The following is a 115,343-nucleotide window of genomic DNA, read 5'->3' on the forward strand; positions in this document are numbered from 1 at the left end:
TCCCGGCGACACGGTTCTCATGGCCCGATTGCTGCGTGAATTGGCGGATCGCGGTGTTGCATTGGTTGCCACATCTAACACTCTTCCCGAGGCGCTGGGGGAGGGAAGATTCGCCGCCGACGACTTCATGCGCGAGATCCAGGCGCTCGCGGGGCGGTTCGAAGTGCTGCGGATCGACGGCAACGATTTTCGGCACCGCACCGCGCTTACGAGCGCTCTCGTGGTTGCCGACGGCGAGGGGGAGCAGCGATTGGCCGACCTAGCGGCGGCGGGGCTTGTCGTGACGAAGGACGCGTGGTCCGGTGTCATGGATCACCTCGCGCGGGTTCACCCGAGCCAGTACGGCGCGATGCTCGACGGCATTGGCGCGCTGGGGATCACCGGCGTGACGCAGATCGCCAATCAGAATGATGCACTACGTTTTGTCGTCTTGGTGGACCGGCTCTACGACCGCGACGTCCCGGTCGTTCTTTCTGGTCCAACAACGGATGCCGAGCTATTCACTCCGGCAATGCTGCGCGGCGGCTACCGCAAGAAGTACTTCCGTACCCTTTCACGACTGGGGGCACTAGTAGCCGATGCGCAGCTGGCGCGCGTTCCGCACGCCTAACGCCGATCGCTTGCTAAGACATCGCGCCCTGCTGAGGCATATTGCGCAGCTGGCGCGCGTTCCGCACGCCAGCTGCGCAATCGCGATGCTTACGGAAACGGCCGCACGACCACCGATTTTGCGGTCCCGGATCCGGTGCTCCGCGAGAAGTTCCTGACCACCGGCCCGCCGGGCAGCAACTCAATGATCTTTCCGTTTCCCAGGTAAAGCGATACGTGGGATATGGGGGCGCTGCCGTGCGCATAGAAAATGATGTCACCGCGACGGCGTTGCGATAGCGGGACGTGCTTGAAACGCTTGAGCTTCATGAGCTCCCGGGAGGACCTGTACAAAGGCAGGGAATGCTTGACGGTGGTGATCGGGCGGGGATCTATCCCCGCCGCGTAGAGCGCTTGTAGGATCATCCCTGAGCAATCGGCTCCGTCCTTTACGGAACCCGCGCCTCCCCACACGTAGTGCGATTTGCGGTACTTTAGCGCGTATCCGACCATGGCTTCAACGCGCTGCTTGCGTGTCGCGTCCAGCCCCACCTGCACGGGGGCATGCCACGTGTCGAGACCGTACCAATCGCTCTTCTTGAGCCCCAGGGCGAGCCAGGTCTTGAGGTTCACAACGCCATTCGCCCGCAGGCCATGTTTGCGTTGAAAGGCCTTGACGCGCGAAATGGTGGCGTAGTCCATGGTCTCCCACCGCGATCCCATTCCGAGAGCCTTCTGCACCTTGGAGACCTTCATGCCGTTCATACCGCGGGTGAGGTTATATCCGATCCCGGGGCTTTGCGCGATCGAAGTTTTGGGCTGGTAGTAGCGCTTGCTGGGTGCGTAGCGCGGCCTGACGGTGAGTTTGAAAACGGAGCCGGTAGCGGCAGTCGATTTCGCTGCGTTGCGCAGGACAACGCGCCATTTGGACGAGGCCAGCGCGTACCAGAACCGGTCGCGCTGACGCATGGTGAAGACAACGGTCGCGACCGCTTGTTTGCCCGCCACGGATTGCCTTTTTCGGGTGACCCATGCGCCGTTCTTGCGTTGCTGTAGCTCGAGCTTGCCGGCGACAGGGTTCTTCACCTTCACGGACACCTTCCACGATTTCCCGGCGGTGGCCTTCCGGTTCGCAATCTTTGCGATAGCCGGCTTGGGTTTCGCGGGGTTCGTGCCTGTGTCGGTGCCGGGGTTCGTGCCTGTGTCGGTGGCGGGGTCCGTGCCCGCATCCCCATCCGCGTCAGCGGCCGTGACATTGCTCGGCGCTGCGGGCTCCGAGCCGTCCGCGCCCGCGAGCGGTGTGGCCTCGACGGCGACCGGGGCAACCGTGACGGACGGATCGCCCGTCGTTGGTGCGGCGACGGCGACGGTCCCCGTCGAGGACACCGCCGCGACGATTGCGAGGCTGACTAGAACGCGTGGGGCCGGCAGGCGAAGCATCATCATCTTTCGTATGGGTCGCGCCGCATGGCAAGCCCACGACGCCGGAGATCGATCCATGCCCCGGGATTGGAGCACCGTACGAAACTTGGAGCCTAATCCGTCTTCGCACCAAAGACAATTTCATCCCAGGTCGGCATTTGTGACCGCTGGCGCCGGTTGCCCTTTGCCGACCGCGCCTGCTCGGCCGGTGGAACGCTGTCGCCGAGCTCGAGTTCCGGCTGCGCCTCGGGGGACGCGTCTGCGTCGGCCGTCGCACGCGCGGTCGGTGCCGCAGCGGCGCCCGCGCCACGCGCGACGGTGTCGGATTCCGATCCGTGAGTATCGGCCACGTCCGCGGCACCGGCGGCGTCCGCGCCGTCCGTCGCGCGGACGGGGATAGCACCCGTCAGCGGTACGACGGCAGAGGAACCGCCCGCGGAAACATCGCCTGCGGATTCGTCACATGGCCCCTCGACCGGTTGTCGCACGCCGCGCCGCGCGGCCAAATCATCGAGCAGCGCCTCGGTGTCGACCACCGCCTTGATTTGCCCGGTTTCGAGGGAATAGACGGGAGCGACGCTGTCTGCGCCGGCAGGCGCAGCGCCGTCCGGGAATGCCTGCACGTCGAACGGTTCGTCGCGCACCGACGACAGGTGGCGGCGGCGCGGAATGGGCTCGTCGATGATCGCCGTTTCGGAAAGCCAGCGGGCCTCGTCGTCAATTGCCGTGAGAACCATGGTTCGTGGATCGAACGTCCACGTTGCCGCGGTCGGCTCCGCGCCGACCATGTAGCGAGCAATCACGCGCCATCGACCGCCCGGCGGCTTGACGGCATCCCATTCGATCGATGCGATGTCGACCTCGCGCGATGCGAGCCGGTCCGTGACCAGATCGCCGAGTTCGGGGGCGTCCGATTGCGTTCCGACCGTTGCGGAACGCGCCTGGCGGGCAACGAAGGCCCGCTCGTCCAAAACTGGGCGCTCGTAGCGGTGAATGTGCCCGATAGGTATCCCGGATTCTTGCGAAATTTTGTCCGCGCTGTCGCCCGCGCGCACCCGTCCCTGAATCTCGCGGGGGCTGATCGTATCGGCATTTTGCAGCAATTCGAGGCGGGCGCGGTCGCCGCGGACTGCCGCCAGCAGCTCATCGTTGATCGGGAGCAGGAAGCGCGTGTTACCCGCGGCCTTGAGCACCAGGTGTTCGCCGTCCGTATGCAATCCGACCAGTGACAGGTCAATGATCGTCCCCGTTTGCGACGCATCGGACGATCCACTGCCGCGGTTCACAGACATTGAGCCTCCTTGTCGTACCCGCACCCACGCGGGTGCTATAGGCATGCCGTGCAACTAAGGGTGCCACGCGGGTTGCGGTGATCGCGGTTGCCATGCGGAGTGGCGCCAACATTCACCTGCCGTTCACGCTGCGCGGATACCATCGAAGCCATGGATGAAGATTCGCCAGTTCGGGCACGTGAACTTGAACGCATCGCCGTCGACATCGCGCGGGAAGCGGGCGAGTACATTCGCGCGAATGCCCCGGCCACAGTGGAGGTCGCGGCGACCAAGACAACCGACACGGATGTCGTGACGGCCATGGATCGCGCGGTCGAGGCGCTAATCAGGGACAGGCTCGCCCGGGTGCGCCCAGGGGATGGCTTCTACGGCGAAGAATCCGATCCCGACACGAGCGATACGGGAATAACCTGGGTGGTGGACCCCATCGACGGGACCGTTAACTATCTGTACGGGCTCGGATCGTTTGCCGTATCTATCGCTGCGGTCGCCGGGGAGATGACGGTGGGCGGCTGGACGGCATTGGCCGGGGCCGTGCACGACGTTCCCGGGGCGATTACGTGGCATGCGGCTCGCGGCAACGGCGCCAGGCGCGAGGGAGTGAAATTCACGATGCCGGGCGCCAAGGAATTGGGGCATTGCTTGGTGGGAACAGGGTTCGGATACGACCCGCGGCGCCGGATCGTGCAGGCGCAGACGCTGGTCACCGTCCTGCCGCGCATCAGGGACATCCGCCGCATCGGGTCGGCAGCTTTGGATCTTTGCAGGGTCGCCGCGGGCAATCTCGACGCCATGTATGAACGCGGCTTGTATCCGTGGGATTTCGCGGCCGGTGGCCTGCTGGTCGAGGAGGCGGGAGGCCAGGTGATTGGGTTGCGCGGGAAGGCGCCGAGTGGGCAAATGCTTGTCGCGGGCGCGCACGTGGTTGCGGACCAGCTCGCGGGCCTGCTTGCTGCCGCCGGTGCGGATCGCGATGCGGAGCCGCTGGATTAGGCAAAGGTCGTGGTCGATGTGCATTTTCGCCGCCAATGAGCAACAATGCTGGCGCGGCCGGGAACAAAAATGCTTCGCCGGTGCTTGAGTAGGGCGACAGTTCAATTATCATTCTCGCAACTGCCGAGATGGACGGAGCGTGAGATCACTAATGGCCACCGATTACGACGCACCCCGCAAGACCGAAGAGGACCTCTCCGAGGACTCGATCGAGGAGCTGAAGGCGCGTCGATCAGACAAATCATCCGGCGTCGTTGACGAAGACGAGACAGAAGCCGCGGAAGGATTCGAACTCCCCGGCGCCGACCTGTCGGGTGAAGAGCTTTCTGTCCGCGTTCTGCCGCGCCAGGCGGACGAATTCACCTGCACCAGCTGCTTCCTCGTGCATCACCGCAGCCAGCTTGCATACGAGAAGGACGGCCAGCAGGTGTGCACAGAGTGCGCGGCATGAGCTGCACCGAGGTACTGGTAAAAATCCTGGACGAGGCCGCCTCGCTCCCGGCGTACGCACACCCCGGGGATGCGGGTGCGGACCTTGTCACGACGCAAGACGTGGAGCTTGCTCCACTGACCCGTGCGCTGGTTCCGACCGGGATCTCGATCGCGCTGCCCGACGGCTATGTGGCATTGGTGCATCCGCGTTCCGGATTGGCGATAAAGCAGGGCCTCACGATTGTCAACGCGCCGGGCACCGTCGACGCGGGGTACCGCGGTGAGATCAAGGTCGCCCTGTACAACTCCGACCCCACGACACCGATCGTCCTGCGTCGCGGGGATCGGATCGCGCAACTGGTCATCCAGGAGGTAACCAGGGCGCGTTTCATCGCGGCTCAGGAACTTCCCGGTTCGGATCGTGGGGATGGCGGATTCGGTTCTTCCGGCAGGTGATGAGGGCGCGGTATTGCCGCGTCGCGGTACCCGTGTCAGCGCGGCCGCGGTGGGGTGCGGATGCGCGGACAATTCAGAGTAACCTTGCAATGATGTGTACGGCGTGGGACCGGGCGAAGGCGCGCAGGCGTAGCGTCCGATCAACAAAGGAGATGTGACCGGCGTGGGACTCTTTGGTCGAAAGAAGTCAGCGGAAAAGCCCGCGGTAGCGGGCGACGAGGCGACCGGGGACGGCGCCGTCGACACCGTAGCGGACGCAACCGCAAAGAGCGGGCCCTACGACGTCGCGGAGCGGCCGGAACTTGGCAACCTGATTGATTTTGGGGTCTTGCGGGTGCCCGGAATCGACGGCATGAACGTGCGGTTGCAGTCCGACCCCAACGATGTCATCGGGGGCATCGCGATCGAGGTCGGCAAGACGAACCTGCAACTCAACGCTTTCGCCGCGCCCAAGAGCGCGGGGATCTGGGACGAGGTGCGCGACGAGATCGCGGCGTCACTGACCGCTGACGGCGGATTCGCGGATGTGGTACAGGGACCGTTCGGCAAGGAACTACAAGCCCGCATTCCGGTGCGCACTGCCCGCGGCGGCAACCACGGCCATGCTCCCGCGCGGTTCATCGGAATCGACGGGCCGCGGTGGATGCTGCGCGCTGTCATCACAGGCGAGGGCGCGACCGCGGCGGCGGCGGCCGAGCAGGTGGAATCCCTGATCGCCGGCACGGTGGTCGTGCGCGGCTCCGAGGCGCGCCCACCGCGAGAGATACTGCCGCTAACCGCACCGGTGGTCGCCGGGCAACGGCCCGCTGCGCCGCAAGGTGCAACGGATAAGGACTTCAACCCGCTCGAACGCGGACCCGAAATCACCGAGGTGCGATGAGCCTGGCCACCCGCGTTCGCGGTTACTTCACGCCGCGCGAGCAGGCTGCTGACGCCGACGGCCTCGATCAGTTCCTCCACGGTGGGCCGGTCGCGACGTGTAAGCAGGCTTGCGGGCGCGGGCGCACGGTGATCGTCGGGCGGATCCGCTCGATCACGGTGCAGCCCCACTCGAGCGCGCCTTCGTTCGAGGCCGAGGTTTCCGATGGAACCGCCTCGATTCGCCTCGTGTGGTTGGGAAGGCGGACACTGGCCGGGGTCGTCCCCGGCGGAATCATCAGGGCGCGCGGCTTCGTTAACACGGCGCAGTCGATCCCGACGATCTTCAATCCGAGTTACGAGTTGTGCGCAAAGCAGGGACACGACAGTGGCGAATGAGTCCGGGATAAAGTCGCTGACTGCCGACGAATTCGACCCGCTGGCGGCGGTGGGGGGCATCCGCGGGCTGATCGAATCGATGCTGCCGGGCACGTTATTCGTCATAGTGTTCGTTCTCACTAACGAGCTGCGACCCCCCATCATCGCCGCGGGAGCCGCGGCGCTTTTGGCGGTGGTCGTCCGGCTGGCGCAGCGCTCGTCCCTGACACAAGCGCTCTCCGGGGTGGCAGGCATCGCAATCGGCGTCATTTGGGCGTGGAGATCGGGCAAAGCTGAGAACTACTACCTGTGGGGCCTGCTGACAAACGCCGGCTACCTGGCGGTCATCTTGATTTCGATCATGGCGCGGTGGCCGGCGGTCGGGGTCGTCGTCGAGCTCTTCAAAGCCGGATTCCACGATGCGAAGCGGATCGAATCAGGGCAGACCAAGGGATGGAGCAAGTGGCGCGGGGACCCGCTTGCCCTCAAGGAATACAACCTCGCGTCGTGGCTGTGGGTTGCGCTGTTCGGCGCTCGGCTTGTCGTCCAGCTTCCGCTGTACCTGACGGAGCAGGTGGGCTGGTTGGGAACCGCGCGATTGGTTATGGGGCTGCCGCTGTGGGCCGCCACGCTGTGGCTCACGTGGATCGTCATCAACGGGCGGGCCAAGGATCGCCCGGTGCCGACCCAGGAACCTGCCTAGTCAGGTTCGCCGCGAGGCGTCGTCTGCGCCGCGCTCGGTGGCATCACAGCGTTGGGGCATTGAGGCGTTGGGCTGTTAGTCTTCGTCGGCGGTGCGCTGCCAGCTTTCCTCCGCATGATCGTTGCGGGGTTGGGTCATTCCTCTTCGTCGGCGGTACTAACCAAAAGGGCGCGCAGGGCGCCTTGGTCCGCCTCACTTGCGCACACAAGCAGCAGTTCGTCGCCGACTTCCAGCGTGTCGTCACCCGTGGGCGAGAAAGGGCGCTTGTCGCGTACCACCGCCGCCAGGACCGTATCGGCTGGCCAGGTGATCAGGCCCAGCCGCACCCCGACGACGGGGGAGTCCGCCGGGAGGTTGATCTCCAAAATGTCCGCACCGGACTGGTTGAACGTGAAAACACGCACCAGGTCCCCGACCGATACAGCCTCTTCGATCAAGGCGGTCATGGTCCGCGGCGTCGACACCGCGACGTCCACGCCCCACGCGGCGTCAAACATCCACTCGTTCTTGGGATTATTGACCCGCGCAACCGTGCGCGGCACGCCGAATTCCGTCTTGCACAGCAACGAGATGACAAGGTTGGCTTTGTCGTCGCCCGTCGCCGCCACGACAACGTCTGCTTCGTCGACGCGGGCCTCGTTCAGCGATGAGAGTTCACACGCGTCCGCAAGCAGCCAATCGGCCTCCGGGACCTGGGCCACGCGCATCGCCGACGATTGCCGGTCCATGAGGGTGACCTCGTGGCCGTTCCCGATCAGCTCGCGGGCTATGGAGCGGCCAACCGATCCGGCACCACACACGACGATTTTCATTCTGCCCCCTGCGCGCGCGGATTTGCCAATACTCGTTCAACGCGGCTGGCGTCCGCGGTCGGGATGATCATGTGAAGCGTGTCGTTTTCCTGCATCACCGTCAGCGCCGTCGGCAGTACGCACGCGCCCGCACGGATGATGTAAGCGGCGCGAGCCCCGGCGGCCTCTTCCAGATCCGCGACGGCTACGCCGAGCCATGAGCGGTGCACATCGACCTGGCTGAGCGCAACCGCGCCCGAGGGATCTACATAGTCCGGTGTCGCCCCCATCGGCAGCATGCGCCGCAAGACCTGGTTAGCCGTCCACTTGACCGTCGCGACCGTGGGGATTCCGAGCCGCTGATAGATTTCGGCGCGGTGGCTGTCATAGATGCGAGCCACGACGTTGTCGATGCCAAACGTTTCGCGGACCACCCGCGCCGCCAGGATGTTGGAGTTGTCGCCGTCCGAGACCGCGGCAAAACCATAGGCGTCGTCGATCTCGGCCTGTTCCAGGGTGTCGCGGTCGAATCCGATACCCGTCACGCGCTTGCCGGAGAAATCGGGGCTCAGGCGGCGAAAGGCTTCGGGACTCTGGTCGATTACCGCGACGGAATGCCCGTAGTCTTCCAAGGATTCGGCGAGCGTCGCGCCGACGCGCCCGCAGCCCATGATCACAAAGTGCACAAGAACAAACGCTATACCCCTTTGCGGTGTCCTGTCGCCCCGAGTGGTACTAGGCTTTCGCTGTGCCAGATTTCGGTGCCGCACTAAAGCGGCTCATTGTGGGCCGACCCATGCGATCCGATCGCGCGGGCGGCGCCCTGCTACCCAAGCGGCTCGCGTTGCCGGTATTTGCCTCGGATGCGCTGTCGTCGGTGGCATACGCGCCCGATGAGGTCCTGCTCACGCTCGCCATAGCAGGCGGGTCGGCCGTGATGATCTCACCGTGGATCGGCGTGGCGGTCGCCGTGGTCTTGATCACCGTGGTCTCGTCCTATCGGCAAACGGTGCGCGCCTACCCATCGGGCGGTGGGGACTACGAGGTGGCGACCACCAACCTGGGCGGTAACGCCGGTTTGGTCGTCGCCTCGGCGCTATTGGTCGATTACGTCTTGACCGTGGCTGTCTCGGTGAGCGCGGGGGTTCTGTACGCGGCGAGCGCCATCCCGGCCCTGCGCGATCACGAGGCCAGCGTTGCCGTGGGCGTCATCGTTGTCCTATCGCTCATCAACCTGCGGGGCCTGCGTGAATCGGGCCGCGTGCTCGCGGTGCCGGTCTACTTCTTCATGGGGGCCGTCGGGCTCACCGCCATAGTGGCGTTGGCGCGTCTGGCCCTCGGCACGCTGCCGGCAGTGGAAAGTGCGGCGTTCGACGTGGTAGCCGAGCCTGGCTACGAGCACGGGCTCGTGGGCGCCGTTGGGGCGTTCCTCATAGCACGCGCGTTTGCGTCGGGTGCGGCCGCCCTCACCGGCGTCGAAGCCGTCAGCAACGGCGTCCCCGCCTTCAAGAAGCCAAAGTCGAAGAACGCGGCGACGACCCTCGCTTTGCTTGGCGGCATAGCGGTAACGATGATCGTGACGATTCTGTTCTTGGCGAACAAGACCGGGGTCCGTTACGTCGATGACGTCAGCCAACTGCGGCTCAACGGTGCCCCCGTCCCCGCCGACTACGTCCAGCACCCCGTGCTCTCGCAGCTGGCGGAGGCGGCCTTCGCCGGGGTTCCGGTGATGTTCTACATCGTGTCGGCGGCCACCGGCGTCATCTTGTTCCTGGCGGCGAACACCGCATTCAACGGGTTCCCGATTCTCAGCTCGATACTCGCCCGCGACGGATACTTGCCGCGCCAACTGCACACCCGCGGGGACAGGCTCGTATTGTCGAACGGCATCATCATCCTGGCAGCCTTCGCCGCCGTGTTGGTGCTCTCCTTCGATGCTTCGGTCACGCGGCTGATTCAGTTGTACATCGTCGGCGTGTTTGTGTCCTTCACCCTTTCTCAGCTGGGCATGGTGCGGCACTGGTCGAAGGCGCTGGCCACGGAGGTGGATCAGGTAGAACGGCGCCGAATGATGCGTTCGCGCGTCGTCAACTCAATCGGGTTGAGTTTGACGTCGGCAGTGTTGGTCATCGTGTTGGTGACCAAGTTCACGCACGGTGCGTGGATTGCAATCGTCCTTATGGCCTGCATGTTTGTTCTCATGAAGGCAATTTCTCACCACTATTCGGTTGTTGCCGAGCAGGTGAGGTACGTCCCGACGGACGAATCGTCGCGATCGCTGCCCAGCCGGGTGCACGCGGTTGTGCTGGTGGCACGCATCCACAAGCCGACCATGCGCGCGATCGCCTACGCCCGCGCCACCAGGCCCTCGGAGCTGGAAGCGGTTACGGTGGCTGTTGATCCGGCGGAATCGGCGCAGATGCTGCGCGAGTGGGAGGAACTGGGAATACCGGCGCCGCTGCGAGTCCTGGATTCTCCCTACCGCGAGATTACGCGTCCGGTGATGCAGTACGTGCGCTCAATCCGCAGGCGTTCACCGCGCGATTTGGTCGTGGTCTTCATTCCCGAATACGTCGTGGCGCATTGGTGGGAGCAGGTTCTGCACAATCAGAGCGCCCTGCGTCTCAAGACGCGCCTGCTGTTTGTCCCCGGCGTCGTGGTAGCCTCCGTCCCGTGGCAGATGGCAGCGGCACCAGGGGTGCCAACAAAAATAAGCGGACCCGTAACAACCCACGGCGACCGGCAGCGCAACGCCCGCGCGTAGCCGGGCGCGACGGCGAGCACGAGGTGGCAAACAGAGCCGCCCTAGCCGATCCCAACGTCGGCACGATCGTGGAGTTGCAAGTCGGTGCGCCCGCGCACGGGGGTCACTGCGTGGCACGGTTGGAAGGTCGGGTGGTGTTTGTGCGTCACGCGATTCCCGGGGAAACCGTGCGCGCGCAGATCACGGAGGCAGGCAGCAAGGGGTTTTGGCGCGCCGACGCGATCGAGGTACTCAGTGCCTCCCCGGACAGAGTCGCCTCGCCGTGGCCCGCCGCAGGACCGGGCGGAGTCGGCGGCGCGGAGCTTGCGCACCTGAGGGGACCCGCGCAGCGGCGCTGGAAGGCGAGCGTGCTGAACGAACAGTTGCGCCGCCTCGCCGGCCTTGACATTGCTGCGCCGGTGGTCGCGGCGAGCGGTGACGACGATCGGGCGGCCATGGGATGGCGCACTCGAGCCTCCTTCGTTGTCGGACGAGATGGGCGCGCCGGTATGCGCCGATTCCGCTCGCACGACGTCGTTGCGTTGGATTCCATGCCGCTCGCAACCGAGGGGCTGCAGGCATTGCTGGAACAAGAAGAGGTGTTCTCCAGGAAGTGGAAGCCTGGCACGCTTATCGACGCCGTAGCGCCTGCCGACGGCAGCCCCGGCCTGATCCTGGTCAACGGCGTTCCGTGGCACCACGGTCGCGCCGATCACCGTGCTGGCACCCGCAAGACGGTCCAAGAGACCTTCCAGGTGCGCGGCCGCACCCTCACGTACCGCGTCACGGCCGCGGGCTTCTGGCAGGTTCACCGCATGGCGCCGCAGATTCTTGTCGCCCATGTTCTCAACCTGCTGGAACAGGGGCTCACGGCCGAAGGCCTGCGGGGAGCACGCGTCGCTGATCTGTATTCGGGTGCGGGACTGTTCACCGTGCCGCTGGCCGCCGCCGTCGGGCCCGCCGGGTCGGTGGCTTCAATCGAAGCAGGCGCGCAGGCGGTGCGAGACGCGCGGCGCAACCTCAAGAACTACGACACCGTCCAGTTCCACGAGGGGAAGGTCGAGTCGGTATTGCCGGGCCTCGGCGGCCCGTTCGACGCGATCGTGTTGGATCCGCCACGCACCGGGGCCGGCCGCTCGGTCGTGGAGGCGATCGCGGCGGTGGCGCCCCAGGTCATCGTCTATGTCGCCTGCGACCCCGCCGCCTTGGCCCGAGACATCGCGCTCCTGGCCGATCACGGGTACAGTGCCGAATCGGTGACGGGTTTCGACCTGTTCCCAGCTACACACCACCTGGAATCTGTAGCGTTGCTCACCCGCGCGTAAGCAACCTCGCTGGTATGAGCCAGCGCCTTGCCGCGAGATCGCGAGACACGACCCGTAGGGAGAACTGCATGACGAGCCTCGAAGGCCTCAACGCCGAGCAGGTGAAAGAACGGGTCGCTGCCGGGCGCACCAATGCCGTCGACGATTCGACTTCCCGGTCGATTGGCACGATCCTACGCGCCAACATTTTCACGCTCTTTAACCTGATTCTGACCACCGCCCTAGTCCTGGTCTTGATAACGGGTCGGTGGCCCGACGCCGTGTTCGGGTTCGTCATGCTGATCAACATCGCCATCGGTGTCTTCACGGAGATCAAGGCGAAACGAACCCTCGATCGGCTGTCCATCCTGGCGGCCCCGCACGCGCTGGTCGTGCGCGATGGTCAGCGCAAGGAAATCGCTCTCGGCGATGTCGTGATCGACGACATCGTTATCATCGCCACCGGCGACCAGGTTCCGGCCGATGGCACGTGCCTGGAGGTAACCGGCCTGGAGGTCGACGAGTCGCTCCTGACGGGGGAATCAAAGCCCGTTCACAAGAGCATCGATGACGAGGTCCTGTCCGGTTCGGCCGTCGTGGCCGGATCGGGAACCTACCGCGTCACGCGGGTCGGTGCCGATGGATACGCGAACAAGCTCACCGCCGCCGCGAAGCAGTATTCGCGGGCGCGCTCCGAACTGCAAGAGGGCATCAATAAGATCCTCAAAGTCGTATCGCTCATGATCGTCCCCATCGCTTTGCTGCTGGCCAACAGCCAATTGCAGGCGAAGGGCGGTTGGTCCCAGGCGCTGGCCGGCGAGCACTGGAAGGACGCCATCGTCGCCGCCGTCGCGGGCGTGGTCGGAATGATTCCCGACGGACTCGTCCTGCTGACCTCCCTCAACTTCGCGCTCGCGGCGATGCTGCTTGCCCGCAGCAAGGTGCTTGTGCAGGAGCTGCCGGCGGTGGAGGTGCTGGCCCGCGTTGATGTGCTGTGCCTCGACAAGACCGGCACAATCACCGACGGGTCGATTCGCCTGACCGAAATCCGCGAGCTCGCCGTCGACGCCAACGCCCGATCGGTGCTCGCCGCGCTTGCCGGTGTCGGGGGCGGAAACGCCACGTCATCCGCTTTGGCACAGGGATTAAAGGACGAGGCCCCCGCCTCCCTGACGGATCAGGTTCCTTTCTCGTCGGCGCGCAAGTGGTCCGCGATTGCCACGCGAGAGGGCGCCTGGGTCCTGGGTGCACCAGAAGTACTACTGGCCTCCCGCACGGACGGTGCGGCCCAGGGGGCGCTCGACCAGGTGAAAACGATCGCCGACACCGGGGCGCGCGTGGTGCTACTGGCGCGCAGCAGCAACGGAGCACTGCCGTCCGCTCGCCAGCCGCTCCCCGGTGACCTGATACCGGTCCTCATCGCGGTGTTGGGCGAGCACATCCGTGAGGATGCGGCCGAAACGTTGGCCTACTTCCGCAAACAACACGTCAGCGCGAAGGTGATATCGGGAGACAATCCCGACACAGTAGCCGCAATAGCCACCCGCGTGGACCTGCACGGCGACGGCAGGCAGCTAGTCGGCTACGACGCCCGCGAACTACCCGAAGACCTTGACGAACTGGCGGCCGTGCTGGAAGAACACGACGTTTTTGGGCGTGTGGTCCCCGAACAAAAGCGCGCGATCGTCCACTCGCTGCAAAGGACCGGCCGGGTCGTCGCGATGACCGGCGATGGGGTCAACGATTCCCTCGCTCTCAAGGACGCGGATCTGGGCATCGCGATGGGCAACGGCGCCGCCGCCACCAAAGCGGTCGCGCGGATCGTGCTGCTGGACGGGAAATTCTCTCGCCTGCCGGGAGTGCTGGGGCAGGGCAGGCGCGTCATGGCCAACATGGAACGCGTCTCCACGCTGTTCTTGACGAAGACAACATATTCGTTCCTGTTGGCGCTCGCGGTCGTCGCGTTGAGTTGGCCCTATCCGTTCTTGCCGCGGCACCTGACGCTGGCCTCGTCCCTAACAATTGGGATCCCCGCGTTCTTCCTTGCCCTTCCTCCCAACAATCGCAGGTACGTCGCCGGGTTCCTAAAGCGAGTGCTGACGTTCGCGATACCCATCGGGCTTGTCTTGGGCGTTGCGATCTTGACGGCCTACACGCTTCTTGGGGGGAGCCAGGACCCGGCAATGGCGCGAACAGCGACCACGGCGATGCTCATCGCCGCGGGACTGTGGATCGTGGCCGTTTTGGCGAGACCCTGGGCGCCGTGGAAGGTCGGGATGATCGTTGCGCTGGCGGTAGCCGGAATCGCCGCGTATCAAATCGGATTCGTGCGCAACTTCTTCATGCTAGAAACGGTGGACGCTCACCACTGGTACCAAGTGGCGGCCTGTGCGGCGGGATGCTGGATCCTCATCGAGATCATCTATCGGTGGCACCAAAGGCGATGGGCGCGCGACACAAAAGTATCTTGACGTCAAGATATTGCGGTAGGCTGAAGCGAACCCCCCAACGCGTCGCCATGCCCACGGCGGCGCCACATATGTCCTAAGGAGTTGCTTCGTGAGCAAGGTCGATTCCTTCGGTGCCCGCGGCACGCTGCAAGTCGGTGAGAACTCTTACGAGATCTACCGGTTGAATGCGGTGCCCGGAACCGAAAAACTTCCCTTCAGCCTCAAGGTGCTTGCCGAAAACCTGCTTCGCACCGAAGACGGTGCGAACATCACTGCCGACCACATCCGTGCCATAGCGTCGTGGGATCCGACGGCCCAGCCGAGCACCGAGATTCAGTTCACGCCCGCGCGCGTGATCATGCAGGACTTCACCGGTGTCCCGTGCGTCGTTGACCTTGCCACGATGCGTGAGGCCGTGGCCGATCTGGGCGGCGACCCCGAGCGGATCAACCCGCTGGCACCGGCGGAACTGGTCATCGACCACTCCGTGCAGATCGACGTGGCGGGTCGCGCCGACGCGTTCGAGCGCAACGTCGAGATCGAATACCAGCGCAACCACGAGCGGTACCAGTTCCTGCGGTGGGGGCAGACGGCATTCGATGATTTCAAGGTCGTGCCGCCGGGCACCGGAATCGTGCACCAGGTCAACATCGAATACCTGGCGCGGGTGACCATGACCCGCGAGGTCGATGGCGTTGTCCGTGCCTACCCCGACACGTGCGTCGGAACCGATTCGCACACCACGATGGTCAATGGCCTTGGCGTGCTGGGGTGGGGAGTGGGCGGCATTGAGGCCGAGGCAGCAATGCTGGGCCAACCCGTTTCGATGCTGATTCCGCGCGTTGTCGGTTTCAAGCTCACCGGGACCATCCCGTCCGGCGTCACCGCCACCGACGTGGTCCTCACCATCACCCAGATGCTGCGCCAGCACGGGGTCGTCGGAAAGTTCGTCGAGTTCTACGGGGCCGGCGTTGCGCAGGTTCCTCTCGCGAACCGCGCAACCATCGGAAACATGAGCCCGGAGTTCGGGTCCACGGCCGCGATCTTCCCCATCGACGATGTGACGCTGGATTACCTGCGGCTGACCGGGCGTTCCGACGAGCAGGTTGCGCTCGTTGAGGCGTACAGCAAAGAACAGGGGTTGTGGCACAACTCCGCGCACGAGCCGCAGTTCTCTGAGTACCTGGAGCTGGATCTGTCGACGGTGGTCCCGTCGATCGCGGGGCCCAAGCGTCCGCAGGACCGCATTCAACTGGCCGATGCCAAGCAGCAGTTCCTGCGCGACCTTCCCAACTACGCCGACGAATCGATCAACAAGATCGACGAGGCCGAAAAGGAATCGTTCCCGGCCTCGGATTCTCCGGCCATTGCGGTCGGGCAGGGCTTCCACACGCCCTACCCGGTTGTCGCTGCGGATGGGCGCGAATACAACCTGTTCAACGGTGCGGTGGCCATCGCATCGATCACCTCGTGCACCAACACGTCGAACCCGTCGGTCATGCTGGCTGCGGGTCTGCTGGCCAAGAAGGCCGTCGAGCGCGGACTCACTGCGAAGCCGTGGGTCAAGACCTCTATGGCCCCCGGGTCGCAGGTGGTTACGAACTACTACGAAAAGGCCGGACTGTGGCCGTACCTGGAGCAGTTGGGATTCCACCTGGTCGGCTACGGTTGTGCGACCTGCATCGGTAACTCGGGCCCGCTGGCCCCCGAAGTCTCTCAGGTAGTCAACGACAACGACCTAGCGGTCGTGTCGGTGTTGTCCGGAAACCGCAACTTTGAGGGGCGCATCAACCCCGACGTGAAGATGAACTACCTCGCGTCGCCGCCGCTGGTGATCGCGTACGCGCTGGCAGGCACGATGGAATTCGATTTCGAAACCGAACCGCTCGGCTTCGGCAGCGACGGGCAACCGATTTTCCTGCAGGACATCTGGCCGAGTGCGGCGGAAGTGCAGGCCACTATCGATACCTCGATCAATCGCGACATGTTTACGTCCGATTATGCGGATGTTTTCGCGGGGGATGAGCGCTGGCGTTCGCTCGACACTCCGACCGGCTCCACATTCGCCTGGGACGGCGAATCGACCTATGTTCGCAAGCCCCCGTACTTCGAGGAAATGGGCCTGACGCCCGCGCCCGTGTCCGACATCACCGGCGCGCGGGTGCTTGCAAAGCTAGGCGATTCCGTGACCACGGACCACATTTCTCCCGCGGGTGCGATCAAGCCGGGTACCCCGGCCGCGCAGTACCTCGAGGACCACGGGGTAGCCCGCAAGGACTTCAACAGCTACGGCTCGCGCCGCGGCAACCACGAAGTGATGATCCGCGGGACGTTCGCCAACATCCGGCTGCGCAACCAACTCCTGGATGGGGTCGAGGGCGGTTACACGTTCAACTTCGTCACCGGCGAGCAGTCGTTCATCTACGATGCGGCGCAGGACTACGCGGCCGCCGGAATCCCGCTGGTTGTTCTGGGAGGGAAAGAATACGGTTCCGGTTCATCGCGGGACTGGGCGGCGAAGGGAACGTCGCTGCTGGGAGTGCGCGCGGTGATCGCCGAGTCGTTTGAGCGAATCCACCGGTCGAACCTGATCGGGATGGGCGTCTTGCCGCTCCAGTTCCCGGCGGGTGAATCGGCACAATCTCTGGGGCTCGACGGCACCGAAACGTTCGACATCGCGGGGGTCACCGAACTCAACGAGGGCGTCACACCAAATACTCTGCGCGTGACAGCGCGCCGCGCGGACGGTGGCGAAGTGACGTTCGATGCGGTCCTGCGAATCGACACGCCCGGTGAGGCCGACTACTACCGCAACGGCGGGATCTTGCAGTACGTCCTTCGCTCGCTGGTCTCGTAGGGTTTTTCGCAGGTGAGTCGCCGCTCGCTTGCGAAACTATCGCCCCTGAGGCGCGTTTTTACCCATTCTTTCGCAACGGGAGCGCCTCGGGGGCGTTTTTTCACACGGCAGGCGCCTTGACCTGCCTATATATGAGTCGTAGAGTCCGATGTACGACAGCGTTGTCTGGTTGTCGATCGGTATCGTGTGCCAGTAGGCATCAACACATGTGAGCATGGGAGTGCAATGAAGCGTTCTACTCAGCCACCTGCGAGCGGCTGCATTCGAAAAGGGTGGGCCGCTAGGCCTGCAATAGTGGGGGTGACCGCCCTCGCCCTGTGCGCGACGCTGGGGGGCGTGGCGCCCGTGGCCTCGGCAGATTCCCAGGCAGCGGCGCGGTGGTCATCGACGTACGAGTCTGGTCAGCCGCAGCCTTTGGCCGCCAGCGCTCTCGACACGCCCGTCGGCGTGCACGGGACGACAAGCAGCATCATGCGGCTAGTCACCAGCGTGTACTCACCAGACGGCGGCAAAGGAGGTGAAAACGCCGGAATGATCGCGGACCGGAATTCCGCGACGAAGTGGTTCGCGGGAAAGAAGCCCACGGCAAGCAACTCGATCGAGGTCATTTACTCCCTCTCGGAGGCGGCGGTCGCCACGTCCTACCAATTGGTATCAGGCAACGATTCCAAAGAGCGCGACCCCAAATCGTGGCAGGTGTTCGGCAGCAATTCAGACAGCGCGGCGACTGCGGTCGGCGACGGGTCGTGGACCCCAATCGCGAGCGAGGAGAATGTTGACCTGGGCCCAAGCGGAAGCAGCGGGCGGAACTATTCGAGCTGGTTCGACGTGGACCAGAGCGCCAGCTACCGGTACTACAAGCTCAAGGTGGTCGACAACCAGGGGGCCAGCGGTGCTTTCCAGCTCGCCGACTGGACCCTGCTGAGTTCCCAGGACATTTCCGAGGGAGCGTTGGTGAGCGACCCTCAGTCCGCGATCTCCTCCGCCACATCGTCCTACTCGAACGCAGGCAACGAAAATGAGACGCTCGATGCGCTGCGGGACCGCAGGTACGATTCGAAGTGGCTGGGAACAGCTCCCGAGGGCGGTCCCACCACCGAGAACCCCGGCATAATCACCTACACCCTTTCGTCCGCGCAGAAGATCAGCTCGTACGACATCGTGTCCGGAAACGATGCCGTCGAGCGCGATCCGAAGAACTGGACGATTCGCGGTACCAACGACGCCGCCGCGCTCAACGATCAGTCCAGCGAATCGTGGAAGGTCATTGATACGGTTTCGGACGCAACCTGGACCGGCCGCAAGGCCCGCAACCACTATGATCTCGACGAGCCGGGATCGTACAAGTACATCCAGATGGTCGTCACGGCCAACGCCGGCAACAACAACCGGTTGCAGATGGGCGACTGGACCCTCTACGGCACCAACGACGCGGCGCCGCAGGCCACGTCCGTCCTGGCAGTTTCGACTGCGGACATTCGCGCGACCAACCAGTCCAGCGAACTGAGCACGGCACACGGCTCGGCAGCACTGCGCTACGACGGCCAAATCACGCCGGATGCCGAGTCGGCTGTGGCCTCGAACTCCGTCGTCCACGATGACCTCAACGTCACAATTGCCGACGGTACCGCGCTGAGCTACGACATCGACCCCTTGACCGCAGAGGGTGCGAAAGTCATCGCAGACATCGCCTACACCGATGCGAATGGCACCAACGAGCAGTTCCTGTCGCAGCTTTCCGGTGTTTCCGACAGCGCCGGTGTGTCCTTTACGCCGGCCGCGTACGGGACCGCGCTGACCCAAAACGCGTGGAACCACGTGCGCGTTGACCTGTCCGCGCTTGCTGGCAAGGTGGTGACGCGCGTAGTGCTGCGCTTCGCCGATGCGGAAGCACAGTCGGGGGCGAAGGTAACGGGGCTGATCGACAACGTGACCGTCGCGGCCAACGGATTCGCGGGGTCACTGCGCCTCAACGATGTACCGGCATCGTTCACCGCTTACGCGGGCAAGGCCGTCAACGGTTCGGTGGGTGTGATCGCCGGGGCGGCGCTGGTCCCGAGCGACGCCACCATCGCGGCGACCTTGGATCTCAACGACGGGCACGATGCGCTTTCCCTCGTCGCAACGAAGACCGCGGATGGCTACGTGCTGACAGTTCCCGCGGCAGCGCGGGTGGCCGCGGCCGGGCAGTACGACGCAACGATTAGCGTGTCGGTCGGCGAGGAAACCGCCGTGGCGCAGCTCCCGGTGACCGTCATCGCGGACTCGACACTGACCACGGCAACTGCCTCGATCGCGAACCTGACTTGCTTTGTGCAGAGCGGGATCGCCGGTGATTGCGACGGAAATGGCTACGCCTACGACCGCGCGAAGCTCACTGACTTGGGCTATTCGTTCGGAGCCAACGGTACTGTCAACATCGACGGAACAACGTTCAACTTCGAGGTTCCGAACATCCCAGTCGGACAGCCCGATACGATCACGCCCGCCGGGCAGCGGTGGAACATCACTGTTCCCCAGGGCGCTACTAAGCTATCGTTCCTGGGCACCGCAAACGAGGGCACCAAGTCCCGCGAGCTGACCATCGTCTACACCGACGAAACGGAACAGAACGTCACGGTCACGTTCGGGGACTGGGCGACTGGCGATACCAGCAACTTCACTAACAACGGCAACACCGTCGTGGCGCGCCCGCAGGGCCGCCTGAAGGGCGCATCGGAATCGGACGACAAGTATTCGGCGGTGCTGGCGTCTGCCCCCGTGGACTTGCAAGCAGACAAGACCGTGGACTACATCCAGCTGCCGGTCAAATCCGGGACGCTCAAGCCCGACGGCCAGGTTCACCTCTTCACCTTCGCAACCGATGCCGCTGTCGCCGCACAGGCGCCAGCTCCCGTCCTCGAGGCTACCTCGGGAATCGAGGCGACCCCCGGGGTGGCCCTGACTAGCCCCCTCGTAACAGTGACAACGGGACAGGCGCCCCTGACCGCGACGATCAACTGGGGCGATGGCTCACCCGTAACCACGGGTTCGGTCGTAGACGGCAAGGTCTTCGGCGACCACGCCTACCAGGCGGTCGGAACCTACACGGCCGTTGTCACGGTCACGGGTAACGGAACGAGCGCTACCCAATCCGTCACGATTGCGGTTGGTAAGCACGCGGCGACCGTCGCGTTGTCGGGGCCTGCGGCTTCACCGGTCGGCGCGGCCGGATCCGTAGTTGCAACGATCCAACCCGCGACGGCAACCGGTACCGTGCAGTTCGTGGTCGATGGCCAGGCAAGCGGTGCGCCGGTTCAGATTGCGGATGCTAAGGCGTCGTTCGATATTTCGACGCTGCCGGCAGGCAGCCACACCATCGTGGCCACCTACTCCGGTGACGACACGACCTCGTCCGCGACGTCCGCGGCGCACACGGTTGTCATCAACAAGGTGGCATCTGCGGTCACTTTGAGCGGGGTTGAGACCGCGACGGTTGGGGCATCCAATGTCCTGACCGCTACGGTGACGCCCGCGACGGCAACCGGTACCGTGCAGTTCGTGGTCGATGGCCAGGCAAGCGGTGCGCCGGTTCAGATTGCGGATGCTAAGGCGTCGTTCGATATTTCGACGCTGCCGGCAGGCAGCCACACCATCGTGGCCACCTACTCCGGTGACGACGCGACCTCGTCCGCGACGTCCGCGGCGCACACGGTTGTCATCAACAAGGTGGCATCTGCGGTCACTTTGAGCGGGGTTGAGACCGCGACGGTTGGGGCATCCAATGTCCTGACCGCTACGGTGACGCCCGCGACGGCAACCGGCACCGTCCAATTCGCTATCGATGGCGCGGCGGCCGGAGAACCGGTGGCGCTCACGGCTGGCGCCGCGACGTTCAACACGCAGGTGCTCACTGCCGGTACACACACGATCACCGCGACGTATCTCGGCAACGAGCAATACGCGCAGGCCAGCGTGCAAAAGACGCTGACGATCACGAAGGTGGCCTCGTCGCTGGTCATTGACGCGAATGCGACGACAGTCACGGTCGGCGACCCGATCACGCTGACGGCGACCCTCAGCCCCGCCACCGCGGGAAAGACTGTCGCCTTCTTCGCGGGTGATGAGGAACTAGGCACCGCGACCACGGATGCGCAGGGCAAGGCGACGTGGGCGTTGAACGCGAGCGCCGAAGGCACCACCGCGTACCGGGCGACGTTTGCCGGAGATGACACGCTGACGCAAGCGCAGACGGACCAGTCCGTGAGCGTCACGGTGAGCAAGAAGGAGCTCGCCGCCGGCGACGTCGTAATCGCAATCCCGGAAGAGGTAACCGCGGGAGCAGATCAGGAGCTGTCGATCACACTTCCTGCCGACGCTACGGGTACTGTCACCTTCACCATCAACGGCGTCGCGCACGAGGTGAATGTCGTCGATGGTAAGGCCTCATTTGGGACGAGTTCCCTGCCCGTCGGTGACTCAACGATCACGATCACGTACTCCGGTGACAGCAAGTACGGGTCCATGACAACGACCAAGGACGTCTACGTCGACAAGGCTCGGCCCGCGGTGACGGTCACGGCCGACAAGACGAATGCCACGTTCGGGGCGTCCGTTGTGGTCACGGCGCAGGTACCGGCGGGAACCACCGGTACGGTGACGTTCGAGGAGAACGGGCAGGCCCTGGGTGATCCGATCGCGATCGACGCCGAGGGACTGGCTAGCATCACGATCTCCACGCCGGCCGCCGGCGAGCACACGATCACGGCCAACTATTCGGGCGACGCGAACAACGAGGCGTCGACCTCGTCGGTCGAATTCACGATCGACCAGGCAGACACCACGGTGACCCTGAGCTCCGCTGATTCGACCATCAAGGCAGGGAAGCCAGTCGCCCTCACGGCGACGGTGGACCCGGCAGCAGCGGGCGGCACTGTAACGTTCCTGCAGGATGGCAAGGCGATTGGTGAGCCCGTAACGGTGCAGGATGGCATCGCGATCCTCAGCGTTCCGGATCTGGCAGTTGGCAGCTACGTGTTTACCGCGAAGTTCACGGGTGACACGAACTACGCCGGCAGCGAATCGAGTGCCCTCAACGTTTCCGTGGAAGCGGTGAAGGTTCCCGTGGTGCCCGCGTTGGGCGTCGTCAGTGCGTCCGGATCGAAGCAGGTTTACGGGCAGGTTGATGCGGCGAAACTGATTGCCGTAAGCGTCCAGGTCACGAACGCGACCGCGGGCACGGTGGTGTTCTCGAGCGATACCCTGGTGATCGCGACCGCGCAGATCCAAAAGGTCAACGGCGCGTACGTGGCGAAGGCCCGCTTGGAATCCGACTTGGCCGTGGGGAAGTACGGTTCGCTGCGGGCAACTGCTCTGATTGACGGCAAGCTGTACGTGACGACGGTCGATGGTGCCGGGTTCACGATCACCAAGCCTGCGGTGGCCAAGGCGATCAAGGTCCGCGCCAAGAAGTTCAAGGCTGGCAAACGGCCCAAGGTGACGGTCACCGTTGGCAAACTGAGCAACGGGCGCGTCGCGACCGGTTCGGTCAAGATCACGGTCGGCAAGAAGTACACCAAGACCGTGAAGCTTCGCAACGGTAAGGCAAAGGTCACGCTGAAGCGCTCCAAGAAGACCATCAAGGTCCGCGCTCAGTACCGTCCGGATCGGGCGAGCAACGGTCTTGCTGCCAAGTCGAAGGTAGTCAAGGTGAAGGTCCGCAAGTAGGTTTTGTCGGTCCTGTTACGTGGCGGTGGCCCGCATCCGATTTGGTTCAGGTGCGGACCACAGCTGTTGGGTGCGGGTTGCATCGCGCGCGCGGGGGAATGCGGGCCACCGCTGTGGGGTGCGACTATCCGCCCCCTGGGACGGGCGCGGCCTAGCGCGCGGTGAACCAGGAAGCGATACCGCGAGCGGCAGCGGGCGCCAGTTCCGCCAGTCGGGTACATCCCGCGGAGCCCAGGGAACCGATTTCCGCTTCGGACAGTTCGGCGCGCATGACCGGTTCACGGAGCCACTCACGAAGCTGATTTGCATCCACCTCCAGGTGAAACTGCATCCCAAGCGCGTTACCGACGGCGAAAGCCTGCACCGGCGTCGAAGCGGAAGTTGCGAGCACCGTCGCCCCGGGTGGCGCCGAGACGGTGTCCCCGTGCCAGTGCAGGACCTCCAGGCGCGTCGGTTCAGGGCGCTCGATTGCGGCAAACAGGGGGTAAGCGACACCCGCAGGGGTCAAGTCCACGGCGCTGATGCCCACTTCCCGCGTCGCACCCGATCGCAGGTCGCCGCCCAAGGCCACGGCCACCAGCTGCATACCGAGGCACACCCCAAGCACGGGAACGCCCGCGGCGCAGCACTGGGCGATGAGCCGACGTTCCGACGCCAGTCCCGGGAATTCTGCGTCATCGAGGGCACCCATCGGCCCACCCATAACAACAAGCGCATCAATATCCGCGGGCGTTGGAACGGGTGGGCGGGCCTCGTCCACGATATTGACCGTGCGAACCTCACGCCCCGCCAGCGCGCCGCGAATCATCCCGGCATGCTCCCAGGGTCGATGCTCAATGATGAGGGTGTAGCTCACGGGTCACCAACTGCGGGGGAGCGGGCGGCCTTCTTCGTACCCGGCCGCGCTTTGGATCCCGACCACGGCATTTTCCGCGAACTCGCTGAGTGTCACCGCTCCCGCATAGGTGCACGACGATCGCAAACCCGACGTGATGTCGTCGATGAGGTCTTCCACGCCGGGGCGTGCCGGGTCAATGAACATTTTGGAGGACGAGATACCCTCTTGGTAAAGAGCCTTTCGCGCGCGATCGAATGGATCCGTGCCTGCCGTCCGGGCCGCCACCGCGCGCGCGGAGGCCATTCCGAAGGATTCTTTGTATACACGCCCGGTGCTGTCGTGGTTCATCTCGCCGGGGGATTCATGCGTGCCCGCAAACCACGACCCGATCATGACCTGGCTCGCACCGGCGGCAAGCGCGAGGGCGACGTCGCGGGGGTGGCGAACTCCGCCGTCGGCCCACACATGGGCGCCCACATCCGCCGCCGCCCGCGCGCATTCAAGCACGGCCGAAAACTGTGGCCGGCCAACTCCGGTTTGCATGCGGGTCGTGCACATTGCCCCGGGGCCAACCCCGACTTTCACGATCGACGCTCCCGCGGAGACCAAATCTCGCACGCCTTGGGCGGTAACCACATTGCCCGCGACCACCGGAACCCCGGGCCCAAGCGACGTCACGCGCCGCAACGCGTCAATCATTTTCTCCTGGTGGCCGTGAGCAGTGTCGACCACCAGCACGTCGGCGCCCGCCTCGAGTAGGGCTGCCGCCTTGCCCTCGACATCCCCGTTGATACCGATAGCGGCGCCCACCAGCAGCTTGCCGTCCGCATCGAGCGCGGGTGCGTACACGGAAGATCGCACGGCTCCCGTTTGGGATATGACGCCGACCAGGGCGCCGGTTGCATCGACCACGGGCAAGAACTTGCGGCGCGATTCGGTCAATTCGGCGTAGACGTGCCGCAGGCCGCTGCCGTCCTCACCGATCTGGGAAAGCTCAATGGTCGTTGGCCGCGGTGTCATCACCGCGTGTGCCTGTGCGAATCGGTCGACGCCTTCGCAATCGGCGGTCGTGATAATCCCCACGGGCTTGCCCTCGTCGGTCACAATCGCAGCGCCGTGTGCTCGTTTGGGTATTAGCGCCAACACCGCGCCCAGCGTGTCCGTCGGTGCTACGGTGACTGCCGTTTCAACGATGGGGTGGCAGCGTTTGACCTTGTCGATGACCCTGGCGACGACATCTTGCGGGATATCTTGGGGAATGATCGTAATGGCGCCCCGGCGGGCCGTTGTCTCCGCCATGCGGCGCCCCGCGATGGCCGTCATGTTGGCCACGACCAGTGGCGTGGTGTTCCCTACGTCATCTTGGGGGGTCAGATCGACGTCGAACCGGGATCTGACATCCGAGCGTGATGGGACGAGGAAGACGTCGCCGTAGGTGAGGTCGCGGTCGAGGGTGTGGCCGGGAAGAAATCTCATGCGTCCAGTCTAGTTACTGCGTTGTCGGATGGGTGGAGCCCGGGGCGTGAATTGGGGGTGGCTAGATGGTACTGGTATGCGCTGGGTCGATTTGCGCGGTGGTAGCTCAGGCTGGCGTGATCGTGAGCCGATTCAGGTCTTATGCGAGCTGGTGGTGTGCCAGCTGGTGGTGTGATCTGGTGCGATTGTGCACTGGGCGAGGGGTGAATTGGTTAGGGCATGCGGCTCAAATCGAACGTCGATGCCGGTGTGGCGATAGAGTGGTACGAGTTTGTCCCGCCGCGGCGTGTCTGTCGCGATCGCACTTGCGGGACCACCGAAGAAGGGATGGTACGTGGGCGTTCTGGAGCGTATTAAATCGCCAAGTGACGTGCGTAAACTCACCACCGCGCAGGCCATCCAACTGGCGTCGGAACTGCGCACGTTCCTGGTGCAATCGGTATCGCAAACTGGTGGGCACCTAGGGCCAAATCTCGGTGTTGTTGAACTTACGATTGCCCTTCACCAGGTTTTCGATTCGCCACGCGACACCCTTGTATTCGATACCGGGCACCAGGCCTATGTCCACAAGATACTGACCGGACGCAACGACTTTTCATCGCTCCGCAAACAGGGCGGGCTCTCGGGGTATCCGTCCCGCGCGGAGTCCGAGCACGATGTCGTCGAGAATTCCCATGCGTCCACCTCGCTGAGCTGGGCCGACGGGATTGCCCAGGGATACCGGTTGCAGGGTGGATCGACTCGGCACGTGGCTGCCGTGATTGGTGACGGCGCTCTGACCGGCGGCATGGCATGGGAAGCGCTCAATAACATCGCCGCATCCAAGGACTTGCCCCTCGTGATCGTTGTCAACGATAACGGTCGTTCTTACGCGCCGACCATCGGCGGTCTCGCGCACCACCTAGACACGCTTCGCGCCACGCGCGGCTACGAAAACGTGCTTGACTGGGGAAAGAAGGCGTTGAACAGGTCCGGCCCGCCCGGAAGGTTGGCCTACGACGCATTGCACGGGTTGAAAAAGGGACTTCGTGATGTCGTAATGCCCTCGGGGATGTTCGAAGATCTGGGACTGAAGTACATCGGCCCCATCGACGGACATGACATCGTTGCACTGGCTCGCGCCCTGCGTCGTGCCAAGGACTTTGGCGGTCCAGTCTTGGTCCACGTGATGACCGAGAAGGGCCGTGGTTACACCCCCGCCGAACGCGACACCGCGGATAGATTCCACGGAATCGGGCCCATCCATCCCGAAACTGGGTTGCCGATCGCCCCGTCGCGATTTGGGTGGACTTCAGTATTTTCGGACGAGATCGCCCAAATCGCGCGGCAGCGCGAAGACGTTGTGGCGATCACCGCCGCGATGCTGCGCCCGGTGGGCCTGGCCGAGTTTGCCGAACAGTTCCCGGAACGCGTTTTCGACGTCGGAATTGCCGAACAACATGCGGTCACCGCGGCCGCGGGCATGGCGTTCGCCGGCCTGCACCCCGTTATTGCGATGTACGCGACGTTCCTGAACCGTGCGTTCGACCAGATCCTGTTGGACGCGGCCTTACACAAAGCCGGGATAACGATCGTGTTGGACCGAGCCGGGGTCACGGGCGATGACGGTCCTAGCCACAACGGGATGTGGGACATGTCCCTCGTAGGCATCGTGCCGGGTCTCCGCCTGGCTGCGCCGCGCGATGAGCCTACCTTGCGATCTGCCTTGCGTGATGCGGTGAAAATCCACGATGGCCCAACGGTGGTTCGATACCCGAAGGGCCCAGTCGGCCCCCTGATTCCCGCTTCTGAGGTGCGTAACGGCATCGATGTCCTTGCGGAACACGGTGCGAACAGCGGCACCAGAGTGTTGGTTCTGGGCGTCGGCGCTATGGCGGCGCTTGCAGTTGAGGTCGGCAGTAGTCTCGCCGCCGAGGACATGCTGGTGACCGTGGTTTCGCCGACTTGGGTTCTGCCGGTACCCGCTGCCCTGGTGGAACTGGCCGCCGACGCCGACCTGGTGATAACGATCGAGGACGGCCTGGTGGTGGACGGAGTCGGGTCACGGGTGCTGGCCGAATCGGCGGTCGCCGGGGTGACCGTGCCGTTCCTGATGCGTGGCATAGGGCAGCGATTCGTGGAACACGCATCGCGGGCGCAGGTACTGGCCGAGGAGCGGCTGACCGCAAGCGATATAGTGGCCGACGCGAAGAGAGCGCTCAATCGTTAGATTCGGTCTGCCATTCAGGCCCAGTGACCTCATGCGTGTACGATACGGCTGCGTTCCCGGTGCCGCTGCCGAATCAGCGCGGTTCGCGGTGCCGCTGCCGAATCAGCGCGGCGCGACCGTGAATTGCAGGAGCGTGCGCGACGGTGAATTGCAGGAGCGCGGCGCTACTAAGAAGCGGGGGCCGAATCACTGGACAAACGCCCAACGATCCAACCCCCGCCGACGGGACTCTGAATGCGGGTGCGCTAGCCCCGCTTGACCTCGACCTTCGTGGTGACGGACCTCTTTGAGTAGGTCGAGTTGCCGCTGTAAGTCACGCGGATCTTCCCCTTGCTCCGCAGCTTCTTGGTTTTGATCGTGGCCTGGTAGAACCCGCCAACTTTGCGAAGCGCGGACTTGCCGACTACCTTGCCGCCTAGGCGCAGGGTCACTTTGCCGGTTGCGGGCGCACCCGCGACCGTGCTAATCCGGACGCGGACCTTGATGCGCTTACTGGTCTTCGCCTTGCCGGATGTCCGCTTCGCCGTAATCTTTGCGGGCGATACCTTTGTGATTACGAACGAGGCCGCCTTGCGCTGCGAGGACGCAACCAAATCGCTGCCGGACGAAGGCTCGAACGCGACCGTCACGGTGTGCCGTCCGACCGCCAACGTCCGCGGGAGCTTGACCGTTGCAATGCCAGATGCGATCCGCGCCGATCCGAGCGTCTTCCCGTTCTCTGTGACGAATACGGTCCCGGTATTGACCGAGACCCCGGCCGCCAGCGCCACGATCGTGGCGGTCGAGCCCGCCCCGTAGCGCGACGAGGTGACCGCAGCGGAGAGCTTGACCGCGCTCGGGGAACTCGTGTTGCCGCCGCCGCCGGGGTTGTCGCCGCCGCCGGTGTCCTGCTTCTTCACCACGGTCAGTTCGCGCACTGCGATCTCGGACACCGACCCGGATGAATCGGTGGCGCGGGCGCTCAACGTCACGTTTCCTTGCGGTAGAACGATCTTGCCGGTGTAGGGCAGCCAGGCGCCGCCGAGCGAGTATTCGATCGAGGTGATGTAGCGCGCCGCAGTGGGCGCGGTGGCATCGACGCTCGCGGTGGTCCCGATGTAGTACGAACCGTCAGCATGCGGTTGCGAAATCGTGATCGTGGCGGTGGGGCGAAGTAATTCCAGTCCGTCGATGGCATCGCGAACGGCCGCAGTGGCCCTGGCTACCTGTTCCGGGGTCGACGCGACGTCCGCGGCCACGGTCTGCGCATTTGTTAGCGCCTGCGCCAGAGCGGCGTATGAAGCTTCGGTGTAGTTGGCGGTGGGCACCGCGGAGCCCTCGTCCATAATCGACGTCAGCGCGGTGACATCCGCAGCGCGGACGACGATGGGCAACGACACGGACTTGGTTGCCCCACGGTACATGTATGACGCGTCGATGCTCACGTTGCCGGCAACCTCGGTACTGGGCATTTTCACGGTCGCAATGTCAGTGATATCGATTGCCCGATCCGTCCCGTTGGACAACGTTGCCGAGACGGTGAACCCGGTGGCGTCGATGTCGTCGCCGACCAGGTATTCGGTCTTCGTCGGCGCAGTCGCGGTGAGTCCGTCAAGCGTGGACAGCGAAGGTGCCGGATTGGTCCAGCTAGCTAGTTCACTCGAGGAGATGTCGAACAGGTCGTCCACATTGTCAACGATTTGGCTGCGCTTGGACGAGTCCGGCAGGCTCTGATCTGCGTTGCGTCCTGAAACACTCTCCGCGATGTGCCCAAGCATTTCGATGCGATTGGTGGCGCCCCAAGCGTTACGACGCAAAATGTCTGCGACGGTGAACAGCACGGTCGGGCGGCGCACGTAGTCACCCGAGGTGATGAGCGTGTAGGAAGAAATGTTGCCGAGGGAGTAGAGCATGTTGACGGTTTGGAACGCGCCAGTTTGGGCATTGGTTGCCACCTGCGTGCGCACGATCCGGCTGGCATCGATACCGCGGGACACCAGTCCCTGATACCCGGCGTTGATCTCGGCCTGGTTTCCGGCAACGACCGCGATCGAGTTCGGGTATTGCGTCAGCGCCGCCTTGGCCAGGTCCAAGCGACCGGTCGTGGCGGTACCAGAACCGCCGTCTGCACCCAGGACAACGAATGCGTGGCCCGAGGATGGAATACCCGTGGACGGAATCGAGGAGTTGACTGTCGTCGAACTGAGTGCCTTGTCCCAGACACCTTGCAAAGCTCCGAACTCGCGCCCGTAGACCCCGGAGATGTCCCCAAGTTCCGCGATTGCTCGGCGGACATCCAGCACGTTCGAGCGCGTGGTGGTGGGGTTGCCATCGAACCCTTCGCGTTGCAGGTAGACGAACTTCGCGATTGCTCGGCGCAGGCCGTTGGAGCCGGTCCTAAATTCGGCAAGGGCGCCTCCGTTGCCATCGCTGCCGCCGACGGCTTCTCCGGACAGCTTCGCGACGTTTTGCGCGATGAGGTTCCGCTCGCTGGCGTTGGGGTAGCCCGGAGGCTCCACGTACCCGGTGTTCTGGCACGCCGACGTCATGCAGGCCGCACCCGCCTTCACCTCAATGAGGTGGTCATCGCCGTTTCGCACCTGGTGCAGGCGTGAGGCGAACTGGTACAAGACGGTGCCGCGGCGCATGTGCCAACTGGCGGTGATGAGGGATACGGACTTCACCGGCGTGGTGCCAACTACATCCGGATCGTAAAGCTTGTCCATCGACATGGTCGCGTTGTTGGGCGTGTCGAACGAAGCGTTTTCCACGATGATGCGCGATTCAGGGATGCCGGAAGCGACCAAGAGGTCGTGCATGACCTCGCCCTCGGTGGTGATGGTCTGTCCCGATGCGCCGTAGCCGCCCGTGACCATGATCCGGGCAAGCGGATACTTGGCCGCCGCGGTCTTGGCGACCGCAACTCGGTCCAGCAACTGCTGCTGCGGCGTTCCATCCTTGTTGAGAACGTGGCCGAGCACCACGAAGACGTGCGACGGGTCATTGGGCAGACCGTCGGGAATACCCGCCTGATTAGTTGCGTCAGTCGAGCCCTGCACGGTGAAATTCGACAGCGAATCGTTCCAGATGTGGGTCGCATCTGCGTACGCCTTGCCTTCAGCGGGATCGAGCTTCTTCAATTCCGCCAATTGATCTTCGACATCGTCTAGGAGACCGATGCGCTGGAACTCAACGATTTTTGCTTCGGTTTGAGCGATAGTGGCGGCCGAGGCCGCGGAACTGACGGGGGCGCTTATGACCCCCGGCAATAGAGCGGTTGCGAGCGCGAGCGCGATCAGTGGCGCGCGTCGCGAATTCCTGTGGAGTGTCATACATTTCCTTCAGTTTGGGCGGTGATTCAGCAACGAATCACGTGCCAGCCAACCGTGGTCTGACAGCGTTGTCATGGACGGGTCATTTCGACAGTACGACATTCTGGTGAACAGTTCTAGTCCGAATTTGAGGCGCGATGTTCCTGTGTTTGCGGCGCGGGGTGCCCTGGGAGGGGCGGCCTCGTTCTCATATCGGCTTTGTTATCCGAATTGCGGTCGGCAATTGGCGTTGAGTTTTGATTGTGCCGGCTTGCGGGGTTGGCGTTGCGGCCTCGTTCCGCTCTCGCGCCCTCGCGCCCTCGCGCGGGCCCCACCCAGCCACTCAGCCACCCAGTCACCCAGCCAGGTGGGGCCACGCCAATTTGCCGACTAGACTATTTCGCGGCAGTCCAATCGGCTATTGAATAAGAGGAATTTCGTGCTGCGCACTCATGATGCAGGCTCGCTGCGCGCCAGCGACATCGGTTCGGTCGTCACACTCACGGGGTGGGTTGACCGCCGCCGCGATCACGGCGGGGTCGCGTTCATCGACCTGCGGGACGCTTCCGGTATCGCCCAGGTCGTGATCCGGGACGAGGCGGTCGCTCACCCGCTGCGCTCCGAGTTTGTGCTAAAGGTTACGGGTGAGGTCCACGGCCGCCCGGACGGCAACGCGAACCCGAACCTCGCCACCGGCGACATCGAGGTCATTGCAACCAACGTTGAGATTCTGAACGAGGCCGCCCCGCTCCCATTCCAGGTTTCCACGGCGCTGGACGGCACCGAAACGATCGGGGAGGAGGCGCGCCTGCGTTACCGCTACCTGGACCTGCGCCGCCCCGCGCCGGCCGCCGCGCTGCGACTGCGCTCCGAGGTCAGCCGCGCCGCGCGCAACGTGCTTGCGGATAACAACTTCGTGGAAATCGAAACGCCGACGCTGACGCGCTCGACGCCGGAAGGCGCCCGCGACTTCCTGGTCCCCGCGCGGCTGGCGCCCGGCTCCTGGTACGCGCTGCCGCAGTCGCCGCAGTTGTTCAAGCAGTTGCTGATGGTCGCCGGCATGGAGCGGTATTACCAGATCGCGCGCTGCTACCGCGACGAGGACTTCCGCGCCGATCGCCAGCCGGAATTCACGCAGCTCGATATCGAGATGAGCTTCGTTGACCAGGCCGACGTGATTGCGCTTGCCGAACAGATTTTGTCGTCCCTGTGGAAGCTCATCGGCTACGACATCGCGACCCCGATCCCGCACATCACCTTCGCTGACGCGATGGCAAAGTACGGCACGGACAAGCCCGACCTGCGCTTCGGTTTGGAACTGACCGAACTGACGGACTACTTCGCCAACACGCCGTTCCGCGTTTTCCAGGCCCCCTACGTCGGCGCAGTCGTGTTCCCAGGTGGTGCTTCGACACCGCGCCGGGGGTTCGACGCGTGGCAAGAATGGGCCCGGCAGCGCGGTGCAAAGGGGTTGGCATATGTCACCTTCGGCGCGGACGGCGAGCTTGGCGGCCCTGTGGCGAAGAATTTGTCCGATGAAGAGCGCGCCGGGCTCGCCGCCGCGACGGGTGCGGCCCCTGGCGACGCGGTGTTCTTCGCCGCGGGCAAGGCATCGCAGGCTCGCGCGCTCTTGGGCGCTGCCCGCCTGGAGGTGGGAAAGCGTGCCGGCCTGATCGACGAGAACGAGTGGTCATTCGTGTGGGTTGTCGACGCGCCACTGTTCAAGCCGACTGGCGAGGACGACGACGTGGCTTTGGGGCACTCGTCGTGGACGGCCGTACACCATGCATTTACTTCACCGAAGCCGGAATGGCTGGATTCGTTCGACAAGGATCCGGGCTCCGCACTCGCCTACGCCTACGACATTGTGTGCAACGGCAACGAAATCGGTGGCGGCTCGATCCGTATTCACCGCCGCGATGTGCAGGAACGAGTCTTTGCCGTGATGGGCATCGGTGAGGCCGAGGCGCAAGAGAAATTCGGGTTCTTGCTCGATGCGTTCCAGTTCGGTGCCCCGCCGCACGGCGGTATTGCCTTCGGTTGGGACCGCATCGTATCGCTGGTGTCGCGTTCCGAATCAATTCGGGAGGTCATCGCGTTCCCGAAGTCCGGTGGCGGATTCGACCCGCTGACTCAGGCACCCGCGCCGATCACCCCCGAACAGCGAAAGGAAGCCGGCGTCGACGCGAAGCCGAAGAAGGAAGAGAAAAAGGAAGGCTAGCCCACACGGTCGCGCGTGGGTTTGTTTGGCGGCCCGGAGGCGTCCCTAGGTGGGCGCCCCGGGCCGCTTTTTCGTTATGAAAGAGTCGCGCGGCAGCGCGCGTTCCGCCTCCGGGCCGCGACGGTCCCACCTGGGGCGCTCGTCGCGTACGATTCCCTGGTGCTCCGGACGGTGGTCCGGCAGGTGGTCGACCGGGTTGTACCCGGGATAGATGTGCTTGAGGTAGATCCAGCTCAGGTACGCCAGCGGCATGCCGACGATCGTCGCCATCCACATGGTTTGGCCCAGCCACGCGATCGGTTCGGGAACGATGAGCCAGGAGATGAAGCCGATCGCATACGCGAACCCAACGGGAGCCCACACGGCGATCATCGCGAGCCTGGTTGATTTGTAACGCGCAACCCGCTCCGCATAGGCGTGCCCCAGGCGCGCGTTGCGGGCCATAGTCTCGAGTTCTGCGTGAGTGCGTTCCGCCCTGTCGCGCGAAGCGTGCTGGTATTCGTCCCAGGCTTGCGGGGCCACGGGGTCGTAATGAGGGCGGTCCGGGACGACGCGGTGGATTTCCGCGGCGGCGGGTTCGCCGGGGGCGACGCGCGAACTGGGCGGGGCGGGTTCGCCGGGGGCAACGTGCGAACTGGGCGGGGCGGGTTCGCCGGGGGCAACGTGCGAACTGGGCGCGGCGGGTGCGCCGGGGGCAGCGGGCGAACTGGGTGTAGCGGGCGCGGCGGCGCCAGACCCCGCTTCCGAGTCTCCGGGCGGCGCGAACTTCCGCCAATCGTCGGGCACATCTGCCGGATCCATCGCGCCACCCCCTTGTCGCCGAAAACGATTCGCAGCCCGAGCGGCGACACCTCGCGGTGAGGACCGCGCCGCGTCACCGTGCGCAAGCCTTGCTTCTGCGGTCATTCTAGTCAGAGGTTGGCGCTAGGCTTGGCCAATCATGGACCTTTTCGACGCCACCACCTCCGACGCACAGGGCCGCCCGGTCGCGAACGCACACGCGCCGCTCGCGGTCCGGATGCGGCCTCGCTCCCTCGAAGAAGTCGCAGGTCAGGCCCACCTGCTGGAACCGGGGGCGCCGCTGCCGCGCTTGATTGCGGGTGCGGGAGAGGGGGCCTCGTCCATAATTCTGTACGGCCCCCCGGGGACGGGCAAAACGACGCTCGCATACCTGATCGCGCAGGCCGGGCAGCGCAGATTCGTTGAACTTTCAGCGATTACGGCGGGGGTCAAAGATGTGCGCGAGGTCGTGGCGGACGCCAAGCGGCGGCTCGCGACGGGCGGCGAGAACACGGTGCTGTTTATCGATGAGGTTCACCGGTTCTCCAAATCGCAGCAGGACGCATTGCTCCCCAGCGTTGAGAACGGTTGGGTGACATTGGTCGCGGCCACCACCGAGAATCCCAGCTTTTCGGTCATATCGCCATTGCTGTCGCGCTCGCTGCTGGTCACATTGCAACCACTGAGCGACGACGACATCGCAACCCTGATCGAGCGCGCACGCACCGATGAGAGGGGGCTTGGCGGGGCGATTGAAATTACCGACGAGGCCCGCGACGCCCTTCTTCGACTTGCCGGGGGCGATGCTCGTCGTGCTTTGACGATCTTGGAGGCGGCCGCGGGCGCGGTGCCCGCAACGGCCGGTGCGGGCCTGGTGACGCTGGAGGTGCTGGAGCGCGCGACTGACGTGGCGGCTGTGCGGTACGACAAGGACGGGGACCAGCATTACGACGTCACTTCTGCGTTCATCAAATCAATGCGGGGTTCCGATGTCGATGCTGCCCTTCACTACCTGGCCCGGATGATCGTGGCGGGGGAGGACCCGCGGTTTATCGCGCGGCGCGTCGTTATCGCTGCGGCAGAGGAAGTCGGCATGGCGGATCCCTCGGCGTTGCAGACGGCAACCGCGGCCGCGCAGGCGGTTGCCATGATCGGTATGCCTGAGGCGCGGATCATTTTGGCGCAGGCGGTGGTGCACGTGGCCACCGCGCCGAAGTCGAACGCGTCCTACAAAGCGATCGATGCGGCCATTGCCGAGGTTCGGCGCGGTGGCACGGGATTGGTGCCTGCGCATTTGCGGGATGCGCACTATGCGGGCGCGAAGGGGCTGGGTCACGGGGCGGGTTATGTCTACGCGCACGACGAACCGCACGGGGTAGCGCGCCAGCAGTACCTGCCCGATCCGCTCGTTGGCCACCGTTACTACGAGCCGACCGATCGCGGGTTCGAACGGGCCATTACCGAACGCCTGGGTCGCATCCGCGGGATCCTGGGGGAAGACTAGGAACCAGGGCGTGTCCGTGCATGGAGGCGTTGCGTGGTCGCGCGTGTGGGTGACTGGCGGGCCGGGTGTGGTTTCGGTAGCTGCGGATCGTGTGGTTTGTGTCGCGCGTGTGGGTGACCGGCGGGCCCTTTGCGACGCGAAACCGCTTCGGTAAATGGGGCCCCGGGTCCGCTGGGTGGCGCGCGCGCCACCCCGGGGACGCACGTCGCGTGTTCAACCGGTTTAGTTGGTTGCAGTTCACTCGTCATTCAAGTATCGTTCAAGTTATCGTGACAGCGTTGTCAGTGGTGGCTTCGATCGACGATTGATCACTTGAGTTCACTCAAGCGTGCCGCCGGACTAGAGATCAAGGTATGAATTGATGCAAAGAACTCTCAGTAGGCCAACGGCGAATCGTTGGGCAAGTTTTGGTCGCGTCTCGGCTTCGGCTGCGGCCGCACTCGGGCTTCTGTTCAGCGGACTCGTGGCCGCACCGGCCGCGCAGGCTGCACCCCTAGCAATCAGGGGCGATTCAGCTGATGTCCAAGGCCTTGTGACATCCGCAACTTCTAATGTTCCCAACGCGACAAAACCATCTGAGGACATTAACAAGTTGATGGATAGTGACCCATCGACCAAGTGGTTTGCCGGCTCGAAGCCGTCGGCGGAATCGCCGATTTACGCTGTATATACCCTGAGTGAGGCCGCGCTGGTCACTGGTTACACCATGGTGTCCGGTAACGATGAATCAGCGCGTGACCCGAAGGCGTGGACCGTACTTGCCACCAACAGTGCGTCCGTGGCAGGCGAACCGCTGGGAACCGGCTGGACGGTCATCGATTCCCGGTCTGGGCAGACCTTTTCCGGTCGGACTTCGCCGCTGAACTTCACTACCAGCGCGTCGATCTCCTACAAGTATTTCCAGCTTCGAATCACCGCGAACCGGGCCGATTCCGGCGGCTCCAACGACAACGTGATGCAGTTGTCGGACTGGAAGTTGCGCAGCGGGGTGGCTGGTTTCAGCTCGTCGTTGATCACCGCGGATACAGAGTGGTCCTACCTGGAGGACGGCACTGTCGATCCTGCCGGTGGTGACACGGCGGACCGGACCAAGTGGACCAAGGTTGGGGCCACGCTGCCCGGTACCTGGAAGACCGCCAAGGGATCGTTCGGTGCCAAGCGCAGCGGCGGATCGGCGACCGTGAACGTCGGCTCCGGCTACCAAGCAAATACGCTGCTGAAGTACTTCCTGAATTATGCAAGCGACAGCGACTACACGACCGTCCCTGCATACTTCTTCCGATACCAGTTCGAACTTGACTCCGCCGCCGTGGCGAGCATCAATGGCCTGTACGGGACGATCGTTCACGACGACGCCGCCACGGTGTACCTCAACGGGAAGAACGTTGCGGATTTCCCGGGGACAAACGTAGTGACGAGTAACCTTGGTTACGGCGGCAACAACAACACCGACCCCGCGACAGAGCAATTGCTCTTCCCCACGAAGGGCATCCTTCAGTCGGGCACGAACGTTCTTTCTGTTGAACTGCACAACGTGAATGCGACCAGCTCCGATGTCTACTTCGCGATGCCGAGCCTGGCCGCGACCAGCGACACGGTTGCGGAGCCCTTCACTTCCGCGCAGACAAGCTACAACTACTCCTCGAACACCGTCTCGGCGGACTTCTTCACCGACCTGCTCTACGGGTTCGATGACATCAAGAACACCCCGTCGATCATTGCCAAGAACGAGAGTGGCCCCGACCGCAACGGTTCGAACACGCTGACCGCGGCCAATGACCGAGTAGTTGTGGAAACGAATAATGCGGCCGTCGGCAGTGAATCGGCAAAGGTTGCCAAACGCGAGCAGGCCTACAAAGACTCTGTGAACGATTCGAAGTACACCATGGTCGATGGTTTGGGCAGCGTGCTCGGCCCGATTTACCTCGAGGCGCTCAATGCCGGTGAATTACCGAAGACCAAGTGGGTTCTGAGCAACACCGAAAACAACTCATACGAGGCCGCAAACAACTCCGCGAAGGGCCACTGGTCCTACCAGCGCCCCATGAACCGCCTCGGGTTTTCCACCGGCGGAACGTGCAGCGGCGGCGCGTTCACCGGCACCACAGGTTGGATCCAGGTCACGTCGCAGGGTGGCACCGGTGACTACAACGGGCTGTGCAGGCAGGGATCGTTCCCGTCGGGGCACACGCTGCACGGCTACACCAACGGCACGACGCTGGCGACCCTGCTCCCAGAATTGTCGCCACAAATCATGCTTCGGGCCTCCGAATACGGTAACAACCGCCTTGTTCTTGGCTTCCACTACCCGATGGACGTCATGGCGGGTCGTATCAATGGCCAGGCCGTTGTCGCCAACCGGTGGTCTGACACCAAGTTCCGTGAGCTCTTGCAAGAGGCAAGCCAAGAAGTCCACGACGTTCTGAGCGCCAAGTGCGTCAGCGCGGGTTACAGCGCCGACATTGAGAAGTGCGCTGAGGCCGATTCGAGCTTGCCCAGTGACGAAGAATCACTCAACACCTACGAGGATCGCCTGACGTACAGCGCCTACACGACGATCGACGGCGTGCGGCACAGCGATGGCTTCCCGCAGTTGGACAAATCGGCCAGCGATCTGGCCCCGATCGTGCCCGACAGCGCAGCAGATGTTCTGCTCGGCGCGTTCCCTGATTTGACGCTTGCGCAGCGCAAGTCGATCCTCAGCCAGACTGCCGTCAAGGGTGGTTACGCGCTTGACCAGACGAAGGCTGGCAAGGCCAGCTGGCAACGCCTCAACTTCGCGGCAGCCATGGTTGCGGATGTATCCGTAGCCTCGGACGGAAATGTAGTGGTTGAGGACTCCGCTTCCGCATCGCAGCCCGAGGTGAAAGTCGACGGCACCGTTTTTTCCGGTTTCGTTGAGGGCACGACCCAATACACCGTTACGCTGCCCGCCGGGTCGACCCAAGCACCCGAGGTGTACGCGTACATTCCGGGTGCAGTGGTCACCGTCACGCAGGCGGCATCGGCGACCGGTGCGGCGACCATCACGGTCAAGCCAATCGGGTCAACGACAACGACCACTTACACGGTGAATTTCCAAGTGGCACCGCAGCTCAGTTCCAAGGCAGAGCTTTCGGTCTTGCAGGTGGATGGCGTCGCGGTTGCGGGGTTCTCGTCCTCCAATAGGCAGTACTCCGTTGAGCTGCCGGCAGGCACGACTGCCGTTCCCGCCGTCACGGCCACGGCCGCGGAAAATGGAACGGTTGCCATCACGCAGGCGACCAGCGTTACCGGCGCGGCCGTCGTTACGGTGACCTCCGAGGATGGCACGGCTACCTCGCAGTACGTTGTCCAGTTTTCCGTCAAAGCCGGTGACAACGGCGGTGGTGATAACGGCGGTGGCAACAACGGCGGTGGCAACAACGGCGAGACCGTCGTTGCGGCGGTAACAGTGACGGCAACGCCAACGGTCACCTACAACCGTGCAGCCACCGTGAATGTGAACGTTACTGCGAAAGACGTCGTGCCGAGCGGGCGCATCGTCGTCACGACGCCAGGCGTCAATCCTGTGCTAGCGACGCTGCGGGACGGCAAGGCGACCGTGACGTTGCCGAAGTCGCTGGCCGTCGGCAAGCATTCAGTGACAGTCCAGTACGTCCCGGCGGTTGGAGGCAAGGTTGTAGCTCCGGCGAGCGCCAGTGTCCTGACCTTCACGGTGACCAAGGCGAAGGCGGCTAAGCCCGCCGTGAAGATCACGAAGGGCAAGCGGAACGCGAAGACTGCGCACGTTGGCCGCAAGGTCGTCTTCCGCGTGACGCTGAAGAGCGTCGGCGCAGCCGCGCCTACCGGTAAGGTCACCGTCCAGGTCGGCAAGAAGTCGGTCGGCAAGGCCAAGCTAAAGCGATCCGGGAAGTCCTACGTCGCCAAGGTTACTATCAAGAAGCTGAAGAAAAAGGGCAAGATCTCCGTGATCTACTCGGGGAACAAGTCCTTGAGCAAGGCGAAGTACGCGACGGGCTTGCGTGCCCGGTAGCGGGGTGCACGGCATCCGGAGTTCTTGATCGCCTTGCGGGCGGCGGTTTCACGTCGCAGGTTCTGGGTAGGCGGAGCGACGGTATCGGATCGTCAAGGGAAGGAAATCCTGGGTCGAATCCACTGCTGATAGTTCGAAGACGGTGGGGTGGAGTCGCGCTTGCGGCTCCACCCCGCTGTTGTTGGTGCCCGCTGTTGGTTGAGTCCTGTTGCCGGGCGCGCGCAGCGCGGTGCGGCCCAGCGCGGTGCGGCCCAGCGCGGTGCGGCCCAGCGCGGTGCGGCCCGGTGCGACGCGGCAGGGCACGGTCTAGCGCGCCGCGGCAGGGCACGGTCTAGCGCGACGCGGTCTTCTTCTTGGTCGGTCCTACCTGGTGCGAGCCATCGGGACTCCTGCCTCTGCAAGGAGCGTCGGGAGAGTAGTGAATTCGAGAGCTTCCTTCCATGTCCAGCGGACGATCGTGTATCCGGCACGATGCAACTGGTTATGGCGGACTCGTTCTTGTTCTTGTACGGCGATTTGGTGGTCGATGCTTGGTGCTTGCGAATCCACGTATTTCTGGAATCCGTCAAATTCGCCGATGATTCGTTGGTCCGGCCAATAGAAATCGACTCGGTACGCCTTCCCGTTCCGTAGCCTGATTACTTCCTGGAGCCGGGGTATGCCGATCCGATGCTCAATGAATCGTGCGCGGCTCAAAGACTCGCCCACGGATTCGCTTCGCGGGTCTGCGCAGGTGATCACCTTTCGAGCTTTCCTGATGCCGCGAGCACCAGAGAGGGCAAATACCAACTTGCCCAGTTCGTCTCGCGAAACCATCATCATACGCAGCGCGTAGTCTGCCGCTGCGAGCCCGCACGCGAATGACTCTGTTCGAGATACATCTATGACTACCCGCGCAATATCTGTCGTACTCACACCCGCGACCCGCATCAGCGATGAATCAAATTTGGTTTGGTGACGCTTGACATGCTTCGACGACCGACCGCCGTGGGCGGGAGAAATGGTCGCTTCGACCTTTCGGAGTTTCACTCCAATCAAAGGGATCCCTAGAATGACCGCCGCGGACTTCCCGGAAAGAACTAAATGGGGATCGCGCCGAAAGTGGGCCGTCGCCACGAGCCGATGTTGATCTTCCTTGCGCATCGCGTGCCACTGCTTGGCATCGGCATAGAGCCCTCGCTGCGGGCGAACTAGCGTTCGCCGATTTAGACAAGACCTGATGGCCGTCGGGCCGTAGCCACTCTCTACGATTTCTGCGGCCCATAGGGCACGTGGGCCCACAGCGTCGTTGAAGAGGTTCCCGAATTCGGTGGAACTAGTTGATTTGTCATCCGGAGTATTCATAGTTCGACAATTCCGAAACGGGGGAGCGCTTGCCAGCTGCTTCCGCAATTGTTGATAACTTTTGTGCTCTGTTTTGACTGGAAGGGGCGCGCTCGGCGCGTGCGGGGGTGGCCGGGACACCGAGTGCGGTGGTTTGGTGCGAGCGCGGCGGTTTGTGCAGTGGTTTTGACTGAAAGGGCCGCGGTCGGCGGGTGTGGGGGTGGCCGGGAACGTCGAGTGCGGTGGTTTGGTGCGAGCGCGGCGGTTTGTGCAGGGGTTTTGACTGGAAGCGGCGCGGTCGGCGGGTGTGGGGGTGGCCGGGAACGTCGAGTGCGGTGGTTTGGTGCGAGCGCGGCGGTTTGTGCAGGGGTTTTGACTGGAAGGGCCGCGCTCGGCGCGCGCGGGGGTGGCCGGGGACACCGAGTGCGGTGGTTTGGTGCGAGCGCGGCGGTTTGTGCAGGGGTTTTGACTGGAAGGGCCGCGGTCGGCGGGTGTGGGGGTGGCCGGGGACACCGAGTGCGGTGGTTTGGTGCGAGCGCGGCGGTTTGTGCAGGGGGGTCTCGATACGCCCGCTGCGCGGGCAACTCGACCAGCAGGTGCGGTCGGTGGGTGGTCTCGATACGCCCGCTGCGCGGGCAACTCGACCAGCAGGTGCGGTCGGTGGGGGGTCTCGATACGCCCGCTGCGCGGGCAACTCGACCAGCGGGTGCGGTCGGTGGGTGGTCTCGATACGCCCGCTGCGCGGGGAACTCGACCAGCGGGTGCGGTCGGTGGGTGGTCTCGATACGCCCGCTGCGCGGGGAACTCGACCAGCGGGTGCGGTCGGTGGGTGGTCTCGATACGCCCGCTGCGCGGGGAACTCGACCAGCGGGTGCGGTCGGTGGGTGGTCTCGATACGCCCGCTGCGCGGGGAACTCGACCAGCGGGTGCGGTCGGTGGGTGGTCTCGATACGCCCGCTGCGCGGGGAACTCGACCAGCGGGTGCGGTCGGTGGGTGGTCTCGATACGCCCGCTGCGCGGGCAACTCGACCAGCGGGAACGCCGGGTGCGGGAGCGCAGGAGCGCGGGCGCCGCTGGTGTACAATAAACCGGTTGCCCTCATGGGCGACAACCCTGGGGCCTTAGCCGGCGCGAGCGCGCACAGCGCGAACGCAAAAACACAAGGTCGGCCCCGCGCTCCGCGCCAAACCGGTCGCGGCGGCGTGACAACCGAAACAGGAAGAGAAAACGTATGTCTTCAGTGACTCGTTCGCGCCGCCAGGTGCGACTGAGCCGTGCCCTCGGAATCGCTCTGACCCCGAAGGCAGCCCGCCACTTCGAAAAGCGTCCCTACGCCCCGGGCGAGCACGGCCGCAGCCGCCGCCGCACCGAGTCGGACTACGCGGTCCGTCTGCGCGAAAAGCAGCGCCTGCGCGCTCAGTACGCACTGCGCGAAAAGCAGCTGCGCCGCGCTTACGAAGAGGCCCGCAAGGACTCGGGTCTGACCGGTGAAGCACTGGTCGAAAACCTCGAAGTCCGCCTGGACGCCCTCGTGCTTCGCTCCGGCTTTGCACGCACCACGCTGCAGGCGCGCCAGGCCGTGACCCACCGTCACATTCTGGTTGACGGCAAGATTGTCGACCGCCCGTCGTTCAAGGTCAAGCCCGGCCAGACCATCCAGGTCAAGCCGAAGAGCCAGGCCATGACGCCGTTCCAGGTTGCCGCCGCGGGCGCGCACCGCGACGTTCTGCCGGCCGTCCCGGGTTACCTGGACGTCCAGATCGAGAAGCTCACCGCGCAGCTGACGCGCCGCCCCAAGCGCGCCGAGGTCCCCGTGACCTGCGAAGTTCAGCTCGTCGTTGAGTACTACGCTCGCTGAGTTTACGAACACATGGCAGCCACCCGGTGCCTGGGCAAATCGCTCGGGTGCCGGGTGGTTGCGCATCCGGAGGCTTGGCGCGTCGCTTGGGGGTTCCGCAACATTCAGGAACGAGTTCCCCCGTCCCCGCACACCTCCCATCCAACCCAACTATGCTTGCCAGATGCCACCGGCGTCAGCGCGGTGCGATTCATGGACCGAAAGGGAAGGCGACAATGCTCGGCGATATTGTGGGAATCATTGCGGCGGTGGCGTTCGTGGCGCTGGTCGCGGTTAGCGCCGTGCCGCTGATCCGCTTGGGGAAGCTGTTCGATCGGACATCGCAGTCGGTCGAAGACATAACCGAACACACCCTGCCGATTTTGGACCAGGCTTCGCAGACCGTGTCGGGGGCCAACGTGCAGCTTGAGAAAGTCGATGCGATTACGACGGCGGCCTCCGAAGTGTCCCAGAATGTGTCGGCGCTAACGGGACTGTACGCGGCGACATTCGGGAAGCCGCTCGTCAAGGTGGCGGCGTTCAGCTACGGCGTGCGCAGCGCACTGGCTTCAACCATGCACAAGTACACGAAGAGGTGAACATGCGACGGGTTTTGTGGATCGGAGTTGGGGTGGCGGCGGCCGTTTTCGCCGCCAAGAAGTGGCGGGAATTGACGGAGGAACCGGGCACCACGGGTTCCGCGGCGCGACTAGCTGAGTCGCTCGCCGGCGACCTGGCGAAGCGCGCCGGTGATGCCGGCAAGGTCGGCCTGCAAAAGGCTACGGCCGGGGCCCGCGAGTTCGTGACCGAGTTCAAACGGGCGCGCGCCGAACGCGAAACCGAGTTGGCGGTTTCCCTGCTGGCTGAATCGCAGGGATCGGTCGACGAATTGCGGGCCAGGCGTGCCGCCGCACGCGCGGCAGCTGACGGCGGCACCGGTTGGGGCGGCGACGCGGCGCGGACACCCACGAACCCGGCGCCGACACCCACGAGCCCGGCGCCGACAAGGAACCAAAAATCGGCGGCGAACGCCAACGGTGGACCGGACCCCTTTGCCGGCGACGAGGAGCACGTGGGGTATGAGTTCTAGCGGAGCCCTCGTCCCCGATTATTATTTTTTTTGCACACGACCCTAATGAAGTGAGAAGCACCATGCGCACCGCCATGATCCGTCAGCGCTGGCTGGACTACTTTGGTAGCCACGGCCACCACATCGCGCCGTCGGCGTCGCTGATTTCGCCGGACCCGTCTTTGTTGTTCACGGTTGCCGGCATGGTCCCGTTCATCCCTTACATCATCGGCACGGAAAAGGCGCCTTACTCGCGCATCGCGAGCGTCCAAAAGTGCATCCGCACCAACGACATCGACAACGTCGGGCGCACCACGCGCCACGGCACGTTCTTCCAGATGAACGGCAACTTTTCCTTCGGCGACTACTTCAAGGAAGGCGCCATTGACCTGGCGTGGGGCCTGCTGACGACACCGCAGGATCAGGGCGGCTACGGGTTCGACGGCGATAAGTTCTGGGTGACCCTGTGGGATCAGGACGACGTCAGCTTCGACTACCTGACTAAGACCATCGGCATGGACGCACGCCAGATTGTGCGCCTTCCGCGCAACGAGAACTTCTGGGACACCGGGCAGCCGGGCCCGGCGGGGCCGTGCGCGGAATTCCACTATGACCGCGGACCGGAGTATGGGCCCGAGGCGGTGGGCGGCGCGGTGGACCCCGGCGGCGACCGTTACTTGGAAATCTGGAACCTGGTCTTTGACCAGTTCATGCGCGGGGAGGGTCAGGGCAAGGACTACCCGCTGCTGCACGAATTGGAGCAAAAGGCGATCGACACGGGCGCGGGCCTGGAACGCATGGCGTTCTTGCTGCAGGGCAAGAACAACATGTATGAAATCGACGAGGTTTACCCCGTCATCGCCGCGACCGAACAAATAACCGGCAAGAAGTACGGCGTCAGCGAGGACGACGACGTCAAGATGCGTGTCATTGCGGACCACATTCGCTCGTCCCTGATGCTCATCGGTGACGGCGTGCGCCCCGCGAACGAGGGCCGCGGCTACGTGCTGCGCCGGATCGTGCGCCGCTCGGTGCGTTCGTTGCGGCTGCTCGGCGTGCAGGAGGCGGCGCTGGACCAGCTGCTGCCGGTCTCGCGCGACGCGATGGCGGAGTCGTACCCGAACCTGGCCCAGGACTTCGACCGCATCTCGCAGATCGCTTACGGCGAGGAAGAGGCGTTCTTGCGCACCCTTGCGGCCGGCACCACGATTCTGGATGTGGCGGTTGAAAGCGCCAAGGAGGCCAAGCCGAACCACCCGCTGTTGGCCGGCGACGCGGCGTTCAAGCTGCACGACACGTACGGTTTCCCGATCGACCTGACCCTGGAGATGGCCAAGGAACAGGGCGTCGAGGTCGATGAGGCCGCCTTCCGTTCGTTGATGGCCGAGCAGAAGGCGCGGGCGCGCGCCGACGCGCTGGCAAAGAAGACGGGGCACACCGATACCGCCGCGTATGAGCAGTTGGCGACGGGAATGGCCGCTCCCGTCGAATTCTTGGGATACACCGAGGACGAGGCCCGCGCCGCCGTCGCCGGCATCATCGTAAATGGGGTGCCCACCCCGGCCGTGACCGGGCCTGCCGACGTCGAGATCATCCTGGACAAGACACCGTTCTACGCGGAGGCCGGCGGGCAGTTGGCCGATCAGGGTTCGATTGTGCTCGACTCTGGGGCGACGGTAGAGGTGTTCGACGTGCAGTCGCCCGTTCCGGGCCTGCGCGTGCACCGCGGGCACCTGAGCGAGGGCACGATTGCGCTGGGCGATCCCGGGACCGCCAGCATCGACGTTGCGCGGCGCCGGGCGATTAGCCGCGCGCACACCGGCACCCACCTGATCCACAAGGCCCTGCAGGAAACGCTGGGGCGCGACGCGACCCAGGCCGGTTCCGAGGACGCCCCCAACCGCATCCGGTTCGACTTTCGGGCCCAGGGCGCGCCGCCCGTCGAGGCGATGGAGGAAATCGAGGGGCGCGTCAACGAAAGGTTGCGCGACAACCTGGCCGTCAGCGACCAGATCATGGACATCGACGACGCCAAGGCGCTGGGCGCTATGGCGTTATTCGGCGAGAAGTACGGCAAGCGCGTTCGTGTCGTGTCGATCGGTGAGGACTGGTCGCGCGAATTGTGCGCCGGCACGCACGTTAAGCAGTCCGGTGAGTTGGGACTGGTGACGCTGCTTTCGGAGGCGTCGATCGGGTCCGGGGTGCGCCGCGTCGAGGCGCTTGTTGGTTCGGATGCACGCGGGTTTCACGCTAAGGAACACGCCCTGGTGGGGCAGCTCAGTTCGTTGTTGCAGGCGCGCAGCGACGAGCTCCCCGGCCGCGTGCAGGCGCTCATGACCAAACTGAAGGACGCCGAGAAGCAGCTTTCGCAGATTCGCCTGGAAAACCTGGTCGCTTCGGCCGGACAGATCGTTGCTAACGGACGCGAGATGGTGGGCAGCGTCGCGGTCATTGCCCACGATGCGGGCGAGGTCGCCACGGGCGATGACCTGCGCACGCTGGCGATGGAGCTGCGCAACCGCCTGGGCCAAGACGCGGCCGTTGTCCTGGTCGGCGGCGTGAGTAAGGGGCGCCCCGTCCTGGTGGCTGCGACCAACGCGGCCGCCCGCGAGGCGGGCGTCCGCGCCGGCCAGGTCATCGCGGCGGCGGCCGGAGCGCTGGGCGGTCGCGGCGGCGGCAAGGATGACATGGCGCAGGGCGGTGGCACGGATGCCACGAAGCTGCCCCAGGCCCTGGCGACCGTCGCGGATTCCGTGCGTTCAGCGGTGGGCAACGGGTGACGTCGGGTGACGCGGGGCAGGCGTTGCCCCGCGGCCGCCGGCTGGGCGTCGATGTCGGATCCGTTCGCGTTGGGTTCTGTCAATCGGATCCGGACGGGTTGATCGCAACCCCCGTGGACACGCTCCCTCGTGACCAAATTGTGACCTTGGTGCCACCTCGTGGCACAATTGACACGCACAAGGTCGTCGGCGGTGTTCCGTCCGATGTCCAAACGATCGTCGAATTCGTGCGCGAATACGACGCGGCGGTGGTGTACGTGGGCCTCCCTAGGCACCTTTCGGGTGAGGAGGGGGAGTCGGCGCGCATCGCGCGGGATTACGCCGGGCTGTTGGCCGGTTTGATCGCACCCGTCGAAGTTCGTCTGGTTGATGAACGCATGACCACCGTTGCAGCACACCGGGTGTTGCAGGCGGCTGGCCGCTCCCGGCGCAAGCACCGCGCCGTGGTCGACCAGGTCGCAGCGGTCGAAATCTTGCAGGGTGCGCTCGACGCCGAAAGGGCATCTGGCGCACGGGCCGGTGAGTTAATCCCGGCGAACGGCACGGCTGGAGATTGAGTAGTGAAGCATCACGGAAACGGTATCGATGGTCTTTTCGGGGATGATCACCACGACAGCTATGACGCCCAAGGCCAGACAAACCGTGCGGCCCCGGGCGTCGTAGGAGAGGAACCGGCCCCGCACGTGGACCCGGCTGGCGCCCCAGTGCACGGGGTCGGCATTTCGAATCAAGAGTTTTCGCGGCGGTCCGTGCAACGCGAATTGCGCAAGCGCAAGGCGCGCAAGCGCCGCAGGGCCATGACGGCGGTGCTGATCACGGTCCTGGTGCTTGGCGTCGGTGGCTTCTTCGTGTCGAACTTTGCGGGTTCGATGATCAAGTCGGTATTGCCCGGTGCGTCGTCCTCCGCGGAGGTGACGGATTACCCGGGGCCGGGGACCGGCGAGGTGGAAATCTCGGTGAACCAGGGCGATACCGGCGAGGACATCGCCACGACGCTGAAGGACAACGGTGTGGTCGCCTCGCGCACGGCATACTTGAATGCGGCATCGACCGAGCCCGCAGCCCAGTCGATTCAGCCGGGAACCTACGCGCTCAAGGAGCAGATGGCGGCCGCGGACGCGCTCAAGGTGCTGGTGGATCCCGCCAACCGCCTGGACTACATCGTGACAATTCCCGAGGGCTGGACCGTTGAGCAGGTCAACACCAAGCTGCAAACGGTGATGGGAGTTACCCCCGAACAGATCGCGGAGGGAGCCAAGGACACCCAAACGACCGGCCTACCCAAGGCCGCCGGGGGCAATTACGAGGGCTGGCTGGCTTCCGGACAGTACGTGTTTGCGCGCGACACTTCCGTGGCGCAGGTCTACAAGCAGATGGTGTCGCGGCAGGTCAAGGTCCTCGACGATCTGGGCGCGGATAAGTCGGAACGCGAAGAGATTTTGATCAAGGCGTCGATTGTGCAACGCGAGGGGCAGGCCGATGTTTACAGCAAGGTCGCCAGGGTGATCGAGAACCGATTGAAGGCGGGCCAGGCCTTGCAGATGGACACCACGGTCGGTTACGGCGCCGGCAAGGACGTCATGACGCTGACGCAGGCGGACTTCACGAACAAGTCAAATAAGTACAACACCTACGTGCACACCGGCCTGACGCCGACCCCCATCGCCAACCCGTCCGAGGACGCGATTAGCGCCGTGCTCAAGCCGGCAAACGGGGACTGGATGTACTTTGTTACGGTCAACCTCGATACGGGCGAAACCAAGTTCGCGACCACGTGGAACGAATTCCAAAAATACGTCGCGGAATACCGCGAATGGAAGGCAAAGAACTACACCGCGGATTCCGACGAGGGCTAAGGGCCGGGGCGGGCAGCGGCCGGTCCGGCGGCGGCAAGGCGGCAAACGGCACGACGGTGAGCGCCCGGTCCGCCCGGGGCACGGCGGCAAACGGCACGGCGGCGAACGGCTAGATAGGAAGGACGAGGCGCACGACGCGATGACACTTCACGCGGGAGTTCTAGGTCACCCCATCACACATTCGCTTTCGCCGGTCTTGCACCGGGCCGCCTACCGGTCGCTGGGTTTGGACTGGACCTACGACGCGATCGACGTCCCCCAAGAACAATTCGCTGGGTTCCTCGGGGCACTCACCGACGACTGGGTGGGCCTGAGCCTGACCATGCCGCTGAAGCAGGAAGTGCTGAGCCACCTCGATGAGCGGTCCGCGGATGTCGTGGCGACCTGCGCGGCAAACACGCTGGTGTTCGAGCGGACGGCCTCCGGAACGCGCCTGTGCGGGCACAACACCGACATTGACGGGATCGTGCGGGCGATCGGCGAAGCCCCGCTTTGCGCGCAGCGTAAGACCGCGGCGATAGTGGGGGCGGGGGCCACCGCGGCCTCCGCGGTGGCGGCCCTGGGGAGGCTGGGCTTCGAGCGGGCCGACGTGGTGCTGCGGTCCATGGCCCGGCGCGGGCCGGTGGAATCGGCCGCGGCGGCGGTCGGGATGGAGCTCACCTACAACCTGACCGGCGATTTCGCCGCGGTCGCCGCGAACGCGGACGTCATGGTCTCGACGCTGCCAGGGGGGGCGGGGGACTCGTTGGTGGATAAAGTTGTCCCGGCGGTCCGTCCCGGTGCGGTGCTGCTCGATGTCGCGTACGAGTTTCGCCCCAGCGTCCTGGGGAGCGCTTGGCGCGCCGCGGGCGGAACCTACGTGTCGGGGGAGCGGATGCTGCTGCATCAGGCGGTGGCGCAGGTCGAACTGTTTGCCGGCGCCCGCCCGGACGTCGCCGTGATGGATGCGGCGCTGCGGCGCGTGCTCGATTCGCGCGACTAGGTCGGCAAACGTGCGGCGCCGCCGCCGCACCCAACCAGACCTTAGGATCGAAGCGGCGCGTGCCGATAACTGCTTGGATGAAAGAGTCGCGACTGGTCGGGATGGAGTGAATCGGCATGAAGCAATTGGGTGAAATTCTGCTCGAAGAGGGCCTGGTCACGGAGGACCAGCTGCTCGCGGCGCTGGATGAGCAGGTTGAGCAGGGGACCTCGTTGGGGCGCGTCCTGGTGCAAATGGGCGTGCTGACCGAAATGCAGCTGGTTTCGGCGCTCGCCGCGCAACTGGGCATGCCGTTCGCGGATCTGGACGACTACGCGGTCGATCGCCAGGCGGTCGCTTCGGTGCCCGCGTCGGCCATACGCCGCTACACGGTGCTACCCATCGGATTCGACGAGTCGGGCAACATCTTGCTCGCGATGGCCGATCCGTCCAATGTCGTTGCGATCGACGACATCAGGGCGATGAGCGGGCGCGGCGTGGTGCCCGTGGTGACCACGCACGACAACGTGGCGCGCGCGATCGACCGGTTCGTGCGTTCGGATTCGGAAATCCAGGACCTGACCCAGGCGATGGAGGACGAGGCCCAAGAGGACGCGGTCGATCTCGCCAATTTGCAGGGCGTGGCGGACGACGACGCGCCGATAGTGCGATTCGTGAATCTGCTGGTCACGCAGGCGATCACGGACCGTGCCTCGGACATCCACATCGAGCCGACGGAACACGACCTGCGCGTGCGCTACCGCATTGACGGGGTGCTGCACGAGATGCAGCGTTCGCCGAAGAACATCACGCACGGCGTCATTTCGCGCGTGAAGATCCTTTCCGACATCGACATCGCGGAACGCCGCAAGCCGCAGGATGGGCGCATGTCGGTGGTCCACAACGGGCGCAAGATCGACCTGCGCGTGGCCACGCTGCCGACGGTGTGGGGCGAAAAGATCGTCATGCGTATTCTGGATAACTCGACGGCCTCGCTGGCGCTGAAGGACCTGGCATTTTCGGACGGCAACTATGAAATCTACGAGCGTTCGTTCTCCAAGCCGTACGGCATGATCCTGGTGACCGGGCCCACCGGTTCCGGCAAGTCAACGACGCTGTACGCGACGCTCAACGCGGTTTCGCGTCCCGAAATCAACGTGATCACCGTCGAGGACCCGGTCGAATACCGCCTCGATGGAATCAACCAGGTGCAGGTGAACCCGAAGGCGGGGTTAACCTTCGCCAGCGCGCTGCGGTCGATCCTGCGGTCGGACCCCGACGTGGTTCTGCTCGGTGAGATCCGTGACCACGAAACGGCGCAGATCGCCATCGAGGCGTCGCTGACCGGCCACCTAGTCCTGTCGACCCTGCACACCAACGACGCGCCTTCGGCGGTGACGCGACTGACAGAAATGGGGATTGAGCCGTTCTTGGTGGGCTCCGCGCTTGACTGCGTCGTCGCCCAGCGCCTGGCACGCAAGCTGTGCGACAAGTGCAAGGAGCAGTACGTTCCCGAACCCGAAGAACTGATCGCCATGCATTTCCCGTGGCAACAAGGTGAAGAACGTCCGACCCTATACCGGCCCGTTGGATGCGTGGCCTGTTCGCGCACCGGTTACCGCGGGCGCGTGGCGCTGCACGAGGTCATGGCGGTCGATGAGGACATTGAGCGGCACGCGGTTGCCGGGTCGTCGGCTTCGGAAATCAGCAAGTCCGCTATTGCCGGCGGTATGAAGACTCTGCGCGAGGACGGCTTCTTGAAGGTGCGCGAGGGTAGGACATCGCTGGAAGAGATTATCCGCGTCGTCGCGTAGGGTCCCCTCGCGCGGGGGCGTCCGGTGCGCGGCCGCACGGGGTTAAGCCCGGGGCCATAGATGCCGATACGCTGTACGTCTTGAGTCTTGGCGCGTGCGACGGCAGTGGTTGTATCGCATTTCTGGCATACGCGCAGGCAAGCTAACAACGGAAAGGGTGTGGGCACACCATGAGCGACAATAGTGGTCGTCCCGCGGAGCCGGACTTTTCTTGGGCATTGGGGCCAAAGGACGTCGATCCCGTCGATCCGATAAGGCCCAGCGGCCCGGATACCAGGCCGTCGCAACAGGTGGCGCAGCACGCACCGCAAGGCGGTCACCCGCTGGTCGGCCAACCGTTGCAGGGCGGTTCGGGGGCGGTTGGCGCCGCCGGCGCTCCCCGCCCGGTGTCGGCGCCGGGCACCTGGCATCCGGCCCCGCACCGGGACACTTCCTTGGAGGCTAACCCGCCCGTGCCCAAGGACGTCTACATCCCGCCTATCGCGACTGAGGCCGCGCACCCGCCCGCGGGCTACCCGGGGCAGCAGCCCGCGCGCCCGCGTTCCGGGCAGGCGCCGGCCGCCGCCGCTCCCACCGCCCCCGCCGCCCCCGCCGCTCCGGGTCGTGCACCCGCAGGCGCCGCTCCTGGCGCCACCGCCCCGGCGACCGGGGCACCGCAGACTGCCTTCACGCCGGCTGCCGCCGCCGGGGCGCCACAGACCGCCTTCACGCCGGCTGCCGCCGGCGGGGCACCACAGACCGCCTTCACGCCCACCGCCTCGTATGGCGCGCCACCCGCGGCACCCGGCGGCGCCCACGCGGGCGCACCCGCCGCCGGGCAGCCGCAGGTTGGCTCGTTCGTGCCGCGTCCGCTGTCGCCCGCCCCCGGTGGTGGCGAGGGCGCGGGATCGCCCGCCAGCCAGTTCGCCGCGCAGGCACCCGCTTCCCAGGGGCAAGGGGGCGCGCCGGGAGGCGCATTCACCCCGGCCCCGGCTGCCCCCGCCGGGAACTCCGCGGCCGCCGCCGCCGCGGCCCGCGCCAAGGCCGCGGCCCCGCAGCCCACCGCGAAGCGCGCGGCCGGCCCCGGGGCCGGCCGCATCGGCCTGAACCAGGAGCTGCGCGAACAGGACGTGTCCCTGGACGAACTGCTGCGGTTGGTTGCGGAACTTAAGGCATCGGACCTGCACCTGACCAAGGGCGCCCCGCCTATGGTGCGCCGCGATGGGGGACTGAAGCCCATTGAGGGCAAGGCTCCGCTGGAAGGCGACTCGCTGCGCCGGTCGGTCTACCAGATTCTGACCCAAAAGCAGCGCGAGAAGTTCGAAGAGGACCTGGAGCTCGACTTCGCGTACCAGGTCCCGGGCGGTGCACGCTTCCGAGTGAACCTATACCAGCAGCGAGACGCCCTGGGCGCGGCGTTCCGCATCATTCCCAGCGAAATCAAACCCCTTGAGGATTTGGGTGTGCCGGCGGTGGTGGGCTCGTTCGCTAATATCCCGCGCGGGTTGGTGCTGGTGACGGGGCCGACCGGATCGGGTAAGTCGACGACGCTTGCCTCGATCATCGACCTGGCGAACCGCAACCGCCCCGACCACATCATGACGGTCGAGGACCCGATCGAATTCATCCACCATCACAAGCGTTCGATCGTCAATCAGCGCGAAGTGGGCGAGGACACCAAGAGCTTCGCGAACGCGCTCAAGCACGTGCTGCGCCAGGACCCGGACATCATCCTGGTCGGTGAAATGCGTGACCTGGAGACGATCGGCGTTGCTTTGACCGCCGCCGAAACCGGTCACCTGGTGTTCGCCACCCTGCACACCCAGGACGCCGCGCAGACCATCGACCGCGTCATCGACGTATTCCCACCCAGCCAGCAGGATCAGATCCGCGTGCAGCTCGCGGCAACGATCCAGGGGGTTGTGTGCCAGACGCTATGCAAGCGGGCCGACGGCCCGGGCCGGGTGGTCGCGACCGAAATCATGGTCGCGACACCCGCCATCCGCAACCTGATCCGCGAGGGCAAGACCCACCAGATCTATTCCTCGATGCAGGCGGGCGCGGCCGACGGCATGCATTCGATGGATCAGCACCTGGCGGACCTGACGAAGCAGGGCGTGATTAGCTACGAAACCGGCCTGGAAAAGTGCCAGAACGTGGCGGACTTCAACCGCTTGACCGGGCGCGGGTCGTCGCAGGTCGGGTCGGGAATTGCGAATATGGGCATGGGGGGCAATCTTGAGGGCGGGAGCGCGTACTGATGGCGGGATCGGCAACGAAGGCCTTTGATTACGAGGTCAGGGACAAGAACGGCAACGTCGTCAAGGGGCAGATGGAGGGGCCCAGCGAGGCTGCCGTCGCTCAGCGGCTCATGGCGAACGGCGGCCATCCCATCCAGATCACCGAGGTCAAGACCGGGGGGCTGAACGCCGACATCAAGATTCCCGGCCTGACCGACAAGGTCGGGCTCAAGGACATTGCGATCATGTCCCGGCAGATGGCCACGATGATCAACGCCGGGTTGTCGCTGATCCGGGCGCTGACGATCCTGGCCGACCAAACGGAAAACAAGACGCTGCAAGGAATCCTGAACACGGTGCGGGCGGACGTGGAGACGGGTAACTCCTTTTCCGGCGCGCTGGCCAAGCACCCCAAGGTATTCCCGCCGCTGATGATCAATATGGTCAAGGCCGGCGAGACGGGCGGGTTCCTGGATCAGACCCTTGAGAGCATCGCAAAGAACTTCGAGGACGAGGTCAAGCTCAAGGGCAAGATCAAATCCGCGATGGCGTACCCGCTCGTGGTGCTGGTCGTGGCGATCCTTGCGAGCACGGGCATGTTGCTGTTCATCGTGCCGGTCTTCGCGTCCATGTTCGAGGGATTGGGTAGCCAACTACCCGCTATCACCCAAATGATGGTGAACATGTCGAACTTCCTGAAGGTCGCCATCGGGCCCATCATTGTGGTGTTGATCATCCTGTGGGTGTGGTGGGGGCGGATCAAGCACAAGAAGGAAGTGCGCGAAAAGGTCGACCCGATCAAGCTCAAGGTGCCCGTGTTCGGCAAGCTGAACCAGAAGATCGCGGTGGCGCGCTTCACCCGCAACCTCGGCGCGATGCTGCGCGCGGGCGTCCCCATCCTGCAGGCCCTGGAGATCGTCGGCGAAACGTCGGGCAACATGGTCATCGAACACGCGGCACAAGACATTGCCGAATCGGTCCGTAAAGGAAAATCGCTGTCCGGGCCGCTATCGGAACACTCGGTGTTCCCGCCCATGGTCGTGCAGATGATGGCCGTCGGCGAGGACACGGGTGCGCTGGACGACATGCTCGAAAAGATCGCCGACTTCTACGACGCCGAGGTCGAGGCCACGACGGAGCAGTTGACCAGCCTGATCGAGCCGATCATGATTGTCGTCATCGGCGGGATCGTGGGCGGCATGGTCATCGCGCTGTACATGCCGATCTTCTCCATCTACGACGCAGTTAGCTAAAGGAATCGCTACCGCACGATACCGGGGGACAATATGGGCGGCGTAGCGCTAAAAGGCAGGGGAGCTGGTCCGGGTGACCGCGGCTTCACCCTGGTGGAGGTGCTGGTGGTGATTACCATCATCGGGGTACTGGCGGGAATCGCAATCCCCGTCTTCATGCACCAGCGGGCCAAGGCCATGGACGCCGCCATTCAGGCGGACATCAAGGCCGCCGCGGTGCACGTGATTGCGCTCCAGACCGGGGACCAACCCGTCACGAAGCAGGCTCTCATCGCCGCCGGATTGCGCACGTCCCCGGGCGTGAGCGTGAGCATTCGCAACGATTCTTCCGGGGCCTACTGCATCCTCGGGTCCAGCTCCGGCGGCCGCCCCTCATCCCATGATTGGGTGTATTGGACGAATGGGGGTTTTGCATCTGGTCAGACTTCGTGTCCCGGTGATATTGTTGTCTCGTTGCCGTAAAGGGGCGGCAACAAGCCAGGGTATTCGGCCGATTATGGAACCTTTCGGGTGGTGCTAAAGTTCCGATCAGGTCTTACCGAATGCAATGGTGTAGGACCCCGGTCCCAGGACCCTGGGCCGGATTCAAAGTGAGTGAGAACAATCCAGGAAGGTGTGAATAATGATCGCACGCATCCAGAAGTCCATGGCGGAGAAGGACAAGGGCTTCACGCTCATCGAGCTCCTCGTCGTCATCATCATCATCGGTATCCTCGCGGCCATCGCGATCCCGGTCTTCATGAACCAGCGAAAGAAGGCGGTTGATTCGGGTACTAAGTCCGATCTGCGGACTATTGCCAACGAAGTTGAGTCCTACTACACGGACAACCAAAAGTATCCTGCGACCGACGGTGTCGCAATTGATACGAATGGAAAAATAACGATCGACGGTGCTGAAGTAGCGACGGCGTCGAGTGGAACCGAAATCAAGTACACAAATGAAGGGGAGTCGTACAAGATCCTCGGTTGGAATGAAAAGGGAACGAAGGACGCGGAAGCTAATTCTTTCACTTATGACTCAGCTGCGGGTGGCCTCCAGTCTTCCTGATTAGATGCCTACTGAAGGTGTGGCGGTGCGGTTTGGGTCGCACCGCCACACCTTTGGCTGGGGGTATTTACAATCAGGCAGCTAGTTCTTGGAACTGGCAATCGTTGGGTACAAGTTCGTGGCAGTGGACGGGAATATCATGCGCGATATGAAGATTGAGCATGCCGCACGCGACGCGGGGATGTCGCTCATTGAGGTGATTGTTGCCCTCACACTCATCGGAATGGTCGCGACGGCCGCAGCGATGTTCTTCATCTCCGGTCTGACTACGACAAAGAAGTTGCAGTCGGACCAGGTGGCCGCGACGGTGGCCAACCAGGCCCTCGACGCCGCGCGAGCGGTGTCCCCGCAGCCCGCCAAGACGGGCGACCTTTCCGGCATACTCCGCGGCCGCGCCAAGTCCGACGTTGAGGCAGCGTTTGCTGCCAACGCCGCCGACTCCTCCGACCTGGTCAAGACCGACGTGTGGGACCCCGCGGGGCTCGCGGGCACAAGCGACGACTGGGTGCCCCTGAACTACACCACGAACGTGGCGAACACCACCTACGACGTGACGACGCTGATCGGCGGCTGCTACAGGTCGGCAACCGCCTCCACCTCCGCGCAGCAGTGCTTGACGTCCCGCACCGTCGCAACCGACGTCCTGATCTACCGCGTCCGCGCGGTCGTGAAGTGGACCGGCAAGGGATGCACGGACCAAACCTGCACGTACAGGGCAACGACGCTGATAGATCCCAGCCAGGACGTGTTCTGGAACACCAACCTGCGGCCCTACCCCGTAGACGACAAGATCACCGTCAGCGCCGGCGATACCACGCCCACCGAAACTTCCGTCATTGGCAACGACGACATCGTGTACCAAACGGGCTCCGACCCGGTGGTTCTCACGGGCACCAACGGTGGCGCCAAGAAGGGAGCGGTAGCCCGCAAGGGAGACGGGATCGTAAGCTACCTGCCGACGGACGACGACTATTCCGGAACCGACCAGTTCAAGTACAGCCTCGTTGACGCGCAAGGAAAGACCTCCGCAAATTCTGCCCTGGTGGACGTTCGGATCCTGCCCACCGCAATCGACGACCAATTCACCGCCCCCGTTGATGAAACAAAGTCGCTGGAAGTCATCAAGAATGACAAGGGGACAGTGAACGGGCAGGGCCTATCCAAAAAGCTCTTCATCTCGATGTCAAGCACGCTGGACGTGATCACCACCATCGATTCCGACAACCCGAACGCATCCCTGCAAGCAGCACGTGACGCTGACAAGGTGGAACTTGCGAAGTGGGGAATCGAAACCGACGGAACCAAGATCAACTTCAAAGCCCCAGCGAGTACCGCACTCGGCAAAGTCGTAACCTTCTACTACTACCTCGCCGACATAGAAGGCGAGGGATCGGACCGCGTCGTCTACGCATCTGTCAAGCCCGCCGCAGTGAGAGTGACGGTCGGCGACTGCATGAACATCGGTGATCAAACGGTGACGATAACGGGTGACGAAATGAATGATCGAACGGATCTCGATATCAATAAGTTGAACGACAACAAGAGCAACTGCATCATTGCTATTACTAAAGTCACGATCCCTACTGGTGACGGTATGGGCGATACGCTCAAACTTGGCAATACGACTTACAACCCCAGTAACGGAGATACCAGGGGTACAACAGTTTCTTACAAGCCGCAGAATGATAAGCCTTTTATAGTTCTAATCGAATACCAGATGTTCAGCAGCAATGGTGTCTTTTCGACCGGCACAAAGAAGATTATTACTCTGAAGGTCGTTCCGCTCGCTGTCGACGATGAATACACGGTCAACGTTGGGGGTGAGCAGCGTTTCAGACCCAAATCTAATGATTTGCCGGGCAATTTGGGTGCAACTGCTAGTGTCGTCAAAGTGAGCGCGCTGAGTGGGAGTGATTGTGGGGCCCTGGATCCCACTGGCGTGAATTTCCAAGATAACGAAATCCGATTCGTCGCTCCGAATACACCTAAAACTTGTTCATTCACCTACAAACTAGTGCCTTCGAATTCTGCACTCGCGGCATACGGGTTGGATTCTAACGTTGCTACAGTCACCTTCCATGTTGGATATACGGCGCTGCAATCTGAGGTTCAGAACAATAATGGCACGTCGGACGAATTCATATCGCGCACGCCCTACGGGCAGATGCCGAAAGGTTCGATCGGTAACTGGGAGACTGAAATCGTCAGTAAAATCCAGGATAAGAATCCGGACACGAAGTGGTTCGTGAATCTCGGAAAGTTTACAAACGGCAAGTTCCCAATTACCGCCGTTTATAAGCTTGCTTCGGCAAAGCAGCTAAGTGTTTATTCGATCACGTCGGCTAACGATTTCCACGATCGCGACCCTAAATCGTGGAAGATTTACGGTGCGACGAGTGCGGCGGCGGTTAATCTTGCGCCGACCTCCAATCTATGGACTGAAATCGATAGTCAGACTGGACGGTCTTGGGATGAGTACAAGTCCAAGCGGACGTTTACTGTCGCTAGCCCGGGCGCGTATCGGTACTACATGTTGGCTGTAAGCGAGACCAAGGGCGGCGGGAACGAGTTCCAGATCGCCGATTGGACGTTGGAGTACTGATGTTGGCCGTGGATGTTGGCAGGCGATTGCGGCGGCGTTCTGCCGGTAAGTGTCCTGGAGATAAGGGGATGACGCTCGTCGAGCTGATTGTCGCGATGGGGATATTGACTGTCGTTCTGGCGATCTTCATGGCCGGAGTCGTATCGATGGTGAAGACGACCGTTCGGTCAGAGACCGCCACAACAGCGAATGACCAGATGCGGAACGTATTTCAACGCATGGACCGAGAAATCCGCTACGCATCGGACATCAACCGCCCAGGCATTGTTAGCGGCAAGCAATACGTGGAGTATCGGTACGTCGACGACCAGAACGAGGGCGTGGCGACCTGCGTGCAGTGGCGCTACGACTCGTCGGCCGGCGAACTGCAACGCAGAGAATGGACCGAAGGGAAGACGTCGACCATCACCAGTTGGATCACTCTGGTGACCAAGGGCCGCAACAATCTCAGCGTCGCAGATCAACTTCCGTTCACCTTCTACCGGGCTGGTAAGGATCTAACCACCGGCGTGACCTACACGACGCAACGTTTGCGCGTCCACCTGGATGCCGGCTTGGGGTCATTCGGTGACGGAAGGGGATCGCAACTAGACACGGTCTTCATCGCCAGGAATTCGACCGATCAAGCACAAACAAATCTCGATTCGGACAACGATGGTGTGACCGACGTGCCAGTGTGCCTGGGCGATGATGGAGTGACACGATCATGATGACAAGACTGCTTCAACTCCGAAAGAGCAACGACAGGGGCATTGCCCTAGCCAGCGCAATTCTCATCATGTTCATTGTCATGGGGCTGAGCCTTATTCTGCTGGGCCTGGTCATCATGGAGGTCAAACCGACGCTGGTCAACGCCAAGAGCACCAGGACCATCTCCGCAGCCCAAACGGGTCTTGACGTGGCGGTGAGCCAGATTAGGGCCGCGATCGGGCTGGATGCTTCGGGTGAAACCATGGGCGACATTCACAAGCTACCCTGCAAGGTATCCGGCAACGTGGACGGGTCCGGCGCAACGACCAGCTACACCGCAACCATCGCTTACTACTCTCAGGACCCGAGCGACAAGTCAGAGGACTGGCGTGCCAACGCTGACAACCAAATCGAGTGTTCGACGGGCGGCGCAACGCTTGGCCTGCGGAAAGTGCCCTCCTACGCCCTGGTCACATCCCAGGGCTTCGACTCGGGCGACAAAGTCCTGGGCGACGCCGTGGACCGAAAAGTGGAGGCTATCTACCAGTTCTCTTTGAAAGTTGTGAATACGGCTGGGGGCCGTATCTATTCGCTTGGCAAGGGATACTGCTTGGTGGCCGACAGCATCGCCAGCGGGTCAGCTATTCGCTACAGGGAGGCGGCATCAGCCGACTGCATCGAGCCGACCGACAACAATAGGTGGGAGTGGAAGAGCGACTACATGATCCACCTGTCTGCAGCCAAGGGTGAAATCGGAGTCGACCTGTGCATCTCCGGTCGTGCAGCCACGGCGAACAGCAGTGTCGACGCAACGCTCAAACTATGCACAACCGGCACCACAGACCCCGAGGGGCAGCGCCTGAGTTGGCGCGACGGTGGTACCTGGCAGGGACAAAACGCCGCTAACACTAACTACATGGACATGAGCCTGCGGACGACCGAAGGCGCAACCAATCTTACGAATTTGACGCTCAAGGTCGGTAACCCCGTTCGCACCGACGGAGTCATCTGGAGCGCATTCGAGCCCGAACCGAATGTGGGCGCCGGGGCGGCCTCGTACGGTACGAAGCAGATCGTTAACCTGCTTCAATTCGGTCGATGCCTCGACGTATTTCGAGACAAACTATGGATGCCCTACAGCATTCTGTATCCCTGCAAGCAAGACCCGGCAAGCCTGACCACCGGAACACAAAACTTCCGGTGGAACCACAAGTGGACCTACTCCGAGCCAGCAGCGGGCACGACATCGACCGAAACACAGATAGTTGTCACCCCGACCCTGGAAGGCACGTCGGGCTTCGACTGGTACGGAAGCTTCCTCAACAAGAAGTTCTGCCTCATGATGCCAACTTCTGCGGGATTTGCAACGAGCCAATCACCGCGCCAACTCCCGCCATACAACCGCAGCGGCGTCAAGATGACCAACTACTGGTACCCGAGATTCACCGATAGCACGATTTTCTATAACAATACGAACGATCTTCCCAATAATTTCGGTCCTGATTGCTCGACGCCACGCTCGTGGTGGATCCGCACCACAGCTTCGGGCGACACAAAGACCAGCTGGACGTTCCGTCCGGTATCCGACACCACCAAGTGCCTATCGGCAGCCGGGCCAGACCACCACGGTCAACAAACGTCCAAGACAGAAGCGAACTCGAAGAACCTCGATAGCAGCGGTAACTACAACTACTACTCGGCCTACGGCGGCGACATGTGGAGCACCGTCATAGTGGAGACCTGCGACGGGTCAAACGCACAGAAGTGGAATGCCGATCCGAATGATCCCGGTTCGCCGCTCAAGGACTTCGTCGAACTCAGTAAGTCGAGCGATTGAGCGGAACCGAAGTCGTCGTGTCGGCACTGCCAGCGTGGTTCATACCCGCCGCAGCGACCGTGTTCGGGTTAGTCATAGGGTCGTTCCTCAACGTCGTTATTTGGCGCGTGCCGCGGGGAGAATCCATCGTGACCCCGCGCAGCGCTTGCCCCAAATGCGGTCACACGCTGACTTGGTGGGAAGACGTTCCACTACTGTCTTGGGTGGTGCTTCGCGGACGCTGCCGTGAATGCAAGCAACCGATTTCCATCAGATACCCGTTGGTGGAGGCGGCGACGGGAGCCATTTTCGGCCTGGCCTTTTGGTATTTCGGGTTCAGCTTTGCTGCCGCAGCGTTCGCCTATCTGGGCGCGATCGGACTGGCTCTCTCGCTGATCGACCTGGATGTGCACAGACTCCCCGACGCCATTGTCTTGCCCGGATACGCGGTCCTAGCTGCGTTATTCGTCGCGCAGGCAGTCGTCGGTGCCGACGGGTGGTGGCCGCTGCTGCGTGCACTGATAGGCGGCCTGGCGCTCTTCATGTTCTACTTTCTGGCGGCGATCATCTATCCCGGCGGGATGGGGTTCGGCGACGTAAAACTCGCCGGGGTCCTGGGGTTCGCGCTCGGATGGTTGGGATGGGGGCAACTGCTCGTTGGCGCCTTCGCCGCCTTTCTGCTGGGAGGCTTATTTAGCGTCGCGCTGCTGATGGCGGGGAAGGCGGGGCGCCGCAGCGGCATACCGTTCGGGCCCTGGATGATAGTCGGTGCTGGCGTCGGCGTCGCCGCAGGCAACGCCCTATGGGAAGCGTATTTGGGGACAATGATGTGACGGGTCGCGGACAGTTCAAGTGACCACACGACAATGCCGATAGTGCGTTGGTAAAGCGACCGGATAGGGGAGGCACAGCAGTGGCCAAGCATCATTCGATCGGTCTTGACATCGGGACCACTGCGGTCCGCGCGGCCGAGATCGAGTTCGGGCCAGAGGGTACGAACGGGCAGCTCAAACGATTCAACGAGGTGGCGTTGCCCCCCGACGCCGTGCGCGACGGAGAGGTCGTCGACAGCAAGGTCGTATCGGCGGCGATCAAGACCCTGTTCGCCCGCGGAGGATTCAGCGGCAAAGAGGTGATCTTGGGCGTCGGTAACCAGCGGGTGGCAGCCCGGTCCGTCAACCTGCCGTGGGCACCGATCAGCGAACTCAAGAACACGCTCGCCTACCAGGTCCAGGACCTGCTCCCGATGCCGGTCGACGAGGCGCTCCTAGATTTTTATCCCATCCGTGAAGTCATGGACGCTGGTGTGAGGGCGTACGAGGGGATGCTGGTTGCCGCCGCTAAGGATTCCGTAGCGGCTAACGTGAACACCGTCATCGAGGCGGGACTGGCACCTGTCGGTGTCGATCTCAACGCCTTCGCGCTACTGCGGTCAATGACCCGCGGCAGCCTGGGGCAAGGCAACGTCGCGATGGTTGACATCGGCGCAAAGATCACCACCGTCGCGATCGCCATCCACGGAAGGCCCGTCTTTGTCCGGGCGCTGCCCGTCGGCGGACAAAACATGACGGACGCGCTGGCGCGCGCGCAGGGAATATCCCAAGAGAACGCTGAGCAGATCAAGTGCCAGTATGGGCTAGGTGCGGCGCAGGTACCCGAATTACGAGACGGCGCCGAGGCCATGACAGAGATCGCCACCAAGCTTGTCGAATCCATACGTGGGACATTCGCGTACTTCAACACCGCCTCCAACGGTCAACACCTCGAAGTCGTGGCGTTGACCGGCGGCAGCGCCCACCTGCCCGGATTCGGCCAGTACCTGGCAAGCACCAGTCGCCTCAACGTCATCTTGGGCGACCCCTTCGACGGAACCGCGATAGCGAAGGGTGCCGGGGACGCAGAACAGCTTCGATCCCACGCCTCACAGATGGCGATCGCCATCGGACTCGCATACGGAATCGGGGTGTTTGCCTGATGGATCTCAACATGGACCTAAGTTTCGGCAAAAAGAAGAAGAAGAGCGGCCCTGATCAGCCCGCTGCGGCGGGGCCCGAACAGCAGGGCGCGGCCTTCGCTCCAACGGGGCTGCCCCAAGTGGACCTGCTGCCGCCCGAAGTGCGGGACGGGCGGAGACTGGGTGCTCGTCGGCGGATCCTCACCTATGCAGTGCTAGGCGTACTGGCCGCGGTAGTGCTTGCCATCGGCGGAACCTACGTCGTCAAGCTCACCGCTGACAATCGGCTAGAAGATGCCAACAACCGCTCAACGCAGTTGGCCGCCGAGAAGAAGAAGTATTCGGAAGTTGTCGGCGTCATCAAATCCATCGACTCAACGAAGAAGGTCCGCGACTTTTCGGTCGTGACCGAAATCAACTGGGCCGACTACATTGACGCCATCGCATCACAGTTGCCGGATGGCGTCACGATTGACAGCTTCGACATCGAGGAAGCCTCCCCGACCGATTCGGCGCCCGACGCTTCCGACCCGACCCTGGCAACGGGACTGGGGACGATCACCTTCGTGGCGACCTCGCCCAGCCTTCCAGACGCATCCGATTGGGCAGACGCGCTCAACATCGTCCCCGGCCTGCAAGACGCGACGATCATCGACTCCAGCCTCGCTGAATCGGTGTCAGGTTCCGGGAGCGCCAAGGCGACATACTCGGTCAACGTGAGCGTTCAGGTCAACGCCGAAGCGCTGGCGCACCGAGAATTCAACGACACGGAGGTGTCGACCGACGGCTCGACCAGCAGCGACAAGGACGGTGACAACAAATGAGCCCCAAGGCTGCAAACAAGGCACGCATGATGACCATCGCTGCGGTGTTCATTTCGCTCATCCTGGCGTTGGTCGGCGGCATGCTGGGTGTCAAGCCGCTGTGGGAATCGGCGTCCGAGGCGAACGAACAGGCCGCGGACCAGGAATCCCGGAACGACCAGGCGCAGGTTGAGGTGAACCGGCTCAAAGCCCAGTTCGCAAAGATCGACGATTACAAGGCGCTGCTCGAAGAACTGCGCGTCCAGGTGCCCACAACGAAGCAGACCCAGGAATTCCAACGCCAGTTCAGCGACATGGCGGACGATCACAACGTGTCCGTGACGTCGATAGCTTTCTCCGATGCCAGCCTCGTCAAGGTGACGAACAAGGAAGTGGCCGACGCCGCGGTATCTAAGCCGGCGGAAGCTGATGGGGCGTCGAGCGACGCCGAGTCGTCGGGTTCGGACGCTGCGAGTTCGACCGATACCAGTTCGGGGGGATCGGCGGACGCCACGACATCGAGTGAGTCAGACGGCGGCAAGATCGCGTTTTCGAATTTCTATGTCGTCCCCGTCAAAATCGACGTGGTCGGCTCGTATTCAGACGTCCTGGAACTGCTTCGATCCGTGCAAACATCCGAGAAACGCATACTGCTGGTCTCGAAGCTGTCGGGATCGACGAGCGCGGACACCGCCGGTAAATCAAGCGGCGGCGATCTGGGGCTAACGATAGAGGGGCAACTGTCCGTGCTGGTCGACCCGAACTCCTCACAGCAAAGCCCCGAAGACGAGAACGTCGAGAAGGAAAAGCTGCCATCGACGGACGGGAAGAGCCCGATGACCTCCAGCAAGTAGATCGCAGGACAAATAGGTGCATAGCTCCCGCGATCCTCCACGAGAGGGTCGCGGGAGCTTTGTCATATGTGGAACAATAAGTCCACATTCGGGAAGCGACGTGCGCGGCGAGTGCGACTGAGATCCCATTTGTTCCACAAAGGTGAGGAAGTCATGATTCGTTTGCGAATACGAGCGCTACTGGTCGCCACGGCCCTGATCGTTGGGGTGGGCGTTTCGACGGCGCACGCCGAGACGACCCCACCGGCGCCCACAGGATTAGCGGTTGCGGCGGGGAATGCGGGTGCGGTCACTTTCACGTGGACCCGGACGCCGGGAGCCAGCGCCTACAAGATCGAGGCAACCATTGTCGGCACCGCGACCACCTTGGTCTCGGAAACGACGTATTCGAATAGCTTCACAACAACCAAGCCCATCGGCGATGCGGATGGCGCGCGCGAAATCCGGTGGCACGTCGCGTCGTTCGGCAGCGGAACAACCATCAGCACCCTGGGGGATTGGTCTGAATGGTCGACATTCACGCCAGACAGCCTGGCGGTGCCCACTTTGCAAACGCCCGCGGACGCGGCCACGGTCACGTACCCGAATCCCGTGGTCTTTTCCTGGGAACCGGTGGCTGGCGCCAGGCTCTACCGCATTTCGTATATAGCGGGGGAGTTTGGCGGATCGGGCACAGAAGTTGTCAAAGAGGTCACCTCGACAAGCTTCACCCCGGCTGCGCCGCTGGCGGGCGATGAGTACTACTCGACCGCGGATGGCACGGCATACAGCTGGCGAATCCAGGCGCTCCTCTATGACGGCACCAGTGGATCAACCGCGTGGAGTTCGTGGTCCGCCGTGCGGCAAGTTGCGGTCAACTGGCCTGCGACGGCATCACAGCCCACGCTCGTGGCGCCGACCAACGCAGCCAATTCCTCCACGATCACCGCGGACCCGGTCTTCACCTGGCAAGCGGTCGCCGGCGCGTCATCGTACAAGATCGAGTATTCGAAGAATCAGAGCCTTGATTCCGCGACGACTGCCACGGTGACCGGTACCTCCTACGTACCGACCAGTGCGCTAACCAACGGAAACCACTACTGGAGGGTCACCGCCATTGACGCGGGCGGTTCGTTGGGGACCCCGTCGCAGACCTGGCAGTTCTACAAGAACCTCACCGATAGCGGGGATTCGACTAGTTCCGGACCCGGCAGCGGCTATGAGATTTACCCCACCCCGCTCACCGGCGTCGATGGGACCGTTGCCAGAGTCGCGTCGGATATGACACTGTACAACCCGGCCCAAATCATTGCCGGCGGTGGCGGAATGACGATCGAGGATTTTGCGCTCAGATGGACCCCAATTCCGCGGGCAACGCTCTATGAGGTCGAGGTGTCATCGGTGGACGGAGCGGGCGTCAGTCGTTGCTACACCGCGAGCACCGAAGCGACCATTATCATCGGTGTTACGAACAGCGGAACGGAATCTGGTCTGCTCAGCGGCGCCGGAGCCTGCCTTTGGAACACCAGCGCCCCGATCGAGACCGGCGGGACCTACAGGTGGAGGGTGCGGGCCGTCAACTACGACGCCAACGCGACGACCGGGATTCAATCGACGGTTTCTGACAGCGCCATAACATCCGACTGGTCCGACGAGAAAGTCAACGGAGCATGGGCGCGCGAACGATGGATCACTATTACGGACAGCGATGCGGCGCGCTCAAGTTCAGTGACAATCGATCTGGCGCACTCGGGGGAGGCCCAGCTCCCGTCAACCAAGGGAGAATCCGCTCCCGAAATCAGTTGGAGCGCCTTCGACTTCTATTCCTATGTGTGCTCGTTTAGCAAGCCACCAACGGAGTGCACTGTTCCCGAAAACGAGACCGCCGAACAGGAATCAGCGCGCATCAAGAAACTGCTAAAGCGGACCGTCTACGAGGTGCGCATCTATGCCAAGGGCGCCGGTTCCAGCACCGAAGTCGCATATGCGCGCACGCCGTCGACGCACATCCGGATCAACGGCGTCTTTGACGACAACCAAGTCTCGGAACCCTATTCCGTCGCCGTGCGGCCAATCTATTTCTCCGGGACCCCGTCTGCGAGCGGCACCTACACCGATCTCATCGGGCTGACGGCCGAGCGATTCGTATGGACCAAATCCGCAGCTGCCCTGGACACCTCACCGGCGCCGCTCGCCAGCGAGGACGGCACGGTGCTCTTGCGCTGGAAGGAGCAGTCCGTAACCGCTCCCAACGATGGCGGGAGCAGGGGATACGCGATAAAGATCTTCACCGCGGGCGGCACGCAGCTCGGCACGACCGCGACAAAGATCGAGTACCCGTTCTATATCGCCCAGAACCCCCAAACCAGAAAGCCCCTGGCCCCGGGACAGTATTCGTATTCGGTTGCGCCGCTGAACGCCAACGGTGCGGCCACGAAGTATTCGGAGACCAAGACCTTCACGATCGATACCCCCGCGCCCGGGGTCACAAAAACTGCGTCGAATGTCGGGGGCTCGATCGCGCTGACCTGGACACCGACGACCGCCAGCTCCAAATACAAGCTGCGGTATAGGGTCGTCGGCGGCGATACGTGGACGCAAATCTCGTCCTCCGCTGGCGCTGATATCAAGCAAACTGCTGTGACACTCAGCGACCTTGCCACCGGTAGGTACGAGTGGCAGGTGAGCTCCATAGACACCGCAGGCAATGCGTCGGCCTGGTCAGAATCCGACATATTTGTCGTTAGCGAATCTCCCGTGGACCTGCTAACTGCGACAAATGCGGTTTTGAATGCCACCGACGCCAACCTCACTTGGAAACCGGTAGCAGCAGCCTCGCGCTACCTGGTGATGGTTTCCAAGGACCAGACGTTTAGCTCGATGGTCGATTCAGTCGAAACCGTCGCCACCAGCTTCGCGACAACGAAGCAGCTCCAGGCCGGCACGGTCTACTACTGGAAGGTGCTGGCGCTACCTACCAAGACCGGTACGGGAAATAACCGACCCAACCTTGGCGCATCAGAAACGCGAACGTTCACCATCAACACCCTGCCCGCAGCAGTCAAGGGCGCCAAGGTCGTGAAGTCCGGTCCCGGCGTCAATGTCTCATGGCAGCTGCTGACCGGCGCGGATGCTGGAACAACCGGGGACCTGACCTACCTAGTGCAATACCGGGTCCAATCGACCTCCGACGACTGGACCGACGCCACCGTTCGCGAAACCACTGCGAACGCGACCTCGTGGGCAATAAGCGATCTTTTGCCCGGTACGGGGTACGAGTTCCGGGTGGCTGCGAAGAATGCACAGGGGCAGGGCGCCTGGTCCTCGGTGCTCAGCGTTGCGACCGCGACGACCCCGGCTGGTGCACCCGGCCTGAAGGTGGACCCCGCGCTCGGGAAGCTGACTTTGCGTATCACCTCAGTTGGATCGAGTGATACGGGCGGGTCGCCCATCACGGGATATAGGCTCTCTTACAAGAAATCGTCCGAAAACGCGTGGGTTTCGCAGGTCATTCCCGTCTCATCGACTTACGTCCTTGAGCGTCTTTCCAATTCGACTTCCTACGACGTCTCCGTCGCCGCGATCAATGCGGTGGGCGACGGGCCCGCGACGGTTGCATCGGCCTCGACGCTGGGCACGGCTTCCCCCGTGATAGGGGTTCGCGCGAAGTCGTCCGATGGTTCGGCAAGCATTACGTGGAAAGCGCCAGCACAACCCAACGGGACCATCACGGGGTACGTTGTCGAGATCAAAGAGCGGGGCAGCGCCACATGGCGAGGAGCGACGAACACCACCTCGCAGTCCACTACGGTCGCCGGTCTTACCAACGGCGTCACCTATCAGATCAGGGTGGCTGCGCGCACATCGGTTGGTCTCGGTGCTTACTCATCCGTAGCCTCGTTCACACCTGCGGGGGTGCCCGTCGCCCCCGCCACCGTCAAGGCAAAGTATAAGAAGGGTAAAACCACTATCAAGTGGAAGAAGTCCCTGCCCAACGGGTCCAAGGTCAAGGCGTACTACGTCCAGTATTCGACCAATTCCGTCAAGTGGAAGAAAATCAAGAAGCTCAAGGGCACGTCGAAGAAGCTTGTGACTAAGAAGGCCGCCAAGAGCATCAAGAAGGGCAAGGTCGTCTACTTCCGTATCGTCGCCCAAAACTCGGTCGGCAAATCGTTGCCGAGCGCTTCGGTGGCGGTCACAAAGTAGGGAAGGGTGCATGCCCATGCCGGGGCGCGGGCCCCGGCATGGGAAGATAGAGCAATGCTGCGTTGGTTGACATCAGGAGAATCGCACGGCCCGGCGTTGGTCGGCATCATCGAGGGGGTCCCGGCGGGCCTGGAACTAGTAACGGACGATATACGTTCATCGCTGACTCGCAGGCGGCTCGGGTACGGCCGGGGATCTCGTCAGAAATTTGAACAAGACCAGGTCACCGTCCTTGCCGGACTTCGCCACGGATCAACCCAAGGCGGGCCAATCGCCATCACGATCGGGAACACCGAATGGCCCAAGTGGGTCGACGTCATGGCCGCCGACCCGGTCCCGCGCGAAGCCCTACTCAAGGACGCTGGAACGGGCGACGAAAAGGAGATCGCCCGGAACAGGCCGCTCACGCGTCCGCGGCCGGGCCACGCCGACCTGATCGGCATGCGCAAGTACGGGTTCGACGACGCCAGGCCGGTGCTTGAGCGGGCCTCCGCGCGCGAAACCGCGACCCGGGTGGCGCTCGGAACCGTAGCCGCGCAACTGCTCAAGCAGGTTGCCGGGATTGAACTGGTTTCACACGTGCTTGAGATCGGCGGCATCCGCGTGCCCGCAGACGCCCCGCTGCCGACCCCCGGCGACGTCACTGCGCTCGACGCTGATCCGGCGCGCTGCTTCGATGCGCGAACCTCCGAGAGAATTGTCGCGCTCATAGACCAAACCCAAAAGGACGGCGACACCCTGGGCGGTGTGGTCGAGGTGCTGGCCTACGGGGTCCCCAGCGGTATCGGGTCATACACGCACTGGGACCGCAGGCTTGACGCGAAACTCGCGGCCGCGATCATGGGAATCCAGGCGTTCAAGGGCGTCGAAATCGGCGACGGATTCGCCACCGCCGCGCGGAAGGGCTCGGCCGCCCACGACGAAATCGTGCGGGGTGAAGACGGGACCATCGAGCGCACCAGTAACAGGGCCGGCGGAATCGAAGGCGGGATGTCCAACGGGCAGATTATCCGCGTACGGGGGGCCATGAAGCCCATTTCCACGGTTCCCCGCGCTCTTGCCACCATCGACACCGTCACAGGGGAGCCTGCGCGGGCGCAGCACCAACGCTCCGACGTGTGCGCTGTGCAGCCCGCGGCCGTCGTCGCCGAAGCCATGGTCGCGCTGACGCTGGCCGACACCCTGCTAGAGAAGTTCGGCGGCGATTCGGTTGCGGAAACAAAACGGAACCTCGATTCCTACCTAGCCTCCATTCCGGAACTGCTGCGGTGAGTGGGAACCGGCCACGCATCGTGCTGGTCGGCCCGCCCGGTGCCGGGAAATCAACGGTCGGCAGGCGGCTCAGCGCGGCCCTTGGTACTGCATACCACGACCTCGACGACCACATCGTCGAAGCCGCGGGCCTACCCGTACCCGTGATCTTCGCCACTCACGGGGAGGCCCACTTTCGGCGCCTCGAAACGGAACTCCTTGCCCGGGCGCTGGGCGGCGGCGGCGCGAACGTTGTCGGCGGTGCGAACCATGGCGACGGCGGCGGTGCAAACGTTGATGATGCGAACCATGGCGACTGCGGCGATGCGAACCTTGGCGACGGCGGCGATGCGAACCATGGCGACGGCGGTGACGGTGCGCCACAGTTCGGCGGCGTGTTGGCGCTTGGCGGCGGGACGCCGGTGCAATTGCTCAACCAGCGGGCCCTGGCGGCCTACGCTGCGGCAGGCGGGATCGTCGCTTTCCTGGACGTGAGCGTCGATGCCGCCGTTGCGCGGCTCGGTGAGCACAACACCGACCGGCCGCTGCTGGCGGGGGACACCCGCGCCAAGTTCACCGCGCTGCTGGCGGCCAGGCGCGACATATATGAGGCGGTATCAACCGTCATCGTCGACACTTCCGGGCGCAACGCCACAGACATCACCGAAGAACTACTTACCCACATCGCGAAAGAAGACGCAGATGACCGCTCCCAGTGACCAGACGCCAACCCGCATTACCGTGCGCGCCGAACGCACCTACGACGTGGTGGTCGGGCGCCAACTGCTCGGGGAGCTACCCGGATTGCTTGGCGACAAGGTTGCCAAGGTATTGATCATCCACCCCGAGTCCCTGGAAACCACCGCCGAAGCGGTCCGTCAGGACCTCATTGAGCAAGGGTACGAGGCCCTCCTGGCCGTTGTTCCCGATGCCGAAACGGCAAAGAGCGCGCAGGTGCTCGAATTTTGCTGGCAGATTCTGGGGCAGGCCGACTTTACGCGATCGGATGCCATCGTCGCCGTCGGCGGCGGCACAGTTACCGACCTGGCCGGATTCGTTGCGGCCACGTGGTTGCGCGGTATCGCCGTCGTGCAAATACCGACAACGCTCTTGGCGATGGTGGACGCGGCGGTTGGCGGTAAGACGGGAATCAATACCCCCGAGGGGAAGAACCTGGTGGGGGCGTTCCATTCCCCGCAGGGTGTGCTGTGTGACCTCAATGCGTTGGAGACTCTGCCCAAGTGGGACCTGATCGCCGGGCTTGGCGAGGTAATCAAGATCGGCTTCATAGCCGATCCGGTCATACTGGACCTGGTCGACGCCCACGCCGATGACCTGGCGAACTGGCCGAACGTCACCGATTCCACCTGGGCGGTGCTCACCGAACTCGTGCAGTGTTCCATCCAGGTCAAGGCCGACGTTGTTTCCCAGGACCTGCGTGAAGCGTCGCTGCGTGAAATTCTGAACTACGGGCACACCTTTGGGCACGCCATCGAGCAAGTGGAACGCTACGGTTGGCGCCACGGCGCTGCGGTTTCGGTGGGCATGGTGTATGCCGCCGAGCTCGCCCGCCTGGCGGGTCGGCTGAGTGAGCAGGACGTTCAGCGTCACCGCGAAACCCTCGCCAAGGTCGGGCTTCCCACCAGCTACCGCGGAGACCGGTGGCAGCAGCTGCTTACGGCCATGCACCGTGACAAGAAGTCGCGCGGCTCGATGCTGCGGTTCGTTGTTTTGGACGAGATCGGCAAGCCGGGCCGCCTGGAAGGTCCCGACCCCTCTCTGTTGGCCTCCGCGTACGCGGAGGTCGCCGACGCTGCTCCCACCACGACCACGTTGCTGTAGCGCTGCTTGCCTTCCGCTGATCGAGTAGCGCGGTGTCTCGTTGGTCGAGTTACGCGGTGTCTCGTTGGTCGAGTTGCGCCAAGGGCGCGTATCGAGACCAATGAGTGGGGTTGGGTGTGGTCTTGTTGGTCGAGTTGCGCCTAGGGCGCGTATCGAGACCAATGAGTGGGGTTGGGTGTGGTCTCGATATGCCCGCTGCGCGGGCTACTCGACCGGCGAGGGGTGGGGTGTGGTCTTGTTGGTCGAGTTGCGCCTAGGGCGCGTATCGAGACCAATGAGCGGGGTTGGGTGTGGTCTCGATATGCCCGCTGCGCGGGCTACTCGACCGGCGAAGGGGAGGTGTGTGGTCTCGATATGCCCGCTGCGCGGGCTACTCGACCGGCGAGGGGGCGGGCTACTCGACCGGCGAGGGGGGTGTGGTCTCGATATGCCCGCTGCGCGGGCTACTCGACCGGCGAGGGGGGTGTGGTCTCGATATGCCCGCTGCGCGGGCTACTCGACCGGCGAGGGGGGTGTGGTCTCGATATGCCCGCTGCGCGGGCTACTCGACCAGCGGGGCCCTCGCGGGCTACTCGACCAGCGGGGCCCTTGCGGGCTACTCGGCCGCGCCGCGGAGCGCGGTGCGGAGCTTGACCCTGGCGCCGACGCTGAGCACGGTGCTGCGGTACACCTTCGCGGCAACGAGCATGGTGGCCCAGGCGGCGACCGAAACGATCGCCAGGGATATCAGCGCCTGCCACCAGGTGGCCTGCCCGGTGAAGAGCTGGACAGGCATAGCCACGGGGGCCGCGAACGGTACGTAGGACGCAACCGTGAGCACGGTTGGGTTGCCGAGGAAAAAGACCACCACGAAGTAGGGGATCATTGCCAGCCACATGACGGGGCTGAGCACGGAACCGGTGTCCTCTATCCGTGAAACCAGCGATGCCGCGCCCGCATACAGCGCTGCCAGTTGCACAAAACCCGCGATGAAGAACACGATAAACCACGCCATCGGCAACGTAACCAGTCGCAAAATCTCACCCTGACCGGTGACCGCAAGGCCAAGGGCAGCAGTACCGACGATGAGCGTTGTCTGGCCGAGCGCCAGCACCGTGTTGCCGAGAATCTTCCCCGCTAGCAGCGAACGCGCCGAGATGGCAGAGATAAGCAACTCCACTGTCCGCGTCTGCTTTTCGACCACGGTGTTCTGCGCAATCATTGAGCCGAACGTCAATGCGGCGATCATGAAGATCAGCCCGAACCCGAATGCGACTAGGTATCGCAACCCCTCGTTGTAGTGCGGGGGGCTGAGCAACTCGACGCGCGGCTGCACGGATAGCGCGGAGACCACGTCTTCGGGAGTAGCGTCATCACCCAAGACGTAATAGCCCAACGGGTCACTGCCAGTGGAGGTCGCCGGAAGGATCGCCGCCTTGACGTCGCCTGCGAGGATTGCGGTGCGAGCGGAGCCCTCGTCGGAAAAAACTACCGGGTTGAGCAGGGGATTGCCCGTAGTGACGCCTTGGGTGGCGGCCACGACCCCCACCTTGATCGGGTCGGATGTTTTGCCGGCGAGCACGGAACCCGCAACGACCCCCGCAATCACCAGTACCAGCATGACCGCGGTGCCGATGATGAACGCCTTGGAGCGCAGCTGGGCGCGGATCTCACGGGCCGCCACCAGGCGAGTCGCTTGTATATCGGAGAGCGGTTGCGGAGCTAAATTCGTCATGATGCGTCCGTTTCTGCAGGTATCGTGGGTCCGTCGTGGGCGTCGTGGGAGAGAGCGTGGTCGACGACGACTTCCCGGAAGATTTCCGCCAGCGAGGGGCGAACGGGGGCGAACTCGCGCAGGGTGCCCGCCAGCGCGGCGTCCCGTGCGACCGACTGCGCGACCAGTGGGTCCGGGGAATCAAAGACGACCGAATCGGTCGCCGATGACTCGATGATGCTGACACCGGGCCGGACTATGCCGCCAGCGGGGACCCCGACCAGGCGGTAGCGAGGCGGGGAATGCTGTTCGCGGAGTTGTTCGCGCGGGCCCTGCGCCTTGATGCGGCCGCCGGCGATGATGACCAGATGTTCGCAGATCCGTTCGACGACGTCGAGTTGGTGCGATGACAAAAGAATCGGCACGCCGTCGGCCGCGCGCTGTTGCAGTACGCCCAAAACCACGTCCACCGCCATCGGATCCAGCCCCGAAAACGGTTCGTCCAAAATGAGCAGGTCGGGCCCATGAACCAGGGCAGCGGCAATCTGCGCGCGCTGCTGGTTTCCGAGCGAAAGCTGCTCGATCGGGTCGTTGATCCGACCCTCAAGGCCCAGTCGTTCCACCAGATCGCGGGCGTTCGATTTCGCCCTTCGCGCGGAAAGCCCGTGCAGCCGCGCCAGGTATTCGAGCTGTTCACCCACGCGCATCTTTGGGTAAAGGCCGCGCTCTTCGGGCATGTAGCCGATCGCGCGGCGGTCAAGTTGGGTCAGTGGCGCATTGTCCTTGGTCACTTCACCGCGGTCCGCCAGCAAAACGCCGATGATGATGCGCATTGCTGTCGTCTTCCCGGCACCGTTGCCGCCAACAAATCCCGTGAGCGTGCCGGGTTCAATGTCGAACGAAACATCGTCGAGTGCGCGGGTGGCCCCAAATGACTTTGAAATGTTGCGGACGCTTATTCGCACAGTGCCCCCTTGAGGTGCGGTTACGGATTCGGGCCGTCGTGCCGAGTCGGTCAACCACGCTACACGGATTCTGTGAGCCCAGCATGCGGGGCGCGCGGGCGTGAGCGGATGGGACAGGGAACGCACCAGTGGTAGCGCACTTCGTTCACACCGAAGGCGCGGGCGTGAGCGGATGCGACAGGGAACGCACCGTTGCTCGCTGAAGGGTCGCTAGGATCGATGTATGACACACGTGGTGGTTATGAATGGACCGAACTTGGGGCGGCTCGGAGTGCGCGAACCGGAAGTATACGGGGCGCTGAGCATGGAGGACCTGCGCCAGCAGGTCGCGTCCTGGGCGGCCGACCTGGGGCTGGAGGCGGAAGTGCGGCAGACCGATTCCGAAGCGGAACTCGTCGGGTGGTTGCATCAGGCGGTCGACAGCGGTAGCGATGTTGTCCTGAATCCCGCCGCGTTCACCCACTATTCCTATGCGCTGCGCGATGCGGCCGCCATGGTCACAAAGGGCGGACTGCGGCTCATCGAGGTGCACATCTCCAACCCATATGCGCGCGAGGAATTCCGTCACCGTTCAGTTGTTGGGCCCGTCGCCACCGGAACCATCGCCGGATTTGGGTTCGATTCCTACCGGCTGGCGCTGAGCGCCTTGGCAGGCGGGCGCTGAGCGCCTTGGCTGCCGGGCGCTGAGAGGTTGCGCGCTGAGCGGATGCGCTGGGACTTGACATAGGGTGAGTCCACGGCGATTTTGTCAACGATATGGCATTGATAGGTCGCTAGAAATCATATATGGTTGACGAATGTTCGTTCTCACGATAGACCAGGACCGATCGCGCGCAAGCGTTGATCGCGTCCCGGAACTAGTTGAGCAACTCGCGGCTCTTGCCGGCGCCAAAGGGCAGCGCGCAGTGGGTGCCGATCCGGGTGCATGCAAAAGCAGAATGATAGACGGCTGGTTGTTGCCCCCAGAAAGAACTGTGGGAGACGAGTTGCAAGCGGTGACGCCGTCGCCGCGCATCGTCGTTGATGCCGTTCGCCTAGCATTACGCTCCGGCCACTGGCAGATTGGCATTGGAATCGGCGCAATCGAGGAAACTGGCGCAGGCACAAGCCGGGAGGCACGGGGACCGGCATTCCTTGCAGCCCGTAAAGCCGTGGAACGCGCCCGCGGCAGGCGCATCCCGCAACCCGTTGCGGTTGAATCCGCAACCGACCCATCTGGCGCATCCGTCGCCGATACTGAGGCCCTGTTCCAGTTCGTCGCCGCCATGTACGGGCTACGGTCAACGCGCGGATGGGAACTGATAGATCGAGCAGCCGGCGACCCTATCTCTGTGCCACGCTCCGAAGATGCGCCCGGACCGACCATGGCGCAACCCCGAGGATCAAAAGTGGCGCCCAGCATTGGTTGGGTGGATGCGCGAACGGCTGACATTTCGGTATCTGACATGGCTCGTGACTTAGGGGTGAGCCGGCAAGCAGTGTCGCAACAACTGCGCCGAGCCTTTTGGCAGGAAGAAATTGCCATAGTCCCGCTATTAGAACGACTTGTTCAGCGGGCCCACAATGTCTCGGGACCAGGGGACCGCGGCGCCGAAAATGCGGGCGACACCACAGCACCAGCGGACCGCGGCACCGAGCATGCCGCAGACGCCGCAGAATCATTGGACCGCGGCGCCGCGCAGGGGGTACGAAAATGATCCAAATAGCCGTGGCCGCCCTAACCATGATTGTCGCGGTTGTGGGAGGCTACTGGTTCACAGTGGTTGTGCTGCGATTGGCAGATCGCGCCGGACGGGCGCGGGATGCCGAAGAACGCCCCGGCCCGGAATCAGCCAAGGCCGTCCAAGCACTACGCGGTGGCCGGTGGATCGGTTACCTGGAACGACTTGGCGTGGCCGGCGCAATCCTAGGTGGGCAGGTGTCCTTGGTCGCGATACTGGTTGCCATTAAGGGCCTGGGGCGTTTTTCTGAGTTGCAGAACAATCCCGATGCATCTGAAAGATTCGTTATCGGCAGCCTTGCCTCGATCCTGTGGGCGGCAGCCTGCGGCGGAGTGGGGCACTACTTCATTTCGTAATAGCTACGCGTCGTAGCGGCGTTGCGGACCCGGCATCCGCGCCCACCCAAATGGGGTGCGTCCGCCGCAGCGTCACGGCACGCGGGCGCGCCCGTGCAACAGGCCAGTGGCGCGAACCTGCGCCCAATGCCGCTAGAATTGCTTCCCGGTTCGAAACTTACCTCAACAATCGAAAGGTCCATTGTGGCGACGACCAACGACATAAAGAACGGCACAGTCCTGAACCTGGACGGCCAGCTGTGGAACGTCATCGAGTTCCAGCACGTCAAGCCCGGTAAGGGCGGCGCGTTCGTTCGGACGAAGCTGAAGAACGTGACCTCGGGCAAGGTCGTCGACAAGACTTTCAACGCCGGCCTGAAGATCGAGACCGCGAACGTCGACAAGTCCGACATGGAATACCTGTACCACGACGGTTCGGACTACATCTTCATGAACACCTCGACCTACGACCAGGTCGCCATCCCCGACGCGATCGTCGGGGACGCGAAGGACTTCCTGCTCGAAAACACGGTCGTGCAGATCGCTTCGCATGAGGGAACCGCGCTCTACATCGACCTGCCGTCGTCGGTGGTGCTGGAAATCACGTACACCGAGCCGGGCCTGCAGGGCGACCGTTCCACCGGTGGCACCAAGCCCGCCACCCTAGAGACCGGCGCGCAGATTCAGGTGCCGCTCTTCGTTGAACAGGGAACCAAGGTCAAGGTCGACACCCGCGACCGGTCGTACCTCGGCCGCGTCAATGACTAAGGTCCGCTCCCGCACCAAGGCACGCAGGCGCGCCCTCGACATCCTTTTCGAGGCAGAGCAGCGCGGCGTCGCGCCGACGGTCGTGCTTGCCGACAGGTTGATCGAGCCCGGGCCGCGCCAAACGCCGCCCCCCGCCTACGCAGCCGAGATCGTGCAGGGCGTCTCCGACCACCTTGCAGAGATCGACGAGATCCTCTCGACGTATTCCCACGGTTGGACGATCGAGCGCATGCCCGCCGTTGACCGCACGGGGCTGCGCATCGGGGTTTGGGAATTGCTGTACGGCAACGATGTTCCGTCCGGGGTCGTCTTGGACGAGATCACGACGATGGCCAAGGAACTATCCACAGACGAATCGCCAAACTTCGTCAACGGCCTGCTCGGACGCGTGGTGCAGGTACTCCCGATGCTGCGCGCCTAGCAGCGGGCGCAACGCGACGCCAGGAGCGAACAACGACGGAACCTACGGTTGCGTAAGTTAGGCTTGAGGCGTGAGCGAAGAAGCCTCGATGGCCTTTGATGAGTCCGTGTTCGTGACGCCGGAAGGCACGTATCGGGATGCCCCGACCGTGCCGCGCGACATTGAAGTGCCCAACGAATCGGTGTTGGCCGCGTTCGAACGCGCCATCCGGGCCAACCCGCAGCGCACGGCCCTGTACTTCATGGGCGCCAAGACCACCTATTACGACCTGGGCGTGCAGGTTCTGCGCGCGGCGAACGCGTTGCGCTCGCTCGGCGTCACGGCGGGGGACAGAGTAGCCATCGCGTTGCCGAACTGCCCCGCCCACGTCGTCGCCTTCCTGGCGACCCTGCGGCTTGGCGCAGTAGTTGTTGAACACAATCCGTTGTATTCGGCGGCAGAACTGGAACGCCAGCTGAACTCTTCGGGTTCCTCGGTCGTCATAGCCTGGCAGCCAACCGCCGTGCGCGTATCGGAGGTTATCAAGCGGACGCAGGCGCACACGCTCATCAGCGTCGACGTTTCCAAGGACCTGCCCTTCTTGAAACGAATCGCCTTGCACCTGCCGGTCAAGAAGGCGCGGGAAACCAAGGCGCAGTTGACCCAGACGCCGCCGACCAGTGCGATTGACTGGCACAAACTGGTCGGGAGAACTCGTCCCATACTGCAATCCCATCCCTACCCTCAGCCCGCCGACACCGCGCTTTTGCAATACACGGGCGGCACGACCGGGGAACCGCGCGGCGCAGTGATCACGCACCGCAACCTGGTAGCGAACGCCATCCAGGGGCAGGCATGGACTGGGCTCGACGCATCCGACCCGAACCCCGCGGTCATGTACGGCGTGCTGCCGCTATTCCACGCGTACGGGATGACGCTGACCTTCATCTTCGGTCTGCGCGTGGGCGGAACGATCGTGCTTTTCCCCAAGTTCTCCGCCGACGACGTGGTCGCCACTCAGCGCCGGATTCCCGGAACGTTCATGGCGGCCGTCCCGCCGATGCTGGACCGGATCGTGGCCGCCGAACGCAAGCACAAGGCCGACTTCTCCTCCATGACCTACGTGCTTTCCGGCGCCATGGCGCTGCCGAAGTCGACCGCGCAAGCCTGGGAGCACCTCACCGGCGGCTACGTGATCGAGGGCTACGGGATGACGGAATGCTCGCCGGTTGCGCTTGGTAACCCGATCGGTCCCAAGCGCCGCCCCGGCTGGCTGGGCCTGCCGTTCCCCTCCACGCACATCCGCCTGGCGGACCAGGACGACCCGACCCGCGACGCCGAACCGGGCACGCGCGGCGAGTTGCTGATCCGCGGCCCGCAGGTGTTCGGCGGGTACTGGGGCGAATTGGACGACGAGCAACCGTGGGTGTGGCGCGGCGAGGAGAAGTGGCTGCGCACCGGGGACGTGGTCGAGGTCGACGAATTCGGGTTCGTCAAGCTGGTCGATCGGGTCAAGGAAATGATCATCACCGGCGGATTCAAGGTGTACCCCTCGCAGGTCGAGGCGGTTTTGACCCAGATGCCGGGCGTTTTGGAGGCCGCGGTCGTTGGCATGCCGGGCGGCGACCTGGGAGAGCGGGTTGTGGCCGCCTTGGTGCTCCCGGATGCGGACGCGCCGCAGCTGCCCGACATCGACCTGCCCAGCGTTTCGGTGCCCCACGTTGACCTGCCGCACCTGAAGGTCCCGCACCTCGAAATGCCCAAGATGGAGCTGCCGAAGGTCGATCTGTCCAAGGTAGAGCTGCCGAAGGTCGACCTGTCCAAGGTGGATCTGCCCCACGTGGACCTGGACGCCGTGCGCGCTTGGTGCTCCGAACACCTAGCCCGCTACGCGATCCCCAAGGAGATCGTCATCGTCAAGGAATTGCCCAAGTCCCAGATCGGCAAGGTGCTGCGCCGGGTCGTGCGCGACGATCTGGCGAAAAAGCGCGACGACGGGGACAAGCAAGATAATTCCTGACGAGGCCCCCGCCCCCGCACCCCGCCCCGCCGCCGCCGGGACGTTCGGCCTGGGGTAGTATTGCCACTCGGAAACTTCTTTAAGGCCCGTCCAGTGAGGCGGGGAAGGAGACGTAAGGGATGCCCAGCATTGCTGCACCCGACGGCCCGGCGCGTGACGTGCTGTCGGCCGCGGAGATTGACCGCGCTCTCACGCGCATTGCGCACGAGATCATCGAACGCAACCGGGGAGCCGACGGGCTGCTGCTCCTAGGGATCCCCACCCGCGGGGTCGCGCTGGCCGCGCGGCTCGCCGCCAAAATCCGTAACGTTGAGCCCGCCGCTCCGGACGACCTGGTAGGGCGCCTCGACATCACCATGTACCGCGATGATTTGCACACCGGCCCGGTGCGCGCCGTCGGGGACACGCAGGTGCCCGTCGCAGGCATCGACGGGCGCACCATAGTCCTGGTGGACGACGTGCTGTTCTCCGGGCGCACCGTGCGTGCCGCGCTGGACGCCATCAAGGACCTGGGCAGGCCGCAGGCCGTGCAACTCGCTGCCCTGGTGGATCGCGGTCACCGGCGCCTGCCGATCCGACCCGACTTCGTCGGCAAGAACCTGCCCACCTCGCTCAGCGAGCGCGTGAAGGTCAACATCGCCGAGATCGACGGCAAGGACTCTGTGACCATTTCGCATCCGGCTCCCGCTATGGGGGGTAGGTCGTGAAGCACCTGCTGTCCACCGCGGACCTCAGCCATAGCGAAGCGGTACTGATCCTGGACACCACCGCGCAGATGGCCGCGACGCAGGCGCGCGAGGTCAAGAAGCTGCCCACCCTGCGCGGGCGCACGGTGGTGAACCTGTTCTTCGAGGATTCAACCCGCACCCGGATCAGCTTCGAAACGGCCGCCAAGCGCCTCAGCGCCGACGTGATCAACTTCTCTGCGAAGGGTTCATCGGTGTCGAAGGGAGAATCCCTCAAAGACACCGCCCTGACGCTCAAAGCAATGGGCGCGGACGCCGTCGTGATTCGCCACCAGGCGTCCGGCGCCCCCTACACACTGGCGCACGCCGGTTGGCTGGACGCGCCCGTCATCAACGCGGGGGACGGCACACACCAGCACCCCACCCAGGCGCTGCTGGATGCCTTCACCATCCGCCGCCACCTTGTTTCAGATTCCGTAGGCGCGGACCTGCGCGGGCTGAAAATCGTCATCGTCGGCGACGTCTTGCATTCGCGCGTGGCTCGCGCCAACGTGCACCTGCTGCACACCCTGGGGGCGCATGTGACGCTGGTCGCGCCGCCCACCCTGCTGCCCGTGAGCGTCGAAACCTGGCCGTGCGACGTGTCGTATCACCTGGACCAGACAATCGACGAAGTCCAGCCCGATGCGATCATGATGCTGCGCGTGCAACGCGAACGCATGTCCAGCGCCGGCGGGGGATTCTTCCCCAGCCCGCTCGAATACACGCGCCTGTACGGCCTGGACGGCCGCCGCATGGACCGACTGCCGCCGCACGCAATCATTCTGCACCCCGGCCCCATGAACCGCGGCCTGGAAATAAGCGCGGAGGCCGCCGACTCACCGCGCTCCGTGATCGTCGAACAAGTCAGCAACGGGGTAGCAGTCCGTATGGCGGTCTTGTATCTGCTGCTCACCGGGGACCACTCGGAAGCCACGCAGCACCCCTCAACGCCCGCGAAGGAGATTCAATGAGCGCCACCAGCGCACCGCCCACCGGAACACAGCAGGTCCTGCTGACGAACGTCTCCGTACTGGGTGAAAAAGACCGGGACGTGCTGGTCGCTGGCGAAACGATTGCGGCGATTGCGGGGGCGGGGGAACTCGTCGATCAAGCGCGCAAGGACGGTGCAAGCGTCGTTGACGGGGCCGGTCTGATACTGCTACCGGGGCTGGTTGATTTGCACACCCACCTGCGCGAACCCGGCCGCGAGGACGCCGAAACGGTGGAATCCGGCACCCGCGCGGCGGCGATGGGCGGATTCACCGCGGTGCACGCAATGGCGAACACCTCGCCCGTGCAGGACACGGCCGGTGTCGTCGAGCAGGTGCTGCGGCTGGGGCAGGCAGCCGGATGGGTGGACGTGTTCCCCATCGGGGCGGTCAGCCTCGGGCTGGAAGGCAAACAGCTGGCCGAATTGGGGGCCATGGCTGATTCCGCCGCGCGCGTGCGGGTGTTTTCTGACGACGGCAAATGCGTGCACGACCCGGTGCTGATGCGGCGAGCGCTGGAATACGTCAAGGCGTTCGACGGGGTCATCGCCCAGCATTCGCAAGAACCGAGGCTCACCGAGAATTCGCAGATGAACGAGGGCGTAGTCTCCGCCGAAATCGGGTTGACGGGCTGGCCCGCCGTCGCCGAAGAAGCGATTGTCGCCCGCGACGTGCTGCTGGCCGAACACGTCGGATCGCGGCTGCACGTGTGCCACCTGTCCACCGCGGGATCGGTCGACATTGTGCGGTGGGCCAAGTCCCGCGGTATCAACGTCACCGCCGAGGCGACACCGCACCACATCCTGCTCACCGACGAACTGGCGCGCACCTACGACCCCATCTACAAGGTCAACCCGCCCCTGCGCACCGACGCCGACACGGAGGCCGTACGGGCAGGGCTGGCGGACGGGACCATCGACATCGTGGCAACCGATCACGCGCCGCACCCGCGCGAGGATAAGGACTGCGAGTGGGCCGCGGCCGCGTTCGGAATGACCGGACTGGAAACGGTTTTGTCCGTGGTGCAACAAACCATGGTGGATACCGGGCGGATGACCTGGGCCGATGTGGCCCGGGTGCTGTCCTTCGCGCCCGCGCGCATTGGCCGCGTCGATTCCGGTCCGCGAGCGCAGGGGCGCCCGATCGAGGTGGGCGAACCGGCGAACCTGACACTTGTTGATCCCGCGGCGGTGCGGGTGGTTGACCCCGTGCGCCAGGAGACCAAGTCGGCCAACTCCCCACTAGGCGGGCGCGAGCTCCCCGGGCGCGTGGTTGCGACCCTGCTGCGCGGGCGCGCCACCGTGTGGGACGGTGCCCCGGTGCACAAGTCGGTGCAAGCATGATGAGCGCGCCGATCGCGGTCGGCGTGTGGAGCCTGCTCGGGGTGGGCCTGATCGTGGCGCTCGTCTTTGGGCTGCGGCGGCGCTCGCACGATGGCGGGGAACTGGTTCCGGTTCTGCCGCAGGCGCCGTCGGACCTGGGCGATGAGTTTGCTGGCGGCATCGCTGCGACCTACGTTTCGACCACGGCGCACGGCGATTGGTTGGCGCGGATCGGTGAACACGGGCTCGGTCACCGCGCGGCGGCGCGCGTTGGCGTGACAAGTGCCGGGGTGTTGATCGCCCGGCAGGGCGAGGCCGACGTGTTCATCCCGGCATCCCGGGTGCGCGAACACCATGCGGCGACCGGAATCGCGGGCAAGTACGCCCCGCACGATGGCCTGGACGTCATCTCGTGGCAGGTGCCTGCGGGCGGCGCGGTGGTTGACACCGGGCTGCGAATCGTCTCGAAGCAAGACCGCGCGCGTCTTAGCGCCGCGCTTGACTCACTCTTAGCAACACAATCAAGCACGACAAAGGAGATCCCATGAGCGTCACCACCCCGCTCGCCGCTGACCAGTGGACGGTCGACAAGGCGGTGCTGGTCCTAGAGGACGGCAGATCCTTCACGGGCCGACGCTTCGGGGCCACCGGGCAGACTTTCGGAGAGATTGTCTTCAACACGGGCATGACCGGCTACCAGGAGACGCTGACGGACCCGTCCTATCACCGCCAGATCGTCGTGATGACGGCGCCCCACATCGGGAACACCGGCATGAATGACGAGGACCCCGAATCCCGCAAGATATGGGTTGCCGGTTTTGTGGTGCGTGACCCTTCGCCGCGCCCTAGCAACTGGCGCGCGGAGCGGCCACTGGATCAGGACCTGGTGGACCAGGGGATAGTCGGCATCAGCGACATTGACACCCGTGCGCTGACGCGGCACCTGCGCGAACGCGGCGTGATGCGCGCCGGGATCTTTTCGGGTGACTCGCTGCTGGACGACAACGGACGCGAGCTGCCGCTTGCGGACCTGGTGCACCGCGTGCTTGCGTCCCCGCGCATGTCGGGGGCGGACCTGGCCCACGAGGTATCGACCGACGAGACGTTTGTCATCGAGCCGCAGGGCGAGGTCGTTGCCGAGGTTGTCGCCGTCGACCTGGGCATCAAGTCCATGACTCCGGTGCGCATGGCGGAACGCGGCATCCGCGTCCACGTTGTCCCGGCAACCACGACCATCGAGCAGATTGAAAAGATCGCCCCGGACGGGGTGTTTTTCTCCAACGGCCCCGGCGACCCCGCGGCCGCTACCCACGAGGTCGATTTGCTGCGCCAGGTCCTGGACCGCAAGATCCCGTACTTCGGCATCTGCTTCGGGAACCAGATCCTGGGCCGGGCACTTGGGTACGGGACGTACAAACTCGAATACGGGCACCGCGGCATCAACCAACCCGTTCTGGACCGCGCTACGGGCAAGGTCGAGGTCACCGCCCACAACCACGGCTTCGCCGTCGATGCGCCCATCGAGGGCGAGTCGGTTGCGCCGTTCGCCGACGGCAAGTACGGGCGCGTGGTCGTTTCCCACCTGGGACTGAACGACAACGTCGTTGAGGGGCTCCAAGCCCTGGACATCCCCGCATTCTCGGTCCAGTACCACCCCGAGGCGGCGGCCGGGCCGCACGACGCCTCGTACCTTTTCGACCGGTTCATCGACATGATGGGCACCAGCGCGAACCGTCCCGGCGACGGCAAGAAGGAGAAGTAAGTGCCACGCAGAGATGACATCCAGTCCGTCATGGTGATCGGCTCCGGTCCGATCGTCATCGGGCAAGCCTGCGAGTTTGACTATTCCGGCACCCAGGCGTGCCGCGTGCTGAAAGAAGAGGGCCTGCGGGTCATCCTGGTCAATTCCAACCCGGCGACCATCATGACGGACCCGGAATTCGCGGACGCCACCTACGTCGAGCCGATCACGACCGAGGTCCTGACCTCGATCATCGCCAAGGAACGCCCGGATGCTTTGCTGCCGACGCTCGGCGGGCAAACCGCCCTGAACGCCGCCATCGCTTTGGCCGAGGCCGGGGTGCTTGACCGGTACGGGGTCGAACTGATCGGCGCCAACATCGAGGCCATCCAAAAGGGGGAGGATCGCGAACAGTTCAAGGAGGTCGTCGAGGTCGCGGGGGGTGAATCAGCACGCAGCGCCATCGTGCACACCATCGAGGACGCGCTTGCCGCCGTCGATGACCTGAAATACCCGGTCGTTGTACGGCCCTCGTTCACCATGGGCGGTTTGGGGTCCGGCATCGCGTACGACGAAACGGATCTGCGCCGGATCGTCGGCCAGGGCCTGCACTACTCGCCGACCACCGAGGTGCTGCTCGAAGAATCCATCCTGGGATGGAAGGAGTTCGAGCTGGAGCTCATGCGCGACAAGCACGACAACGTCGTGGTCGTGTGTTCGATCGAGAACGTGGACCCGGTCGGGGTGCATACGGGCGATTCGATCACGGTTGCGCCGTCCCTGACGCTGACAGACCGCGAATTCCAGCGGCTGCGCAACATCGGCATCGCCGTGATCCGCGAGGTCGGGGTCGACACCGGTGGCTGCAACATCCAGTTCGCAATCCACCCGACCACAGGGCGCATCATCGTCATCGAGATGAACCCGCGCGTGTCGCGGTCATCCGCGCTCGCCTCGAAGGCGACCGGATTCCCGATCGCCAAGATCGCCGCAAAACTGGCGATCGGCTACACGCTCGATGAAATTCCCAACGACATCACCCAGTCGACCCCGGCCAGCTTCGAGCCCACGCTCGACTACGTGGTGGTCAAGGTCCCGCGGTTCGCCTTCGAGAAGTTCCCCGCGGCCGACGACACGCTGACCACAACCATGAAATCCGTCGGTGAGGCCATGGCGCTGGGCCGCAGCTTCACCGAGGCGCTTGGTAAGGCCATGCGGTCGATCGACAAGGCAGGCACCACCTTCCACTGGGACGGTGAGGCGCCCAGCGGCGAGGCGTTGGACCAGCTACTTGAGAAGATCAAGCGTCCCACCGAATTCAGGCTGATCCAGGTCCAGCAGGCGCTGCGCGGCGGTGCCAGCGTCGAGCAGGTCTACGAGGCGACCGGGATCGACCGGTGGTTCCTGGACCAAATCGTGCTCATCAACGATGTTGCCAATCACGTCGCCGGTGCCGAAGCGCTGACCGCGGACGTGCTGCGGCTAGCGAAGAAGCATGGACTTTCCGACAAGCAGATCGCGTCGCTGCGGCGCATCCACTCCCACGGCGCTGCCACGATCTTCGAAATCCGCAAGGCGATGGGGATCCGGCCCGTCTACAAGACGGTGGACACGTGCGCGGCCGAATTCGCGGCGCGCACGCCCTACCACTACTCCTCGTACGACGAAGAGACCGAGGTATCGCCGCGGGACCGCGAGGCGATCATCATCTTGGGGTCAGGCCCGAACCGGATCGGCCAGGGCATCGAATTCGACTATTCGTGCGTGCACGCCACCTTGGCGCTGCAGGGCGAATACGAGACGATCATGGTCAACTGCAACCCGGAGACGGTGTCGACCGACTACGACACTTCCGACCGGCTCTACTTCGAGCCGCTGACGCTCGAAGACGTGTTGGAGGTGTACGAGGCGGAACTTGCCGCGGGCCCCATCAAGGGCGTTATCGTGCAACTAGGCGGGCAAACGCCGCTGTCGCTCGCCCAAGGTTTGGCCGACTACGGCGTGCCCATTTTGGGGACAACCCCTGAGGCGATCGATGCTGCCGAGGATCGCGCCGAATTCGGGCGCGTCCTTGACGAGGCGAACCTGCCGGCCCCCGCGTTCGGAACCGCAACCTCGGTGCCGCAGGCCGTCACGGTTGCCGAACGCATCGGATACCCGGTGCTGGTGCGCCCGTCCTACGTGCTGGGCGGGCGCGGCATGGAAATCGTTTACAGCCGCGAGCAACTTGTCGGGTACGTCGAACGCGCCCTGGAGGCGGCGGTTGCCGCCGGCGGGCACCTGGCCCCGATCCTGATCGACCGGTTCCTCGATGACGCCATCGAGATCGACGTCGATGCGCTTTACGACGGCGAAGAGATGTACCTGGGCGGGGTCATGGAGCACATCGAGGAGGCCGGGATTCACTCCGGTGACTCCGCCTGCGTGCTCCCGCCCGTCACGCTGTCCGCATCCGTGATCGAAAGGATCCGCACGTCCACCGAGGCGCTTGCCAAGGGGATCGGCGTGCGCGGTCTGATGAACGTGCAGTACGCGCTTGCCTCCGACGTCCTGTACGTTTTGGAAGCCAACCCGCGTGCGTCGCGCACCGTCCCCTTCGTCTCGAAGGCAACCGGCGTTGCGCTGGCCAAGGCCGCTGCGCGCGTGATGGCGGGCGCCACCATTGCGCAGCTGCGCGAAATGGGCGAGCTGCCCGCGGCGGGCGACGGCGGAACACTGCCGGACAACGCGCCCCTTGCCGTCAAGGAGGCGGTCTTGCCGTTCAAGCGGTTCCGCACCCGCGACGGCATCGCCGTGGACACCGTTTTGGGCCCCGAAATGCGTTCCACCGGTGAGGTGATGGGCCTGGATTCCGACTTCCCGGCGGCGTTCGCTAAGTCGCAGGCCGCCGCGTTTGGCGGGCTCCCCACGCGCGGACGCGTGTTTGTCTCGGTCGCCGACCGCGACAAGCGATCCGCGGTGCTGCCGATCCGCCGCCTGGCGGAACTTGGTTTCGAACTGCTGGCGACCGCCGGAACGGCGCTGGTACTGCGCCGCAACGGCATCCGCTCGGTGGTAGTGCGCAAGCAATCGGAAGGGCGCGGGCCCAGCGGCGAACCCACGATCGTGGACCTGATCAGCGCGGGCGAAGTCGACATGGTGATCAACACGCCCAATTCGCAGGGTTCGCGGGCCGACGGGTACGAGATCCGGGCCGCCACAACCGCCGCCGACAAGGCGATCGTCACCACGGTGCAGCAGCTTTCCGCGGCCGTGCAGGCGATCGAGGTGCAGGTGTCCGGTGGCGCATTCGACGTGCACCCGCTGCAAAGCTACATCGTTGCCCCGGGAGCCAAAGCGTGACGACATTCGGCCAGCGGCTTAGCTCCGCCATGGACCTACGCGGACCGGTGTGCGTGGGGATCGACCCGCACCCGGCGCTGCTTGCCGCCTGGGGCCTTCCCGACACGGCGCAGGGCGTCGAAACCTTCGCGCTCACCGTTATCGAGGCCGTCGGCGGCCGGGTGGCGGCGATCAAGCCGCAATCCGCGCTCTTTGAGCGGCACGCATCCGCCGGGGTCGCGGTCCTGGAAAAGGTCATCGCGGCGCTGCGCGCCGCCGACACCCTCTCGATCGTCGACGCCAAGCGCGGCGACATCGGATCGACCATGCAGGGCTACGCGGAGGCGTACCTGGGCGACGGCCCGCTGGCAGGGGACGCGGTGACGCTCTCGCCGTACCTCGGTTTCGGATCCCTGAGCCCCGCAATCGAGCTGGCGCACCGCAACGACAAGGGCATCTTTGTGCTGTGCCTGACGTCCAACCCGGAGGGCGCGTCGATCCAACACGCGCGCGATGAGATCGGCACGTCCGTCGCCGCGCTGGTCGCGAACGAAGCAGCCCGCATCAACGCCAGCGCCCCCGGCGACCTGGGAAGCGTCGGCCTTGTCGTCGGTGCGACCATCGGGGACGCCGCCCGCCAAACGGGGGTCGACTTGGCGGCGGTTCGCGGCCCGCTGCTGGCCCCCGGAGTCGGATCCCAGGGCGCGGGCGCCACCGAATTGGCGCACGTTTTCGGGGACGCTAGGCGTGCGGTCCTGGCGTCCTCGTCCCGCGGTATTTTGCGAGCCGGCCCCAGCGTTTCGGCGCTGCGCGCCGCTGCCGCGCAATCAACCGAACAGGCGGCGGGCGCACTGGGCAGGTGAAAACCGGCGCCGGGTTTGCCGCTAGCCGTTGCAAACTTCCGTATAGGTGGGTAGTTTCGCCCTAAGGGACCGCACGCTCATCCAAGGAGATTGACATGGCTCTGCCCTCACTGACGCCGGAAGAACGGTCTGCGGCTTTGCAGCGCGCAGCGCAGGCCCGTGCAGTTCGGGCCGGCGTCAAAGCCGACCTCAAGGCGGGCCGGACCACCATTTCGCAGGTCATAGAATTGGGGCGCACGGATCCGGCCGTGGCCAAGCTGCGCGTCAGTGCTCTACTCGAAGCGATGCCCGGCGTCGGCAGGGTCCGCGCGCAAGCATTACTTGATAAGTACGGCATTGCGGCGTCGCGCCGAATCAGGGGATTAGGCCCCAACCAGGCGGCCGCGTTGGTGGAGAGGTTTGGATAATTAACGACGAGCACGCCGTCCCGCGCCTCACGGTCCTGGCGGGACCGACAGCCGTGGGCAAGGGAACCGTATCGGCGGACATTCGCAAGCGCTACCCGCAAGTGTGGCTATCCGTGTCGGCGACGACGCGCAAGCCGCGCCCCGGAGAGGTTGACGGAGTGCACTACCACTTCGTTTCGGGGGATGAGTTTGCGCGGATGGTCTCCGATCATCAACTGCTCGAATGGGCCGTGGTGCACGGCCGCAACTGGTACGGCACGCCGCGCGCGGCCGTAGAGGAACAACTGTCGCGGGGCGTCCCTTCGCTATTAGAAATCGACCTGGCGGGTGCGCGCCAGGTGCGCGCCGCAATGCCCGAGGCACGTTTCATCTTCCTGGCCCCGCCGTCGTGGGACGAACTGGTGCGCCGGTTGGTGGGGCGGGGAACTGAAGACGAAGAGGAGCGTGAGCGCAGGCTCGCCACCGCGAAGGTCGAACTGGCCGCCGCCGACGAGTTCGACCACGTCGTCGTCAACGACGAGGTATCGCGTGCTACCGATCAGATCGTGGCTCTCATGGGGATCCGGCCGCATGATTGAGTGCGCCGCGTTGGGGGCTGGCGGGCCTCGTCCTTGGCGCTTCGCGCTATAATGATTGTTTGATTCGACCCACCATCACGGAGGACACCTGTGTCAGGAACCGTTGCGAACCCCATTGGCATCACCGACCCGCCTATCGACGAACTGCTTGAGCACGTCGACTCCAAGTACGCGCTGGTCATTTTTGCCTCGAAGCGCGCTCGGCAGATCAACGCTTACTTCTCGCAACTTCACGGTGGACTGCTCGAAAACGTGGGGCCGCTGGTCGAGTCACGCGTGCAAGAAAAGCCGCTGTCGATCGCGATGCGCGAGATCAACGCCGGGCTGCTGAAGATGGAAGAAATCGACCCCAACGCGCAGCCGTCCGCGCAGGATCTGGCCGACTTGGAGGCCAGCTTCGGCCCGGTCGACCCCGGTTTCGGCGACACGCCGAGCTTCAGTAACTGAGTTTCGCGAGCGATTCCGGCAGTGCGCGTAGCTCTTGGTGTCGCTGGCGGAATCGCCGCGTATAAGGCAGTTTTGGTGGCGCGTTCCTTGATGGAGCGCGGGCATCAGGTGCGGGTCGTGCCGACGGCCGCCTCGCTGAACTTCGTCGGCGCGGCAACCTGGGAGGCCATCACCGGTCGGCCCGCTACGGCCGCGGTATTCGAGTCGGTCGAGCGCGTCGAACACGTCGCCCTGGGGCGATGGGCCGACGTGGTCGCGGTGGTTCCCGCCACTGCGGATCTGCTGGCCCGTGCGGTGCACGGGCGGGCGGATGACCTGCTGACCAGTACTCTTCTGACGGCGTCCGGCCCCGTCGTCATGGCGCCCGCAATGCACACCGAGATGTGGTTGCACCCGGCAACCGTTGCGAACGTCGCGTTGCTTCGCGAACGCGGTGTCAGTGTCATTGAGCCGGCTTCCGGTCGCTTGACGGGGGCCGATAGCGGGCCCGGGAGGTTGCCAGACCCCGAGGATCTGGTCGTCGCGATCGAGGCGTTGGACCCGACCGTTGCGCGACCGCTTGCCGGGCGCAAGGTCGCGATCAGCTTGGGCGGTACCCGCGAACCCCTGGACCCGGTGCGATTCTTGGGTAACCGTTCTTCCGGCCGACAGGGGTTCGCTTTGGCGGCCGCCGCGCGGCGCATGGGGGCCGACGTTACCGTTGTTGCCGGGTCCATCGAGGCGCACCCGCCGCGCGGTCTGCCGCTAGTGCGGGTGGGCTCCGCCGTCGAGATGCGCGAGGCGATGCTGGCGGCTTCCGCCGACGCCGATGTTGCGATCATGGCGGCCGCGGTGGCCGACTTTAGGCCGGTTAGCGTCGGGGCGCACAAGATCAAAAAGACGGATGGCGTATCCGCGCCCACAATCGAATTGGTGCAGAACCCCGACATTCTGGCCGAACTGGTGGAGCTTTCCGGGCCTTCGCAGGTGGTCATCGGGTTCGCCGCCGAAACGGGGGACGCGTCCGGCTCCGCGCTCGAGCACGCCCGCGCTAAGGCGCGCCGAAAGGGCGCTGATCTGCTGGTATTCAACGATGTCGCCGCGGCTGAGGTGTTCGGTTCCGGCGATAATTCTGTGGTCTTCCTTGACCGCGACGGAGGGACCGTCGGGGCGGCGGCGGGGTCCAAGGCCGACGTTGCGGCCGCCGTGCTGGCGGCGGCGTGCGACCTGCTGGGCGAGTAGCCCGCGTCCGCTCCCGCGGCGAGTAGTCGGCTTTCCTTCGCGCGGCGAGTCGCGTGCGACCCTTCGCAAGTCGAATGGCGTGAGCCCATTCCCGCCGCGAGTAGCTGGCGTTCCTTCGCGCGGCGAGTTGCGTGCGAACCTTCGCAAGTCGAATGGCGTGAGCCCCTTCACGCCGCGAGTTGCGTGCGCAGCACGCGTATCGAGTCCACCCCGCCTCCGCTGGCTCCTCGCGCAGCCGCCGAGTGCGGGGTTTTGGTTCGAGTGCGGTGGTTTGTGCGGGGGGTTTTGACTGAAAGGGGCGCGCTCGGCGTCTGCGGGGGTGGTCGGGGTCGTCGAGTGCGGGGTTTTGGTTCGAGTGCGGTGGTTTGTGCGGGGGGTTTTGACTGAAAGGGGCGCGCTCGGCGTCTGCGGGGGTGGTCGGGGTCGTCGAGTGCGGGGTTTTGGTTCGAGTGCGGTGGTTTGTGCAGGGGGGTTTGACTGAAAGGGGCGCGCTCGGCGTCTGCGGGGGTGGCCGGGGTCGTCGAGTGCGGGATTTTGGTTCGAGTGCGGTGGTTTGTGCAGTGGTTTTGACTGAAAGGGCCGCGGTCGGCGCGCGCGGGGGTGCGCGTACTCGTCGAGTGCGGGGTTTTGGTTCGAGTGCGGTGGTTTGTGCAGTGGTTTTGACTGAAAGCGGCGCGCTCGGCGCGCTCGGGAGTGCGCGAACTCGTCGAGTGCGGGGTTTTGGTTCGAGTGCGGTGGTTTGTTCAGGGGTTTTGACTGAAAGGGGCGCGCTCGGCGCGCGCGGGGGGGGGGGGGGGGGGGGGGGGGGGGGGGGGGGGGGGTGCGGGATCGAGGCGCGGTGCGGGGGATGCGGGCACTCGTCCGTTCTCTTCACCGTCTCACATCTAGATACGCCTGCGGCCACAGCGTGGGCGAAACCGTAAGATGGAATCCATGCCTGATGACATGCGCCTTTTCACGTCCGAATCCGTAACCGAAGGGCACCCCGACAAGGTGTGTGACCAGATATCGGACGCCATCTTGGATGCGCTGCTCGAACAGGACCAAAACTCACGTGTCGCGGTCGAAACTATGGTAACGACCGGTCTGGTGCACGTCGCGGGGGAAGTGACGACCGAAGCTTACGTCGAAATCCCGCAAATTATCCGCAATGTGGTACGCGAGATCGGCTACACGTCCTCCGACATCGGCTTCGACGGATCATCGTGCGGCGTTTCGGTATCCATCGGACAGCAATCGCCGGACATTGCCCAAGGAGTGGACAAGTCACTCGAATGGCGAGACGATGCGAGCAACACGGGCGACCCACTCGACCTGCAGGGTGCCGGCGACCAGGGCCTCATGTTTGGATACGCAAGCGACGAGACCCCCTCGCTGCTGCCCCTGCCAATCTGGACAGCCCACCGCCTCGCTGAGAAGCTCGCTGCGGTTCGCAAAGGGAACATCATCCCCGGCCTGCGGCCCGACGGCAAGACCCAGGTGACATTCGAGTACGACGGCGACACGCCGGTGCGCCTCGACACCATTGTCGTGTCCAGCCAGCACGATCCCGACTGGAACCAAGCCGATTTGGCGGCCGCTGTGCGCGCGCACGTGATCGACCCGGTGATCGCCGGCCTAGACGTTGACGCATCCAATCCGCGCGTGCTTGTGAACCCAACGGGCACGTTCGTTATCGGCGGTCCGCAGGGCGACGCCGGACTCACCGGACGCAAGATAATCGTCGATACGTACGGCGGTGCGGCGCGGCACGGCGGCGGCGCGTTCAGCGGAAAAGACCCCTCGAAGGTGGACCGGTCGGCTGCATATGCAACGCGATGGGTCGCAAAGAATGTGGTGGCGGCCGGGTTGGCACGCCGCTGCGAGATCCAGGTCGCCTACGCGATTGGCCGGGCCCACCCCGTCGGCCTATACGCCGAAACGTTCGGAACCGAGACGGTGCCCGTCGATCGCATTGCCGCGGCCATCCGTGAGGTGTTCGATCTGCGACCCGCCGCAATAGTGCGCGATTTGGACCTGCTGCGACCGATTTACCGACAGACGGCTGCGTACGGGCACTTTGGGCGCGAGCTAGCCGAATTCACCTGGGAAAAGACAAACAGGGTGGACGAGTTACGCGCCGCCGCAGCACTCTAGTTCCTGGCGGGCGCGGATTAGTTCCACAATGTCGGTGCCCTGTGATGGGATATCTCCATGGCAACTAACGACGCAGGCGATCAGCTGGCCCTCCCGGGTCTGCCGCGCCCGCGTCAACGCCGCCAGGGGCGGTCTTCCGGGGTGCCCATCGCCGCTACGAACCCCGTTGTGCGGGTCATCCCGGACGTCGGTGTGGCGCACTTGGATCGTGAATTTGACTACGCAGTGCCGGTAAAACACGACAACGAGGTGGTTCCCGGGGCCCGAGTGAGGGTTCGTTTCGGGGGCCGAGACGTGGATGCGCTGGTAGTCGAGCGCGGCGATACCACCGATTTCGAAGGCGAATTGCAACCGATACGTCGGGTCATTTCACCGGTGTGTGTCGCGCCGCCCGCGACCTTGGAACTGTGCAGGCGTGTGGCTGACTACTACGCCGCCACCGTAGCCGACGTGTTCGCGGTGGCGATTCCTCCGCGCCACGCGCGCGCGGAAGCGAGCGTCCTGGCCACTGGCGTGGCCAGGGACTCGGGGGCGGCAAACGACCCCGGCGTGAACGAGCGTGATTCGGCGTGGGACGGCGGGCGGGCGGATGCGCCGCGGGCGAGCGGTGCGCTGGTGGACGGCGGGTCAGCGAACGGCTGGCGGGCGAGCGGTGCGCTGGCGGATGCGCCGAGGCCGAGCTGTGCGCGGGCGGATGTGCCGTGGCCGAGCGGTGCGCTGGTGGACGGCGGCTCGGCGAGCGCCGGGCGGGCGGATGCGCCGCGGGCGGCCGCTGTGCCGGTGGGTTCCCCCCGCGTGCCCGGATCGGCACAGCCCAGTTCGGCAGGAGCCGCCTTCCACGCGGTGTGGGGCGACTATCCGGGTGGTTCCGCGTTCTTGAACCGGATCGCTGGTCGCCAAGGCGTGCGGGCGGTGTGGCAGGTGCTGCCGCACGCCCAGCATCCGTGGCCAGCATGGGTGCGGGGAATCGTGTCGGCCGTGCAGACGGTCACAGATGTCGGCCGCGGCGCTGTTGTTGTCGTGCCGGATGACCGCGACGTGACGCTGCTGTGCGCAGCTCTCGCAGAGATCGGCCTGAGCGAGTGGACCCCCGCCAGCCCGGGCGGCTCCTACGTCAGGCTGCAAGCCTCGCAGGGCATTGCCGCTCGCTACGGCGCGTACGTGGCCACGGCTACGGGTCGCGTGCGGGTCGTCGTGGGCACCAGGTCGGCCGCATTTGCGCCTGTCGCAGACCTTGGCCTGATCGCAGTGTGGGACGACGCAGACAGCTCCCATCGAGCGGAACGCTTTCCGCGCACTACCACCCTCGAAGTCGTCCGGATACGCGCCGAAATTGAACACTGCGCAGTGCTGCTAGCGAGCGATGCGGTGTCCCTGCGCGCACACCAACTAACTGACGACGCATGGGCCCACCTGCTCACCGCCCCGCGCCAATTGGTGCGCCACCGCGCACCGCGGGTCAACGCAATCGACGACCTTGAGCGCGAACGCGGCGGGGGAGAAGGGCACACCCGCATGCCCCCGCAGGTGTGGCGGACAATTCGCGACGGTTTGCGCAGCGGCCCCGTTCTAGTCCAGGTCCCGCGCGGCGGGTACATTGTGGCGCTCGCCTGTGCGACCTGCCGGGCTTCCGCGCGCTGCAAGAAGTGCGAGGGCCCCCTGCAAATGACAGCAGGCACGGCACAGAACCAGCGGTTCGACGCGGCTAACGCGCAATGCGCCTGGTGCGGGGCCCTGGGCGGGTCGTGGCGGTGCGCCGAATGCGGTGACACGCACCTGCGTTCGGTGCGCATCGGCTCGCAGCGCACCGCCGATGAACTGGGCAGGGCGTTTCCGCATACGGCAGTTCGCGTGTCGGGACTGGCGTCCAGCACGGGCGTGATTGATGCCGTGTCGGCCCGCCCCGAGCTGGTTGTCGCGACCCCGGGCGCCGAACCGCGCGCCGCAGGCGGGTACGCGGCCGCCGCGCTGCTCGACGCCGACGCGATGGCGGCGGGAGCGCACCTGGACACGGAAGTGCGAGCCTTTGCCAGGTGGATCCGCGCGGCCTCCCTGGTCAGGTCCGCGGATGAGGGCGGAATCGTGTCCATCGTCGCTGGCGGCGCGGTGACGGCGGTCCAGGCGCTAGTGCGCTGGGATCCGGCGGGGTACGCGGCGCGTGAATTGGCCGACCGCCGCCAGGCGCACCTTCCACCCGCCGTCCGGTTCGCCGCACTGTACGGTCCATCGTTTGAGGTTGCGGACGCGGTATCACACCTACGCGGAATTCCGCACGCGACGATCTTGGGGCCCGCCCCCTGGGAAGACGGCGGGGCGAGCAGCCAGGCGCCAACGCTCGAACCGTCGGTGCGGGCGTTAGTGTGCGTGCCGCACCAACAGGGCGCCGAACTGGCGCATCTTATGCGCACCCAAAGGGCTCTGGCCAGCGCAAACAGGAGGTTGGGGCAGACCAGGATAGAACTCGACCCGCAGGACCTGTGAGGCGGGATGGGCAACGCTCTCGCCAGGAAACAGTCCGGCGACCGGTAGGCTTAGAGACGGAAACGCCAGGAAGGGGCACGAATGGACAACGCAGGGTCGTATGCGGCTCACGCCGCGGATACAACGGCCAACGAACTCGCGTTGCTGCGTATCAAGAACGAACGCCTCGTAGAAATGCTCCAGGCCGCGCGCGCCAAAATTGCCGACCTGGATCAACAACTCGAAAGCCTGGCGCAGCCACCCGGGACCTTCGCGACTTACCTCGGCAAAGGCGCAGACGGCACCATTGAGGTTATGAGCGCCGGGCGCAAATACCGGATCAATGCGGGTCCGGAACTCGACGTCGGCGCCCTGCGCCCGGGACAAGAAGTCGCCCTCAACGAGGCAATGACGGCAATTTCGGCATCCGGATGGGAAACGACCGGCGAAATCGTGACCGTCAAGGACGTCCTTGACGACGGGCGCGTCGTCGTAGTGGGACGCGCCGACGACGAGCGGGTTTTGCGCTTGGCGGGACCCTTGCTGGACGGCACGTTGCGCGCGGGCGACGCCGTCACCGCCGACACGAAGGCGGGATTCGCCTTCGAAAGGATCGCGAAGGCGGAGGTGGAGGAACTCGTCCTTGAGGAAGTTCCCGACATCGAATACAGCGACATCGGCGGTCTGGGATCCCAAATCGATCAGATTCGAGACGCGGTCGAATTGCCCTTCGCGCACCCCGACCTGTATCGCGAACACGGTTTGAGACCGCCCAAGGGGATTTTGCTGTATGGTCCGCCCGGATGCGGCAAGACGCTCATCGCCAAGGCCGTCGCGCATTCGTTGGCCTCGGCCCGCGGGGAGCAGCAGGGGAGGGCTCAGCGCAGCTACTTCCTCAACGTCAAGGGCCCCGAACTGCTCAACAAGTACGTTGGCGAAACCGAACGGCACATCCGCCTCATCTTCTCGCGGGCGCGGGAAAAGGCCTCCGCAGGAACGCCCGTGGTGGTCTTCTTCGACGAGATGGAATCGCTGTTCCGCACCCGCGGCACCGGCCTGTCATCGGACGTGGAAACCACGATCGTGCCGCAACTGCTCGCCGAGATCGACGGCGTCGAGCGGTTGGATAATGTCATTGTCATCGGCGCATCGAACCGCGAGGACATGATCGACCCGGCGATCTTGCGGCCCGGGCGCCTCGACGTCAAGATCAAGGTGGAGCGCCCCGACGCGGCCGCCGCCGCCGACATCCTCGCGAAGTACCTGACCGTCGAACTGCCGATCAGTGAGGACGAGGTCGCCGCCTGCGGCGGCGATGCCAATGCGGCCGTTGCCCGCATGCGCGAAGCGGTCGTCGATCGCATCTATGCGCGGGTCCCGGACAACGAGTTCCTGGAAGTGACCTACGCATCCGGAGACAAGGAAGTGCTGTATTTCAAGGACTTCAATTCCGGCGCGATGATTCAGAACATCGTCGACCGAGCCAAGAAGATGGCCATCAAGGCGTTTCTTGACCGCGGGGAGCGCGGCATCACCACCGCCCAGCTCCTGGCGGCATGTTTGGACGAATTCCGTGAAAACGAGGATCTGCCGAACACCACAAACCCGGACGATTGGGCGCGGATTTCCGGCAAGAAGGGCGAACGAATCGTCTTCATTAGGACGATCGCATCCGACCGAGCCAACGCGGTGCGGCCGGGGGCCGATGACGCCCAGCGGCCCGCCGACACTATTGCCGCGACCGGCACATACCTGTAGAAGGAGCCTCCACGTGAGCGTCAATCGCATCATGGGGATCGAAACCGAATACGGCGTCGTGCGGCGCGGCGACGTGTATGCGAACCCCATGCTCATGTCCAGCCAGATAGTGCTCGGCTACCGCGACGCCTTCGCGTCGGGGCGCCGGGCGCGGTGGGACTACCTGGACGAGAACCCATTGCGCGATGCGCGCGGGTTCGAGTTGCAACGCGCATCCGCGCACCCCAGCCTGCTCACCGACGATCCGAGCCGGCCCGCGCCTTCGGGCGACAGCGACGAAGCCAACGCCGGGCACATCGCCGTGCAGGAACAGGAACGCCCCCGCCACGCGCAGTACGAGGATCCCGGTGCGGCGAACGTCATCTTGACGAACGGGGCTCGTCTATACGTCGATCACGCCCACCCCGAGTACTCGTCGCCCGAGGTTACCAACCCCATCGACGCGGTCATATGGGACCGGGCGGGTGAAATAATCATGCGCGAAGGCGCCCGCGAAGCCTCGGCACTGACCGAATCCGACATGGTCGTGTTCAAGAACAACGTCGATGGCAAGGGTGCCAGCTACGGCACGCATGAAAACTACCTGGTGGACAGGGAAGTCCCGTTCGGCAACATCGTGCGGGCCCTGACCCCGTTCTTCGTCACTCGCCCCGTCTACGCGGGCGCAGGCCGGGTCGGCATCGGCCAGCGCGGGGAGATTCCCGGCTTTCAGCTGTCCCAGCGCGCCGACTACATGGAGGCCGAGGTCGGCCTGGAGACAACGATGCGCCGGCCCATCATCAACACGCGGGACGAACCGCACGCCGACCGCGACCGGTGGCGCCGCCTGCACGTGATCATCGGTGACGCGAACCTGTTCGAATTCCCCACCTACCTGAAGATGGGGGCGACAGCGTGCGTGTTGTGGCTCATCGAACAGTGGGGTGACGAACTCGAAATACCGCAACCGATCGCATCATTGGAACTGCGCGACCCGGTCGCGAGCGTCGAGGCTGTCAGCCGCGACCTTACCCTCAGCGCGCAACTGCCGCTGGTGGGCGGCAAGACTGCGTCCGCGGTAGAGATACAGCGCACCTACATTGCGGCGATAAGGGACGAGCGCTCCCGGCTAAGACTGCACGACCACGCGACCGAACGCCTCCTGGCGGACTGGGAAAGCGTGCTGGACGACCTGGTGCGCGACCGCGCCAGCGCCGCCGATCGTGTCGAATGGGCGGCGAAGTTGCAACTGCTTGAGAGGATGCGCGAACGCGACGCATTGGCGTGGGACAACGCGCGGTTGGCCGCATTCGACATTCAGTGGGCGGATGTGCGTCCAGGGCGCGGAATTGCAGCAAAGCTGCGCGCCGCCGGCGCGACCCGCGACCTGGTGACACCGGAGCAGATCGCCGCGGCCGTCACCGCTGCGCCGACGGATACCCGCGCGTACTTTCGCGGCGGTTTGCTTGAGAAGTTCCCCTCCCAGGTCGTTGGGGCATCATGGGATACGGTCATACTCGACGTTCCCGGCAGCGAGACTCTTTCCCGGATTCCCATGCCCGATCCGGCGCGCGGAACGCGCGAGCACGTCGGCGCGATCCTGGATCAAGCAGGCGACGTCGCCGAACTGATTGCGGCACTCGCCCGGTAGCGTCAGGTCACAGCGCACAAACCATGAGCACCTAAGGAGACATAACCCATGGCACAAGAACGAATCAACAGGCCGGGGCCCCGCCCCGACGACGAGCCCGGCGTGGCGGTACCGTCGGCGACCGTGCGCGACAACGCGGTCGATGACCTGCTTGACGAAATCGATGACGTTCTGGAATCGAACGCGGAGGCGTTCGTCAAGGGATTCGTGCAAAAGGGCGGGCAATAGGAACCTCCCTGCCCGCAATACGCACGCAACGATTGGTGATTGATGAGTAAGCGCATATTCGGTATCGAGACGGAATTCGGTATCACGTTCTCCCCGAGCGGGGACCATACGCTGTCGCCGGAAGAACTTGCCCGCAAGCTCTTCCGCAGCGTCGTGGCATGGGGGCGCTCGTCCAATGTGTTCTTGACCAACGGTTCGCGGCTCTACCTCGATGTGGGATCTCACCCCGAATACGCGACGGCGGAATGCGACGCGGTTTCGCAACTGATCGCCTACGACCGCGCGGGCGAACGCATCGTCGAGGACATGCTTCGCGACGCGCAGGCGCAGATCGACGAGGCGGGCATCGCCGGCACCGCACACGTGCTGAAGAACAACACCGACTCGGCGGGTAACTCGTACGGCTGTCACGAAAACTACCTGCTGCGGCGCCAGGGGAACTTCGCGCGGGTGGCGGACCTGCTGGTGCCGCACCTGATAACCCGCCAGATCCTCGTCGGTGCGGGCAAGGTGCTGCCCACCAAGAACGGTGCGACATTCTGCTTCTCGCAGCGAGCCGACCACATCTGGGAAACCGTATCGAGCTCCACCACCAGGTCGCGTCCCATCATCAACACGCGCGACGAACCGCACGCTGACGCCGAAAGCTACCGGCGGCTGCACGTGATCGTCGGCGACTCGACGATGGCCGAACCGACCACGATGCTCAAGGTTGGAGCCACGGATCTGGTATTGCGCCTCATCGAGTCGGGCATCCCCATGCGCGACTTCGCGCTGGAAAACCCGATGCGCGCGATACGCGAAATCAGCCACGACATCACCGGGACCGCGCCCATAACTCTTGCCAGCGGCAAGACGCTGACGGCCATCGACCTGCAGCGCGAATACCTAGCGCGCGTCAAGGACTACCTGGCCGATCACGAACGCATGGAGCACGACGACGCGACCGTCGAATTGTGGGAGCGCGGCCTGAATGCCATCGAGGCCCAGGATTTGAGCCAGGTATCCAGCGAACTCGACTGGGCGATCAAACTCAATCTCATCCGCCGCTACCAGGAACGGACCGGAGCGGACATGGATGACCCCCGGATCGCCCGGATCGACCTGGCGTACCACGACATCAGCCGCGCCCGCGGCCTCTACTACAAGCTTGTGCGAAGCGGTGCGATCCGCACCGTTGTGCCGGAAGCTGATATTGAGCGCGCGGTAGCGGTGCCACCGCAGACCACGCGCGCCAAGCTGCGCGGCGATTTTGTGCGGGCAGCCCTGGCCGCGCACCGCGAGTACACGGTCGACTGGGTGCACCTGAAGGTCAGCGACGAGGCGCAGCGCACGGTGGTGTGCAAAGACCCGTTCAACCCCGTCGACCCGGCGGTTGACCGGCTCCTGGAATCGCTGTGAACGGCGATCGGCATGCGGGAAGCGGCGAGGGTGCCGCGAAGGCGGCCGGTGGCCGTGGCGCTGCGAACTTCGCTCGGCGCGGTCCGGCGGCAAGGGCCGTGCGCGCAGTCATCGCTGCGGTGACCGCCGGTGCCCTTGCGGTCGCCGTGGCGGGGTGCGGGTGGACGGGCCCAAAGCGGACCCAACCAAAACCATCGAAGTCGACCGAGACAGCCACCCCCGACAAGGACGTTGACGTCCTTGAGCATGTGCAGGTCACCGGGACCTGGGACACCAAGCCGGATGTGGCGTTCACCCCGCCCGTCTCGATCACGAAGACGGAAAGAAAGACCCTCATAGAGGGCGCGGGCGGAAAGCTGCGGCCCAATGGGAAGGCGCTGCTGCGGATCCTTGCGATATCGGGGTCCACCGGCGATGAACTTCGCAACGACTTCGACACCCTTCCGCAGGTGTACCGGGTGACGGTTACGGATCTGGGGGAGGCGCTCTACGAGTCGCTGGTCGGGATCAGGGCAGGCGGCAGGGTTTCGATCGCCACATATGACGAGATCCCTCTCATCATGGTCGTGGACGTTCTTCCCATCAATGCCGACGGCACCAAGGTCGCGGATCCGGCCACCGAGTCGAGCGATGGGGAGAAACTGCCCACGGTGGATGGCACCAATATCACCATCCCGAAAAAGTCCGACCCGCCGTCGGTCTTGACGACGTCGGTGCTGATTCGAGGCAACGGTGCGCAGGTCGCGGCGGGCAAGGGTGCGGTGATCCAGTACGAGGCCGTGCGGTGGTCGAACGGGAAGGTGGTCGGTTCCAGCCGGGCGGATGATGCGTTGCCCGTGACGGTGAATGTCGGCTCCGATGCCCTGATCGAGGGACTCGATTCGGCGCTCAGCGATGTCACGGTGGGGTCGCGGATCCTGGTCGTCGTGCCCCCCGGGCAGGCGTTCGGGCTCACCGATGGGAAGTGGAAGAAAGAGACTATGGTGTACCTGATCGATGTGCTTGCCGCGTCCGCGCAGGGCGAGGGATCGAGCAGCGGTAAGGCCGATGACGCCGCTGGCGGCGCGTCCGACACCAAGACCGATACGAAGTCCAAGTCGGAAAAGAAAACCAAGAAGGGTGAGTCGTGACGGTTTCCGTGAGGGTCATTCCGTGCCTCGACGTCGATGCGGGGCGGGTCGTCAAGGGCGTCAACTTCGCGAATTTGCGCGATGCAGGCGATCCCGTCGAGTTGGCGGCGCGGTACAACAAAGAAGGCGCGGACGAACTGACATTCCTGGACGTCACCGCGTCCAGCGGCAACCGCGAAACGATGATCGACGTTGTGCGGCGCACCGCCGAGCAGGTGTTCATCCCGCTCACCGTCGGCGGCGGGGTGCGCGCAGTCGAGGACGTCGACAGGCTACTGCGTGCAGGAGCCGACAAGGTCGCGGTCAATACCGCCGCTATCGCGGACCCTCACCTGATCTCCCGCATCGCCGACCGGTTCGGCTCCCAGGTGCTGGTGTTGTCCGTCGACGCCCGGCGCGTGCGCGAGGGGGTTCCGACGCCATCCGGATTCGAAGTGACGACGCACGGTGGGCGCAGGGGTACCGGCATCGACGCCGTCGAATGGGCGCACCGCGGCGCCGAGCTGGGCGCCGGTGAAATCCTGCTCAACTCGATGGACGCCGACGGCACGCTGGCGGGGTTTGACCTGGACATGTTCGACCGGGTGCGCGCGGAGGTCACCGTGCCGCTGATTGCATCCGGTGGGGCCGCCCGGGCCAGCGACTTCGCCCAGGTTGCCCACCACGGCGCAGACGCGGTGCTGGCGGCCAGCGTCTTCCACTACGGTACCTTGACAATTTCGCAGGTCAAGGAGCAAATGCGTGCGGAGGGGGTGATCGTTCGATGACGGAATTGGATCCTCGCATCGCGCAGCGCCTGAAAAGAGACCCCAACGGGTTAGTTGCCGCAATCATTCAGCAGCACGACACCGGCGAAGTTCTGATGCTCGGTTGGATGGACGACGAGGCGCTTGCGCGCACCCTGACTACCGGAAGGGTGACGTTTTTCAGCCGTTCCCGGCAGGAATACTGGCGCAAGGGGGATACCTCGGGGCACGCGCAGTTCGTGCAGTCCGCGCAGATCGATTGCGACGGCGACGCCCTGCTGATCCGCGTCAACCAGATCGGAGCCGCCTGCCACACCGGGGAAAGGACGTGCTTCATCACGGGAGGCGACCTCGGTGCCGTGCCGGCGACGGCCGAACAGCTTTCCCAAAGATGAGCGACAAAACCCCACGCGCCGAGGCGCCTGCAGCCCCAGTACCGGCGCGGAACGCGAACACGAACATTCCCCGCGCCGCCGCAAGGCTCCCGGTTCTTACCCGTGCACGCGCATTCCTCGTGATGGCCGCGGGGGTGATAGCGATCGGAGCCTCCGGCTCTCCGACGTGGATAACGGCGCAGTCCACGACCGTGGTCGGAAAGGTCGAGGTGGCGCTGAGCGGGTTCACCGCCCAGGCGCTGGTCGCTCCGGTGGCGCTCTTGGCGGGGGCGGCAGCGCTAACATCGCTCTTGGGGGGGCGCGCGGTGCGCGTCCTGTGCGCCGCGATCGCGGCACTCGCCAGTGCGGGACTTGCTATCGTCACGGCCGACACGCTCGCCGACCCCGCGGGGGCAGCCGCCGCGGCGCTGAGCGAGAAAACCGGAGTCGCGATCGTCGATTCGGCCAGCGTAACCCCGTGGGGGTACGGGGCCTTGGCGGTGGCGGCGCTCGTCGCTGTCGCGTGCATCGTTGTCGCGGTGCTTCCCGCACCCGCCCGCGTGACCACGCGATTTGATGTCACTGCCCGCGGCGATATGTCAGCAAATGCCCCCAACCAGGTGTCGAGCGCGGAAAAGTGGGCGGCGCTGGATCGCGGGGAGGACCCCACGAGCGAGTGAGAGTGTCGGGCCCCGCCGTAAGGCGGGTAGGCTGTAACCAGTATTGGCGAGGGGAGAGGTAGAACCGATGTCTCAGGACTCACACAAGGCGGTAAGCACCCAGGACCGGTTTGCGATCGAGCAGCCGTTCGAACTGCCGGACGACCAACCTAACCACAACGAAGGGCGCACGCTAGCGGCCTGGTTCGCGATGCTCGGAATCGTGCTCGGGGCGATCGTCGCCACGCTGGGTGTTTGCCTGGGTCAGTACGTGATCATCGCGGTCGGCGCGGCCGTAGTAGTGGCCGCGCTTCTGGGCGGCTACTTTCTGCGCCTGGCCGGCCAGGGTCAACCACGGTAGGGCTGATGGCCGTGGGCACAGTTTTAGACACCATCATCGCTGGCGTGCGCGAGGACCTCGCGGTGCGCGAAGCGGCCACCCCGCTCGCCGAGCTGAAGGACCGAGTTGCGCGGCGCGACAGCGCCATCGACGCCTACGCCCGTCTGCGAAAGGGCGGCGCGTTATCGGTGATAGCGGAGGTCAAGCGGGCAAGCCCGTCAAAGGGCGCGCTGGCCACAATCGCCGATCCGGCCGCGCTGGCCAGCGAGTACGAGGCCGGCGGTGCAACCATGATTTCCGTTCTCACCGAGCAGCGCCGGTTCGGCGGATCCCTGGACGATCTGGCGGCCGTGCGTAAGGCCGTCGACATCCCGGTACTGCGCAAGGACTTCATCGTCACGCCTTACCAGGTGTGGGAGGCGCGCGCCTACGGGGCCGACGTGGTGCTCTTGATCGTTGCCGCCCTGGAGCAGACGGTGCTGGAATCCCTCATCGAGCGCGTGCACTCCTTGGGCATGGCGGCACTGGTCGAGGTGCACACCGAGCAAGAGGTGGAGCGGGCGGTGGTCGCCGGGGCGCGCATCATCGGCGTCAACGTGCGGAATCTCAAGACGCTCGACGTGGATCGTGACGTATTCGCAGCGGTCGCACCATTCATCCCAGACCACATTGTCAAGATCGCCGAATCCGGTGTGCGCGATGCGCACGATGTCGTTGAATATGCCCGCGCGGGTGCCGATGCCGTCCTGGTCGGCGAGGCCCTGGTCACGGATTCAACGCCGCGGCTCTCCGTCGCAAACCTTGTCGCCGCGGGGGCTCACCCGTCGCTGCGGGCAGTACGTCACTGACCTAGGCGCCACGGGCGCCAGAAAGAACAATTCGTGTCTGACACTGTGAATCACATTTCGGGGCCCTACTTCGGCGATTTCGGCGGGCGCTACGTCCCCGAAGCCCTTATCGCGGCACTCGACGAACTGGATAGGGAATATCACGCCGCCATTGTCGATCCGCAATTCGTAGCGGAGCTACGCCGATTGGAGCGCGACTACACCGGCCGACCCAACCCGCTGACGGAGGTTCCCCGGTTCGCCGCGCACGGCGGCGGCGCCCGCATTTTCCTCAAGCGTGAGGACCTCAACCACACCGGTTCGCACAAAATCAACAATGTCCTCGGGCAGGCGCTGTTGGTCAAGCGGATGGGCAAGACCCGCGTGATCGCCGAAACGGGAGCCGGGCAGCACGGCGTCGCGACCGCGACCGCGGCGGCGCTGATGGATCTTGAGTGCGTCATCTACATGGGCGAGGAAGACACGCGCCGGCAGGCCCTGAACGTGGCGCGCATGCGCCTTTTGGGCGCCACGGTGGTTCCGGTGACGATCGGGACGCGCACCCTCAAGGACGCGATCAATGAGGCGCTGCGAGACTGGGTCGCCAACGTCGAAAACACCCACTATCTTCTCGGTACGGTGACCGGGCCGCACCCGTTCCCCGAGATGGTTCGCGAGTTTCACTCGGTCATCGGCAAGGAGGCACGCGAACAGGTGCTGGCCGCGACCGGCCGGCTGCCCGACGCGGTGGTCGCCTGCGTGGGCGGCGGATCGAACGCCATGGGCATTTTTTCCGGGTTCCTCAACGACGACGCCGTCAAGCTGTACGGCTTCGAAGCGGGGGGAGAGGGCATCGACTCGGGGCGGCACGCGTCGCGCTTTTCGGGTGGCGCTCCCGGTGTGCTGCACGGCGCTCGTTCGTATCTTCTGCAAGATGAGGACGGCCAAACCCTCCCCAGCCACTCCGTATCCGCGGGGTTGGACTACCCGTCGGTGGGACCCCAGCATTCCTATCTGCACGATATTGGACGGGTCGAGTACGCGCCCATCACCGATACGGAGGCGATGGAAGCGTTCGCGTTGCTGTCCAAGACCGAGGGCATCTTGCCCGCCATCGAATCCGCGCACGCGCTGGCGGGCGGGCTCAAGGTTGCAGGCAAACTCGGCCCCGACGCGGTTGTCATCGTCAACCTTTCGGGGCGCGGCGACAAGGACGTAGAGACGGCCGCGAAGTGGTTTGGGCTGGTTCCGAGCGAACAGGAGGCGAAGTGATGGTGAGCACCGCAACCAGACTCGCAGCAATCAAGGACGAGTCCCGCGCCGCCCTGATCGGGTACCTCCCTGTGGGGTTCCCGACCGTTGAGGGATCAATTGAGGCTGCCCGGACGCTGGTCGAGAACGGCGTCGACATCCTGGAGCTGGGGATTCCCTACACCGACCCGGTGATGGATGGCCCCACGATTCAGCACGCGGTCGATCAGGCGCTTGCAGGCGGCACCAGGGTGGACGATGTCTTCACCGTGGTCGCAGCGCTGGCGGATCTTGACGTGCCCGTGCTCGTGATGAGCTACTTCAATCCGATTCTGCGACGCGGCGTCGCGAAGTTCGCGAGCGACCTGGCCGCGGCGGGCGGCGCGGGCATCATCACCCCCGATCTGATTCCCGATGAGGCGTCCGAGTGGATCGAGGCCGCGGACGCTGCCGGGCTCGATCGGGTGTTCCTGGTGGCGCCCAGTTCGACGCCCGAACGCCTGGCCCTGACCGCCCGCGCATGCCGCGGGTTTGTGTACGCGGCCTCGACCATGGGCGTGACCGGGGAACGGACACAGGTGGGAAGCGCCGCGCGCACCCTGGTGGAGGATACGCGCGCCGCGGGTGCGGCCAACGTGTGTGTCGGGCTCGGAGTGTCCACGCGCGAACAGGCAGCCGATATTGCTTCCTACGCTGACGGCGTGATTGTGGGATCGGCGTTCGTCAAAACGCTGCTCACGGATAAGCCGTTCGCGCAACAGCTGGATGATTTGGCCCACGTTGCCCAGCAGCTTGCCGCCGGAGTGCGCGAAGGCGCGCGACCGTGAGGGGAAGCGGGGAAACGGTCCTCGCTTCGATCCCCAGCCCCACCTGGAACGCATTCCACCTGGGGCCGCTCACGATCCACGCGTATGCGCTGTGTTTGCTTGCCGGGATCGGCGTTGCCGTTTGGTGGACCGCGAAGCGATGGCAGGCCAGGGGCGGTGACCCCGATGCGATCTATACGATCTGCTTGTGGGCCGTTCCCTTCGGAATCGTCGGCGGCAGGATCTACCACGTCATCACCAGCCCGGATCAGTACTTCGGTGCGGGAGGAAACCCGGTCGCGGCCCTATACATCTGGAACGGCGGGCTGGGAATTTGGGGTGCGATTGCGCTTGGCGCTGTCGGCGCGTGGCTTGGGTGCCGCTCGACGGGGGTGTCGATCATTGACTTCGCTGACGTGGCGGCGCCGCCCATCTTGCTGGCGCAGGCGATCGGACGCTGGGGCAACTGGTTCAACCAGGAGCTATTCGGCGGCCCGACCGACCTTCCGTGGGCGCTCAGCGTGTCACCGGGCATTGCCCAGGCGGCCGGATACGCGCCCGGAACGACCTTTCATCCCACGTTTTTGTACGAGTCGCTGTGGTCGCTCCTCGGCGTCGCGCTGCTGTTGCTGTGCGAGCGCCGCCTTCGGATGCGTCGCGGTCAGGTATTCTGGCTATACGTGCTGATCTACACCACCGGACGATTGTGGGTAGAGATGTTGAGAGTTGACCAGGCCCACCACTTCCTGGGCCTGCGGCTCAACGTCTGGACCGCAGTGGTACTTCTGGTTGTATCCGCAGCAGCCGTCGTAACGCTTGGGAGAAGATCTTCAAGCATCGGCCCGACTCCGGGCGCCGACTAACACCCCGGTCGGCGTTCAGCCATGGCCCCAAGCCCTGTTATCCTGGGGCGACGCTGCCGACTGATCGGCACAAAAATTATGCCCCGGTTGCCCCCCGCCGTGGGCCAGCACGATTTTCACCGCAGAGTTTGTGGCAGGTGAATGTAAGGACGGTGCAAATGAGCACGCCGGTGAGTTCATCCGGTCCGTACGCCCAGTGTGGTTACCCGGCACAGGGCTTGTACAATCCAGAGGCAGAGCATGATGCCTGCGGTGTCGCCTTCGTCGCGACGTTGCGCGGTACCGCGGGACGAGACATCGTCGATGCGGCGCTGACCGCGCTCGAGAATCTGGACCACCGCGGTGCCGTTGGCGCTGAAGAAAACTCCGGCGACGGTGCGGGCATCCTCACGCAGATTCCCGACGCGTTCTTGCGCGACGTTATCGACGCCGAACTTCCCGCGGTCGGGCACTACGCCATCGGCATCGCGTTCCTGCCAGGCGAGCTGGCGGCGGCCGACCAGGCGGCTACCGGAATCGAGAAGATCGCGGCGCAGGTCGGACTCGACGTTCTGGCGTGGCGCGACGTGCCCGTTGACCCCGACCTTGTGGGCCCGACCGCCCGCGCGTCCATGCCCACCTTCCGCCAACTTGTCGTGGCGGCCCCCGACCGCGCTGTGAGCGGTTTGGCCCTTGACAGGGTGACCTACCGGTTGCGCAAGCGTGCAGAAAACGAGCTGGGAGTCTTTTTCGGCTCGCTATCTGCGCGCACCCTCACCTACAAGGGCATGTTGACCACCGGTCAACTTGCCCTTTTCTTTGCGGATTTGCGCGACGATCGTTACGCCTCGGAACTGGCACTGGTGCACTCGCGCTTTTCCACCAATACGTTCCCGTCTTGGCCGTTGGCGCAGCCATTCCGGATGATTGCGCACAACGGCGAGATCAACACGGTGCGCGGCAACCGCAACTGGGTTGCGGCCCGCCAGGGCATGATGGAATCCGAGATTCTGGGTGACATGGCAGACCTCCTGCCGGTGTGCTCGCCCGGGTCCTCCGACTCGGCGAGCTTCGACGAGGTCCTGGAGCTGCTGCACCTGGCGGGACGCGAGCTGCCGCACGCCGTCATGATGATGATTCCGGAGGCGTGGGAAAACCACACGCAGATGCCCGCCGACCTGCGCGCGTTCTACGAGTTCCACGCGAACCTCATCGAGCCGTGGGACGGTCCTGCCTGCCTGAACTTCACCGACGGCACGCTCATCGGCGCCGTCCTGGATCGCAACGGGTTGCGCCCCGGACGTTACTGGGTGACCGATGACGGCCTCGTGGTGCTCGCCAGCGAATCCGGGGTCCTTGACATCGATCAGGCCAAGGTCGTGCGCAAGGGGCGCCTGGAGCCGGGCAAGATGTTCCTCGTCGATACTGCCGCCGGCCGGATCATCGAAGACAGCGAAATAAAGAGCCAGCTGGCGCGGTCCAGGCCGTACGGTGAATGGATCAAGGACAGGGAAATCTACCTCGAAGACCTTCCCGACCGCGAACACGTCGCGCACTCATCGGCTTCCGTGGCTCGGCGCCAGCGCGCCTTCGGCTACACCGAAGAGGAATTGAAGGTCATCTTGACCCCGATCGCCAACACGGGCGCGGAACCGCTCGGCGCGATGGGAACAGATACCCCGATAGCCGTGCTCTCGGAACGACCGCGGTTGCTCTTCGACTACTTCACGCAGATGTTCGCGCAGGTCACCAACCCGCCGCTCGACGCGATTCGCGAAGAACTAGTGACATCGATCGGTGGCGCCATTGGCCCCGAACCCAACCTGCTATCGGATTCGCCCGAGCACGCGCGCAAACTGGTGCTACCGTTCCCGGTGCTTGACAACGACCAGCTTTCCAAGATCGTGCACGTCGATCGCTCCGAGTTGGGCCGCAAATCCAACTTCCGGGCGCACACCCTGCGCGGGCTCTACCGAGTGGACGGTGGCGGTGCGGCGCTGCGCGAGCGGCTGCAAGAGATTTTCGCCGAAGCAGATGCGCAGGTTGCCGCCGGAACCAGCTTCCTGGTGCTTTCCGACCGCGATGGCGACAGCCAGTATGCGCCGATTCCCTCCCTGCTGTTGCTCAGCGCCGTCCACCAACACCTGCTGCGCCGACACACTCGCACTCAGGTGTCCCTGGTGGTCGAGGCCGGCGACGTGCGTGAAGTTCACCATATTGCGTTGCTCATTTCCTACGGCGCGGCCGCGGTCAACCCCTACCTGGCCATGGAAACGGTCGAGGACCTGGCAACCCGTGGCTACCTCAGCGTGGACCCGGAGAAGGCGGTCAAGAACCTGATCAAGGCGCTCGGCAAGGGCGTTTTGAAGGTCATGAGCAAGATGGGCATATCGACCATCGCCTCCTACCGCGGCGCACAGGTGTTCGAGGCAGTGGGCCTGTCCCAAGAGGTAATCGACGAGTACTTCACGGGAACGACATCGCGCCTTGGCGGGATTGGCATCGACGTGATCGCGGACGAGGTCAAGGCCCGCCACGACAAGGCCTACCCCCGATCCGGGAACCTTGCGCCCCACCGCGCGCTCGAAATCGGCGGCGAATACAAGTGGCGCCGCGAGGGCGAACCTCACCTGTTCGACCCCGAGACTGTATTCCGCCTGCAGCACGCGACGCGGACGGGCCGTTACGACGTCTTTCGCCAGTACACGAAGAAGATTGACGATCAGGCCAAGCGCCTTATGACGCTGCGCGGTCTGCTCGAAATGCGGCCGGTCGGCGAACCGATTCCGCTGGATGAGGTCGAACCCGTCAGCGAGATTGTCAAGCGCTTCAACACCGGCGCCATGTCGTACGGCTCGATTTCCCGCGAAACTCACGAGACACTGGCCATCGCGATGAACGCATTGGGTGGGCGGTCAAACACGGGTGAAGGCGGTGAGGATCCGGAGCGCCTGCACGACCCCAAGCGTCGTTCGCGGGTCAAGCAGATCGCGTCGGGCCGATTCGGAGTGACATCGGAATACCTGACCTTTGCCGACGACATCCAGATCAAGCTAGCCCAGGGTGCCAAGCCCGGCGAAGGCGGGCAACTGCCCGGACAAAAGGTGTACCCATGGGTGGCAAAGACCAGGCACTCGACCCCGGGAGTCGGCCTGATTTCCCCGCCTCCGCACCACGACATTTACTCAATCGAAGACCTTGCGCAGTTGATTCACGACGCCAAGAACGCGAACCCGCAGGCGCGGGTCCACGTGAAGCTGGTCAGTGAGTTCGGCGTGGGCACGGTCGCCGCCGGCGTCTCGAAGGCCCACGCGGATGTCGTGTTGATTTCGGGTCACGACGGAGGCACCGGAGCAAGCCCGCTCACTTCCCTCAAGCACGCGGGAACACCGTGGGAAATCGGTTTGGCCGAAACCCAGCAGACCCTCGTGCTGAACAACCTGCGTGACCGCATCACGGTGCAGGTCGACGGCCAGCTCAAGACCGGCCGCGATGTCGTTATCGCCGCCCTTTTGGGCGCTGAGGAATTCGGGTTCGCAACCACGGCAATGGTGGTTTCCGGGTGCATCATGATGCGCGTGTGCCACCTGGACACCTGCCCCGTCGGTGTCGCCACCCAGAACCCCGAACTGCGCGCCCGCTTCACCGGCAAGCCCGAATTCGTGATCAACTTCTTCGAATTCATTGCGCAGGAGGTCCGCGAGCACCTGGCCGCGCTCGGATTCAGGTCGATCGACGAGGCCGTGGGCCGCGTCGACGCGCTGGATGTCGGGGCCGCCGTCGGTCACTGGAAGACGACGGGCCTCAACCTCGAGCCGATCCTCGCCCAACCGTCGCTGCCGCCGGGCTCCGCACCGCGCCGCGTCAAGGGCCAGGACCACGGCCTGGACCGCGCACTCGACAATGACCTGATCGCGTTGGCGGCGGATGCGCTCGAAACCCGAACGCCCGTGACTATCAGCCACACCGTCCGCAACGTCAACCGCACGGTCGGCACCATGCTCGGGCACGAGGTGACGAAGCGGTTCTGGGCCGACCCGCTGCCCGACAACACGATCGATGTGACGTTGACCGGATCCGGCGGGCAATCCTTCGGTGCGTTCCTTCCGCAGGGCGTGACCCTGCGCCTCCTCGGCGACGCCAACGACTACGTCGGCAAGGGCCTTTCCGGCGGACGCATCATCGTGCGGCAATCCGCAGATTCCGTACTGTCGGGTGCCAGCAACGTGATAGCAGGCAACGTCATCGGCTACGGCGCAACCTCCGGGCAGATTTTCTTGCGGGGGCTTACCGGCGAGCGATTCGCGGTGCGAAACTCGGGCGCGACCCTCGTCGTCGAGGGGGTTGGCGATCACGGGTGCGAGTACATGACCGGGGGGACCGTGGTGGTTCTGGGACGCACCGGACGAAACTTCGGCGCTGGCATGTCCGGGGGTACCGCATACGTCCTTGACCTCGATGAGGAACGGCTCAACGTCCAGGCACGGGACGGGGAACTGCTGCGGCGGCCGCTGACGCAGGAGGAGGCGGAACTCGTCCAAAATCTGATTGAACAGCACTTGGAAGAGACCGATTCACCCGTGGCGCGCGAGCTCTTGGCGGACTTTGCGAAGACTCGTGCCCGCTTCACCGCGCTCATTCCAGCGGAATACAACCGCATGCGCACGGTTTTGGCGCAAGCCGAATCCGACGGCATCGACCTGACCGCTCCCGGCCAGTGGGAGAAGATTTTGGAGGTTGCACATGGCTGACCCACGTGGATTCCTGAAGTACCGCGAACGTGAACTGCCAGCCAACCGTCCGGTGGCTGTGCGGCTGCGGGATTTCCGCGATGTGCACGAGCACCGCGATCAGGCTTCGCCGTTCCTCAAGGAGCAGGCGAGCCGGTGCATGGACTGTGGCATCCCGTTTTGCCACCAGGGTTGCCCGCTTGGCAACATCATTCCGGAGTGGAACGATCTGGTGCGCGAGGGGCAGTGGGCCGACGCCATCGATCGCCTGCACGCGACAAATAATTTCCCCGAGTTCACCGGGCGGGTTTGCCCCGCCCCGTGTGAGGACGCCTGCGTGCTGGGCATCAACCAGCCACCAGTGACGATCAAGAACTTCGAAGCGGAGATTATCGACGAGGCCTACCGGCGCGGTTTGGTCACGCCGCAGGTTCCGCAGCGGTTTACCGGCAAAACTGTAGCGATCATCGGTTCTGGGCCCGCGGGTCTTGCTGCCGCGCAGCAGCTGTCGCGAATCGGGCACACGGTCGCGGTGTATGAGCGCGACGACGCGATCGGCGGTCTGCTGCGCTATGGAATTCCCGACTTCAAGCTCGAAAAGGAGCTGATCGACCGGCGGATCGAACAGATGCGTGCCGAAGGGACCGTATTTCGCACCGGAGTCGAGGTGGGGCGCGACATCTCCTGGAACGATCTGCGTGATCGGTACGACGCGGTCGTGATTGCGACGGGTGCGACGGTGCCGCGGGAGCTGGCTTTGCCCGGTCGGGAACTGGCCGGGGTCCACTATGCGATGGAATACCTGGTGCGTTCGAACCGCGAGACCTCGGGCCGCGTGGTCACCGATCCGATCAATGCCGCCGGAAAGCATGTCATCGTCATCGGTGGTGGCGACACTGGATCGGACTGCATAGGAACCGCGTTGCGTCAGGGGGCGGCGTCGGTAACGAACCTGGCGATCGGCCGGGAGTTGCCCCACGTTCGCCCCGATTCCGAGCCGTGGCCCACCACGCCGCGCCTTTACGAGGTGTCGACCTCCCATGAGGAGGGCGGGGAACGCAAATTCCTGGCCTCGACTGTGGCCTATGTCGGTGACGAGAACGGGCACGTTCGGCACCTGCGTGTCTCAAAGACGCAGTATCTGGACGATGGTCGGCGCGTTCCCACGCCCGGAACCGAAGAGGATCTGCCAGCAGATCTTGTCCTGATCGCGATGGGCTTCACGGGACCCGAGACCAGCACCATGGAAGGCAGCCTTGACCTACCCGTAACCACTCGCAAGTCTTTTGCCCGCAACGATGGGTTTGCGACTCAGGTACCCGGGGTCTTTGTTGCAGGCGACGCCGGACGCGGGCAATCCTTGATCGTCTGGGCAATCGCAGAGGGCCGTGCCGCCGCCGCATCGGTCGACGTATACCTGCGGGGCCGCACTGAATTGCCTGCACCCGTTTCCGCAAGCTCAGTGGCATTGCGCGCCTAAACACATCCTGGGAGAGCGATTTACACACTACCGATCAACCTCTTGATAGTGGCGTGCGCACGTGCGGTTGCCGCTATGCCTAATTGACAGCCAACTACTAGACCGAAGTCCCGATCTTCGGTCGGATTCCCGACTAGGGTGGAGTACATGCGAAAAGCGAAAATTGTTTGCACAATCGGACCGGTAACTGCATCCCCTGAGCGTCTGCGTGAACTCGTCGACGCCGGCATGGATGTGGCACGAATCAACCGCAGCCACGGAGCTCCCGAAGAGCACGAGGCGGTCTTCCACGGCGTTCGCGCCGCGGCGGCTGCCGCTGGCCGCAATGTGGCAATCCTGGTGGACCTGCAGGGCCCCAAGATTCGCCTCGGAAAGTTCAAGAACGACGAGAAGTACTACCTCAACGAGGGCGATACCTTCACGATCACGACGGAAGACGTCGAAGGTACCAAGGAACTGGTTTCGACCACGCACAAGGGTCTGCCGCACGACGCACGCGTCGGCGACCCGCTGCTGATCGATGACGGTAAGGTCACGGTCCGCGTTGTCGCGGTCGAGGGCCCCCGCGTCGTGACGCGCGTCGAAGTTCCAGGACCCGTGTCGAACAACAAGGGCATCAACCTTCCTGGCGTTGCTGTCTCCGTACCTGCGCTGTCGGACAAGGACGAAACCGACCTGCGCTGGGCGTTGCGCCTGGGCACCGATTTCATTGCCCTCTCGTTTGTTCGTTCCGCCAAGGACTACGACGACGTCGCCCGCATCATGGAAGAAGAGGGCCGCAAGGTCCCCGTCATCGCCAAGGTTGAGAAGCCGCAGGCGGTTGAGAACCTCGAAGAGATCGTCAAGGCATTCGATGGCATCATGGTTGCCCGCGGTGACTTGGGCGTCGAGCTTCCGCTCGAGCAGGTTCCGTTGGTGCAAAAGCACGCCGTCGAGTTGGCTCGTCGCAACGCGAAGCCCGTAATCGTCGCGACCCAGGTGCTGGAATCCATGATTTCTTCGCCTCGTCCCACACGCGCCGAGGCATCCGACTGCGCCAACGCCGTTCTCGACGGTGCGGACGCGGTCATGCTTTCCGGCGAGACCAGCGTCGGTGACTTCCCGATCGAGACCGTGCGCACGATGGCACGGATCATCGAGGCCACCGAGACGCTTGGTGCGGAGCGGATCGCCCCGCTCGGGTCGGACCCGCACACCCGTGGCGGCGTCATCACGCACGCAGCCGTCGAGGTCGCAGCGGAACTGCACTGCAAGTACGTGGTGACTTTCACGCAGTCGGGCGATTCCGCTCGTCGCGTGTCGCGTCTGCGTAACCAGGTGCCGCTGCTGGCGCTGACGCCCAGCGAGGACGTCCGTAGCCAGCTGGCGCTGTCCTGGGGCACCAACGCTGTCAAGGTAGAGACCGTCGACAACACCGACCAGATGGTTACCCAGGTCGACAGCACGGTTCGCGAACTCGGCCTTGCCGAGGACGGGGACCTGGTGGTCGTCGTTTCGGGTGCACCGGTGGGTGTTCCCGGTACCACCAACTCGATCCTGGTTCACCGCATCGGCGAGGGCCGC

Annotated in this window: 86 protein-coding genes (2 of these 86 only partly in view); 74 read left to right on the forward strand and 12 right to left on the reverse strand. The window is 64.3% G+C overall.

The genetic code is table 11. The features are described 5' to 3' along the window. Window positions 1-610: the 3' portion of a cell division protein ZapE gene (gene zapE, locus FB389_RS00935; RefSeq protein WP_246043454.1), read on the forward strand. It extends 443 nt beyond the left edge of the window; 610 of the gene's 1,053 nt are visible here — the last part of the coding sequence; its start codon lies off the left edge, out of view; its stop codon occupies window positions 608-610. Between the two features lie 89 nt (window positions 611-699). On the opposite strand, the gene FB389_RS00940 is transcribed toward zapE, so the two are convergent. Both FB389_RS00940 and sepH read right to left on the reverse strand, forming a co-directional pair. Next, window positions 700-2,034 carry a C40 family peptidase gene (locus FB389_RS00940; RefSeq protein WP_170207813.1) on the reverse strand — a complete coding sequence of 445 codons (1,335 nt, stop codon included), beginning with the start codon at window positions 2,032-2,034 and terminating at the stop codon, window positions 700-702. Between the two features lie 89 nt (window positions 2,035-2,123). Then, entirely contained in the window at window positions 2,124-3,302 is a 1,179-nt protein-coding gene (gene sepH, locus FB389_RS00945; protein WP_246043455.1) for a septation protein SepH, read from the reverse strand. 150 nt (window positions 3,303-3,452) lie between these two features. On the opposite strand from sepH, the gene FB389_RS00950 reads away from it, so the two are divergent. From FB389_RS00950 to FB389_RS00975, 6 genes are all read left to right on the forward strand, one after another. Further along, window positions 3,453-4,295: an inositol monophosphatase family protein gene (locus tag FB389_RS00950; RefSeq protein ID WP_142110958.1), complete on the forward strand. Its 843-nt coding sequence runs from the start codon at window positions 3,453-3,455 to the stop codon at window positions 4,293-4,295. Window positions 4,296-4,446: 151 nt separating this feature from the next. Next, window positions 4,447-4,746 (forward strand): DUF4193 domain-containing protein, encoded by a 300-nt coding sequence (locus FB389_RS00955; RefSeq protein ID WP_142113363.1) that lies wholly within the window; start codon window positions 4,447-4,449, stop codon window positions 4,744-4,746. After that, complete coding sequence (dut, locus tag FB389_RS00960; RefSeq protein ID WP_142110959.1) at window positions 4,743-5,183, forward strand: dUTP diphosphatase; 441 nt, start codon at window positions 4,743-4,745, stop codon at window positions 5,181-5,183. Before FB389_RS00955 ends, dut begins: the two co-directional genes overlap by 4 nt. Before the next feature lie 154 nt (window positions 5,184-5,337). Then, on the forward strand, window positions 5,338-6,063 hold the full coding sequence (locus FB389_RS00965) for a DUF3710 domain-containing protein (protein ID WP_170207814.1): 726 nt from the start codon (window positions 5,338-5,340) through the stop codon (window positions 6,061-6,063). Beyond that, window positions 6,060-6,440, forward strand: coding sequence for a single stranded DNA-binding domain-containing protein (locus tag FB389_RS00970; protein WP_142110961.1), 381 nt, complete (start codon window positions 6,060-6,062; stop codon window positions 6,438-6,440). The genes FB389_RS00965 and FB389_RS00970 overlap by 4 nt, the downstream gene beginning before the upstream one ends. Next, entirely contained in the window at window positions 6,430-7,122 is a 693-nt protein-coding gene (locus FB389_RS00975) for a DUF3159 domain-containing protein (RefSeq protein ID WP_246043456.1), read from the forward strand. The genes FB389_RS00970 and FB389_RS00975 overlap by 11 nt, the downstream gene beginning before the upstream one ends. 134 nt (window positions 7,123-7,256) lie before the next feature. Here the strand turns inward: FB389_RS00975 and FB389_RS00980 are convergent, their stop codons facing one another. After that, window positions 7,257-7,934 carry a potassium channel family protein gene (locus FB389_RS00980; protein WP_142110962.1) on the reverse strand — a complete coding sequence of 226 codons (678 nt, stop codon included), beginning with the start codon at window positions 7,932-7,934 and terminating at the stop codon, window positions 7,257-7,259. Continuing rightward, complete coding sequence (locus tag FB389_RS00985; protein ID WP_142113367.1) at window positions 7,931-8,584, reverse strand: potassium channel family protein; 654 nt, start codon at window positions 8,582-8,584, stop codon at window positions 7,931-7,933. The genes FB389_RS00980 and FB389_RS00985 overlap by 4 nt, the downstream gene beginning before the upstream one ends. Before the next feature lie 77 nt (window positions 8,585-8,661). Between FB389_RS00985 and FB389_RS00990 the strand changes: the two genes are divergently transcribed. From FB389_RS00990 to FB389_RS01010, 5 genes are all read left to right on the forward strand, one after another. Beyond that, window positions 8,662-10,677, forward strand: coding sequence for an APC family permease (locus tag FB389_RS00990; RefSeq protein ID WP_425467238.1), 2,016 nt, complete (start codon window positions 8,662-8,664; stop codon window positions 10,675-10,677). 23 nt (window positions 10,678-10,700) lie between these two features. Beyond that, window positions 10,701-11,981, forward strand: a complete 1,281-nt coding sequence (locus FB389_RS00995; RefSeq protein WP_142110963.1) for a class I SAM-dependent RNA methyltransferase — start codon at window positions 10,701-10,703, stop codon at window positions 11,979-11,981. A 68-nt stretch (window positions 11,982-12,049) separates the two neighbouring features. Then, on the forward strand, window positions 12,050-14,431 hold the full coding sequence (locus FB389_RS01000) for an HAD-IC family P-type ATPase (RefSeq protein ID WP_142110964.1): 2,382 nt from the start codon (window positions 12,050-12,052) through the stop codon (window positions 14,429-14,431). A gap of 88 nt (window positions 14,432-14,519) precedes the next feature. Beyond that, window positions 14,520-17,267, forward strand: coding sequence for an aconitate hydratase AcnA (acnA, locus tag FB389_RS01005; protein ID WP_142110965.1), 2,748 nt, complete (start codon window positions 14,520-14,522; stop codon window positions 17,265-17,267). A 300-nt stretch (window positions 17,268-17,567) separates the two neighbouring features. After that, entirely contained in the window at window positions 17,568-22,973 is a 5,406-nt protein-coding gene (locus FB389_RS01010) for an Ig-like domain repeat protein (protein WP_170207815.1), read from the forward strand. A gap of 151 nt (window positions 22,974-23,124) precedes the next feature. Here FB389_RS01010 and FB389_RS01015 read toward each other — a convergent pair whose 3' ends face one another. Then, entirely contained in the window at window positions 23,125-23,829 is a 705-nt protein-coding gene (locus FB389_RS01015) for a type 1 glutamine amidotransferase (protein ID WP_142110967.1), read from the reverse strand. A 3-nt stretch (window positions 23,830-23,832) separates the two neighbouring features. Then, window positions 23,833-25,287 carry a GuaB1 family IMP dehydrogenase-related protein gene (locus FB389_RS01020; RefSeq protein ID WP_142110968.1) on the reverse strand — a complete coding sequence of 485 codons (1,455 nt, stop codon included), beginning with the start codon at window positions 25,285-25,287 and terminating at the stop codon, window positions 23,833-23,835. Between the two features lie 334 nt (window positions 25,288-25,621). Between FB389_RS01020 and dxs the strand changes: the two genes are divergently transcribed. Continuing rightward, window positions 25,622-27,496 carry a 1-deoxy-D-xylulose-5-phosphate synthase gene (gene dxs, locus FB389_RS01025; protein WP_142110969.1) on the forward strand — a complete coding sequence of 625 codons (1,875 nt, stop codon included), beginning with the start codon at window positions 25,622-25,624 and terminating at the stop codon, window positions 27,494-27,496. A gap of 245 nt (window positions 27,497-27,741) precedes the next feature. Here dxs and FB389_RS01030 read toward each other — a convergent pair whose 3' ends face one another. Beyond that, entirely contained in the window at window positions 27,742-30,807 is a 3,066-nt protein-coding gene (locus FB389_RS01030) for an ElyC/SanA/YdcF family protein (protein ID WP_142110970.1), read from the reverse strand. 418 nt (window positions 30,808-31,225) lie between these two features. On the opposite strand from FB389_RS01030, the gene aspS reads away from it, so the two are divergent. After that, a complete protein-coding gene (aspS, locus tag FB389_RS01035) occupies window positions 31,226-33,007 on the forward strand; it encodes an aspartate--tRNA ligase (protein ID WP_142113371.1) in 1,782 nt (593 codons plus the stop codon). A gap of 45 nt (window positions 33,008-33,052) precedes the next feature. Here the strand turns inward: aspS and FB389_RS01040 are convergent, their stop codons facing one another. Beyond that, window positions 33,053-33,808 (reverse strand): hypothetical protein, encoded by a 756-nt coding sequence (locus FB389_RS01040; RefSeq protein ID WP_142110971.1) that lies wholly within the window; start codon window positions 33,806-33,808, stop codon window positions 33,053-33,055. Window positions 33,809-33,947: 139 nt separating this feature from the next. Between FB389_RS01040 and FB389_RS01045 the strand changes: the two genes are divergently transcribed. Then, window positions 33,948-35,291, forward strand: coding sequence for a replication-associated recombination protein A (locus tag FB389_RS01045; RefSeq protein ID WP_142110972.1), 1,344 nt, complete (start codon window positions 33,948-33,950; stop codon window positions 35,289-35,291). A 595-nt stretch (window positions 35,292-35,886) separates the two neighbouring features. Then, window positions 35,887-39,306, forward strand: a complete 3,420-nt coding sequence (locus FB389_RS01050) for a phosphatase PAP2 family protein (protein ID WP_170207816.1) — start codon at window positions 35,887-35,889, stop codon at window positions 39,304-39,306. A 48-nt stretch (window positions 39,307-39,354) separates the two neighbouring features. Here the strand turns inward: FB389_RS01050 and FB389_RS01055 are convergent, their stop codons facing one another. Next, window positions 39,355-39,609 carry a hypothetical protein gene (locus FB389_RS01055; RefSeq protein WP_142110974.1) on the reverse strand — a complete coding sequence of 85 codons (255 nt, stop codon included), beginning with the start codon at window positions 39,607-39,609 and terminating at the stop codon, window positions 39,355-39,357. Window positions 39,610-39,669: 60 nt separating this feature from the next. Continuing rightward, window positions 39,670-40,335 (reverse strand): PDDEXK family nuclease, encoded by a 666-nt coding sequence (locus FB389_RS01060; protein ID WP_142110975.1) that lies wholly within the window; start codon window positions 40,333-40,335, stop codon window positions 39,670-39,672. A gap of 1,525 nt (window positions 40,336-41,860) precedes the next feature. On the opposite strand from FB389_RS01060, the gene rpsD reads away from it, so the two are divergent. The 23 genes from rpsD to aroB all read left to right on the forward strand — a co-directional run bounded on the left by rpsD (window position 41,861) and on the right by aroB (window position 71,463). After that, window positions 41,861-42,487, forward strand: coding sequence for a 30S ribosomal protein S4 (gene rpsD, locus FB389_RS01065; protein WP_142110976.1), 627 nt, complete (start codon window positions 41,861-41,863; stop codon window positions 42,485-42,487). A 215-nt stretch (window positions 42,488-42,702) separates the two neighbouring features. Continuing rightward, window positions 42,703-43,065 carry a DUF948 domain-containing protein gene (locus FB389_RS01070; RefSeq protein WP_142110977.1) on the forward strand — a complete coding sequence of 121 codons (363 nt, stop codon included), beginning with the start codon at window positions 42,703-42,705 and terminating at the stop codon, window positions 43,063-43,065. Window positions 43,066-43,097: 32 nt separating this feature from the next. Next, on the forward strand, window positions 43,098-43,556 hold the full coding sequence (locus FB389_RS01075; protein ID WP_142110978.1) for a hypothetical protein: 459 nt from the start codon (window positions 43,098-43,100) through the stop codon (window positions 43,554-43,556). 62 nt (window positions 43,557-43,618) lie between these two features. After that, entirely contained in the window at window positions 43,619-46,315 is a 2,697-nt protein-coding gene (gene alaS / locus FB389_RS01080) for an alanine--tRNA ligase (protein ID WP_142113373.1), read from the forward strand. After that, window positions 46,312-46,872 (forward strand): Holliday junction resolvase RuvX, encoded by a 561-nt coding sequence (ruvX, locus tag FB389_RS01085; RefSeq protein ID WP_142110979.1) that lies wholly within the window; start codon window positions 46,312-46,314, stop codon window positions 46,870-46,872. The genes alaS and ruvX overlap by 4 nt, the downstream gene beginning before the upstream one ends. A gap of 3 nt (window positions 46,873-46,875) precedes the next feature. Next, window positions 46,876-48,171, forward strand: a complete 1,296-nt coding sequence (mltG, locus tag FB389_RS01090) for an endolytic transglycosylase MltG (RefSeq protein ID WP_142110980.1) — start codon at window positions 46,876-46,878, stop codon at window positions 48,169-48,171. A gap of 139 nt (window positions 48,172-48,310) precedes the next feature. Next, complete coding sequence (locus FB389_RS01095) at window positions 48,311-49,153, forward strand: shikimate dehydrogenase (RefSeq protein ID WP_142110981.1); 843 nt, start codon at window positions 48,311-48,313, stop codon at window positions 49,151-49,153. A gap of 116 nt (window positions 49,154-49,269) precedes the next feature. After that, window positions 49,270-50,946 (forward strand): GspE/PulE family protein, encoded by a 1,677-nt coding sequence (locus FB389_RS01100; RefSeq protein WP_142110982.1) that lies wholly within the window; start codon window positions 49,270-49,272, stop codon window positions 50,944-50,946. A 170-nt stretch (window positions 50,947-51,116) separates the two neighbouring features. Next, window positions 51,117-53,186 (forward strand): type IV pilus twitching motility protein PilT, encoded by a 2,070-nt coding sequence (locus FB389_RS10810; protein ID WP_142110983.1) that lies wholly within the window; start codon window positions 51,117-51,119, stop codon window positions 53,184-53,186. Beyond that, window positions 53,186-54,418 (forward strand): type II secretion system F family protein, encoded by a 1,233-nt coding sequence (locus FB389_RS01110; RefSeq protein WP_142110984.1) that lies wholly within the window; start codon window positions 53,186-53,188, stop codon window positions 54,416-54,418. Before FB389_RS10810 ends, FB389_RS01110 begins: the two co-directional genes overlap by 1 nt. Before the next feature lie 99 nt (window positions 54,419-54,517). Then, complete coding sequence (locus tag FB389_RS01115) at window positions 54,518-54,880, forward strand: type II secretion system GspH family protein (RefSeq protein WP_246043457.1); 363 nt, start codon at window positions 54,518-54,520, stop codon at window positions 54,878-54,880. Between the two features lie 160 nt (window positions 54,881-55,040). Further along, a complete protein-coding gene (locus tag FB389_RS10815; protein WP_142110986.1) occupies window positions 55,041-55,466 on the forward strand; it encodes a prepilin-type N-terminal cleavage/methylation domain-containing protein in 426 nt (141 codons plus the stop codon). A gap of 148 nt (window positions 55,467-55,614) precedes the next feature. Then, entirely contained in the window at window positions 55,615-58,068 is a 2,454-nt protein-coding gene (locus tag FB389_RS01125) for an Ig-like domain-containing protein (RefSeq protein WP_170207817.1), read from the forward strand. Further along, complete coding sequence (locus FB389_RS01130; RefSeq protein WP_142110988.1) at window positions 58,068-58,778, forward strand: PulJ/GspJ family protein; 711 nt, start codon at window positions 58,068-58,070, stop codon at window positions 58,776-58,778. Before FB389_RS01125 ends, FB389_RS01130 begins: the two co-directional genes overlap by 1 nt. After that, window positions 58,775-60,595 carry a hypothetical protein gene (locus tag FB389_RS01135; RefSeq protein WP_142110989.1) on the forward strand — a complete coding sequence of 607 codons (1,821 nt, stop codon included), beginning with the start codon at window positions 58,775-58,777 and terminating at the stop codon, window positions 60,593-60,595. Before FB389_RS01130 ends, FB389_RS01135 begins: the two co-directional genes overlap by 4 nt. After that, window positions 60,592-61,407: a prepilin peptidase gene (locus FB389_RS01140; RefSeq protein WP_246043458.1), complete on the forward strand. Its 816-nt coding sequence runs from the start codon at window positions 60,592-60,594 to the stop codon at window positions 61,405-61,407. Before FB389_RS01135 ends, FB389_RS01140 begins: the two co-directional genes overlap by 4 nt. A gap of 80 nt (window positions 61,408-61,487) precedes the next feature. Continuing rightward, complete coding sequence (pilM, locus tag FB389_RS01145; RefSeq protein ID WP_142110990.1) at window positions 61,488-62,549, forward strand: type IV pilus assembly protein PilM; 1,062 nt, start codon at window positions 61,488-61,490, stop codon at window positions 62,547-62,549. Window positions 62,550-62,560: 11 nt separating this feature from the next. Next, window positions 62,561-63,352, forward strand: coding sequence for a PilN domain-containing protein (locus FB389_RS01150; protein ID WP_142110991.1), 792 nt, complete (start codon window positions 62,561-62,563; stop codon window positions 63,350-63,352). Continuing rightward, the gene (locus FB389_RS01155) at window positions 63,349-64,185 is read left to right on the forward strand and encodes a hypothetical protein (protein WP_142110992.1); all 837 of its coding nucleotides are present in this window, start codon (window positions 63,349-63,351) and stop codon (window positions 64,183-64,185) included. The genes FB389_RS01150 and FB389_RS01155 overlap by 4 nt, the downstream gene beginning before the upstream one ends. 153 nt (window positions 64,186-64,338) lie before the next feature. Next, window positions 64,339-68,370 carry a fibronectin type III domain-containing protein gene (locus tag FB389_RS01160; RefSeq protein WP_170207819.1) on the forward strand — a complete coding sequence of 1,344 codons (4,032 nt, stop codon included), beginning with the start codon at window positions 64,339-64,341 and terminating at the stop codon, window positions 68,368-68,370. Window positions 68,371-68,424: 54 nt separating this feature from the next. Further along, entirely contained in the window at window positions 68,425-69,642 is a 1,218-nt protein-coding gene (gene aroC / locus FB389_RS01165; protein ID WP_142110994.1) for a chorismate synthase, read from the forward strand. Further along, window positions 69,639-70,340 carry a shikimate kinase gene (locus FB389_RS01170; protein WP_142110995.1) on the forward strand — a complete coding sequence of 234 codons (702 nt, stop codon included), beginning with the start codon at window positions 69,639-69,641 and terminating at the stop codon, window positions 70,338-70,340. The genes aroC and FB389_RS01170 overlap by 4 nt, the downstream gene beginning before the upstream one ends. Next, window positions 70,324-71,463, forward strand: a complete 1,140-nt coding sequence (aroB, locus tag FB389_RS01175) for a 3-dehydroquinate synthase (RefSeq protein WP_142110996.1) — start codon at window positions 70,324-70,326, stop codon at window positions 71,461-71,463. Before FB389_RS01170 ends, aroB begins: the two co-directional genes overlap by 17 nt. A 595-nt stretch (window positions 71,464-72,058) precedes the next feature. Here the strand turns inward: aroB and FB389_RS01180 are convergent. Both FB389_RS01180 and FB389_RS01185 read right to left on the reverse strand, forming a co-directional pair. After that, a complete protein-coding gene (locus FB389_RS01180; protein ID WP_142110997.1) occupies window positions 72,059-73,177 on the reverse strand; it encodes an ABC transporter permease in 1,119 nt (372 codons plus the stop codon). Next, entirely contained in the window at window positions 73,174-74,121 is a 948-nt protein-coding gene (locus tag FB389_RS01185) for an ABC transporter ATP-binding protein (protein ID WP_246043459.1), read from the reverse strand. Before FB389_RS01185 ends, FB389_RS01180 begins: the two co-directional genes overlap by 4 nt. A 223-nt stretch (window positions 74,122-74,344) precedes the next feature. Here FB389_RS01185 and aroQ point away from each other — a divergent pair, with 223 nt between their 5' ends. The 35 genes from aroQ to pyk form a co-directional block, all read left to right on the forward strand. Continuing rightward, window positions 74,345-74,785 (forward strand): type II 3-dehydroquinate dehydratase, encoded by a 441-nt coding sequence (gene aroQ, locus FB389_RS01190; RefSeq protein ID WP_142110998.1) that lies wholly within the window; start codon window positions 74,345-74,347, stop codon window positions 74,783-74,785. Window positions 74,786-74,918: 133 nt separating this feature from the next. After that, a complete protein-coding gene (locus FB389_RS01195) occupies window positions 74,919-75,818 on the forward strand; it encodes a hypothetical protein (RefSeq protein WP_142110999.1) in 900 nt (299 codons plus the stop codon). Then, window positions 75,815-76,198 carry a hypothetical protein gene (locus FB389_RS01200; protein WP_142111000.1) on the forward strand — a complete coding sequence of 128 codons (384 nt, stop codon included), beginning with the start codon at window positions 75,815-75,817 and terminating at the stop codon, window positions 76,196-76,198. The genes FB389_RS01195 and FB389_RS01200 overlap by 4 nt, the downstream gene beginning before the upstream one ends. Window positions 76,199-76,381: 183 nt before the next feature. Further along, on the forward strand, window positions 76,382-76,945 hold the full coding sequence (efp, locus tag FB389_RS01205) for an elongation factor P (protein ID WP_142113378.1): 564 nt from the start codon (window positions 76,382-76,384) through the stop codon (window positions 76,943-76,945). Then, window positions 76,938-77,366: a transcription antitermination factor NusB gene (gene nusB, locus FB389_RS01210; protein WP_142111001.1), complete on the forward strand. Its 429-nt coding sequence runs from the start codon at window positions 76,938-76,940 to the stop codon at window positions 77,364-77,366. The genes efp and nusB overlap by 8 nt, the downstream gene beginning before the upstream one ends. Before the next feature lie 70 nt (window positions 77,367-77,436). Further along, the gene (locus tag FB389_RS01215; protein ID WP_142111002.1) at window positions 77,437-79,365 is read left to right on the forward strand and encodes an AMP-binding protein; all 1,929 of its coding nucleotides are present in this window, start codon (window positions 77,437-77,439) and stop codon (window positions 79,363-79,365) included. Between the two features lie 119 nt (window positions 79,366-79,484). Beyond that, a complete protein-coding gene (gene pyrR, locus FB389_RS01220; RefSeq protein ID WP_142111003.1) occupies window positions 79,485-80,072 on the forward strand; it encodes a bifunctional pyr operon transcriptional regulator/uracil phosphoribosyltransferase PyrR in 588 nt (195 codons plus the stop codon). Further along, window positions 80,069-81,064, forward strand: coding sequence for an aspartate carbamoyltransferase catalytic subunit (locus FB389_RS01225; RefSeq protein WP_142111004.1), 996 nt, complete (start codon window positions 80,069-80,071; stop codon window positions 81,062-81,064). The genes pyrR and FB389_RS01225 overlap by 4 nt, the downstream gene beginning before the upstream one ends. Further along, complete coding sequence (locus tag FB389_RS01230) at window positions 81,061-82,425, forward strand: dihydroorotase (protein WP_142111005.1); 1,365 nt, start codon at window positions 81,061-81,063, stop codon at window positions 82,423-82,425. The genes FB389_RS01225 and FB389_RS01230 overlap by 4 nt, the downstream gene beginning before the upstream one ends. Continuing rightward, window positions 82,422-82,952 (forward strand): PH-like domain-containing protein, encoded by a 531-nt coding sequence (locus FB389_RS01235; protein ID WP_142111006.1) that lies wholly within the window; start codon window positions 82,422-82,424, stop codon window positions 82,950-82,952. Before FB389_RS01230 ends, FB389_RS01235 begins: the two co-directional genes overlap by 4 nt. Beyond that, window positions 82,949-84,166, forward strand: a complete 1,218-nt coding sequence (carA, locus tag FB389_RS01240) for a glutamine-hydrolyzing carbamoyl-phosphate synthase small subunit (protein ID WP_142111007.1) — start codon at window positions 82,949-82,951, stop codon at window positions 84,164-84,166. The genes FB389_RS01235 and carA overlap by 4 nt, the downstream gene beginning before the upstream one ends. Further along, complete coding sequence (gene carB, locus FB389_RS01245) at window positions 84,167-87,487, forward strand: carbamoyl-phosphate synthase large subunit (protein WP_142111008.1); 3,321 nt, start codon at window positions 84,167-84,169, stop codon at window positions 87,485-87,487. Then, window positions 87,484-88,329, forward strand: coding sequence for an orotidine-5'-phosphate decarboxylase (pyrF, locus tag FB389_RS01250; protein ID WP_281282011.1), 846 nt, complete (start codon window positions 87,484-87,486; stop codon window positions 88,327-88,329). Before carB ends, pyrF begins: the two co-directional genes overlap by 4 nt. A gap of 95 nt (window positions 88,330-88,424) precedes the next feature. Next, window positions 88,425-88,736, forward strand: a complete 312-nt coding sequence (gene mihF / locus FB389_RS01255; RefSeq protein ID WP_142111009.1) for an integration host factor, actinobacterial type — start codon at window positions 88,425-88,427, stop codon at window positions 88,734-88,736. Between the two features lie 53 nt (window positions 88,737-88,789). Beyond that, window positions 88,790-89,314 (forward strand): guanylate kinase, encoded by a 525-nt coding sequence (gene gmk / locus FB389_RS01260; protein WP_246043460.1) that lies wholly within the window; start codon window positions 88,790-88,792, stop codon window positions 89,312-89,314. Between the two features lie 90 nt (window positions 89,315-89,404). Continuing rightward, complete coding sequence (gene rpoZ, locus FB389_RS01265; protein ID WP_142111011.1) at window positions 89,405-89,761, forward strand: DNA-directed RNA polymerase subunit omega; 357 nt, start codon at window positions 89,405-89,407, stop codon at window positions 89,759-89,761. 21 nt (window positions 89,762-89,782) lie between these two features. Beyond that, window positions 89,783-90,982 (forward strand): bifunctional phosphopantothenoylcysteine decarboxylase/phosphopantothenate--cysteine ligase CoaBC, encoded by a 1,200-nt coding sequence (coaBC, locus tag FB389_RS01270; protein WP_142111012.1) that lies wholly within the window; start codon window positions 89,783-89,785, stop codon window positions 90,980-90,982. 933 nt (window positions 90,983-91,915) lie between these two features. Beyond that, window positions 91,916-93,118 (forward strand): methionine adenosyltransferase, encoded by a 1,203-nt coding sequence (gene metK, locus FB389_RS01280; RefSeq protein ID WP_142111013.1) that lies wholly within the window; start codon window positions 91,916-91,918, stop codon window positions 93,116-93,118. Window positions 93,119-93,175: 57 nt separating this feature from the next. After that, window positions 93,176-95,599 (forward strand): primosomal protein N' family DNA-binding protein, encoded by a 2,424-nt coding sequence (locus FB389_RS01285; RefSeq protein ID WP_142111014.1) that lies wholly within the window; start codon window positions 93,176-93,178, stop codon window positions 95,597-95,599. Window positions 95,600-95,680: 81 nt separating this feature from the next. Continuing rightward, on the forward strand, window positions 95,681-97,336 hold the full coding sequence (arc, locus tag FB389_RS01290) for a proteasome ATPase (RefSeq protein ID WP_142111015.1): 1,656 nt from the start codon (window positions 95,681-95,683) through the stop codon (window positions 97,334-97,336). Window positions 97,337-97,349: 13 nt separating this feature from the next. Further along, on the forward strand, window positions 97,350-98,966 hold the full coding sequence (gene dop / locus FB389_RS01295) for a depupylase/deamidase Dop (RefSeq protein ID WP_281282012.1): 1,617 nt from the start codon (window positions 97,350-97,352) through the stop codon (window positions 98,964-98,966). Window positions 98,967-99,014: 48 nt separating this feature from the next. Further along, window positions 99,015-99,194, forward strand: a complete 180-nt coding sequence (locus tag FB389_RS01300; RefSeq protein WP_142111016.1) for a ubiquitin-like protein Pup — start codon at window positions 99,015-99,017, stop codon at window positions 99,192-99,194. Between the two features lie 42 nt (window positions 99,195-99,236). Beyond that, a complete protein-coding gene (pafA, locus tag FB389_RS01305) occupies window positions 99,237-100,595 on the forward strand; it encodes a Pup--protein ligase (protein WP_142111017.1) in 1,359 nt (452 codons plus the stop codon). Next, on the forward strand, window positions 100,592-101,725 hold the full coding sequence (locus FB389_RS01310; RefSeq protein ID WP_142111018.1) for an FKBP-type peptidyl-prolyl cis-trans isomerase: 1,134 nt from the start codon (window positions 100,592-100,594) through the stop codon (window positions 101,723-101,725). Before pafA ends, FB389_RS01310 begins: the two co-directional genes overlap by 4 nt. Next, window positions 101,722-102,492, forward strand: coding sequence for an imidazole glycerol phosphate synthase subunit HisF (gene hisF, locus FB389_RS01315; protein WP_142111019.1), 771 nt, complete (start codon window positions 101,722-101,724; stop codon window positions 102,490-102,492). The genes FB389_RS01310 and hisF overlap by 4 nt, the downstream gene beginning before the upstream one ends. Next, on the forward strand, window positions 102,489-102,866 hold the full coding sequence (gene hisI, locus FB389_RS01320; protein WP_142111020.1) for a phosphoribosyl-AMP cyclohydrolase: 378 nt from the start codon (window positions 102,489-102,491) through the stop codon (window positions 102,864-102,866). The genes hisF and hisI overlap by 4 nt, the downstream gene beginning before the upstream one ends. Next, the gene (locus FB389_RS01325) at window positions 102,863-103,525 is read left to right on the forward strand and encodes a Trp biosynthesis-associated membrane protein (protein WP_142111021.1); all 663 of its coding nucleotides are present in this window, start codon (window positions 102,863-102,865) and stop codon (window positions 103,523-103,525) included. Before hisI ends, FB389_RS01325 begins: the two co-directional genes overlap by 4 nt. Before the next feature lie 67 nt (window positions 103,526-103,592). Continuing rightward, window positions 103,593-103,865: an HGxxPAAW family protein gene (locus tag FB389_RS01330; RefSeq protein WP_246043461.1), complete on the forward strand. Its 273-nt coding sequence runs from the start codon at window positions 103,593-103,595 to the stop codon at window positions 103,863-103,865. A gap of 5 nt (window positions 103,866-103,870) precedes the next feature. Beyond that, window positions 103,871-104,692 (forward strand): indole-3-glycerol phosphate synthase TrpC, encoded by an 822-nt coding sequence (trpC, locus tag FB389_RS01335; RefSeq protein ID WP_142111022.1) that lies wholly within the window; start codon window positions 103,871-103,873, stop codon window positions 104,690-104,692. A 33-nt stretch (window positions 104,693-104,725) separates the two neighbouring features. Next, window positions 104,726-105,943 (forward strand): tryptophan synthase subunit beta, encoded by a 1,218-nt coding sequence (gene trpB, locus FB389_RS01340; RefSeq protein ID WP_142111023.1) that lies wholly within the window; start codon window positions 104,726-104,728, stop codon window positions 105,941-105,943. Continuing rightward, window positions 105,943-106,749, forward strand: coding sequence for a tryptophan synthase subunit alpha (trpA, locus tag FB389_RS01345; protein WP_142113386.1), 807 nt, complete (start codon window positions 105,943-105,945; stop codon window positions 106,747-106,749). Before trpB ends, trpA begins: the two co-directional genes overlap by 1 nt. Then, entirely contained in the window at window positions 106,746-107,591 is an 846-nt protein-coding gene (lgt, locus tag FB389_RS01350) for a prolipoprotein diacylglyceryl transferase (RefSeq protein ID WP_142111024.1), read from the forward strand. The genes trpA and lgt overlap by 4 nt, the downstream gene beginning before the upstream one ends. Before the next feature lie 158 nt (window positions 107,592-107,749). Continuing rightward, window positions 107,750-112,321, forward strand: a complete 4,572-nt coding sequence (gltB, locus tag FB389_RS01355; RefSeq protein ID WP_142111025.1) for a glutamate synthase large subunit — start codon at window positions 107,750-107,752, stop codon at window positions 112,319-112,321. Next, window positions 112,314-113,780, forward strand: a complete 1,467-nt coding sequence (locus FB389_RS01360; protein WP_142111026.1) for a glutamate synthase subunit beta — start codon at window positions 112,314-112,316, stop codon at window positions 113,778-113,780. Before gltB ends, FB389_RS01360 begins: the two co-directional genes overlap by 8 nt. Window positions 113,781-113,927: 147 nt before the next feature. Next, a protein-coding gene (gene pyk, locus FB389_RS01365) for a pyruvate kinase (protein WP_142111027.1) crosses the window boundary here: on the forward strand, window positions 113,928-115,343 show its 5' portion. The gene runs 3 nt beyond the window's last position; 1,416 of the gene's 1,419 nt are visible here — the first part of the coding sequence; the start codon lies at window positions 113,928-113,930; its stop codon lies beyond the right edge, outside the window.

The organism is Rarobacter incanus, from assembly GCF_006715765.1.
Lineage (GTDB): Bacteria > Actinomycetota > Actinomycetes > Actinomycetales > Cellulomonadaceae > Rarobacter > Rarobacter incanus.

What these genes read in the sequence shown, in the direction of transcription:
- sepH (WP_246043455.1), bottom strand. Translation starts at nt 3,302, where the DNA reads ATGTCTGTGAACCGCGGCAGTGGATCGTCCGATGCGTCGCAAACGGGG.
- FB389_RS01130 (WP_142110988.1), top strand. Translation starts at nt 58,068, where the DNA reads ATGTTGGCCGTGGATGTTGGCAGGCGATTGCGGCGGCGTTCTGCCGGT.
- FB389_RS01180 (WP_142110997.1), bottom strand. Translation starts at nt 73,177, where the DNA reads ATGACGAATTTAGCTCCGCAACCGCTCTCCGATATACAAGCGACTCGC.
- FB389_RS00970 (WP_142110961.1), top strand. Translation starts at nt 6,060, where the DNA reads ATGAGCCTGGCCACCCGCGTTCGCGGTTACTTCACGCCGCGCGAGCAG.
- carA (WP_142111007.1), top strand. Translation starts at nt 82,949, where the DNA reads ATGAGCGTCACCACCCCGCTCGCCGCTGACCAGTGGACGGTCGACAAG.
- FB389_RS01330 (WP_246043461.1), top strand. Translation starts at nt 103,593, where the DNA reads ATGTCTCAGGACTCACACAAGGCGGTAAGCACCCAGGACCGGTTTGCG.
- FB389_RS00940 (WP_170207813.1), bottom strand. Translation starts at nt 2,034, where the DNA reads ATGATGATGCTTCGCCTGCCGGCCCCACGCGTTCTAGTCAGCCTCGCA.
- FB389_RS01150 (WP_142110991.1), top strand. Translation starts at nt 62,561, where the DNA reads ATGGACCTAAGTTTCGGCAAAAAGAAGAAGAAGAGCGGCCCTGATCAG.
- FB389_RS00980 (WP_142110962.1), bottom strand. Translation starts at nt 7,934, where the DNA reads ATGAAAATCGTCGTGTGTGGTGCCGGATCGGTTGGCCGCTCCATAGCC.
- trpA (WP_142113386.1), top strand. Translation starts at nt 105,943, where the DNA reads ATGGTGAGCACCGCAACCAGACTCGCAGCAATCAAGGACGAGTCCCGC.
- aroC (WP_142110994.1), top strand. Translation starts at nt 68,425, where the DNA reads ATGCTGCGTTGGTTGACATCAGGAGAATCGCACGGCCCGGCGTTGGTC.
- gltB (WP_142111025.1), top strand. Translation starts at nt 107,750, where the DNA reads ATGAGCACGCCGGTGAGTTCATCCGGTCCGTACGCCCAGTGTGGTTAC.
- FB389_RS01030 (WP_142110970.1), bottom strand. Translation starts at nt 30,807, where the DNA reads ATGACACTCCACAGGAATTCGCGACGCGCGCCACTGATCGCGCTCGCG.
- FB389_RS01045 (WP_142110972.1), top strand. Translation starts at nt 33,948, where the DNA reads ATGGACCTTTTCGACGCCACCACCTCCGACGCACAGGGCCGCCCGGTC.
- aroB (WP_142110996.1), top strand. Translation starts at nt 70,324, where the DNA reads ATGACCGCTCCCAGTGACCAGACGCCAACCCGCATTACCGTGCGCGCC.
- FB389_RS01020 (WP_142110968.1), bottom strand. Translation starts at nt 25,287, where the DNA reads ATGAGATTTCTTCCCGGCCACACCCTCGACCGCGACCTCACCTACGGC.
- FB389_RS01155 (WP_142110992.1), top strand. Translation starts at nt 63,349, where the DNA reads ATGAGCCCCAAGGCTGCAAACAAGGCACGCATGATGACCATCGCTGCG.
- FB389_RS01195 (WP_142110999.1), top strand. Translation starts at nt 74,919, where the DNA reads ATGTTCGTTCTCACGATAGACCAGGACCGATCGCGCGCAAGCGTTGAT.
- FB389_RS01050 (WP_170207816.1), top strand. Translation starts at nt 35,887, where the DNA reads ATGGATAGTGACCCATCGACCAAGTGGTTTGCCGGCTCGAAGCCGTCG.
- FB389_RS10810 (WP_142110983.1), top strand. Translation starts at nt 51,117, where the DNA reads ATGAGCGACAATAGTGGTCGTCCCGCGGAGCCGGACTTTTCTTGGGCA.
- FB389_RS01360 (WP_142111026.1), top strand. Translation starts at nt 112,314, where the DNA reads ATGGCTGACCCACGTGGATTCCTGAAGTACCGCGAACGTGAACTGCCA.
- pafA (WP_142111017.1), top strand. Translation starts at nt 99,237, where the DNA reads ATGAGTAAGCGCATATTCGGTATCGAGACGGAATTCGGTATCACGTTC.
- FB389_RS01135 (WP_142110989.1), top strand. Translation starts at nt 58,775, where the DNA reads ATGATGACAAGACTGCTTCAACTCCGAAAGAGCAACGACAGGGGCATT.
- FB389_RS10815 (WP_142110986.1), top strand. Translation starts at nt 55,041, where the DNA reads ATGATCGCACGCATCCAGAAGTCCATGGCGGAGAAGGACAAGGGCTTC.
- FB389_RS01040 (WP_142110971.1), bottom strand. Translation starts at nt 33,808, where the DNA reads ATGGATCCGGCAGATGTGCCCGACGATTGGCGGAAGTTCGCGCCGCCC.
- FB389_RS01095 (WP_142110981.1), top strand. Translation starts at nt 48,311, where the DNA reads ATGACACTTCACGCGGGAGTTCTAGGTCACCCCATCACACATTCGCTT.
- FB389_RS00985 (WP_142113367.1), bottom strand. Translation starts at nt 8,584, where the DNA reads ATGGGCTGCGGGCGCGTCGGCGCGACGCTCGCCGAATCCTTGGAAGAC.
- mihF (WP_142111009.1), top strand. Translation starts at nt 88,425, where the DNA reads ATGGCTCTGCCCTCACTGACGCCGGAAGAACGGTCTGCGGCTTTGCAG.
- rpsD (WP_142110976.1), top strand. Translation starts at nt 41,861, where the DNA reads ATGTCTTCAGTGACTCGTTCGCGCCGCCAGGTGCGACTGAGCCGTGCC.
- FB389_RS01325 (WP_142111021.1), top strand. Translation starts at nt 102,863, where the DNA reads ATGAGCGACAAAACCCCACGCGCCGAGGCGCCTGCAGCCCCAGTACCG.
- metK (WP_142111013.1), top strand. Translation starts at nt 91,916, where the DNA reads ATGCCTGATGACATGCGCCTTTTCACGTCCGAATCCGTAACCGAAGGG.
- FB389_RS01285 (WP_142111014.1), top strand. Translation starts at nt 93,176, where the DNA reads ATGGCAACTAACGACGCAGGCGATCAGCTGGCCCTCCCGGGTCTGCCG.
- FB389_RS01200 (WP_142111000.1), top strand. Translation starts at nt 75,815, where the DNA reads ATGATCCAAATAGCCGTGGCCGCCCTAACCATGATTGTCGCGGTTGTG.
- FB389_RS01160 (WP_170207819.1), top strand. Translation starts at nt 64,339, where the DNA reads ATGATTCGTTTGCGAATACGAGCGCTACTGGTCGCCACGGCCCTGATC.
- FB389_RS01100 (WP_142110982.1), top strand. Translation starts at nt 49,270, where the DNA reads ATGAAGCAATTGGGTGAAATTCTGCTCGAAGAGGGCCTGGTCACGGAG.
- nusB (WP_142111001.1), top strand. Translation starts at nt 76,938, where the DNA reads ATGACTAAGGTCCGCTCCCGCACCAAGGCACGCAGGCGCGCCCTCGAC.
- FB389_RS01235 (WP_142111006.1), top strand. Translation starts at nt 82,422, where the DNA reads ATGATGAGCGCGCCGATCGCGGTCGGCGTGTGGAGCCTGCTCGGGGTG.
- FB389_RS01300 (WP_142111016.1), top strand. Translation starts at nt 99,015, where the DNA reads ATGGCACAAGAACGAATCAACAGGCCGGGGCCCCGCCCCGACGACGAG.
- hisI (WP_142111020.1), top strand. Translation starts at nt 102,489, where the DNA reads ATGACGGAATTGGATCCTCGCATCGCGCAGCGCCTGAAAAGAGACCCC.
- FB389_RS01230 (WP_142111005.1), top strand. Translation starts at nt 81,061, where the DNA reads ATGAGCGCCACCAGCGCACCGCCCACCGGAACACAGCAGGTCCTGCTG.
- dut (WP_142110959.1), top strand. Translation starts at nt 4,743, where the DNA reads ATGAGCTGCACCGAGGTACTGGTAAAAATCCTGGACGAGGCCGCCTCG.
- FB389_RS00955 (WP_142113363.1), top strand. Translation starts at nt 4,447, where the DNA reads ATGGCCACCGATTACGACGCACCCCGCAAGACCGAAGAGGACCTCTCC.
- FB389_RS00950 (WP_142110958.1), top strand. Translation starts at nt 3,453, where the DNA reads ATGGATGAAGATTCGCCAGTTCGGGCACGTGAACTTGAACGCATCGCC.
- pyrR (WP_142111003.1), top strand. Translation starts at nt 79,485, where the DNA reads ATGCCCAGCATTGCTGCACCCGACGGCCCGGCGCGTGACGTGCTGTCG.
- FB389_RS01110 (WP_142110984.1), top strand. Translation starts at nt 53,186, where the DNA reads ATGGCGGGATCGGCAACGAAGGCCTTTGATTACGAGGTCAGGGACAAG.
- trpC (WP_142111022.1), top strand. Translation starts at nt 103,871, where the DNA reads ATGGCCGTGGGCACAGTTTTAGACACCATCATCGCTGGCGTGCGCGAG.
- alaS (WP_142113373.1), top strand. Translation starts at nt 43,619, where the DNA reads ATGCGCACCGCCATGATCCGTCAGCGCTGGCTGGACTACTTTGGTAGC.
- FB389_RS01070 (WP_142110977.1), top strand. Translation starts at nt 42,703, where the DNA reads ATGCTCGGCGATATTGTGGGAATCATTGCGGCGGTGGCGTTCGTGGCG.
- FB389_RS01125 (WP_170207817.1), top strand. Translation starts at nt 55,615, where the DNA reads ATGAAGATTGAGCATGCCGCACGCGACGCGGGGATGTCGCTCATTGAG.
- arc (WP_142111015.1), top strand. Translation starts at nt 95,681, where the DNA reads ATGGACAACGCAGGGTCGTATGCGGCTCACGCCGCGGATACAACGGCC.
- FB389_RS01000 (WP_142110964.1), top strand. Translation starts at nt 12,050, where the DNA reads ATGACGAGCCTCGAAGGCCTCAACGCCGAGCAGGTGAAAGAACGGGTC.
- aroQ (WP_142110998.1), top strand. Translation starts at nt 74,345, where the DNA reads ATGACACACGTGGTGGTTATGAATGGACCGAACTTGGGGCGGCTCGGA.